We start from the raw sequence: 113,227 nt of genomic DNA, 5'->3' as shown, positions 1-113,227 counted from the left end.
CCGAGCCGATCGCCGACTGCCTCTACGAAGCGCCCGACGGTACACCGTGCATCGAGGCGCGCACGACCGCCGATCTGGAGGCGTCGCTGGCAATGCGGGCAGGCGACATCTTCCACGGGCCGCTGTCGTGGCCCTGGGCGGACGACGACGAGCCGCTCGGCACCCCCGCGCAGCGCTGGGGCGTGGCGACCGCGCATCCGAACGTCCTGGTCTGCGGTTCGGGCGCGCGACGCGGCGGAGCGGTCAGCGGGATCGGCGGCCACAACGCCGCCATGGCGGCACTCGAGATGCTGGCGGGCTGAGCGTCCCGCGCGACTACGGCCGCGGCGGAAGGGGCGGCGGCGGCGGATAGCCCTCGTAGCCCGACGGCGCGGGAGGCTGGGCCCCGGGCTCGTCCTGCTCAGGCGCTGAAGCGGCAGGGGCCGGCGGCTCGGAGGCGGGCTCGGGCCGCGTGAACACGTGTGCACCCTCGCTCGGGTAGCCGGTGTAGTACGCACCCCAGTCGGGCGAGCCGTCCGGCATCATCGGCAGCGGCGTGACGCCGTCGACGAACGTCGGCCAGGGCAGCAGCTCCTGCTGCGCTGTCGGCTGGGGCGCTGACCCGTACGGCACAGGCGGCCCGCCGTACGGTGCCGGCCGCGCGGTGACCGGGCGCTGCTTCTTGGGCGCGAACAGGACGTTCACGAGCGGGATGAGCGCCGTCCCGACCGCGGCGAGGATCGCCGTGGCGACCGTGATGCGCCAGTAGATGTCGGCGAAGCGCACCCATTCGGTGACCATCAGCGGAATGATCAGCAGCGCGGCGAGCCCGACGACGAGGGCGATCGTCACGATCACGACGGTCTGCGTGAAGGCGGTGACGTAGCGCCGGAACGCCTTCATGTAGAGGCGGATGTGCAGAACCGCCAGCTGCAGGATCAGCACGATGAGCAGGAACGACACGAACCGGCCCACGCCCGACCACGGGTGACGCTCGGGCATCCAGATCATCACGGCTCCGATCAGGAGCGCGATGATCCACGACGCCATGCTCGTCAGGGCGAACCACACCGGCCGTCGCGGGGCGAGGTGGGCGTCGAGGATCGAGACGCCGGCGAAACCGACCAGCAGCAGGATCGTGAGGAACGCGCGCGCGACGATGCCGTTCTGCGACCCGATCAGCACCCACACGACACAGACGATCGCGGCGGCGATGAGCGCTCCGATCGCAACCCAGATGGCCGCTCGCAGCAGCTTCGCGGCACTCGGGTCGCTGTGCTCCGACTGCGGATGCTGCGGTGCGGGAGCGGTCATGGCGGTCCTCTCTTCCACGGGGGCACGAGCCCCGCGCTTCATCCTGTCACGCGGGGCCCGTGCACGCGCGGGAGCGGGTCCGCGAGACACGCAGTCCGATCCCGGCAGCCCTCTGGTCCCCGGCCCGGAGCGCACGCGTCCTACGATGGGCCCGTGCACAGGTCACCCGCGACAGGCGCCGCAGCGGCGCGCGACGCGGAAGCGCGGGGACGCGACACGCCCCCGGCCGCGCACGGACGGCACCGCATGAGAGCGACACACGACGACCCGTGACCATCACGTCGTTCCCGGTGGCCGGCATCGCGCTCGCGGTGCTCTCTGCCGCGCTGCTCACGGTCGGCAACTTCCTCCAGTCCCGGGGCGTCGCCCAGCGCGCCTCGGCCGACACCGACGGACTGAAAGCGTCGCAGCTGTGGGCCCTGCTACGCACGCCGGTGTGGCTGGCAGGGTCCGCGCTGTTCGGGCTGGCGATCGCGGCGCAGCTGGTCGCGCTCGCGTTCGCACCGCTGATCGTCGTCCAGCCGGTCGGCGTCATCGCGCTGGTGTTCGCGTCGATCCTGACCGCGGTCATCCTCCGGCGCCGTCCCGCTCGCCGAGAGGTCCTCAGCATTCTCGTGTGCGTCGTCAGTCTCGGTGTCTTCGTCGGAGCGGCGGCGTCGGTGAGCGAGCAGACGACGATCACCGACAGGCAGCTGGTCGTCGTCCTGGCGGTCCTTGCCGTGATCCTGGCCGCCACCGCGGCCGCCCTGATGCTCCGCCGGGGGCGGGGGATCCCGCCGGTGATGTACGTCGCGCTCGGCGGGCTGTACGCCGGCTTCGTCGCCACGCTCGGCAAGACCGTGATCCTGCGGATCCAGACGGCCATCGTCACGGGAGACGAGGCCCTCGACGCCGCCAACCTGCTCACTCTGGCGTGCGTCGCCAGCATCGCAGCCGCCGGTGCGCTCTCGATCTACTTCGTCCAGACGGCGCATGCCGTGAACGCGCCCCAAGTGGTCGTCGCCGGTCTCACCGTCGTCGATCCGTTCGTCGCCGTCGTCATGGGCCTCACCGTGCTGCAAGAGGCGGTCGGCGCGCCGCTGTGGAGCTACGGCGTCTTCGTCGTTGCCGGCGCCGGTGCACTGTGGGGCGTGTGGTCGCTCGCGTCGGTGCAGCGCGCGGATGCGGGGACGAGCGAGCCCGCGAGCTGAAACGGGCAGTCACCGACCGGCGCGATACACCCGCGCCTCCCACGGGCCCAGGTCCAGGCGGCGGTCCGTCCGCCCGTCGACGGAAACGTTCGCCAGCACCAGCCCAGAGCCGTCGACCTCGGGCACGTCGACCTCGTACCGCTCCCCCGACAGGTTGGCGATCACGACGACGCGCCCGCCGTCCCCTTCGCGCGCATACGCGAACACGTCCGGATGCTCGGGCAGCAGCATCCGGAAGGTCCCGTCGACGACGACCGGGTCGGAATGGCGCAGCGCGATGAGCCGCCGGTAGTAGGCCAGCACCGAGCCGGGGTCGTCCGCCTGGGCGGCGACGTTCAGCCACGTGTGGTTCGGGTTCACCGGAATCCACGGCTCCCCCTCGGTGAAGCCCGCGTGCGGCGACGCATCCCACTGCATCGGGGTGCGTGCGTTGTCGCGGCCGATGTGGCGGATGGCCGCCAGCACGGCGTTTGGGTCCTCGCCACGGGCGACGGCGGCGTCGAAGTGGTTGAGCGACTCGATGTCGCGCAGGTCGGCGCGCGAGGCGAACGGGTAGCTCGTCATCCCGATCTCCTCGCCCTGGTAGACGTACGGCGTCCCGCGCATCAGGTGCAGCACGGTCGCGAACGCGGTCGCCGACGCACGCCAGTGCTCGCCGTCGTCGCCCCAGCGCGAGACGACCCGCGGCTGGTCGTGGTTCTCGAAGTACAGGCTGTTCCAGCCGTGCTCCGCGAGCGCCTCCTGCCAGCGCCCGAAGCTGCGCTTGAGGTCGATCGCCCGCACCGGCTGGTGCCGCCACTTGCCGCCGACGTGATCGAGATCGACGTGCTCGAACTGGAAGACCATGCTCAGCGGACCGGACGCGAGATCGGTGAACCGGCTCCCCTGCTCCGGGGTCGCGCCCGGCATCTCGCCGACCGTCAGGTAGACCTCGTCGCGACCGGCGAAGACACGATCGTGCATCTCGACGAGGAACTCCTCCAGCCGCGGGCCGCCCATCGCGAACGGTGCGCCGTTCCCGAGCCCGTCCTCGCCGACCTCGCCGTCGGGCAGACCCGGGACCTTCGAGATGAGGTTGATGACGTCCATGCGGAATCCGCCGATCCCCCGGTCGAGCCACCACGACATCATGTCGTGGACGGCGGCGCGCACGTCGGGGTTCTCCCAGTTGAGGTCGGGCTGCTTCCGCGAGAACAGGTGCAGGTAGTACTGACCGCGCCCGGCATCCCACTCCCACGCGGGGCCGCCGAAGAAGGACCGCCAGTTGTTCGGCTCCGCACCCGGCGTCCCGGGCTCGTGGCCGTCGCGTGCGTCGCGCCAGATGTACCAGTCGTCCTTGCCGCCCCGCCGGGCCCGCGAGGCCTCGAACCAGGCGTGCTCGTCGGAGGTGTGATTCACGACGAGGTCGAGCACGATGCGGATGCCGCGCTCGTCCGCGGCGGCGATCAACTCGTCGAGGTCGCCGAGCGTGCCGAACATCGGATCGACGTCGCGATAGTCGCTGATGTCGTAGCCGTTGTCGTCCTGGGGCGACCGGTAGAACGGCGAGATCCACAGCGCGTCGATGCCGAGGTCGCGCAGGTGGTCGAGGTGGGAGCGGATGCCGCGCAGGTCGCCGATGCCGTCTCCGTCCGAATCGGCGAAGCTGCGGGGGTAGACCTGGTAGACGACCGCGGACTTCCACCACGGCGCAGATTCGGTTGTCATCGGGGACCTCCTCGTCGCGACCTGCCCCTCAATCTACGACCCGGCGGCGGCGCGGTCACCCGGCCCGGGCGGAGCGCCCGCCGGACAGCGTGCGAGACGAAGAAGCCCCCGCCGGAATCGGCAGGGGCTGTTCGTCGATTTCCCGCGGAATTCCGCGGTTCTCGGAGAGTGGCGAGTGAGGTGTGTGGGTTCATGACATAGGTGACGGGTGATGGGTGACACGTGAGTCGCGTCATCGGCGACAGTCACGTGCATGTCGAAGCATCGGGTCGTGGTGTTGAAGGTCGTCTCGGGCGAGCTGTCGGTCTCGGCCGCGGCCGCGGAGTACGGGATGAGCCGTCAGCATCTGCACCGTCTGCTCGTCCGCTACCGGGAGGGCGGGCTCGATGCGCTCGAGCCGCGGTCGCGGGCCCCGCTGTCCAGCCCGCATCGCACGACCGACCGGGTGCGGGAACGCATCATCGTGCTGCGGCTGAGCCTGTCGGCATCCGGGCTGGATGCCGGACCGGTCACCATCGCCTGGCACCTCACCCAGGAAGGACTGCGGGCACCATCGACCTCCACGATCCGGCGGATCCTGACCGACGCGAACCTGATCACCCCCGAACCACGCAAACGCCCCCGGTCCTCCTACATCCGGTTCGAAGCCGCGCAGCCGAACGAGACCTGGCAATCCGACTTCACACACTGGCGACTCGCGGACGGCACCGACGTCGAGATCCTGAACTGGCTCGACGACCACTCCCGCTGCCTGCTGTCCTGCACCGCGCACATCCCGGTCACCGGCGATGATGTCGTCCACACCTTCCTCACCACCATCGACGTCCACGGCATCCCCGCCTCGACCCTCACCGACAACGGCCGCGTCTACACCGCCCGCTCCGGTGGCGGCCGCAACGCGTTCGAATACGTCCTCCCCGTCCTCGGCGTCCGGCAGAAGAACGGCTCCCCGAACCACCCGCAGACCCAGGGGAAGATCGAACGCTTCCACCAGACCCTGAAACGCTGGCTCGCCCGGCAGCCCGCCCCCACCACGCTCCCCGACCTGCAGCACCAGCTCGACCGGTTCCGCGAGTACTACAACCACCACCGGCCGCACCGCGCCCTCGACGGACACACCCCCGCGACCGCCTACAACGCCACACCGAAAGCCGTTCCCGCCGGCTCCCGAAACCCGGTCCACTACCGGCTCCGCTACGACAAAGTCGGCGACGGCGGCAAGATCAGCTTCCGACGCGCCGGCCGCATGCACCACCTCGGCATCGGAACCAGCCACGCCGGCAAACGCGTCCTCGCCCTCGCCGACGACCACACCATCACCGTCGTCCACCTCGACACCGGCGAGATCATCGCGACCAACACCATCGACCCCACACGCGGCTACTGGCGCAACACACAAAAAGAGCCCGGCCGATGGCCGGGCTCTCTCACTTGATGTCTCCCATGTCGCGACTCAGATGTCATCTATGTCGCGACTCATCACAGAGTGGCGAGTGAGGGATTCGAACCCCCGAAGTCTAAGACGGCTGATTTACAGTCAGATCCCTTTGGCCGCTTGGGTAACTCGCCAATGCGCACCCGCCCAGCTTGTACAGTCGACCGGAGGCGCGATCAGCAATCTTACCCGGTCTTGGGCGGAGTCAGAAATCGGTGCGCACCCGGGCGGTTCAGGTGCCGATCAGGTCCATGTCGATCGACTTCAGCGCCGACGGCTGCCGCAGCAGAGCGCCCTCGAAGCGGCACGTCGCCGCCGCGATGTCCATGGCGCCGTGGAGCACCGTCGACCACGCGTCGGCATCGGCCGGCGTCCCATCGACCATGGCGGCGACGGTCGCCGCGAAGGCCGCATCCCCCGCGCCCATCGTGTCGACGATGCGGCCCGGCAGATCCGAGATCGGCGCGGTCACGTCCTCACCCCCGGCCTCGATGGTCGCACCGCCTGCGCCGGCCGTCGCCAGCACGGCCTGCGCGCCCAGATCGACCAGCCGCGCGCGGACCGCGGCGAGGTCGGAGTCGTACAGCACCTCGGCATCCTCCTCGCCGACCTTGACGAGCGATGCTGCCGTGACGAGCCCCTCGAGCCCCTGCACGAACCGGTCCCGGTCGGCCATCATGCCCGTGCGTGGGTTGGGGTCGATCGCGAACCGGGTGCCCGCGGCGCTCAGCGCCTCGCCGAGTTCGGCGGTCTGCTCGACGTCGTCGAGCGCGATGCAGCTGATCGCGATGAACGGGGCCTCCGCCATCGCGACGCGTTCGGCCTCGCCGTAGCGGATGCGGCGAGCGCGCGACGCCTCGTTGAAGACGTACTCGGGCTCTCCGTACTTGTTGCGCGTGCTGACCGCGCGCGCCGAGCCGTGCTCGGAGGGCGTCGCGATCAGCTCCACGCCGTAGTCGGACAGGAACGCGCGGATGTGCGCCCCCGCCTCGTCATCGCCGACCATCGCGATCAGGGTCGTCGGGACGCCGAGCCTGGACAGCCCGACCGCGACGTTCAGCGCCGCCCCTCCCACGAATTCCCGCACATCCGTGTCGTCGCGCAGCTCGTCGATGAGCGCGTCGCCGATCACCACCACTCGCCCGGTCATGCCGACCTCCCCGTCGTCTCGAATACCCGTCCTACGAAAGCCTCTGTCCGGCGCTTCGTGCCGTCGATGCGCATGTCGACGCTCGCGCGGATCTCGTTGGGCGCGAGCGGCGCCGCGAGGCGCACGTTCTCATGGCACGACAGATCCGCGCAGATGTAGGTGCCGACGCTGTCGCCGTGTTCGCCGGCGCTGCCGGCCTTGCGGGCGCTGAACATCCGCACCTGGTCGGCCGGCTGCATCGTGTGGCACAGATTGCACATCGCGGCGCGGGCACGCGGGTTCCCCGATGCCGCGCGCAACACGATGCCGCGCGGCTCGCCGTCGACCTCGGCGACGAGGTACCCGCGGTCGCGGTACTTCGGGTCGCGCCACGCGAGGAAGTCGAGGGGGTCCCAGTCGGTCATCACGACCTTGAGCGGAACCTCGATGGCTCTCAGCTCGTCGGGCGCGGCGTTCACGAACGACGCACGGAGTTCGTCTGCGGTGAGCGATCGCATGCCACCTCCTGCGGCCAGTCTACGAACCGCTCGCGTCGCTGTCTCGTCCCCACCCCAGACGCGTCGCCACCGCGTCGGCTGCGCGGCTCGGGAACTCCGGCCATCCCGGCTCGAGCCGCCGCAGCAGCCGGTAGAGCTCGCGCGCCGCCGGCTCGACCTCCTGCGCGACCGCGTGCGCGATGACCTCGCCCCACTCGGGGAAGTCGCGCTCGAACCGGCGCGCCGGATCGATGCGGTCGCGCTCCGAGCCCGAGCGCTCGGGATGGCGACCGCGCACCGCTCGGATGAGATGCTGCGCGGCCCACGTTCGCACGAACTGACCGGCGACGAGCACCTCGCCACGACGGGCCCGCCCGACGCCGATGAGCAGCTTCACGAGCACGAGCCGCGCATCGTTGACGGGGTCGAAGCGGTCGGCGGCGGCCGCGCGCTCGCGCGAGCGGTCGATCAGGGCGGACACCGTGCGGAGGTCGTCGTCGACGACGATCGTCGCCTCGCCCGCGAGCGCACCCGACAGCTCGGATGCCTCCGCGAACGCGAACTCCATGACGTGCCCGTCGTCGTAGACGGCGACGAACCCCAGCTCGCCTTCGCGCGCTGTGAGGGCGAGCGAGGCCTGGTCGGGAAGCCACGACAGGTCCGGCCGCACGGCATCCGCCCGTCCGTCGGCGATGATCGCGAAGAAGTCGTGATCCGACCATTCGTCGCGCCGCGCCGCGGCGTCGTCGGACGCCGAGCCGAGCAGTGCCAGGCCGATGAGGTCCGGATGCTGCGCGACGCCCTGTGCGAGGCCGCGGCTGAGAGAGGCGAAGCGCTCAGGATCCGCCATCGGCGCGCCCTCCCGCAGGCGGAGCGGAGACGCCCGGGAGCGCCCAGGCGGCGAACGCCGGCCCGAGGGCCGAGACGAGCACCGCCCCGTCGTCGGCGACCGCCAGGGTCGCGTCCCCGGTCAGGGGGACGGCGGCGGCCGCATGCGGGACGGCTGCCGCCGGGATCTCGGCATCGACATCGGCCGAGGACGCGAGGACGAGCACGCACTCGTCCTCGGACTCGCGCACGAAGACGAGCGCGTCGTCGCCGACGTGGACCCATCTCATGCCGCCCGTGCGCAGAGCCGCATGGCCGTTGTGCAGCGCGATCATCTCGCGGTAAAGCGCGAGCCGCCCGGCGACCTCGGGGTCCTCGCTCCCCCACGGCATCGGCGTGCGGCTCATCTCGCCGTCGACACCCGATTCTCCGAACTCGTCTCCGGCGAAGACCACCGGCATGCCGGGCAGGGTCATCGACAGGCCGACGGCGACCGGGACCGTGCCCGGGCGGGCGTAGGTGGCGAACCGCGCGGTGTCGTGGCTGTCGAGCGCCTGCATGCATCCCTGGCGCACGCGCCACGGGATCTGGCCGGTGAAGCGGTCGAGCTGCGCGGCGAACTCGCGGGCCGAATAGCGCGGCGAGCCGGTCGGGATGCCGAAGTACCACGGCGGCGCGGTCACCTCGCCGCGCGGCGTCCGGTAGGTCACTTCGCGCGACTCCCCCAGCCACGCCCACACGGCGCGCGTGAACGCGGGGTAGGTCATCGCGCCGTGCCACGCGTCGCCCTGCAGGTCGGTCGCGGCGTCGTTGGTCGACTCGGCGATGAGCAGCGTGTCGGGCGAGACCTCCTCCATCGTGCGACGCAGCGTCTGGCGCACCTCGGCATTGAGGTCGGTCTCGCCGAGCCGGCCGGTCATGTTCGCGACGTCGATGCGCCAGCCGTCGATGCCGAACGGCTCGGCGAGCCAGCGGCCGACGACCGAGTCGGGGCCCTCGATGAAGCGCGTGCGCAGCTCGTGCGACGACCAGTCGAACTTCGGCAACGACGGCTCGCCGTACCAGGCCTCGTAGGTGAGGTTGTCGGGGTCGCGGAAGTAGTAGAACGCGCTCTCGGGGGCCTCCGGGTGGCGGAACGCCGCCCGGAACCACTCGTGGCGGTCGCCCGAGTGGTTCGTGGTGAGGTCTCCCATGATGCGCATGCCGCGCGCGTGCACCGCGTCGATGAGGCGCAGGTAGGCCTCGTCGCCGCCCAGCAGCGGGTCGACGTGCGCGAAGCTCCAGGCGTCGTAGCGATGGCTGGATGCCGCCGGGAACACCGGCGTCAGGTAGACGAGGTTCGCGCCGAGGTCCTCGATGTGGTCGAGCCGGTCGACGATGCCGTCGAGGTCGCCGCCGTACAGCTGACCGCTGCGCCCGGGCATCTCGGGATCCACCGGGGTGTCCCAGCCGGCGGGGATGGCCCAGTCGGGGACCTCGCGATCGTCGGCCGCGGCGGACCGCGCGAACCGGTCGGGGAAGATCTGGTACATGACGGCACTGTCGGCCCAGGACGGCGGCGGATTGCCCGCGACGAGCGCGAAGTCGAAGCCGTCGAGAGCGTCGATGGTGCTCAGGCCCGCCTGGCTCAGCACGCGCACACCGCCGTCTTCGAGCACGAGGTACCAGCGGTAGCCATGGCGGGGGTTCGCGACGACGATGCGGGCGGACCACCATCGCCACCCATCGGTCTCGCCGTCGAGAGAGGCGTCGACGTACGAATGCTCGCGGTCGGGGTTCGACCGCACGATCACCCGCGCCACAGGCCCGAAGCCGGCGGGCACGCGCAGGCGCACCGTCACCTCGTCGCCCAGCCGAGGGTTCTGGGTCGATACGTACAGGGGCGAGCCGTCGTGATGGGGCTCGAGTGCCATGTCATCCTCCTTCGCCGTCATGTGCGCCACCGCCGTCAGGGGCGGGAGCCGACGTGGATCGCCACCGCGCCGAGGGCCGGCACCGTCGCGGTGACCTGCGCGTCGGCGACCGTCACGGTCGCGCCGCGGCATCCGCCTTCCTCTGCGGCCCCACGACCAGCCGAGATCACGTCGCAGTACTCGCCCGACGGCAGACCGGCGTCGACCGTGACCGAGGCCTCTGCATCGGTCGGGTTGACCAGCAGCAGAGCGCGACCCTCGCGCTCGAAGCCCGAGACCGGGCCGTCGCCGACCCCGGGCAGCCGCGGCGCGTCGCCCGTGTACGCGCGGAACTCCAGCATGCCGCCGATCGCCGTCCATGCCTCGGTGCAGACGCCGTCGCCGTCGCCGTACGAGTCCTGCGGCCCGGTCACGCCGTCGCAGGTCCAGCCGATGACCCGGCCATCGGCGTCCTGCGGCGGACCGGTGTCGCGGTCGCTGAACGCGTACCCCGAATAGACCACCGGCGTGCCGTAGTCGTCCGCGAGCATGATGGCGTTGGCGATCAGATAGAGCCCGCCGTCGACGTAGGTGAGCCCTGCCTCGCCTCGCTCGGTGTCGTGGTTGTCGATGAACACGATCGCAGACTCCGACGGGACGTGGAGGGGACGCTCGTCGCCGAGCTGGGGCTCCGGTGGGAAGCCCACGGCGAGGCCCGGGGACAGATCGCGGGCGTACTGGAACTCGAAGACGTCGCCGAAGCCGGTGTACTCCTCGGGCTGGATCGGCTCGCCGGCCGACCCGCGGATCACCTCGCTCATGATCACGGTGTCCTCGGGCAGTGTGGAGACGATCGCGGCGACGTCATCGGCGGCCATGTGCTTCGCCGCATCGATGCGGAACCCCGCGACTCCGAGGTCGAGCAGGTGCGACAGGTATCCCGTGAGCGTCCCCTGCACGCCCAGCGCCCCGGTGTCGAGGTCGGCGAGGTTCAGCAGCTCGCACGTCTGCACCTGCTCACGGGACGTGTAGTCGGCGATGTCGTCGTCGGGTGTCAGCCCGCAGTGGTGGAAGTCCCCCTCGCTGTAGAGGCCGGGGTAGGAATAGTGCGTGAATGCGGTGCCCGCGACACCGAGGCCGCTCTCGATGCCGGCCATGTGGTTGACCACGGCATCCGCGATGACGTCGACACCGGATGCCGCGCACCGCGCGACCATGTCGGCGAACTCGTCCTCGGAGCCGAGCTTGGACTCCAGCAGGTAGCTCACCGGCTGATACGACGTCCACCACTCGGTCCCCGCGATGTGCTCCTGCGGCGGAGAGGTCAGCACCCAGCCGAACCCCGCCGGACCGATCGTGGTCTCGCATTCCTCGGCGATCGAGGTCCAGGGCCGCTCGAACAGCTGCACCCCGGCATCCGGCGCCGCGGGCACGGGCACGCCCTCGGCCGCCGTGCACCCTCCCAGGAGGAGAGCGCCGGCGACGAGGACGGCCGCGGGGCCCGCGACGAGTGAAACGCGTCGCGACATCCGCTTACTTCACGGAGCCTGCCGTGAGGCCACCCGCGATGTAGCGCTGGATCGAGAGGAACAGCGCCATCGGCAGGATCGCGGCCAGCACGGCGCCGGCCGAGAACAGGCTCCAGTTCTTCGACTGCTCCTCCGAGACGAACTGATACAGGCCGACGGCGAGCGTCTGCTTGTCGGGCTCGACGAGGATGACGCTGGCGATCATGAAGTCGTTCGTCGTGGCGATGAACGACAGCAGGCCCACGACCGCGAGGATCGGCGCGACGAGGCGCAGGATGATCGTGAAGAAGATCCTCGCGTGCCCGGCGCCGTCGATCTTCGCCGCCTCGTCGATCGACGCCGGCACCGTGTTGAAGAACCCGTACATGAGGTACGTGTTCACACCGAGCGCACCGCCGAGGTACACCATGATCAGGCCGATCTGCGAGTTCAGTCCGAGGGCCGGGAAGATGTCGGAGATCGCCGACATCAGGAGGAAGATCGCGACGAGCGCCAGGATCTGCGGGAACATCTGCACGAGGAGCAGCGTCAGCAGGCCCGAGCGGCGGCCGAGGAACCGCATGCGCGAGAACGCGTACGCCGCCAGGGCGCCGAGGAACACGGTGCCGATGGCCGTGGCCAGCCCGATGAAGATCGTGTTCCCGAGCCAGGCACCGAACGGACGGAACGGGTCTCCGAACAGGTCGATGTAGCTCTGGAAGCTGATGACCTGGAAGAAGCCGTTCGCGGTCAGCAGGCTTCCGCCGGGATTCAGCGACGCCGACAGGATGTACACCAGCGGGAAGCCGGCGAACACCAGCATCACGATGCCGATGAGGTGGCGCCAGCCGGTCTCGCGGAAGTACTTGCCGAACGGGCGGCGCGGTTCCTTGGCGCCGCGCTCGCCGGCGCTGGCCGATGGGGTGACCACTTCTTCGGTGGACGCGCCCTCTGCGCGGGTCACCGTGTCTGAGATACCGTGGGGCGCCGGCCGGCTGCCCGGGGTGATGGGGTCTTCGAAGCTCATGTCAGTAACTCCTCCGCCGGCTCAGTTCAGATCCTCGAGCACCTTCGTCTGACGGAATCCGATATAGGAGACCGCGGCGACGATGATGAAGATGATGATCGAGAACGCGCTCGCCAGACCGTAGTCGCGCATCGATCCCACGAAGGCCGTCTTGTAGACCATCGAGATCATGATGTCCGTCTGCCCGATGTTGATCGGTGCGTCGGGGAACCTCGGCCCACCTCCGGTGAGCATGTAGATGAGGTTGAAGTTGTTGAAGTTGAACGCGAACGACGAGATCAGCAGAGGCGCGAGCGACACCAGCAGCAGCGGGAACTTGATGAGCCGGAAGACCTGCCACACCCCCGCGCCGTCGACCTTGCCGGCCTCCTGGATGTCCTCGGGGATCGACTGCAGGGCACCCGTCGCCACCAGGAACATGTACGGATAGCCGAGCCACAGGTTCACGACGAGGATGGAGAATTTCGCCAGCCAGGGATCCTGCAGCCACGCGATGTCGGCGCCGCCGAGCAGCACCTGGTTGATGTAGCCGAAGTCCTGGTTGAACATACCCGCCCACACCAGCGCCGACAGGAACGACGGGAACGCGTACGGAAGGATCATGATGATCCGGTAGTACTTCTTGCTGCGCATCCGTGGATCGTTGAAGACGATCGCGAGGAACAGACCGAGGATGAAGGTCGTCGCCACCGAGAGGATCGCGAAAGCGAACGTCCAGAGCGTGACCGCGATGAACGGGCCGCGGATGTCCTGGTTCGTGAAGGCTCGCGCGAAGTTGTCGAATCCGACGGTGACGACCCATCCGGGCAGGATCTCGGTGCCGTCGTCGGCGGTGAACGCACCGGTGCCGATGTCGCGGTAGACCACTCCGGTGGTCTTGTTGGTCATGGTGTCGGCGACCGGGTCCCACTCCATGTTGGAGATGAAGACGTATGACGTCGATCCATCGGTTGTCTTGAGATAGCCGTCATTGGGATCGTCCGTGAGCGGCACGCTCAGGTCGGCGATCGCGCCCTGGTTGGCGATGATGCCGCTGAAGTCGAGCGAGGTATAGCCGGGCGCGGCGACCGCCTTGCTGCCGTCGAACTCGGCATCCGCGACGGGCTCGAGCGGCTGCTCCTCGCCGCCGATGAGGGCTTCGCCGGTGTCGGGGTCGGTGACGAGCAGGAAGAAGCTGCCGAAGTTCTCGACGATCGTCGTCGGGTAGGCCGCCGATTCCTCGACGCGCGTCTGCGACTGCAGCAGCAGCGCGTTGACGGCGTCCTCCTTGTCGGAGTTGTGGCCGGAGCCGTAGTTGGTGAACGCGATGTACACCGTGTAGAGGACGACGAAGATCTGGAAGACGAAGAGGAAGATGAGCCCCGGGGTGAGGTACTTCGCGGGAAGCAGCCCGGGACGCAGGTAGATGTAGTTGACCGCGATGGTGACCAGAGCGACGATCGCGCCGACGAGCCATTCGCCGGATGCCGCGAGTACGAAGATCGCGTAGACCGACGCGGCGTCGATGATGCCGAGCATCACGATCTTCGCCAGCCAGACCTTCCAGCCCGCTCCTGCCGCTTCGGCGTAAGCCTGCGCCCGTGCTCTGCGCTTGGCCGCTCGAGGGTCCTCCTGCTGCTTCGGATCCTCAGTGGTGGCCCCGGTCATCCTCGACTCCTGTCTGCCTGTCGGTCACGGTAGTGGACGAGGGGGCGGCCTGTCAGCCACCCCCTCGCACTCACTGTCAGCCGTCGATGCTGGCCTGGATGTCGTCGGCCATCTTGGTCCAGGTCGACTCCGGGTCCTGACCATTGATGATGTTCGCCTCGGCGACACCCCAGAACTCCCAGACGTTGCCCATCTCGGGGATGCTGGGCATCGGAGCACCTTCGGCGCCCACGGCGCCGAAGCCCTCGATGATCGGGTCGGACGAGGCCGCCTCGTACGCCGCGGTCAGTGCCGGGGGACGGTTGCCCGCCTCGTACAGCGCGTACTGGACGTCCTCGGTGCCGAGGTAGTTGACCATGAACTCGTTCGCGAGGATCGTGTTCTCGCTCTTGGCGCTCAGGTAGAAGCCCTGCACGCCCACGAACGGACGGGCGGTGTCGCCACCGGCCGACGGGATCGGGTCGACGGCGATGTTGATGCCGGCGGCCTGCGAGTCGGCCACGTTCCACGGACCGGTGATGATGAAGGGCGACTCACCCGCGTTGAAGGCCTCCTTGGAGAGGTCCTGCGTCAGGTTGAGGTTGATCGTGCCGGCAGCACCCTGCTCGCCCAGCCACGTCGCGAAGTCCTGGCCCGCGGCGTCGGCGATCGTCAGGGTCGACGTGTACGAGCCGTCGGCGTTCTGCTCGAACACCGAGTTCCCGAACGACGTCTGGAAGGGGTACAGGTGGTACGGGTCGGCGTTGGCCGGATCGAGGCCGACGACGAACGCGTACTGGGTGCCTGCGTCGTTGCCCATCTGGATCATCTCGTCGAAGTCCGCGGGCGCTTCGGCGGCGAGGTCGACGTTGCGCATGAGCGCGACGTTCTCGGTCGCGTACGGCAGGCCGTAGACCTGGCCGTCGTAGGTGAACGCCTGGATCGCGACGTCCTCGAACTCCGAGACCTTGTCGCCGAGCTCGAGCGGGGCGACGAGGCCGTCCTGCACGAGCGAGCCGAGCCAGTCGTGCGCGCCGATCGTGATGTCGGGGCCGTTGCCGGCCGGAACCGCCTGCGTGAAGTCGTCGCGGATCTTGGAGTTGTCCTTGATGACGAGGTTCACGGTCGAGCCGGTCTCCTCCTCGAACGTGGCCACGACGTCCTGGAGCGCCTCCGCGCGGTCCGAGTCGACCCAGACCGTCAGCTCGCCGCCGTCGACGGGGGCGGTGGTCTCATCGCTCGACGAGCCTGACGAGCAGCCCGCGAGGACGAGGATGCTTCCTGCCGCGAGAGCCGCGATCGCGGCGCTCTTCCTGATCACCATCATGGTGTCTCTAGCCTCTCTGCTGGATGAGGCGGGGCCGGCCAGCTTGAGCGGCTTCTTCGACCCCGTCGCATGTTTTTTGCAAGCGCTTACATTCTTACCCCGGGTTGCGCTCAACGCAAAACAGTTTCTCGTGTTTGATATCGGGACGTGATGTTTCCGCGACATTTCCGGAACCTCCACGGGACCAAGGTCCCATGTAAGCGTTTGCACACAGGCCGAGGACGAGCTCGGGACGCATCCGCCCGCGGCGACTAGGATCTCCCCATGGCTGATTCTTCGTTCGACATCGTCAGCAAGGTCGACCACCAGGAGGCCGACAACGCGCTCAACCAGGCGCGCAAGGAGGTCGAGCAGCGGTACGACTTCCGTGGCACGGAGACCTCCATCGCGTGGAGCGGCGAGGCGATCCTCATCAAGGCGAACAGCGAGGAGCGCGCGAAGGCGGCGCTGGACGTGTTCCAGTCCAAACTCATCAAGCGCGGCATCTCGCTCAAGAGCCTCGAGTCTGGCGACCCCGTCGCCAGCGGCAAGGAGTACCGCATCGTCTCCTCGCTCAAGGAGGGCATCTCGCAGGAGAATGCCAAGAAGATCGGCAAGCTGATCCGAGACGAGGGCCCGAAGTCGGTCAAGTCGCAGATCCAGGGCGACGAGCTGCGCGTCCAGTCGAAGTCCCGCGACGACCTGCAGGAGGTCATCCGGATGCTCAAGGCGGCCGACCTCGACGTCGACCTGCAGTTCGTCAACTACCGGTAGCGCGCCCTCGCGGTCACCCCGCTCAGAACGTCAGACCGCCCCGCCGTTCGGCGAATCGCCATCCCTCATCGGTCCGCTCGAATCGATCGAGGAAGTAGCCGACCAGCGGCGGCTTGTCGGGCGCGGTGAACAGCAGCATCGTCGACTCCCCGGTCGCGTGCCGGGCATCCGTGACGTCGATCACCACGTTGCTGCACACGTGCCGGGTGGTTCGCGGCGGCCGCGACAGGAACGCCTCCAGAATCGCCGCTCTTCCGGTGATCCAGGCATCCGGCGCGGTCGGTCTCGCCATGCGCCCCGCCGGCGTGTAGAGCTGCGCGACCTCCTGCCAGCGCCCCGCATCGTTGAGGTTCGCATAGAGCGAGACCAGACGGGCGCACTCGTGCTCGATGGCGTGGCGTTCTGCTTCGGTCATACCCGATTGTCCGTCACTCAAGCGCCCGGCCGCATCCTGCTGCCGAGCGTCAGTCGCACGCGGACGCGCGCGACGCGCTCGCCAGCGACGGCACGCGCTCCGCGAGGGCGCACTCGAACGCGGCGACCTCGCCCCCGAGAGGCTCGAGGTCGGCCGGGCCGAGCACCAGTTCGAGTCCCGCGTCCGTGCGCATCAGCACCGCCGGCGTGCCGTGGGGTTCGAGGGCGTCGCGGATGTCGTCGTCGAGCTCGTTCAGGTGACGCAGCTCGAACGGCACGCCCAGGCGCGAGACCATCGCATCCCACGCGGGCTTGCGCCGCCACGTGTGCGTGATGTCGCACAGCGCGCAGTGCGCGATGCCGAGCATATGGCCGACGACGTACTTGAGCTCGCCGATCGGCCCGCCGTCGGCGTGATAGACCCCGACGAACCCGGTGACGGTCGCTTCTTCCACACCTCGATCCTCGCACCGTCTGCGGCCACGGGCTCCGCAGATGGGGGAAGCCCCCGCGCGGCATCGGGCGCCGGGGTCGCCCGCTACCGCAGGACGTGCGGGGAGATGATCATCCGACTCTCGCGAGATTCTCCGACTCTCGGGTGGGGAAGCCGGAGCCCGATACGGTGAACCTCATGACCGATACTCCGGCATCCGTTGAGGTCGCCCTCTGCTCGCACGGTGTCCGGACGAACCGATCAGGACGGGCACGGCCGTGAGGATTCGGGGAGTGCTGCGGCGTCTGCCCGCGACCGGGGTGTTCCTCGCGCTGATCCTCGCGTGCGGCGTCGTGTGGCATGGTCTGTGGACGCCGTTCGAGGACAGCGCGGCCTTCGAAGTCGTCGCATACGGCCTGCCCGCGTTCGAGGCCGGGCGCTGGTGGACGCCGGTGACGGGGACGTTCTTCGTCGTGCAGCCATGGGTGTACGTCGCGACGGTGCTCGGCCTGTGGGGCTTCGCCGTCCTCGAGTACCTGCGCGGATCCAGGGCCGCGCTCGCCTACTACGCGGTCGGCCAGCTCTTCGCGATCTTCGGCGCCGCCCTGCTGCTCTGGATCTTCTCGCTCGTCCCCGGATGGTCCTGGGCGGCGGAGCAGGCGGCGACGCTCGACGTCGGCCCGAGCGGAGGCGCGTTCGCGTGCATGGCCGCGGCCGCCGGGCTCTTCGCGTCGCCGTGGCGGGTGCGGGTGCTCCTGGTGGTCATCGCCGCCGCGTTGGTCGGCCTGCTGTTCCTCGGGACCGTCGCGGATCTCGAGCACGCTCTGGCACTCGTCCTCGTGCTCGTGGTGGACCGGTCGCTGCACGTGCAGCGCTCGACCGTGCGCGAGCAGCGACTGATCGCGTTCATCGGACTGCTGACCTTCGCCGCCGTCGAGGTCTTGTTCGCGCTCGTGCCGACCGACGGCCCGTTCGGCACCTCCGAGCCGCTCGCCGGCTCGCTGTGGACGACCGCGCTCGACGTGCTGGTGATCGCCCTGATCGCGGACGGCCTCCGCCGCGCCCGGCGGTGGGCGTGGGTGGTCGCTGTCACGCTGCTCGGTCTCAATGTGCTCATCGCCGTCGCCCTCTCGGCGCTTCTGGCGACCGTGGGCATGTTCGATCTCCACACCCTCTTCGACGAGAGCTTCGCGCTCGAACTGGCCTCCGCGGGCCTCGCGCTGGTCCTGCTGACCTATCTCGTCTGGGTCCGTGCAGCCTTCCCCTCCCGCCGCAAGCGCACGCTCGTCGCGGGCACGCCACCGACCGCCGAGGAGGCGCGGGGCCTCCTCCGCGCCTCCGGCGGAGGCACGCTGTCGTGGATGACGACGTGGGACGGCATGAGCTACGCGCGGACGTCGACGGGCCTCGTCGCATACCAGCGACGTGCCGGCGTCGCACTCGCCCTCGCGGACCCGCTCGGCCCGGCCGCCGGACGTGCGGCATCCGTCGCCGAGTTCGTCGCCGCAGCGGAGCGCGCCGGGCTCACCCCGTGCTTCTTCAGCGCGAGCGACGCCACCCGTGCCGCGGTCCCGCCGACCTGGCGCAGTCTCGTCGTCGCCGACGACACCATCGTGGACCTCCCCGGACTGACCTACACCGGCAAGCGCTGGGCGTCCATCCGCACCTCGATGAACCGGGCAGGACGCGAGGACATGACGTTCCGCATGACCCGGCTGCACGACGAGCCCTGGGGCGTGCGCGCACAGCTGCACGCGATCTCGGCGATGTGGGTCGGAGACAAGGGGCTGCCCGAGATGGGCTTCACCCTCGGATCGCTCGAGCAGGCCGAGGACCCCGAGGTGCGGATCGCGCTGGCGATCGCCCCGAACGGCGACGTGGACGGGTTCCTCTCGTGGCTGCCCGTCTACGGCGAGGGGTCGGTGCGCGGCTGGACGCTCGATCTCATGCGTCGCCGCGACGGCGGATTCCCGCCCGTGATGGAGTACCTGATCGGCAAGTCGGCCGCGCACTTCCGCGACGAAGGAGCCGATCTCCTCTCGCTGTCGGGAGCGCCGCTCGCCCACGAGTACCCGCCGGATGCCCGCGTCATCGCCGACCTCAGCGACAGGCTCGCCGACGCCCTCGAGCCGGTCTACGGCTTCCGGTCGCTTCACCGGTTCAAAGAGAAGTTCCACCCGCGGTACGAGACGATGCACCTGCTCTACCGCGACGAGACCGATCTGCCGCGGATCGGCGCAGCCCTCACGCGCGCCTTCCTCCCCGACGCGACGCTCCGCCAGTTCGCGGGGGCCGGTCTCGAACTCGTCGGGCGCGGCGGGTCCGACGAGCGCTAGTCCGACCGGCGCGCGCGAACCCTCGCCTCGGGCGGCATCCGAACGTCGGACCAGCGCGCTTTCGCCGGATGATTCGGGGCAGAATCATCCGACATTTGCGCGATTCTCCGACGTTCGCGGGTGCGGGGCGGGTGCCGCGGGAGCGGAGCGGCGGGAGCGGCGGGAGCGGGTGCCGTCAGCCGCGCTCGTGCGGCACGGGGCATCCGGTGGGGAACGTGCCGAGGTCGTCGACGCGGTAGCCGTCGGGGTAGCTGCGGATCCACGGCAGGTCCTCGACACGGGTCGGCTCGGAGTTCGGCGGCAGCAGGCCGTCGATGCGCCCGCGCAGCCGCACCCCGGCCCGCGACAGCGCCACCACCGCGCGCGACGGTTTGTCGTACCCGAACGCATCGAGGAGCGCATCGTCCATGAGCGCGCGGCTGAAGGCGTGCATCACCTTCTTCGGCGCTCGAGGACGGAACGTCAGCATCAGCGCGAGCGTCGCGTCGGCGACGCGGCGTCCGCCCTCGTCGAACGCGAAGTGCTCGGCCTCGTAATCGTCCATGAGCTCGGCGAACCCGTCGTAGGTGTCGGGAACGTCGGGGATGTTCATGTGCTTGCCGAGCGTCCGGTAGTAGTTCACGGATGCCGTCAGCTCGCCCTCCGTGAACGGACGTTTGCCGTAGGCGTCCACCCACCGCTTGGGCACCACGACGAACGTCGACAGGACGTACCGGAATTCGTGGTCGGGGATGTCGTAGGCGCGATGCATCAGGTTGACGCGACGGATCGCCGACCGCGCCTCGGGGTCGGCGAATCCGAGACGCGTGGGAACCTCGAGCAGCAGTGCGGTGTCGTCGTAGCGCTTCTGCGTGCGCTTCGTGAACTCCCCCGTCTCGTCCAGCAGCCGCCCGATACCGGGAACGGCATATGTGCGGAACAGCGCGAAGCTGAGGGACTGGTTCATATCCCACGGGAACTCGCGCATGACGAGGTTGCCGTAGATCTCGACGAAGTCCGTCTCGGGATCCAGTGCTTCGTTCACCCGCCGCCAGTGGTCGCGTCTCATGCGCACCACCCTAGGAGTTCGGCGCCGACGAGTGAATGGCTGATCACATCCGGACTCCGAGGATCCACTCTCGCATGACGCGGTACGCCTCGCCCCGCGGTTCGGGCGCCGACAGGAACACGTCGTGCACGGCCCCCTCGATGCGTCCGATCGTGACCAGCCGTCCGACGCGAGTCGCGCTGCGCGCGATGTCGTCGACGACCAGCACCGAGTCGCTCGCGGTCATCGCCTCGCTCCACGCGAACGGCGCCGTCGTGCGGGTCGACAGCAGCACGAGCACGGGGCAGCCGACGTCGACGCCCGCCGCGATGCGGCGGTGGCCCTCGAAGATCGCGGCGAGCCATCCGGGATGGGTCGGGAACCCGATTTCCGGACGCCACGCTGCTCGCTCGTCACGGTCGGGCAGGGTACCGAGTTCGCGCTGGGCGCGCGTGTAGAAGCCGAAGTCGACGAGCGGATGCGACCCCAGCGGATCCAGACGCGCACGGATGCCGACGAGCGGCTCGAGCGTCTGGCGCGCCATCGCGCCGACCTGGAGCTCGAGCCAGGGGCTGTTGAGCATCAGCGCACTCGCACGCCCCGGATGCCGCGCCGACCAGAGCGTCAGTGTCAGCCCTCCGGTGGAGTGCCCCAGCAGCACGAGGCGCCGTTTCGGCGCGGCCCCCTCGCCGTGTCCGATCGCGGCGAGCGCCGCCTCGATATCGCCGTCGTACAGGTCGAGCGACGACACGTATCCCGGCGTCTGGCCCTCGCGCAGGCTCCGCCCGTATCGCCGCAGATCCAGCGCGTGGAAGCGGGCGCCGAGGCCGGTCCAGAACCGGGCGAGCTCGACCTGGAAGAAGTAGTCGCTCCACCCGTGCACGTAGAGCACGTCGACATCGGCGAGCGGGCGCCCGAGCGACGCGAACCACGACGGGACGCTGCGCACGAGCGTGGCCACGACAGGGCCCTGATCGTCCTGCCCGAGATCGAGGGTGCGCTGCTCGAACCCGTCGCCGAGGATGTCGGGCATCCACTCGTCGGCCATGCGGTCAGCCTAGCCACCGGTGTTGTCAAGCTCGGGACCGAGAACGGCCGGATGCCGATAGGAATGGAGCATGGCATCCTCGTCGCCCCTCGTCCTCGGCCCGATCCTGCGCTACACCGACCAGACCTCGGCGGCGGTCTGGGTCGAGACGGCAGACGCGGCGCGCGTGACCATCGACGCCGACGGTCGCGAATGGAGCGCGCCGACCTTCCGGGTCCACGGGCACCACTACGCGCTCGTCGAGGTCGCCGGCCTCGCGCCGGCGCGGGAGTACCCCTACGCCGTGCGGATCGACGGCGCCGCGGTCTGGCCACCTGCGGATGCCGAACTCCCGGCACCGGTCATTGCGACGCTGCCGGACGAGCCGCGCCTGACGATGGCGTGGGGGTCGTGCCGGACGAGCGTCGACCACGATGCCCGCGGCAACCGCACCCACGGCATCGACGCGATGCGGACCTTCGCGCTGGCGCTCGCGGAGGATGCCGCGCCGCGGCCCGACCTCATCCTGCTGCTCGGCGACCAGGTCTACGCCGACATCACGACGAAGCCGATGCAGGAGTTCATCCGGCGGCGGCGCGACATCAAGGAGCCCCCGGGCAAGGAGCTGAAGGACTACGAAGAGTACGCGCACCTGTACCGGCTGGCGTGGTCGGACGACGCGAACCGGTGGCTGCTGTCGACAGTGCCGAGCGCCATGATCTTCGACGATCATGACGTGCGCGACGACTGGAACGCGTCGCTGTCGTGGAAGCGCAGGATGCAGGCGACGTCGTGGTGGCAGGGACGCATCGTCGCCGGTCTCGCCTCGTACTGGGTGTATCAGCACGTGGGCAACCTGTCGCCCGACGAGCGCGCAGCCGATGAGATCTGGCAGATGATCGCCGCCCACGACGGCTCGGACGAGCTCGACCTGAGCGACGCGCTCGACGCCTTCGCCGACCGTGTCGACAAAGAGCCCACCACGTACCGGTTCAGCTATGTGCGCGACTTCGGCGACGTGAGATTGGCCGTCATCGACTCGCGCGCCGCGCGCAACCTCGACCCGGACCACCGCGCCCTCGTCGATGCGAAGGAGTGGGAGTGGGTGGACGGGCAGCTGCAGGGCGGCTTCCGCCACGTGCTCGTCGCCACATCGCTCCCCTTCCTGCTGCCCGTCGGATTGCACTACGTCGAGGCCTGGGACGAGGCGATCTCGCAGGGCGCGTGGGGGCGGGGGTTCGCCTGGATCGGAGAGAAGCTTCGGCAGGCCGTCGACCTGGAGCACTGGGCGGCGTGGCAGAAGAGCTTCCAGCAGCTGGCCGAGGTCGTCACGCAGATCGCGGACGGTCGACGCGGCGAAGCACCCGAGACGGTGACGCTTCTCGCGGGCGACGTTCACTACTCGTACGTCGCCGAGGTGGAGCGCGAGGGCGGCTCCCGCATCGTCCAGGCCGTGTGCTCACCGGTGCGCAATCCGCTGCCGATCCTGCTCCGCTGGTTCTCGGTGCTGATGTCCTACGGAGTCGCCAAGCCGTTCGGGATCGCCGCCGCGCGCTCGGTGAAGGTCCCCGATGCGCCGTTCTCGTGGGGGACGATCTCGGGGCCCTGGTTCGACAACAACCTCTCGGTGCTGCGCGACGCCGACGACGGTCTGCAGTTGCACTGGGTGTCGGGGCGCGTCGAGGGCGACGAGCGGCACCCGCGACTCACCGAGGTCTCGAACGTCACGCTGGGTGCGCGCTGAGGATCGCGCGCCGATGCCCCTCACCCCGCGCATGACACGAGGCCTGCTGGTCTCGCTGGGCTTCCTCGCGGCCGTCCCGCCCTTCGCGACGGACACGTATCTGGCCTCCTTCACCGACATCTCGGCCGACCTGGGCGTCAGCGCCTCCTCGGTCCAGCTCACCCTCACCGCATTCCTGGTCGGCATCGGAGCCGGTCAGCTGCTGCTCGGGCCGCTGTCGGATCGGTTCGGGCGACGACGCGTCCTGCTGGCCGCGCTGGCCGTCTTCGCCGCCGCCAGCATCGCCATGGCGTTCAGCCCGGGCATCGACGTGTTCGTCGGGCTGCGCTTCGTCCAGGGGTTCAGCGGCGCGGCCGGCGTGGTCGTGTCGCGCGCGATCGCCGCCGACCTGAGCGAGGGCCGGACGGCGGTGCGCGCGCTCAGTCTCATCGCGAGCCTCGTCGCGATCGCACCGCTGGTCGCGCCGCCGATCGGAGGCATCCTCGCGTCGATCTGGGGCTGGCGAGGGGTGCTGGCATTCCTCGCGGCGATCGCGACGGCGATGCTCGTGCTGGCGTGGCTCGTCATCCCCGAGTCGCTGCCGCCGGAGGAGCGCCATCGCGGCGGCGTGGGGGTGATGATCCGACGGTTCGGCGGGCTGCTCCGGGACGGCACGTTCGTGCTGCTGATGGTGTCGTTCTCGGTCGGCTTCGGGGCTCTGATGGGCTACATCTCGGCGTCGCCGTTCGTCGGCCAGGTGGTGGTGGGGATGTCGCCGGTGGCCTACGCGTTCGGGTTCGCGGCCGGGGCCGTCGGCATCATGCTCGCGAACCTCCTCAATGCGCGCATCGCCGTGCGCGTGAGCCCAGAGAGGATGTTCGCCGTCGGGCTGGCCACGGCGCTGGCCGCGGGGCTCTGGTTCGCGGTGCTGACCGCGGCCGGCCTGCTGGTCCCCGCCACGTTCATCGCCGGGGCCTTCCTCCTGTCGGGCGGCGTCGGGCTGACGATGTCCAATGCATCGGCGCTCGCCCTCGCGCGCGCTGATCGCGCACGGGGGTCCGGCTCGGCGCTCATCGGCGCCGGCCAGTTCGCCGTGGGCGCGATCGTCTCGCCGCTCGTGGGTCTGTGGGGCGAGGACACCGCGACGCCCATGATCGCCGTCATCATCGCCAGTTCGACGATCGCGCTCGTGGCGGGTGTCGCCGCGCTGACGACCGACCGCCGGAGCGGTTGACGGCGGCCGCTACTCGCCGCGCGAGATCGCGACCATCTCGTCGCGCGGGACGACCTTGATGCGCGCGCGCTCGTGCGGCGCGCCCAGGGCGATCTCGTGCTCGTCGAGACGGTGCCATCCCGCCAGATCGGTCCACATCACGCCGCGCTCGGCCAGCAGCGCCGGGATCGCACCCTCGGACGGATCCGCCGGCTGCCACCACGACCCCTGACCGTTGATGACGTGTCGAATCGTCTCCATCGCGTCGGACTTCGTGTGACCGATGAGGCCCACCGGGCCGCGCTTGATCCAGCCGGTGGCGTACATCCCCGACACGCGCTCGTTGGACTCGGGACGCAGGACCTGTCCCTCGCGATTCGGGATGACGCCGTGGTGCTCGTCGAACGGCACGCCCGGCAGCGGCGACCCGAAGTAGCCCACCGCGCGGTAGAGCGACTGGATCTCGAGTTCGCGGATCTCGCCGGTGCCGACGACACCGCCCTCGCCGTCGGGGCGGGTGCGCTCCCAGCGCAGCCCCCGCACGTGCCCGTCGTCGTCGGTGAGCACCTCGAGGGGCTTGGCGTAGAAGTGCAGGTGAAGACGGCGCGAAGCCGTTCCGCCGGCGTTGTTGACCGACTCGCGCTTGCGCCACGCCTGGAGCACGCGGTCGATGACCATGACCTGCTTGTTGCTGGCGATGGCGTCGCGGGACGCCTCGTCATAGTCGAAATCCTCGTCGTAGACGACCATGTCGACGTCGCGCAGCTCGCCGAGCTCGCGCAGCTCGAGCGGCGTGAACTTCACCTGCGCGGGTCCGCGCCGACCGAACACGTGGACGTCGGTGACCTTCGACGCAGCGAGGCCCGCATGGACGTTGTCGGGGATCTCGGTCGGCAGGAGGTCTTCGGCATGCTTGGCGAGCATGCGCGAGATGTCGAGGGCCACGTTGCCGTTGCCGATGACGGCGACCGACTCGGCGTCCAGCGGCCACTCGCGCGGCACGTCGGGGTGCCCGTCGAACCAGCTGACGAAGTCCGCGGCGCCGTACGAGCCCTCGGCGTCGATGCCGGGGATGTTCAGCCCCGTGTCGCGGATCGCGCCGGTGGCGAAGATCACCGCGTTGTAGTGGCGCTTGAGGTCCTCGATGGTGATGTCCTCGCCGAAGCGGACATTCCCGAAGATGCGGATGTCGCCGCGGTCGAGCACCTCGCGCAGCGCCGTGATGATGCCCTTGATGCGCGGGTGATCGGGGGCGACGCCGTAGCGGACGAGACCGTATGGCGCGGGGAGCTGCTCGAACAGGTCGATGGAGACGTCGAACTTGCGCTCGGCCTTGAGAAGGATGTCGGCGGCGTAGATGCCCGCCGGGCCTGCGCCGACGATGGCCAGCCGGAGCTTGGTCATGTGTGGTCCTTTCGTGGAGCCCGATCGCGGCAGGGCGACGGGCGGAATGCCGTGCGGCCGGGGCCGCGTCTCTAGCTGGAGCGGTCCGAGACCGCCTGCGCGAAGCGGGTCAGCGCTTCGCGGACGGGCCCGTCCGGCAGGGGCGTCAGCGCGTCGATGGCCGCGTCCGACCAGGAGTGTGCGAGCTCACGGGTCTCCTCGGTCGCGTCGTGGTCCCGCAGTTCGCCGAGGGGGCCGTCGAGGATGCCGGGATCGGCGCCGTCGGCGATGCGGGCGACGCCCTCGTCGATGCGGGCATGCAGATCGCGGGACGCCGCGTCCGTGCGTCGTCCGAGGAGCAGGTACGGCATGGTCGGCACCCCGGCGCGCAGGTCGGTTCCGGGCACCTTGCCGGTCTCGTCCGGGTCGGCCGACAGATCGATGACGTCGTCGAGCAGCTGGAAGGCGACGCCCGCCTTCTCGCCGAAGGTCGCCAGCGGCTCTGCGTACTCGTCGGGAGCGCCCGAGAAGATGACGCCGGACTGCGCGGCGGCGGCGATCAGCGACCCGGTCTTGTCGGCGAGGACCTGCAGCGAGAACGCGACCGGGTCGTCGCCCTCCTGCGGTCCGACGGTCTCGTGCATCTGCCCGAGCACCAGACGCTCGAACGTGTCGGCCTGAAGCCGGATCGCGCGCTCGCCGTTGCGCGCCATGAGCTGGCTCGCGCGCGAGAAGAGCAGGTCGCCGGTGAGGATCGCGACGTTGTTGCCCCACACCTCATGGGCGCTGGGGACGCCGCGGCGCTTGTCGGCCGCGTCCATGACGTCGTCGTGGTACAGCGAGCCCAAGTGGGTCATCTCGAGGGCCGCGGCGGCGTCGATGACGCCGTCCGTCGCGCCGTTTCCGAGCTGCGCGGCCAGGACCGTGAGCATCGGCCGCACACGCTTGCCGCCCGCGTCGTAGAGATAGCGGCTGGTCGCGTCGGCGAGCGAATCGGCGACGCGCAGCTCGACCTCGAGTGCACGGTCGACCGTGGCGAGCCCCTCTTCGACCGTCTTCAGCAGTCGCCGCGACCGCGGACCGGCGAAGACGCGGTCGCTGAGGCCCAGCTTGCTCGCCAGGTGCGAGCCCGAGGCCGAGGCTGAGGGAGTCACCGTCCCAGCCTACCGGCGACATGAGCCCCGGTCCTCCCGTGCGTCACACGGCCGGCGGCTTGGTCGCCCGATGCAGCGCGACGATCCCCCAGGTGAGGTTGCGGTGCGCGACGCCGATCCAGCCCGCCTCGCGGATCCAGGCAGCGAGGCGCTGCTGATCAGGCCAGTCCTTGATGGACTCGTTCAGGTAGTCGTAGGCGTCGGCATTCGAGCTCACCGCGCGGGCCACGGCGGGCAGCACCCGGTCGTTGTAGAAGCGGTACAGGCCGTTGAAGGCCGCCGACGGCGGGTGCGAGAACTCGCACACGACGATGCGGCCGCCGGGCTTGGTCACGCGCAGGAGCTCAGCCAGGGCCTTCTTCGGCTCGTTGACGTTGCGCAGGCCGAACGACATCGTGACGGTGTCGAACTCGCCGTCCGCGAACGGCAGGTCGGTGGCATCAGCCTGCACGAACGACAGGTTCGGGACGTCGCCGTGCCGGCGCCGCCCCTCGCGGATCATCCCCTGCGAGAAGTCCGCGGCGACCACGTCGGCGCCGCTGCGGGCGAGCGACACGCTCGAGGCGCCGGTGCCCGCCGCGAGGTCGAGGATGCGCTGTCCCGGCCGCGGGTCGACCGCGCGCGTCGTCGCGATGCGCCACAGCCGGTCGTTGCCCATGCTCAGCACGGTGTTCGTGCGGTCGTATCCTTGGGCCACCTCGTCGAACATGCCGCTGACGGCGGCGGGGTTTTTGCCCAGGTCGGCGCGGTTCGGCTGGGGGTCGGAGGAGGTCACGCCTCGAGTCTACGGGCGCGGCGCGGGCCGCGATCCGCGCCGCCGGCGTCAGTGGTGGGACGGTCCGAGCCCGAGGGCGGCGAGCCGGCCCAGCCAGACATCCGCGGTCTCCAGATCGAACGGCTCCTCCCGGGCGATCACCCGGCGCTCGAGGTCCTCGGCGAGCGCCTCGAGCTTCGACACGAGCTCGCCCGGGTAGCCGTAGGCGACGCGGTGCTCGTCCCATTCGTCGCGATCGTCGATGTAGACGCCGGTCTCGGCGCGGTCGACGACGTCGAGGTCCATGTCGATCCCGGTCGGCTCGCCGTCGCGCCACCGGACGTCCCATGCGATGTCGATGTACACGCGCGTCCGATGCGGTGCGGCGTTGTGCGTGTAGGCGTAGTCGCCGGTCGGCGGGATGAGGGTGACGTTCGGATGCTGCGGCACGAAGTCGCGCCCGGGGCGCGAGCTGTGCCAGCCAGGCAGCTGCCCGAACCAGTCACCCCATCTGTCGGTCCCCAGGTACACGCACTCGTGGATCCAGTGCGGGCCGCCGTCGAACTTGCGCCAGCGGAACAGCAGGCGCGTGCCCGGCTCCGGGCGGTCGACATCGGTTCGGCTCATCCTCCGAGCCTATTGCGCCGCGGCGCGACCGACGCACAGCGCCGGGGGTCGTCGCGGCGAGTCTAGGCTGGTGACGTGCACGACCCGGCTTCTCCGCGACCTCCACGGCTGGTGGCCCGCACCCGGGAGATCGGCCCCGTGCCGGACCTGCTCTCTTTCGCATCGCCGAGCTCGCCCCTGGTGTGGCAGCGTCGCGGCGACGGCATGGTGGGCATCGGCGAGGCGCTGCGCATGGGCTTCGGCGGACGCGACGCATGGTCGCCGCCGCCCGGCTCGTCGTCGCCGTCGCCGGCGGACGCGTGGCGCCTGTTCGCCCGGCACGCCGAGATCGACGATCCCGTGGGACTGCCCGGCACCGGACTGGTCGCGTTCGGATCCTTCGCGTTCGACGAGCGCTCCGGTTCGTCGAGCCGCCTCATCGTGCCCGAGACCGTGATCGGCCGCCACGGCGACCGGTACTGGATGACTCACATCGCCGTCGACGAGGAACCGTCGCACGAGCCGGTCGAGCCGACCGCGTTCGGACCGTACTGGTCGGCGACGATCGGTCCGGGCGCACTCGATCCGGCCGGATACCAGGAAGCGGTGCGCGGTGCACTGGCCGCCCTCGCCGACGGCGAGGTCAGCAAGGTCGTGATCGCCCGCGATCTCGCCGGCACGATCCCGGTCGGGGCAGACGTGCGGCGCCTCGCGCGGGCCCTCGCAGACGGCTATCCCGACACATGGGCTTTCGCTGTGGACGGCCTGATCGGCGCGAGCCCCGAGACCCTGGTGACGGTCTCCGACGGCATCGCCTCGGCGCGCGTGCTGGCGGGCACGATCCCGCGCGGCGCCGACCCCGACGCCGACGCCGAGGCTTCGATCACGCTGTCGACGTCGGCCAAGGATCTCGACGAGCACCAGTACGCGGTCCAGAGCGTCCTGGCCTCACTCCGCCCCCACACCAGCGCCCTGTCGGCCGGCGAGCAGCCGTTCGCCCTGAAGCTGCCGAACGTCTGGCACCTCGCGACCGACGTCTCCGCAGACGTGGCGCCGGGGACCAGTGCGCTGGATCTCGTCTCGGCGCTGCATCCGACCGCGGCCGTCGCGGGCACTCCCACGGACGCCGCGCTCGGCCTCATCCGACGGCTCGAGCCGTTCGACCGCGGTCGCTACGCCGGCCCGGTCGGCTGGATCGATGCCGCCGGCGACGGCGAATGGGCGATCGCCCTGCGGTGCGCGCAGATCGCGGTCGACCCCGTCCGCGGCGGCGCGCCGTACGCCGACACGATCCCGGTCACCGCCTTCGCGGGGGCGGGCATCGTCGCCGGCAGCGACCCGGAGTCCGAGCTCGTCGAGACGCGCGTGAAGTTCCGCCCGATCGTCGACGCCCTCGCCTGACCGGCGGGGCCGGTCGCGACGAGGGCGTCTGAGGGGGATCGCGCCGAAGCGCGGAGGTCAGCTGTAGGAGCGCCAGACGGTGGCGAGGAAGATGTTGACCACCGTCAGCAGCGAGATGGTGGGAAGCACCCAGGCGGCGAGGGCCTCCTTCTTGCGGTTGATCAGCGCGATCACGATGATCGCGACGAGAACGCCGAGCTTGACCGTGATCTTGGCGTTGTTCACGGGGTCGCCGACGGCGTAGTTCAGGCCCACGAGCAGAACGCCGGTCACGAGCATGGTCCATGCGCCGTGCATGATCGCCGGGACGATGCGCTTGCCGCCGTCGCGCTTGGACGTCATCTCGACCAGGGCGCCGCCGAGCAGGCTCGCGACTCCGATGATGTGGATGCCGAGGACGACGTACTTGAAGATCTCCATGACGGGAGATCATACCGACATGGTGTCGGTAAACCGAATCGTCAGCCTGCGAGGACGCCGTTCGTGAGGATCCGGTAGGCCTCCGCGGCGACCGACTGCGGATCGGCGCCCTCGGACACGGACTTCACAGCCGCGCCGAGCAGGCCGTTCACGAGAGGCACCGTCGCGTACAGGTCCTCGACGCCGGCATCGCGGAGCACCTCGATGAGGGGCAGCAGCAGGGCGTCGTGGAGCGCCATGACGTCCTCCATGCGCTGCGGCGAGATGTCGGCCTGCTGCAGAACAGTGGCCAGATGATGCGTGCCGTCGGCGCTCATCTCGGTCGTCGCCTCGACATACCGCCGAAGGCGCGGGAGCCCGGGTTCGACGTCGGCGAGCGCGGCTTCGAGGTCGCGCCCCCACTCCTCGAAGGCCTCGACGGTGAGCGCGACGAGGATGTCCTCGCGCGAGGAGAAGTACTCGTAGAAGCTCGAGCGCGCCAGATCCGCGCGAGCCGTCACGGCGGCCGGCTTGACGGCATCGACACCCTCGTGCTCGACGAGCTCGGCGGCCGCACGGAGCAGCGCCGCGCGCTTGGCGGCACGATGCTCGGCGACCGTCGGCTCGCTGATCCGGGGCATGTCGTCATCCTCCCACGCGGTCCATGCCGGCATGAGTGGACTTTTGCCGACATGGTGTCGGTATGATGACCCGCATGTCTTCTCTCCGTCGCTGGCTCGGACTCGTCGTCATCGGCATCGCCGTCTCGCTGATCATCGTGGACACCACCGTCGTCAACGTCGCGATCCCCGCGATCGTCGACGACCTGGGCGTCTCGTCCACGCAGGTGCAGTGGATCCAGGAGTCCTACACGCTCGTGTTCGCCGCGCTCCTGATCGCCTTCGGGACCCTGGGCGACCGGATCGGCCGCCGCGCCCTGCTGCTCATCGGCGTCGGCGTCTTCGCGGCGGCGTCCGTCGCCGCCGGGCTGGCACCCGACGGCGCCACCCTGATCGCCGCCCGCGTCGCGCAGGGCGTCGGAGGCGCCATGGTGCTGCCGGGGACGATGTCGCTCATCAACGCGGGCTTCCGCGGCCGTGACCGGACGATCGCGTTCGCCGTCTGGGGCTCGATCATCGGCGGCATGGCGGCCGTCGGTCCGCTCCTGGGCGGGTGGCTCATCACCGACTTCTCGTGGCGCTGGGCCTTCGGCGTCAACGTGCCGTTCGGACTGCTCGTGCTCGCCGCCGCGGTGTTCACGATCGAGGAGTCCCGCTCCGAGCGCCCGGAGCGGTTCGATCCCGTCGGAGCCGCGCTGGGGGTCGTGGCGGCGGGCCTGCTCGTCTTCGCGCTGATCGAGGGCCGGTCGCTGGGCTGGATCGCGGTGAACGAGCGCGTCACGATCGGCGACTGGACGTGGCCGTGGGCCCTCTCGCCGACGCCCGTGCTGCTCGGGCTCGCGCTGCTCGCCCTGGTCGGCTTCCTGCTCTGGGAGCGCCGCCGAGACCGGGCGGGGAAGCCCACCCTGTTCCCGCTGCACCTGTTCTCGCTCACGAGCTTCCGCAACGGCAACCTCGTCGCCATGATCGTCAGCCTCGGCGAACTCGGGCTGCTCTTCGTCCTGCCGATGTGGATGCAGAACGTCCTCGGCTACGACGCGCTCCAGGCGGGCTTCGCGCTGGTCTCGCTCGCCGTGGGCTCGTTCCTGGCGACGGGCATGGTCAGCGGCCTGTCGCGTCGTATGAGCGCGGTCGGCATGCTGCGCCTCGGCGTGGCGCTCGAGCTCGCGGGCGTGCTCGCCCTGGGCCTGGTCCTGAGCGTCGACACCGGCGCGTGGCTCATCGCCGGGCTGCTGTTCGTCTACGGTCTGGGCATCGGCCTGGCCAGCTCCCAGGTGACGAACGTCGTCCTCGCCGACGTCCCCGTCGACCACAGCGGCCAGGCCTCGGGCACGCAGAGCACCGCCCGCCAGATCGGCTCGGCCCTCGGCGTCGCGATCCTCGGCACCGTGCTGTTCACCTCCCTCGCGGCCGATCTCGACAGCCGGCTGGGAGATCTGCCCGCGGCGGAGCGCGACCCGGTCGTCACGGCCGTCACCGGCAGCGCGGGCGCCGCGATCCCGGGACTGCGTGCCGCACCCGCGACCACCGCCGCCGGAGACGCCGCCGCCGAGAGCTTCACCGCGGCCAGCTCGTACGCCGCGTACACCGCCGCCGCCTTCCTCGCCGTGGCACTGGCGGCATCCGCGACCCTGCGCGCGAGGCGCGATGACGAGGGGGCCGTCGACCACGAGCCCGCCACGGCGACACCGGCGTGATCAGCGGTCCGGTCGGATCCGTCCATCGCGGCGAGACCTGCTGAGCCGAGGGAGGTTCCGCCGCGCCGGCGGGTCTCGATGTGTCGCCGCCGCTTCGCCGCTCAGGATGCCGCGAGCCGCGCCCTCTCCTGGGCGATGTCGTAGTCGGCATCCGGCCACTGCGGGTCGATGTCGTCGAGCGCCTGCAGCAGGAGGTTCTGGACGGCCAGGCGCGCGTACCACTTGCGGTCGGCGGGCACGACGTGCCATGGCGCATACGGCGTCGATGTCCGGTCGAAGACGGTCTGGTAGGCCGACATGTAGTGGGGCCACAGCACCCGCTCGTCGACGTCACCCGGGTTGAACTTCCACTGCTTCTCGCTGCGGTCCAGGCGCGCCATCAGCCGGTCCCGCTGCTCCTCGTACGAGATGTGGAGCATGACCTTGACGATGCGGGTCCCCGCCTCGAAGAGCGTCTTCTCGAACTCGTTGATCGCGTCATAGCGACGCTCGATCTCGTCGGGGTCCGCGAGCTCGCGCACCTTCGCCACCAGCACGTCCTCGTAGTGGGAGCGGTCGAACACCGCGATCCGTCCCGGGCCCGGGCTGTGCTTGGCGATGCGCCACAGGAAGTCGTGCTCGAGCTCCTCCTCGGTGGGCTTCTTGAACGCGGTGACGTCCACCCCCTGCGGGTTGCCGGCCCCGACGACGTGGCGGACGATCCCGCCCTTGCCTGCCGAGTCCATCGCCTGCAGCACCAGCAGCACGGATCCGCTCGTCGTCTCGGACTGGCTCGCGGCGAACAGGCGCTCCTGGTACTCCTCGAAGTCCGCAGCTCCGGACGACAGGTCGTCCTTTCCGTCGTCCTTGCCCCCGTCGTACGCCGGTGTCGAGCGCGGGTCCACGCCCGACAGCACGAAGCCGTCGCGCACCCGCAGCAGTTCGGCGACGTCGTCGGTCCAGTTCTTCTGGCTCTTGGCGATCATGGTGCCATCCTGACGTGACCGCCCACCCGAACGACCGAGGCTTGCGCGCGGGCGTGCGATGTGTCAGCGCTCGAGGGGAACGACGATGAGCTGGCGGCCCGCGACCGGCGAGGTGAGCAGCTGATCCAGTGCCGCGCGCGTCGTGACCACGTGGTGCTCCCAGCCGTAGGCTGCCGCGAGCGCGGCGAAATCCACCGGCTGCGGCGTGTACATCACACGGTCCAACGTCTCGGCGCCGACGGTGTCGGCGACCTCGAGGGTGTCGAAGATCGTGCCCCCGCCGTCGTCGCCGACGATGACCTGCATGCGCGGCGTCTGCTCGCGCTCGGGCAGCGCCAGGGCGCCGGCGTCGTGCACGGTGGCGAGGTCTCCCAGCAGCACACGCGTGACCCCCGGCGATCCGGCGGCCTGGCTGGCCACGGCCACACCCGTCGCGGTCGCGATCGTGCCGTCGATGCCCGCGAGACCGCGATTGGCGTGCACGGGAACCTTCTTGCCGGGCAGCACGGCGTCGGCGATGCGCACGAGCCGCGACGACCCGAACACCAGCCGGTCGTGCGGCCACGTCGCCCGCCACACAGCGTCGACGAGCATCCTCCGGTCGACGGTCTGGCGTATCGCCGCCATCTCGCTCGCGATCGCCCCGAGCCGCTCCTCGGGGACCGCCGACGCGAGACCGGCGGCATCCGGCGCGGGCGCCGACAGGTCGACCGCCGCCGCACGCGATGCCGTCATCCACGCGCCCAGCCACGCCCGGTCGGGCGGACCGGCGGCCACGGCGAGCGAGTCCACCGCCACGGTCGCACCGTTGAGATTGAGGGGCTCACCGGGGCCGCGCACCGCGACCACCTCGATGTCGTCCCGGCTCAGCAGCGCGGCGACCTCGCGGCTCAGCGTCGGATGCCCGAAGACGACGGCCCGCTCGACGCGGCCGCCCAGGTCCGGGTCGGCGAGCGCCGCGCGATAGCCGTGCACGACGAGGCGTCCGTAGCGCGCGCCGCTGACGATCTCGGCGACCAGGGGCCAGCCTCCCAGGTGGGACAGCGTCTCGGCGTCGCCGCCGGCATCCGCGCCCGCCACGACGAGCGTCCGCGGGCCGCGCTCGAGCACGAAGGGGTCGTCGGCAGGCGCGAGCGGCACGTCCGCCTGGCCGATGCCGCCTCCGCCCTGGTAGAGCGCACCGGACGCAGCGCCGGGCTCGGGCTCGTCGCGCTCGACCAGGTCGGGCGGAGAGCCCAGGGGCCGTGCCGCCTCGGCCACGCCGTCGGCCGGCCAGTCCGGCAGCGGACCGCTGAGGGGCTCGCGATAGGGCAGGTTCAGATGGACCGGCCCCGCCGACCACAGGCCGGCGCCGAGCGCCGCGGCCAGCGCCTGATCGGCCACGTCGCGCAGCATGGCCGTCTGCTCGGCGTCGCCGATCGGATCGACCTCATCGGGCACCGGCAGGTCGGTCTCGAACCGCGCCGCCGCGGAGAACATCCCGGGCTGGCGCGTGGTCTGATTGGCTCCCACGCCGCGCAGCTCGGGCGGGCGGTCGGCGGTCAGCAGGATCAGCGGAACCCCGGCGTGGTGCGCCTCGAGCGCGGCGGGGAGCAGATTCGCCGCCGCGGTGCCCGACGTGCACACCACGGCGGCCGGCATGCCGCTCTCGCGACCGATGCCGAGGGCCGTGAACCCGGCGACGCGCTCGTCGACGCGCACGTGCAGGGCGATGTCGCCGCGCCGCTCGAGCTCGGCGGCGACGAGGGCGAGCGCCTGCGAGCGCGACCCCGGACTGAGCACCACATGGCGCACGCCCTGGGTGACCAGACGGCGCAGCAGTGCCGCGGCGGCGTCGGCCGCCGGCGACCGGCCCGACATGCTCAGCCGTGCGCGCCGCGCTGACCGCGGCCGTCGTCGTCGGGATCGTTCGATCTGGTCGGCGGCTCGGCCGCGCCGGTTCCCGCCGATGAGATCGGCGGCGTCGCGGGTCCGTCCGGACCGAAGTCGTCTTCGGCGTCCAGGAGCGCGAGCTCCTCCTCCAGGCGACGGATGCGCTCGTCCTGGTCGCTGATGGAGCCGATGGTGCCCAGGAACTCCGGGTCGTCGTCCGGCGCGCGCGGCACCTGCAGCTTCGAGGCGCGCGCCCGACCCACGACGAACCACAGGATGCCGCCGATCACCGGCAGCAGCACCACGATCGCGATCCACGCCGGCTTGCCGACGCCGCGATGACGGGTGGGATGCTGCACGGCGCAGTCCACGATGGAGTACACCCAGAAGGCCGCGGCCACCAGGGCACCGATCACAAGCGCTCGTGCCACGTCTCCATCCTAAGCATCCGCGCGAGCTGGTGGCCCGGTCGTGACCGAACCGACGCCGACGCGCCGATTACGATGGTGTGGTGAAAGCCCGTCCTGTCCTGGTGTATTCGGCGTTGCGGCTGCTGGCCTTCCTGGTGCCGTTCGGCCTCCTGATGCTGCTGCCGATCGGACGCGAGCTGTATTGGCTGTCGGCGATCTTCGCCGCGCTGATCGGGCTGAGCCTGTCGATGCTGTTCCTGCGCCGCCCCCTCGACGAGGTGACGGCGGGTATGGCCGAGCGTCGCGAGGCCGCCCGCGCGGCGCGGCGCGACGAAGACGACGAGGACGCCGCCGCCGACGCGTTGGAGTCCGACGCGCAGACCGCGACCGCGGACAGCGCCCCCGCCGAGGAGCGGCGCGACGACTCCTGATCAGCCGATGAAGGCCCAGAACAGGAAGGCGCCGTAGGCCACGGACGTCAGCGACGTCAGGCCCAGAGCGACCACCAGCTCGTTCGGGTTGCGGTAGGTCCACACGATCAGGATCGCGGGAAGCGCCGCGAGCAGCGCCAGCATGGTCAGCCACGCGATCGGGTAGAACAGCGCGAGCCAGGCGGCGATGGCGAAGGCCCCCAGCAGCAGGATCGAGAACAGCCAGCGGGTGGCGGTGCGCCCGATCAGCACCGTCAGGGTGCGCTTGCCCGCTTCACGGTCCTGGGAGATGTCGCGCAGGTTGTTCGCCAGCAGCACCGCGCACGCGATGAGTCCCGCGCCGACCGCGCCGAACCAGGCCTCCTGCGGCAGCGCGAACGCCTGCACCCACGTCGTGCCGAGGGTCGCGACCAGCCCGAAGAAGACGAACACGAACACCTCGCCGAGAGCGGCGTAGCCGTACGGGCGCTTGCCCCCGGTGTAGAACCACGCCGCGACGATGCAGACCGCGCCCAGCGCGATGAGCCACCACTGCTGCGTGCGGATCGTGATCGCCAGCCCCGCGAGCGCTGCGAGCCCGAAGAACGCGAACGCGACGATGAGCACCGTGCGGGGCTTGGCCTTGCGCGAAGCGGTGAGGCGCGCCGGGCCCACGCGGTGGTCGTCGGTTCCGCGCACGCCGTCGCTGTAGTCGTTGGCGTAGTTCACGCCGATCTGCAGCGCCACGGCGACGACGAGGCAGGCCAGCGCGATGACCCAGTGCATGACATCGGTGACGATCATCGCCGCGCCCGTGCCGATGAGGATCGGCGTCACCGCGAGCGGAAGCGTGCGCAGGCGCGCCGCGCCGACCCAGTCCCCGAAGGTCGCGGGCGCGACCGAGCGCGGGCTCGCGGACTGCTGGGGCTTCTGCGGGTTGCCCCGCGGCGTGCGACGCTTCGGAGTCGACTTCTTGCGCTTCTTGCTGGATGTTGCCACGAGTGCACATCCTAGAGCCCGACGCTCCCCCGCCCTAGGCGGAGGGATCTCCGGCTCAGCGCAGAGCGGCGACGGCCCGGCGTATGGACTCCCGGTCGGGCTTTCCCGAGGGCAGCGTCGCCAGCGCGTCGACGAGCACGAGCCGCGCGGGCCGCGCGTGCGCCCCCACCGTGCGGCCTACCGCTGTTCGCGCCTCTTCGAGCTGCGTCGCCTCGGGCCGTCGCAGCGCCTCGCCGCGGGCGGCGACGATGACGGATGCCTCGCCCCATCTCTGGTCGGGGACGCCCACGACGACCGCGCCCGAGAGCCCGGGAATCGTGCGGACGACGTGCTCGACACGATCCAGCGAGATGTTGATGCCGCCCGAGACGATGACGTTGTCGAGCCGTCCGCGCACGCGCAGCACGCCGTCCTCGAGGATGCCGGCGTCGCCCGTGCGGTACCACCGCGTACCGTCGGCGTCGCGCACGAAGACGGCATCCGTGAGCTCGGGGTCGCCCAGATAGCCGGTCGCGAGCGTGGGGCCGGCGATGCGCACCTCGCCGCCGGCGATGGCGACGTCGACGCCGTCGAGGGCGACACCGTCGTACACGCATCCGCCGCTGGTCTCGCTCGAGCCATACGTCCGCACGACCCGCACCCCGGCATCCTGAGCGCGCTCGAGCGTCGCGGGCGGCAGCGCCTGTCCGCCGACGAGGATCTGCTCGAACGAGCGCAGCGCCGCCAGCACCGCGCGGTCGTCCTCGGCCGCATCCAGCAGCCGGGTCAGCTGCGCGGGGACGAGCGAGGTGTAGGTCGCCGTCGAGCCGCCCAACGGGCCGCGCACCATCATCAGCGCGGCGTCGGCGAACCGCTCGGGGGTGAAGGCGTCCTCGAGCACCGTCGGCTCGCGCCCGGCGAGGATCGAGCGCACCAGAACCTGCAGGCCGGCGACATAGCCCGCCGGCAGAGCCAGCAGCCACGACCCCTCGCCCACGCGCGCCGCGGTCGCGTGCGCGCTCGCGGTGAGCGCGTCGGCGCTCAGGACGACGCTCTTGGGGATGCCGGTCGAGCCGGAGGTCGTCACGACGACGGCCGTGCCGTGCGGCGCCTCGACGGCCCGGGGACGCACCAGCCCGAGTCCCAGCGCGGGGCCCGTGCCGTCCAGCGCATCGCGCAGGCGTGCGGTGATCTCGCGGGGATCGTCGGCGGTGATCGGCTCGAGTTTCACGGGCTCAGAAGTGCCACGGGTAGGGCGACCAGTCGGGGTCGCGCTTCTGCAGGAACGCGTCGCGCCCCTCGACGGCCTCATCCGTGCCGTAGGCGAGGCGCGTGGCCTCGCCGGCGAACACCTGCTGGCCGACCATCCCGTCGTCGACGGCGTTGAAGGCGAACTTGAGCATGCGGATGGCGGTGGGCGACTTGGTGAGGATCGTGCGGGCCATCGCGACGGCCTCGCGCTCGAGGTCGGCGTGCGGCACGACGCGGTTGACAGCGCCCATCTCGTAGGCGCGCTGGGCGGAGTACTCCTCGGCGAGGAAGAACACCTCGCGAGCGAACTTCTGCCCGATCTGGCGGGCGAAGTACGCCGAGCCGTAGCCGGCGTCGAACGATCCGACGTCGGCATCCGTCTGCTTGAACCGGCCGTGCTCGGCCGACGCGATCGACATGTCGCACACGACGTGCAGCGAGTGTCCGCCGCCGGCCGCCCAGCCCGGGATCACCGCGATGACGACCTTGGGCATGAAGCGGATGAGCCGCTGCACCTCGAGGATGTGCAGGCGCCCGGCACGGGCCGGGTCGTGGACGGCGGACTCGTCCTCGGAGTACTTGTAGCCGTCGCGACCGCGGATGCGCTGGTCGCCGCCGGAGCAGAAGGCCCACCCGCCGTCCTTGGGGCTCGGGCCGTTGCCGGTGAGGAGCACCACGCCGACCTTCGGGTCCTGCCGGGCGATGTCGAGCGCGCGGTACAGCTCGTCGACCGTGTGCGGGCGGAAGGCGTTGCGCACCGCGGGCCGGTCGAACGCGATGCGGGCGATGCGCCCGTCGGTCGACACGTGGGCCGTGATGTCGGTGTACTCCTCGGCGCCGGGCGCCGGCGTCCACTCACTCGGGTCGAACAACTCGGAAACGCTCACCAGGTCAGCCTACGCGCGGCCCGTCGCCGCACGGCGTCATCCGCCGGGGCTTCGTGCGCCCGCCGCTGCCCTGCGGGCGAAGCCGGTGCCGGCGGCGCCCGCGACGGGCTCTCAGTCGTCGGTGTCGGATGCCGGGGCGACCCGCAACAGACCGATGTCGGCCAGCCCCACCGGCGGCTCGCCGGCGACGTAGAACGCGAGCGTCAGGTCCGCGTCGGTGAGCGTCGCGCCGGTGAAGTCGACGCCGCTGACCTCCGTGCCGTCCATGCGGGCCTCGGTGAGGTCCGCGCCCGCGAGCACCGCGCCGGCGAGGTCGGCACCGGCCAGGTCGGCTTCGACGAGATTCGCGCCGGTCAGGTCGCTGCGCTTGAGCTCGGCGTCGCGCAGATCGGCATCCGAGAAGTCGGCTCCGGCGAGCTCCAACCCGCTCAGCTGCGCGCCTTGCAGGTTCAGCGCCGAGAACGGCAGCAGGTCGTTTCCGCCCATGACGGCCTCGCGCACGAAGATCGAGTTCGACAGGGACTCGGCATGGGCTTCGCGCGAATCCGAACTCGCCTGGTCGATCGCGAACATCACCAACGACACGACGAGGGCGAGGATGACGCCGCCGATCAGCTCGAGCCACAGGTCGTCGCGGTTCCTGCGGACGAATCCGCGCAGACCCCGCGCGTCGGTCGTCGCCGGCTCCGTGGCAGGAGACGCGGACATGGCCACCTCCTCGTCGCCCCGGCGCATGCAGTGGTCGGGCGCCGTCGGCCGCGACCGACGCTACCGCACGAGCGCCCGGCCTCCACGGCGCCTCACGGATGCGGGCAGGACCGGCATCCGCCGTCACCGCTTCGTCATGCCGCGGCGGGACGCACGGGCGTAGAGTCGCGCCATGAGCGGACTCGATGGCGCACCCGCCGCATACGACGACCTGAGGGCCGTCTTCATCAACGGCACGTTGAAGCCGAGCCCTGAGCTGAGCCATACCCAGGGCCTGATGGACCACAGCATGGACCTGATGCGGTCGCAGGGCGTCGCCGTCGACGGCATCCGCTTCGTCGACCACGATGTCGCGTCGGGGGTCTATCCCGACATGCGCGAGCACGGCTGGAAGACGGATGCCTGGCCGGACGAGATCTGGCCGAGGATCGCCGCGGCCGACATCCTCGTCGTCGGCGGACCGCTGTGGCTCGGCGACAACTCATCGCAGACCCGCAAGATCATCGAGCGCCTGTACTCGATGAGCGGACTGCTCAACGACGACGGCCAGTACATCTACTACGGCAAGACCGGCGGCGCGATCATCACCGGCAACGAAGACGGCGTCAAGCACGCCTCGAGCTCGATCCTCTACGCCCTCCAGCACATCGGGTTCATGATCCCGCCGAACGCCGACGCCGGGTGGATCGGGGCCATCGGTCCGGGCCCGAGCTACCTCGATCCCGGGTCGGGCGGTCCCGAGAGCGACTTCACCAACCGCAACACCACGTTCATGACGTGGAACCTGCTGCACACCGCGCGCATGCTCAAGGACGCCGGAGGCCTGCCGGCATGGGGAAACGTGCGCAAGGCCTGGGATCGGGGCGAGCACTTCGGCTTCGACGCGGCCAATCCCGAATACCGCTGAGCCCGTCGTCTCAGCGGGCGGCGAGGGCGTCCCGCAGCGGACCGTCGACCCACCGCTCGACCTGCGCCGGAGTCCGCAGGCGCACCACGACGAGGTCGGGATGACGCGCCTCGAGCGGCGGCACCTCGTCCCGGTCCTGGTGGCGCTTGCGGAAAGCCCAGCGCACGATGTGGTCGCGGTCGGGCATCCTCCGATGCCAGATGCCGCGCGAGTCCCGTCCGGTGCATATGCAGTGACCGAGCGCATACGCTCCGCTCGTGAAGCTCGTCTCGTGTCGGCGGTTGCATACGCAAGCCACGCGAGACGAGCCGAACGGGATGCCGGAGTGCGGCGACGGCCCGCGGTCAGGGCAGATCGGGCTCGACGATCGGGTCGGGCTGATCCAGGCCCGCGTAGGGCTCGAGCAGAGCGGCGTACTCCTCGGTCGAGACCGTCGAGAACGGGCCCCCTGTGTACCAGAACGACGCCTCCGAGCCGTCGTACGCGAGGGTCAGGATGCCGCCCCGACCATCTGACCACGTGGCTTCGCCTCCCGACTCCGCGTCGATCGCGTCGCCGACGGTCGTCAGGCCCAGCTCGCCCGCCGCGGTCTGCATCGCGGTCAGCAGCGCGTCCGCCTGTTCCTGCGACCCGTCGAAGTCGGCCGTCGTCCAGCGCGCGGAGTCGACCCGCACGAACACCGATTGCCCGCCGAAGCCGTTCGCGATGGATCGCGTGCCGCCCACCGAGTCGCCGATCGACCACGACCAGCCGTACGCGCTCGAGAGCTCGTCGACGACGCCGCGCGTGACGTCCTGGGTCTGCCGGGCGAGCGCGCCCGGGTCGACCACGGTCAGTTCGTCGGGGGCATCCCACCCGGCGATGCCGGGGTAGGCGCCCCACAGCACGATTCCGCGCTGCAGGGTCACGACGCCGATCAGATTCGTCACGTGCGCCGACACAGCGCCGAGGATCACGGGGTTCAGCAGCGAGACGAGCGCGATGGCGAGCGGTGCCACGACGAGAGAGCGGCGCCGCATCGCGATGAACGGGCCGACGACGATCACGGCGAGAGCGGCGAGGGTCAGGATGACCCCCACGACCCAGCCGGCATCGAGGGCCAGGGCGACGACCGACAGTGCACCGATCACGATCGCGGCCGACAGCAGCGTGCGCGCGCGCATCGGGGCAGGAGCCGCGGAATGCTCGTCGTGGGTCTGCGGCGGCGTCTGCGTCATGGTGCTCATCAGCGCCCGCCGAGGAACACGAGCGGCAGGAGCGCCATCGTCCACGAATTGAAGATGGCCGCCAGAACCAGGGTCGCGATGCCGGTGACCCGGGTACGGGGGCCCAGGAGGGCGAGGAACGCCACGACCGCGAGGAGGATCTGGAGGAACCCGAGCACGCTTCCGATCTGACTCCACAGCGGGTCGCCGCCCGCGAAGTACACGTCGTACGCGCTCATGGAGCCGACCCCGACCAGGAGGGTCACCACGGGCAGCCCGCCGAGCAGGATCGCCGTCACCATCCAGCGCCGGTGGTCGGGCGTTCCGCGGCGCGGGCGAACCGCGAAGTCGTCGCTCGCGCTGCCGTGGTTCTTCGGATGCGCCGTGGCCCCGGGGCCCGTCGGACCGCCGTGGCTCAGGACGGGGTCCATGCTCATGACGACATGATAGGCGCACCCATCGCCCGCATGCCGGTCGACGGGGAACTGTGGATAACGTCGTCGCCCCCGCGAACCGGGGTCGTCCATCCGTCGGGGAGGCCGGGATCGACGATCGGCTCGGGCAGGTCGAGAACGGAACGTCAGCCGGCGTTCTTGGCGTCGCGCCAGTCCAGCCAGCCCTGCACGACGTCGAAGTCGAAGTCGGGTCCGGGGAAGCCGAGCGTGAACAGGCGCGTGCCGCCGTCGAAGAGCGCTTCTGCGGCATCCACGCCGCGCCTCTGCAGCTCGTTGGAGACGATGAGGTCCGACGTGTCGCGCCCCTCCTTCTCGGCCCACCGCTCGATGACGTCGAGCTTGTGCGCAAGCCCCTCGGGCCTCACGAAGCTGTGCCAGATGTCGGCGTGGCGCGCGACGAGGCGCAAGGTCTTCTGCTCGCCGGCGCCGCCGATCAGGATCGGGATGTCGCGCGTGGGAGCGGGATTGAGCACGTCCCATCGCTTCTCGATGCGCTGAAGGCCCTCGGCCAGATCGTCGAGCCGCGATCCCGCGGTGCCGAACTCGTACCCGTACTCGTCGTAGTCGCGCTCGAACCAGCCCGAGCCGGTGCCGAAGATGAAGCGCCCGGTGCCGCCGTCCTTCGCCGAGATGTGGTCGATCGTGCGGGCCATGTCGGCCTGCAGATCGGGGTTGCGGTAGCTGTTGCAGTTGACGAGCGCGCCGAACTCGACCCGCTCGGTCAGCTCGGCCCACGCGGCGAGCATCGTCCAGCCCTCGAAGTGCAGCCCGTCGGGGTCGCCCGAGAGCGGATAGAAGTGGTCCCAGTTGAACAGGATGTCCACGCCCATGTCCTCGAGGCGGAGGACGGCGTCGCGGATCTGCGGGTAGGTGACGTGCTGGGGCGGCAGCTGCACGCCGAGGCGCACGGGGGTGTCCAGAAGCATGCGATCCAGCCTAGGGACGCCCCCGACGTGCGCGGGCCGTTCAGATCGGGCGGGCGAAGGCCTTGCGGAACGTGTCGATGATCCCCCAGATCGCGCTGCCGGCGATGGCGAAGCCGATGATGACGGTCATGATGCCCTGCACGTCGTCGCCGCCGGAGGGCAGGATCGTCGGGAAGAACTCGGGGTTGAGCAGCTGCCCGTTCGCGAGCAGCCAGATCGCGGGCCCCGCCAGGGCGACCGTCAGCAGCGCGCTGACGATGGCGAGCGCGGGTGTCCAGCGGCGCGCGGCGTGGACGACGATCAGCAGGATGGCGTCGGCGGCGAGGATGAGCAGCGCGTACGTCACACCGACCGGCCACAGGCTCTCGGAGAAGAACGAGACGTCCATGCCCGGAACGAACCCGATGAAGTGGTCCCACATCAGTGCCGCGGCGGCGGCGAGCAGCCCGATGAACGCGCCGACGACGTCGCCGACGCCCGCTCCGCGCTGACGCGGCTCGGGAAGGTCGTCGGGCGTCCAGCGATCGGACAGCGTCTTGGCCCCATTACGCTCCATGATCGCGAACACGAGCGTGACCCAGAACAGCACGTTGACCGCGACGCTGATCGCCGCGCCGATGGCCGACCCGACGATCTCGCCGAGGCTCGCTCCGCCGATGGCCTGCGCCAGCGCGAGAGCGAAGGCGACCGCGGGAACGGCGATCCACAGCAGCAGCTTGACCAGCCGCAGCCAGTCGAGGAAGTACTTCGGGCCGATCAGGTGAAGCGCTCGCCCGGTGTACCCGGCCGCCAGCTTGTCGGGATCGCCGAGTTCGGTCAGGACGGCGCGCTCGGCATCCGCCCGCTCCTCGCCGGCTTCGACGCGGGCATCGATCTGGTCGTCGATCGAGCCGCGCAGCTCGGTCGCGAGGTCGCGGCGCTGCGCCTCGGGAACGGTGCGCATCGCGGCGGCGATGTATCGCTCGGTCAGGGTGGTCTCGGTCATCTCAGCTCCCGTGGGGAAGGGTGTCGATCGCGGTGGCGATGCGTTGGAAGTCTTGGGTGAGGGCCTCCGCCAGCCGGATGCCGGCGGGGCTGGTGCGGTAGAACTTGCGGGGCCGGGCCTCGCCGGTGTTCCACTCGCTCGTGAGATGGCCCTGCTTCTCGAGACGGCGCAGCAGGGGGTACAGCGTGTTGGCGTCGGTGTCGAACCCCCGCGCCTGCAGGTCCTCGAGCAGTCCGTAGCCGTAGCCGGGCGTCTCGAGCAGCCGCAGGCAGGCGAGCACGACCGTGCCGCGCCGCAGTTCCTGCAGGTGCGTCTCGAGGGCCTCGGTCTCACTCATAACTCACACTGTACTGTGTGACACACAGTATTGGCAAGGGCACCACCACGTACGACCAGCACACGACATGATGGAGACGTGAGCCCCGACCCCGCACCGCCGCTTCCCCCTCTCGACGAGCTGCTGTCGTCGACGAGGATCGTCGCCCTGCCGCTCGCCGTCCGCTTCCGCGGCGTCGAGGTGCGCGAGGCCGCCCTCCTCGAGGGGCCCGAGGGGTGGACCGAGTTCTCACCCTTCCTCGAGTACGACGACACCGAAGCGTCGACCTGGCTCGCGGCCGCGATCGACTTCGGCTGGACCACGCAGCCCGCTGCGATCCGCGACCGGATCCCCGTCAACGCGACCGTGCCGGCCGTGGCCGCCACGGCGGTGCCGGACGTCCTCGCACGCTTCGACGGATGCCGCACGGCCAAGGTCAAGGTCGCCGAGCGGGGGCAGACGCTCGCCGACGATGTCGCGCGCGTTCGGGCCGTGCGCGAGGCCATGGGACCCGAGGGCCGCGTGCGCATCGACGCGAACGGGGCCTGGAACATCGACGAGGCCGAGCACGCGGTGCACGCGCTGGCCGAGTTCGACCTCGAGTACGTCGAGCAGCCGTGCGGGAGCGTCGACGAGCTCGTCGAGCTGCGCCGTCGCGTGAAGTACATGGGGATCCCGATCGCCGCTGACGAGAGCGTGCGCAAGGCATCCGACCCCCTCGCGGTCGCACGCGCGGGCGCCGCCGACCTGATCGTGATCAAGGCGCAGCCGCTCGGCGGCGCACGGCGCGCGCTCGACATCGTGGCCGAGGCCGGGCTGCCGGCCGTCGTCTCCAGCGCGCTCGACACGTCGGTCGGGCTGTCGATGGGCGCGATGCTCGCCGCATCCCTCCCCGACCTTCCCTACGACTGCGGGCTCGGCACCGGATCGCTGCTGAGCGGCGACGTCGCCGCGGACCCGCTCGTTCCCGTCGACGGCGCCGTGCCGGCTCGGCGGGTGGCCGCGGACGCCGCCCTGCTTGACGAGTTCGCGGCGACCCCGGAGCGCACCCGATGGTGGCGAGAGCGCATCGCGCGCTGCCACGCGCTGCTCGCCGCCGGGTGACGGCTCAGAACAGCGGAACGCCCTTCGCGAGCCGGCGCTGGACGTCACGCAGGTTCCGGCGAATCGGCAGCTCGCGCAGGTAGCGCGGCGTGATTCTCTGGACGGCGGCCACGCGCCGGTTCGACTTCTCGAGCGCCCGCTGGTCCTCGTCGGTCCAGGTCATGCCCATCATGTCGCGGAACAACGGCGGCAGATGCCCGGCGACCGTGCGGCGCCGGATGCGCAGCAGCCACGCCGGGATGTCGCGGCCGAGGTACTCGAGGCGGATGATGCGCATCAGGTACTCGCGCACGGCGTCGTCGATGACGAGCTCGTCGAGGGTCTTGTCCCAGTACTCGCCGAACGCTTCGCGCGACTCCGGCCACGCGTCGGCGGGCATCTGCAGCGTCGTGCCGAAAACCATCCCCTGACGGTAGAACTCCTCGGCGAACGCGCCCTCGAGCGGCCCGTTCTGCAGCGTGTACGCCGACTCGGCACCCATGTACAGGCACGCCGCGACCCACTTCTGCAGCGCCGGGTCGAAGGCCTTGTACGGCACCTTGTCGCCGGGTTCGGACTTCACGCGCGCATGCGAGCGATTCGTCGCCGCACGGTACGCCGCCCGCTCCTCGGCACCGCCGAGCATGGCGATCGCGATGTAGCCCATCGTCGTGCGCGCACGCCGCTTCGGGTTGCCGAACAGGCTCCCCTCGGTGACCTTGCTCTCCATGACGCCGTACCCGACGGGCTGCATCGCCAGCTGCATGATGACGTTGGACGTGCCGCCCAGCAGCACGAACCAGTTGACGGCCGCGCGCAGCGCGCTCGTGTCCATCGCATCGAGTTCCCGCCGCGCACGCGCCTTCGCCGTGTCCGCGCCGGGCGCGGACTCTTCCAGGACATCTCCATCGATTCCGCTCATGCCCGGCATCCTAGCCGAAATACAGAATCGGGATTAACTTAATGGAAAGATCCGCTGCGGCGGCCCCTCACGCTTCGATGAGCAGCTGCGCCGCCGAGGCCAGCTCGTGGTTCGTGCGGCGGCGGACCTCCGCCTGATCCACGCCCGCCATGACAGCCCGGACGGCGGCGCGCTCCCAGACCGTGAGCATGAGAGAGGCGGCCTCGGCGACCGGGAGCCGGAAGGTGAGCCCGCGCGCGTCGGCGATCTCGGCCATGATCTGCGCGACGCTGTCGCTCAGCTCGTCCTCCTGCGCCAGATACGCCTGCGCGAGGTCGGGACTGCGAAGGGCGTGATTGCGGATCTCGCTCATGAGAAGCACGCCGACGCGGTCGTCGAACGAGACGTCGAGGATGCGCTGGAGGATGTCGAGGGCGTTCGCGGGCACCGAGGCGAAGTCCGCTTCGCCCTCGAGGTCGCCGATGCGCTCTCGGACGGCGGCGACGCGGGCACGGGCGACCCGGCCGGCCAGCTCGAGGAACAGCTCCTCCTTCGTCTCGAAATTCGAGTAGAAGGCGCCGCGGGTGAAGCCTGCACGCTCGCACACCGCCTCGACCGAGGCGGCGTCCAGCCCGACTTCGGCGAAGACCTGCGCGGCCGCGTCGAGGAGCTTGCGGCGGGTCGCCTCTCGCCGAGGCGTCGGCGTCGGCGTCGCGACGGTGCCGGTCATGAGATCTCCCCTCTCCGCCATCCTCACACGCACTACTCAGTTTCGGTCGGCAGATACGCCATACGATACACACACGTATCCGATACAGCGCTGTATCGAAATCCTGATCCAGAGAGCCCGGAGGCGCTGTTGTCCACCCTGCTGTACTCCCTTGGACGCTGGACGTATCACCGCCCCTGGCGGGTGCTGATCAGCTGGCTCCTGCTGCTGATGCTCGCCGGCGGCGGCGCGCTGCTGTTCATGAAGGGCACCGACAACGCCTTCTCGATCCCCGGCACCGAGGCGCAGGAGGGCATCCAGATGCTCGAGCGCACGTTCCCGCAGGCCAGCGGCACGAGCGCCCAGATGGTCGTGGTCGCCGCAGAAGGCGACGTCATCATCGACGAGCCGTACGCCTCCGCCATCGGCGACACGGTCGCGACTCTCGAGGACCTCGACGGCGTCATCGCCGTCACCGACCCGTTCGGCGACCTCGTCTCGGGTCTCGTCGCCGACGACGAGTCCGCCGCGATCGTCCAGCTGCAGTTCGAGGGACAGGCCACCGAGGTCTCGGACGAGACGAAGGAGATGCTGCAGGGCGTCTCGGCGGAGCTGCTCGCCGAGCTGCCCGACGGTGCGCAGGCCGCCATGGGGGGCGACCTGTTCTCGACGGACGTCCCCGCGCTGTCGCTCATCGAGGCCGTCGGCGTCCTCATCGCGCTGTTCGTGCTGATCGTGACGTTCCGCTCACTCGTGGTGGCTTGGTTCCCGCTGGTCAGCGCGATCATCGGCGTGGGCCTCGCGATCGCCCTCATCTTCGTGGCGACCGCGTTCGCGTCGGTGTCGTCGACGACCCCGATGCTCGCGATCATGCTGGGGCTCGCCGTCGGCATCGACTACGCCCTCTTCATCGTCGCGCGGCATCAGGACCAGGTGCGTCACGGCGTCGAACCCGCCGAGTCCGCAGCGCGGGCGACGGGCACCGCCGGGTCGGCCGTGGTGTTCGCCGGCGTCACCGTGCTGATCGCGCTGGTCGGCCTGGGCTTCGCCGGCATCCCGTTCCTGACGACGATGGGCATCGCCGCGGCCGTCGCGGTCGCGATCGCCGTCCTCGTCGCCGTGACCCTGACGCCCGCGCTCCTCGGGTTCGCCAAGGGCCGCGTCGCCGGCTGGAAGCCCGCCCGCGGCATCCGCATCGGACGCCGGAGGAAGGCGGATGCCGCCCCCGCCGATCAGGCCGCCGGCGCGACGCCGGCCCTCCGCCCCAACCGCTGGGTCATGCTCGTGACGCGGCATCCGCTCATCACGACGATCGCGGTGGTCGTCGGGCTCGGCGTCGCCGCCATCCCGGCCGCCAGCCTCACACTCGCCCTGCCGAACGCGGGCGTTCAGCCCGAGACGAGCCAGGCGCGTCAGGCCTACGACCTCACCGCCGAGCACTTCGGACCGGGATCAAACGGCCCGCTGATCATGACCGGCACGATCGTGACGTCGACCGACCCCCTCGGACTCATGAACGACCTCGCCGAGGAGATCGAGAAGGTGCCCGGGGTCAAGGAGGTCGCCCTCTCGACCCCCAACGAGACCGCAGACACCGGGCTCATCCAGATCGTCCCCGAGACCGCGCCGGACGACCCGGCCACCGCCGACCTCGTGCGGGCCCTCCGCGCCGAGCACGACAGGCTGCTGGACGAATACGGCGTCGATCTGAAGGTCACCGGCTTCACGGCCGTCGGCATCGACATCTCCGACCGGCTGGGAGCCGCGCTGATCCCCTTCGGCCTGTTCGTCGTCGGCCTGTCGCTCGTCCTGCTGATGATGGTGTTCCGTTCGGTGTGGGTGCCCCTGAAGGCGGCTGCCGGCTATCTGCTGTCGGTGCTCGCATCGTTCGGCGTCGTGGCGGCCGTGTTCGAGTGGGGCTGGTTCGCCGACGCCCTGCACGTGGCCCGCACCGGACCCGTCATCAGCTTCATGCCGATCATCCTCATGGGCGTGCTGTTCGGCCTGGCGATGGACTACGAGGTGTTCCTGGTCTCGCGCATGCGCGAGGACTTCGTCCACGCCGACCGCGCACGCGGCGGCCGTCACGTCCGCGACACCGCGATCGGCGCCATCCGCTCGGGCTTCACCGCGTCGGCGCGCGTGGTCACCGCCGCCGCCGTCATCATGTTCGCCGTGTTCGCGGCCTTCGTGCCCGAAGGCGATTCGTCGATCAAGCCCATCGCGCTCGGCCTGGCGGTCGGCATCGCGGTGGACGCGTTCATCGTCCGCATGACGCTCGTGCCCGCCGTCATGGCCCTGCTCGGCGAGAAGGCGTGGTGGATGCCGCGCTGGCTGGACCGCATGCTCCCCCACTTCGACATCGAGGGCGAGGCTGTCGAGCGCGAGCGCGCGCTCGCCGACTGGCCCGAGCCCGACACCCGAGCCGTCATCGCCGCCGAAGAGCTGGCGGTGCGCGCGGATGCCGGCCGCAGCGCCGGCGAGGTGACCCTGTTCGACGGCGTCGCAGCGCGCGTCGAGGAGGGCGGCACGCTGCTGGTCACCGGCGAGGCGCGCGCCACCCGGGCGTTCGCCCTCACGGTCGGCGGACGATTGGCGCCCACCGAGGGCCGGCTGCGCGTCGCGGGTCATCTGCTTCCCGGACGCGGCGCCTGGGTGCGCGCCCATGTCGGCATCGCGATGCTGGCGGATGCCGACGACCCCGTGCGCGAGGTGCGCGCCGCGCTGGCCGGACGCACCCGCACCGTCGTGATCGACGGCATCGACACGCTCGACGCCCACGAGCGCGACCAGGCGGCGGCGCTCGTGCGCGACGCCGCCCGCACGCTGCGCTCCCGGCGCACCGGCGAAGCGCTCGCGCTGACCGTCGTGGCGACGAGCCGCGCTGACGGGCCCGCCCTGGCGTTCCTCGCCGACGCCCACCGACCCGACGTGCAGTCGCTCGAATTGCACGCCCGCTCCGCTTCCGTCTCCCCCGCCACCGAGGTGACCGCATGACCCTCCCCATCGAACGCGCGCGCACGCGCAAGCCCATCACGTGGCTGACGATCATCGGCGTGGTGCTGCTGCCCGTCATCATCGGCGGACTGCTCATCGCCGCGCTGTACAACCCCACCGAGCGTCTCGAAAGCATCAACGCCGCGATCGTGAACGACGACGACCCGGTCACGATCGACGGTCAGATGGTGCCCCTCGGCCGGCAGCTCACGGCCGGTCTCGTCGGCGGCTCCGACGAGGTCGACTCCAACCTGACGTGGACCATCACCAACGCCGAGGACGCCTCGGAGGGTCTCGCGGACGGCGACTACGCCGCCGTCGTGACGATCCCGTCGAACTTCTCGGCGGCCGCGACGTCGACGATGCCGGGCGAGACTCCCGAGCAGGCGATCATCGAGGTCACGACGCCGCCGGACAGCCTCATCGTCGACGACGCCATCACGGCGCAGATCGCGCAGACGGCGGCATCCGTCCTCGGCGAGCAGCTCTCGCAGGCGTACCTCGAGAACGTCCTGCTCGGCTTCACCACGCTCGGTGACGAGCTCGGCACCGCCGCCGACGGAGCCAGCGAGCTCGCCGACGGAACGCGCGGGGCGGCAGACGGGACGGTGTCCCTCGCCGACGGCGTCGCGCAGCTGTCGACCGGCGCGAACGGGCTCGCCGGCGGCGCGGGTGACATCTCATCCGGCGTCGGGCAGCTCGCCGGCGGCGCGCGCGAACTCGCCGACGGCGCCGACGGCATCGCCTCGGGCGCCGACGGCATCGCCTCGGGCGCCGCACAGCTCTCGTCGGGCACTGCGGCGTCGGCGGCCGGCCTGCAGGAGTGGGCCGCGGGCGCACGCGACCTCGCCGACGGCACACAGCAGCTCAGCGACGGGATCACGTCGATGATCCCCGAGATCCCCGCGGACGCCCTCGACCGGCTCGACCAGATCGCCGAGAACAGCGACGCGATCTCGGCGAACGTCTCCGCGGCGGCCGAACAGCTCGCCCAGCTGTCGGCTGACTGCCTCGCCGAGGGCGGTACGCAGGAGCTCTGCGATGCGGTCGCGCAGGTCTCGGCGCAGGTCGACGGCGCGCTGCCGGCGGTGACCGGAGTGCTCGAGAACGCCGACACGATCGCCGAGGCCGCCCACGGGATCGCCGACGGCACCGGCCCCCTCATCGGCGGGCTGAACAGCATCGCCGGCGGCATGAGCGATCTCGCCGACGGCGCGGACGACGCCGCCGCAGGCGTCGGCCAGCTGGCCGTCGGCATGTCGTCGCTGTCGGACGGCGCGGCGGACCTCGGCTCGGGCACCGCGACGTGGGCCGCAGGCGCCCGCTCGTGGGCGGACGGCGCCGATCAGACGGCCGCCGGCGTCTCGACGTGGTCCTCGGGAGCCTCGTCGTGGTCGGCGGGCGCATCGGATGCGGCCGCGGGCGCGGGCGACCTCGCCGACGGCATGGTCCTGCTCGCCGATGGCACCGGCGAGCTGGCCGACGGACTGCACACGGCCGTCGACGAGATCCCGACCTACACCGACGAGGAGGCGGCCGACACCGCCACCGTCGTGTCGAACCCGGTCGCCGCCGACGGCGTCGGCTCGAGCCTGTTCGGCATGTCGGCGATCCCGCTGCTGGCGATGCTCGCCCTGTGGTTCGGGGGCCTCGCGAGCTTCGTCGCCCTGCAGGCCGTCTCCGGGCGCACCCTCGCCTCGCGGATGTCGTCGCCGACGCTCGCCCTCCGCGCCCTCGCGCCCGCCGTGGCGCTCGGCGCCATCCAGGGCGTGCTCGTGGCGGGCGTCGTGCAGCTGGCCGCCCAGTACGACTGGGGCGACTGGTGGGTGTTCGCGCTGGTGTGCGTCGTCGCCGGCGTCGCGTTCGCGGCCGTGAACCAGGCGCTCGTGGCGGTGTTCGGCGCTGCGGGGCACGGTGTCTCCGCGCTCGTCGGCGTGCTGGCGGTGGCCACCGGCATCGTCTCGACCGTGCCGGGGGTGCTCACCTCGATCGCGTCGCTCATGCCGACCGCTCCGGCGTACAACGCCATGATCGGCGCGCTCACCGCGGCGGGCGGCGTCACGGCGGGGATCGTCGGGCTGGTGGTGTGGGCGCTGCTCGCCCTCGCGGTCACGATCGTCGCGGTCACACGCCGACGCACCGTGTCGGCCCGCAGGCTCCTGGCGTCCGCCCCCGCCTGACCGATGCCGTGGTCCGGGTGCCCGGGGCGCCCGGACCGCGGCCCGGGCCGAACTGCGTTCCCGGGAGCGATGGGTCAGCTCAGGCCCGAGTAGGCGTGGAGCCCCTTGAAGAACATGTTCACGATCGTGAAGTTGAAGATCACGGCGCCGAAGCCGATGATCGACAGCCACGCCGAGCGGGCACCGCGCCAGCCGCGCGTCGCGCGCGCGTGGATGTAGCCGGCGTAGAGGACCCAGATGACGAAGGTCCACACTTCCTTCGTGTCGAAGCCCCAGTACCGTCCCCACGCGTCGTTGGCCCAGATCGAGCCGGCGATGAGCGTGAAGGTCCAGAAGATGAATCCGATGATCGCGAAGCGGTACGCGAGCGACTCCAGCGCATCGGCGCTGGGAAGCGTGCGCAGGAAGCGAGGGCCGGTCTTGGCGGGGGCGTCGGAGACAGCCGCGGCGGCGGCGATGACACGGCGCTCACGGCGGCTCTGCATCAGCTGCAGCACCGACAGGCCGAAGGCCAGGGCGAACAGCGCGGTCGCCAGCGACGCGACGAACACGTGGATGACGAGCCAGACGCTCTTGAGCGGGTCGGCCAGCGGCACGACCTCGACGTAGAAGGCCAGCGTCGCGCCGCCGAGGAGCAGCACGGTGAGCCCGGTGATGAACGAGCCCAGGAACCGCAGGTCGTAGCGGATCAGCACCGCGAGGTACACCGCCACGATCAGCATGGTCCCCGTGAGCGAGAACTCGTACATGTTCGACCACGGCACGCGTCCGCCCGCGATGCCGCGCGTGACGTCACCGGCGACGTGGAAGAGGAAGGCGAGCGTGGTCAGCGACGTGCCGATCCGCGCCCACACGAACCGCGGACGGGCGGACGGCCTCGCCTCGACCGCTTCGCCGGCGGCACGCTCCTCGGCCCGCATCCGCTCGATGTGCCCGACGCCGCCCGCTGCGACGAGTTCGCGCTCGCGGACCTTCGCGTCCTTGCGGTCGACGGCGGTCGCCCCGCGGCTGGCGAGGTCGACGGCGTAGGCGACGAACGCGAGGGCGTAGATCCCGATCGCGGTCCAGACCAGCAGCACCGAGACAGAGTCGATCGTCAGAGCGGATTCCGGCATGCGTGTCAGTCTACTTTCGCGTCCATCGGGTCGGGGGTGCGGGATGCCGCCGCGGCGTCGCCGGCGGTCCGGGTCGCTTCGGCGTGCACGCGGGCGAACTGGTCGACCGCGTCGTCGAGTGCGGGGTCCTCGCCGCGCGCGAGCCCGGCGTACTCCACGCGCAGCGTGCTGCCGGTGACGGCGGCCTTCACCCACATGCGACGGCGGGGGACGAACAGGGCCGTCACGAGACCGGCGAGCGCGATGATCGCGAACACCAGCACCCACGCGGCCGCGGCGTCCCGGTGGATGGACAGCGACACGTACCGCTTCACGGACTCCTCGTAGCCGGTGGCCCCGGCCGGGGAGTCGTCCTCGAAGGTCACGGTGCCGTAGCCGCCGGGCAGGTCCGCGGTCTCGCCGGGCGCGAGCTGGATCGACTCGACACCGGTGTCGCCGCCGGTGAGGCGCTCCATCTCGCTGGTGTCGAGCGCGTAGACCGAACGCGGGATGCCCTCGTTGATGCCCAGGTCGCCCGAGAAGACGTTCAGCGACAGCACCGGCAGGATCAGATCGGGATAGCCCGACGTGAACGCGCCGGACTGCAGCGGCACCTGCGTCGGGTAGAAGAAGCCCACGAGGCCCAGCTGCTCGCTCAGGCCGTCGGGGATCTTGATGACGCCGAGCGAGGTCATGTTCGAGTCCTGCGGAAGGAACGGCACCGCCTCGGAGTACACGACGTCCCCGTCGGGGTCGCGGACCGTCACCGTCGGGGCGTACCCGTTGCCCATGAGGTACACGCGGTCGCCGAGCATGTCGAGCGGGTGGTTGACGCGCACCTCGCCCGTCTGCGGCTCCTCGCCGGGGACCTGCGTCGTCAGGTGCGCGACGAAGTCGCCGGCCTGGCCGGCGCCCACTTCGCCCGCCGGCTGGTACGTCAGCGTGAACTCGTCGAGTGTCAGCGAGTACGGCGCCAGCTGCTCCTCGTCGACGAAGCGCCCCGGGTTGAACGAGGTGTAGTCCAGCAGCGAGTTGACGAACGTGCGGCCCTCGATGATGACCGTCTGGCCGGTGTAGGTGAGGCCGCCGCCGATGCCGACCGAGATCAGCACGCCGATCAGGGCGGTGTGGAAGACGAGGTTGCCGGTCTCGCGCGCATACCCGCGCTCGGCCGAGACCGAGAAGGCGCCGCGGCCGTCGTAGCGCTCGACGCGGTAGCCGGATGAGCGCAGCTGCCTCTGGGCCCGGTCGACCGCCTCGCCCGCGGCGGCGGCCGCCTCGGCGTCGTCCGCGAACTCGTGCTCGACCGAGCGATAGGCGTCCAGGCGCGCCAGGCGCGCGGGCGTCCGCGGCGGACGTGAGCGCAGCGCCTTGAGGTGGTGCTGCGTGCGGGGGATGACGCACCCGATGAGCGAGATGAACAGCAGGATGTAGATCGCCGAGAACCACACCGACGTGTAGACGTCGAACAGCTGGAGACCGTCCAGGATCGGCGCGAGGTCGGGGTTGTCGGCGTAGTACTGGGTGACGCCGTTGGGGTCGGCGCTGCGCTGCGGCACGAGTGAACCCGGGATCGCCGCGATCGCGAGCAGCAGCAGCAGGACGAGCGCCGTGCGCATCGACGTGAGCTGACGCCAGCCCCATCGGCCCCAGCCGGCGATTCCGAGCGAGGGCTGGGCGATGTCGGACGACGGCGCGGGAGCGGCATCCGTCCCCTCGGCGTGGTCGCGCGGGCGCAGCGGCAGCGACTCCGTGCCGTCGTCCTGGGCGGTCTCGGTCTCGTCAGAGCGGGAGCGGGACACTGGCGAACACCCCCTGCAGCTGCGACATGATCGCCGTCCACACGCCCGTGACCATCAGCACGCCGAGCGCGATCAGCAGGGCGCCGCCGATGAGGTTGACCAGGCGGATGTGGCGGCGCAGGAACCCGACCGAGCGGGTCGCCCAGCCGAAGCCGAGCGTGATGAGGATGAACGGGATGCCGAGGCCGAGCGAGTACGCCAGGCCCAGCAGGGCGCCGCGGCCGGCCGAGGCCTGGTCGAAGGACATCCCGAGGATGACGGCCAGGGTCGGTCCGATGCACGGCGTCCAGCCGATGCCGAGCGCGACGCCCAGCAGCGGCGCGCCGATCAGCCCGGCGCGCTGGCGCACCTGCGGGCGCACGGTGCGCTGCGCGACGCCGAAGACCCCGATGAACACCAGGCCGAGGGCGATGATGACGACACCGAGCACGCGCGTGATCGGGTCGGCGTACTGCAGCAGGAACCGGCCCAGGGTGCCCCCGAGCATCGCGACCGCCATGAAGACCGCCGTGAAGCCCGCGATGAACAGCACCACGCCCAGCAGCAGCCGGCCGCGCGTGGGAGCCGGGGCCTCCGCCCGGGCGAGCGTCGCGTCCCCGTGCTCCCGCGGTCCGGGATTCGGAGGATCAGCGCCGTCCCGGATGCCGTCGGCCGCCGCATCCGGACTCTGGGGGTTCGTCCGACTCTCGGACTGCGAGGTGCGCGCGCTCGTCCGAATCGCGGATACCGCGCCCGCCGGCACCGGCCGCGGGGCGACCGCTCCCCCGATGAAGCCGAGATAGCCCGGGACGAGGGGCAGCACGCACGGCGACAGGAACGAGATGAGCCCGGCGAGGATCGCGATGGGGATCGCGATCAGCAGGGATCCGCCCGCGACGGCGTCGACCGGGTTCACGACTCGTCCAGCAGATCGTCCACGACGGTCGTGAGGATCGAGTACGACTCGCCGGTCACGGCACCGATGAAGCGCGCCGCGACCCGGCCCTCGGCGTCGAGCACGACCGTGGTCGGCACGGCGTTCAGCGGCGTGACGTCGGCGAAGGCGAGCTTGATCGAGCCGTCCTCGGTCGCCAGCGCGCTGGGGTACTCGATGCCGTAGGTCTCGGCGAACGCGAGCGAGGCGTCGGCGCCGTCGTAGATGTTCACGCCGAGGAAGGACACCTGCTCGTCGGCGAACTCCGCGGCGGCGGCGGCGAGCTCGGGCGCCTCGACGCGGCACGGCGCGCACGCGGCGTACCAGAAGTTCACCACCACGACGTCGCCGGCGTACTCGTCGCTCGACACGGCGTCGCCGGTGTCGAGGACTCCGCTGAACTCGACCGGCTCGCCGCGCTCATCCTCCGGGACCTCGACCACGCGGAAGCCGTCGGCGGCGATGAAGCCCTTGTTGTCACCGGCGCGGTACTGCTCGGCGAGCGGGTCGGCCGAGCAGCCGGCGATGACCGCGGTGAGGGTCAGAGCGGCGAGAGCGGATGCGGCGGCGCGGCCGCGGCGGGCGAGGAACGTCATACTGCTCCGACATCGATGGAGCCGGTCGTCGTGGCCGGCTCGGCGTAACCGTATTCGCGCCACCCGCCGTCGACCCGCTCGAAGCTGGTCACGCTCGACAGCGCACAGCGGCGGTGGCGGGGATCGTGCTTGCCGGGCAGACCCGCCACCGCGAGATGGGTAATCCAGATCGGCAGCTGGTGCGACACGATGACGACGTCACCCGAGGGCACGGAGTCCCACGCTTCGGACATCGCGGCGTCCATGCGCGCGATCACCGCGGCGTACGGCTCGCCCCAGCTGGGCCGCGAGGGGCGGCGCAGGTGCCGCCAGTTCCACGGGTTCATGAGCGCGCGCTTCATGCGGCGCCCCTCGAAGACGTTGGTGGGCTCGATGACGCGCTCGTCGATGCGGGGCTCGAGGCCGAACAGTTCGGTGAAGGGCTCGGCCGACTCCTGCGTCCGCTGCAGGGGCGAGCACACGAGGGCACTCACCGGGCGCTCGAGCGACTGGACGTAGTCGGCGGCCTGGCGCGCCATGCGGCGGCCGTCCTCGCTCAGCCGGTAGCCGGGGAGGCGTCCGTACAGCACGCGCTCGGGGTTGTGCACCTCGCCGTGGCGAACGAGATGAAGGCGATCGGCGGGCACCCGAACAGTCTACGTGCGCGGGTTCTGTGCTCGGGCTGAGCGTCGCAGCTCGGCCCGCGTGGTCGGTTTCGCCGGGTCGGCGGGCTGCTCGGGTTCGCGAGCCGCCGGAGGGGCGGGGGCGTCTGCGGCCTCCGCCGGAAAGGCAGGGGCGTCCGCGCGAGGGGCAGGGGCGTCTGCGGCCTCCGCCGGAGGGGCAGGGGCGTCCGCGGCCTCCGCCCGAGGGGCAGGGGCGTCCGCGACCTCCGCCAGAGGGGCAGGGGCGTCCGCGGCCTCCGCCGGAAGGGCGGAGGCGCCCGCGGCCTCCGCCAGAGGGGCAGGGGCTGCCGGCTGCGCATCCTCGCCGAACGGCGCGGGGTCCTCGGCGATCACGTGGATGGGAGCGCCCTGGCGCTGCAGTCGCCGCTCGACGGCGACGAGCCCGACGACGAGCGCCGCGCCGACGACGGCCATGACGACGGGCCCGGAGATCGGGTCGTACGGTGCGGTGAGCGTGCCCACGCCGTGATCCTCTCCGGCCGGCAGCGTCTGCCACGGCCACAGGGCGCGCAGCGATCCGAGCATCAGACCCGCCATCGCGATCAGCGTGAGCCGGCGGTGGTGGTCGAGCATCCACTTCATGACCCGGACGATCGTGACCAGGCCCACGAGGGCTCCAGCCGCGAAGACCCCCAGGTAGGCGAGATCCCGTTCGTCGACGGCGATGAGGGTCGGCGAGTACAGGCCGATCGCCAGCAGGAAGAACGAGCCCGAGACACCCGGCAGCACGAGCGCGCACACCGCGACCATCGCCGCGAAGAACACGACCCACAGCGGCGGCTCCACCTCGATCGCACCCGCGGCGAACTCCACCGAGAAGAATGCGGCGACGGCGGCGATCACGAACACGACGGCGCCGCCCACGCGCGCGCCCACACTGCGGCGGGCCCGCGGGATGAGCTGCAGCGGGACCATGATGCTCGCCGCGACCAGACCGAAGAACAGTCCGCGCGCCATCTCGGCGTTGTCGGAGACCAGCGACTCGATCATGCCCGCGAGGGTGAGGACCATCGCCCCCATGCCGACGATCACCGGGACGATCAGCATCCACTCGACGCGGCGGATCTCCTCGCCGAAGCCGGCCCGGCGATCGGGGCCGAAAAGCAGCCGCTTGAACGCCGACACGACCGCCGACGCCGAGTCGATGAGCCGCTCGTAGACGCCCGTGATCAGCGCGATCGTGCCGCCGGAGATGCCCGGCAGCAGCTCGGCCATGCCGATCAGCGCGCCGCGGAGAGCGTTGAGCAGGAACGTCGGAATCGCGCGCAGCAGGGTGGCGGACGTGCGAGGCGGCGTCGTGGCGGGCGTCGTCATGACTCCGAGGGTACGCGGTGGAGGCTGTGCGGCCGGTGCGGCGCCCCTGCGCCGGGACGGCCGCGGCCCCGTGCACAGAACTCCACGGATCCCCCGCCGAGCCGTCGCCTCAGCGCCCGCAGCGCCGCGCACAGGCTCGGATCCGTGGAGTTCTGCACACCGGCGTTTCTGCCTGCGGCCGATGCCGGGGAGCCTCGGCGTGCCGGAAGGCGTTTGCGGGCCACGTAGACTAGTCCCCCGTGAGTGAACGCGTCCTCGTCAACCAGCTGCAGGGTCTCGCCGACGGTCCGGTCTCCGTCTCCGGATGGGTCGAGACGGTCCGCGATCAGAAGAAGGTGCAGTTCGTCATCCTGCGGGACGAGACCGGCGCCGTCCAGCTGGTCAACCCCGCGACCCGCGAGGTCGGCGACGACGCCACCGACGAGCAGCGCGCGGCCCTGGCGCTCACCGAGACCATCTCGGCGATGACGCACGGCACATTCCTGACCGTGCACGGTGCGCTCAAGCACGACGAGCGCGTCAAGCTCGGCGGGGTCGAGATCAAGATCGGGTCGCTCGACGTCGCCGCCGAGGCGCTCCCCGAGACGCCCATCGCGGCCGACAGCCACATGGACAAGCGCATGGACTGGCGCTTCCTGGACCTGCGCCAGCGCCGCAACAACCTGATCTTCCGCGTGCAGACGACGCTCGAGCACGCGATGCGCACCTACTGGGTCGAGCGCGACTACATCGAGATCCACACGCCCAAGCTCATGTCGAGCCCGTCGGAGTCGCGTGCCGAACTGTTCCAGCTCGAGTACTTCGGCGACCAGACGGCCTACCTGGCGCAGAGTCCGCAGCACTTCAAGCAGATGGCCCAGGCCGCCGGCTTCGGCAAGGTGTTCGAGATCGCCGACGCCTTCCGCGCTGACCCGTCGTTCACGAGCCGTCACGCGACGGAGTTCACCTCGATCGACGCCGAGATCAGCTGGATCGACTCGCACGAGGATGTCGCGGCCATGCAGGAGGAGCTCCTGGCCACGGCCGTCGCCGCCGTCAAGGAGAAGCACGGCGACGAGATCGAAGAGCTGTTCGGGCTCACCGTCGAGGTGCCCGCCCTGCCGTTCCCGCGCATCCCGCTGGCCGAGGCCCACGAGATCGTCGAGGCGCGCGGCTACAAGATCCCCCGCACGGACGGCGACCTCGACCCCGAGGGCGAGCGCCAGATCTGCGCGCACGTCAAGGAGACCTACGGGCACGACTTCGTGTTCATCACGGACTACCACCCCGAGATCCGGCCGTTCTATCACATGCGCAACGCCGAGACCGGGATGACCAAGAGCTACGACCTGCTCTACCGCGGCACCGAGATCACCACCGGCGCGCAGCGCGAGCACCGCATCGAGGTGCTCGAGGCGCAGGCGAAGGAGAAGGGCCTCGAGCTCGAGGGGCTCGAGCACTACCTCGACTTCTTCCGCTTCGGCGTCGCGCCGCACGGCGGCTTCGGCATGGGCCTCGCGCGCCTGCTGATGCTTCTGCTGGGCGAGTCGTCGATCCGCGAGGTCACGTACCTGTTCCGGGGACCCACTCGCCTCGCGCCCTGACCGGTCGCTAGGGTGTCGGCGGAGGAGGACACCATGACCGCCGCCGACCTGGACTTCCGACCCGCCGAACCCGCGGAAGCCGATGCGCTCTGGGCGCTCACGCTCAGATCCCTCGGCCATTGGGGCCATCCCGAGAACCACCCGGACCTCATCGCCCGGATGACCGCCGAGGACGCGATCACGGCCGCCTACATCCGGGACAACGACACGTGGGTCCTCGCGTCGGGCGACGGCACGCCCGTCGGCTACTACGGTCTGAAGCCGATCGAGGACGGCATGGACCTGACCTACATGTTCCTCGAGCCCGAGGCGATCGGCGGCGGGCTCGGACGACGCATGTGGGATCACGCGGTCGCCCGTGCGCGCACGAGCGGTCGGGACCGGATGCGGATCGTGTCGGATCCGATGTCGATCGGCTTCTACGCCACGATGGGCGCCGAGCTCGAGCGCACGGTCGCCCTCGCGCCCGACTTCGAGCTGGGCGTCATGTGGCTTCCGCTCATCGACGGCGGCGAGCCGGCGGGACGCACCGGACGCTGAGCGATCGCAGCGGGTCGGCGAGCTATTCCGCGGCCTCCAGTGCCGCACGCAGCCTCTCGGGCGACACGCGCCAGTGCGCGTGGAGCTCGCCGTCGACGAGCACGACCGGGATCTTCTCCCACCACTGCTCGTAGAGGGCCGGATCCTCGAGGATCGACAGCTCCTCGATCTCGACGGCGTCCTCGGGCAGATCCATCACGACGGTCTCGATGACCTCGCGCGCCACGTCGCACAGGTGGCAGCCGTCCTTGCCGATCAAGGTGAGAGTCGTCACAGAGTCATCCTAGGCATTTGCATCCACTCCCCCGCCTCGACCAGGCTTGGGCGTCCAATGCCTCTGAGCCGCAGAGACCGAGAGGGGACACCGTGTGGGATGACTGGCTGAGTTTCATCATCGTCTCGGCGATCAGCCTGGGCGTCGCCCTGGCCGTGATGATCGTCATCACGTACGTCATCCGCTTCTTCGCGCGGAAGTACGGCTGGCCGGACGAGCTCGCGCGGCGCGCGCGGCGGCCGTTCCGCTGGTTCGTGCTCATGATCGGGGTCTGGGTCGCCGTGGCGATCGCCTACCCCGAGGAGGACTGGGGCCGCCCGTTCGTCACCCACATGCTCGCGATCCTCGCGATGGCCGTGCTCGCGTGGCTGCTGATCGCGCTGGTGATGTTCGGCACCGACCTGATGCTGCAGCGGTTCCGCGTCGACGTCGAGGACAACAGCTCCGCGCGCAAGATCCACACCCAGGTGATGATCCTGCGGCGCCTCGCGATCGCGCTCATCATCATCATCGTCGTCGCGTCCGCACTGCTGAGCTTCCCGGCCGTACAGACGATCGGCGCTTCCCTGCTGGCGTCCGCCGGGATCGCATCGATCGTCGCGGGCCTGGCCGCCCAGTCGACACTGTCGAACATGTTCGCCGGCGTGCAGCTGGTCTTCAGCGACGCCCTGCGCGTCGACGACGTCGTGGTGGTCGAGGGCGAGTGGGGTCGCGTCGGCGAGATCACCCTCAGCTACGTCGTCGTCGACATCTGGGATCAGCGCAAGCTCGTGCTCCCCTGCACCTACTTCACGACGAAACCGTTCCAGAACTGGACGCGCAACGGCGCCGAGGTGCTGGGCACGGTCGAACTCGACGTCGACTGGCGCGTGCCCATCGGGCGCATCCGAGAGCGGCTGGCGAAGATCCTCAGCGAGACAGAGCTGTGGGACGGTCGCACGCAGGTGGTGCAGGCGACGGATGCCACCGGTGGACTCGTCCAGGTGCGCATCCTCATCAGCGCCCCCGACTCGGGGAAGCTGTGGGATCTGCGCTGCATCGTGCGCGAGGAGCTGATCGAGTTCGTGCAGTCCGAGGCACCCTACGCGCTGCCGGTGCAGCGCGTGATGATGGACTCCGCCGACGAGAACAGGCGTCCGCGCGAGGCCGCGCCGCACGAGGGCATGTTCAGCGGCTCGGCCGAGGCCGAGGAACGGCACCGTCAGTTCACGCAGGCCCACAACGTCGTCGAGGTCTCCGGCAACCTCGGCGAGGGCAGCGGCGACGGGGGCGACGGCGACGGCTGACGAGCGGACACCGTCCCGCGAACACGAAGCGCCCGTCCGAAATGGACAGGCGCTTGGTGTCTGGTGCCGCTTACTTCTTGTTGCGGCGCTGGTGGCGAGTCTTGCGAAGCAGCTTGCGGTGCTTCTTCTTCGCCATGCGCTTGCGGCGCTTCTTGATGACAGAACCCACGGAAAACCTCGCTAAGTCAGGGGTCTGGACGGTGTGTTACGCGTCCGGGAACGGGCAGTTGCGAAAAATGCCTCGGACCAGTCTAGCCGACATCCGCAATAGGCCTGCGCAGAGCCTCGGTGACGGCCGATTCGGGCACGCGGTAGCTGCGTCCGAATCGCACCGCCGGCAGCTCGCCGGAATGCACGAGACGGTAGACCGTCATCTTCGACACGCGCATGAGTTCCGCGACCTCGGCCACGGTCAGGAAGCGAACATCGGGCAGCTCGGCCATCGTCATCCCCTTCCCGAATTGTGCTGTCCCACACTCTAGGCCGCTCAGGCGACGCATGTAAACCCGTGTGGCTCATGTGAACGGTGGGAAATCGAGCGGATCTCCCAGCCGACTCATCACCGCGACACACGAGCGGGAAAGCTCCGCGGAGGATCCTGACTGCATGACCGACTCAGACAAGGACGCCCGCGACGCTGCGGAGACGCCGTACACACCCGAGCCCTATGTCCCCTCCGACGCCTCGGCGCCCGCCGCGGACGCCGACGCGGCAGCCGCGCCCGCTCCGGGGTCCGAGGACGTCGCCGAGACGCGACCCCTCGACGACGCGCACGCGGCGAGCGCCGTTCCACCGGCATCCGGCACCGCGACCGCCCCGCGACCGCGCAGGCGGGGCTGGGTCATCGGCGGGATCGCCGCCGGCGGGATCGTCGCCCTCGGCCTCGCCTTCGGCGGCGGTGTCGCGGTCGGCCTCGGCGTGGGCGACGGACACGACGGCTATCAGGTCGTCGGCGAGCGCGGACCGGGCGGACCCGGCTTCGGCACCGACGGCGATCGCCCTGCACCCGGAGGCGGCCAGTTCGGCGATCAGGACGGCGACCGCCAGGGTCCGGGGCACGACGACGGCGACGACGACGGAAGCGAGGAGTCGACACCCGAATCCACGCCGGACGCCTGATCTCTCCGGTGGGCTGCGATCAGCGGCCGGGCAGCTTCTTCAGCGCGTTCCCCAGGGCGTACCTGGTGGATGCCGCCGCCCGGCCGACCGCGTCGGCGGCGCGCACCGCCGAGCCCGGCAGCGCCGGCGCGGTGCTCTCGGCCTCCTGCGGGGCGGCGTCGAGGAACGGCACCAGCCAGTCGTCGACCGTGTCCAGCGGAGCGGCGTCGAGACTGTAGTAGCGGTGCTGGCCCTCCTCGCGCACCGTCACCAGGTGCGCCTCGCGCAGCACCTTCAGATGCTTCGAGACCGTGGGCTGGCTCGTGCCGAGTTCCTGCACGATATGCGAGACGCTCGTACCACCATCCCCGGCGGAGGCGCGATCGAGGAGCAGTCGAAGAATGTCGCGGCGCGTGCCGTCCGCGATCACGTCGAAGATGTCCGCCATAGGCTCAGAGTAGTCGGGCGCTCGCCGGAGTACCATGAGGCCCGGATTCCAAGCGACCGGGAGGACGTGGATGGCGACGGGTGCATCCTCGGCGGCATCACACCCGCGCCGGGCCGCAGGCAAGGCCGCAGGCAAGGCCGTCATGGAGTTCGTCCGCGACTTCGCCACGTCGTCGCCCGCGCGATTCGCCATCGTCGTCTTCGGCTCCCTGGTCCTGCTGTTCACCGCCCTGCTGTCGCTGCCGATCGCCGCCGCCGACAACAAGGTGACCCCGCTCGCCGATGCGCTGTTCACGGCGATGTCGACGATCTGCGTCACGGGCCTGGTGACCGTCGACACCGCCACGCACTGGTCGGCGGTGGGCAAGACGATCATCTTCATCGGCGTGAACATCGGCGGCATGGGCGTGCTGACGCTCGCGTCGATCCTGGGCATGGCGATCTCGCGCCGGCTGGGCCTTCGCGCCAAGCTCATCGCGGCGGGCGACTCCAACCCGCTGCGCGTGCACGGCGGGCCCGTCAACGAGGGCCAGACGGTCCGCCTCGGCGAGGTCGGCCAACTGCTGCGCACCGTGGCGCTGTCGACCCTCGTCATCGAAGGCGCCATCGCGATCGCGCTGTATCCGGCGCTCGTGATGGCGGGCATCACGCCGCTGAACGCCCTGTGGGAGGCGCCGTTCTACGCCGCGATGGCCTTCACCAACACCGGGTTCACGCCGAACCCCGGTGGCCTCGCGCCCTTCGCCGACGACTATTTCCTGCTCACGGTGCTGATGGTCGCCGTGTTCCTCGGCAGCATCGGATTCCCGGTGATCTACGCCCTGTCGCGTCACGTGTGGCACATCAGCCGCTGGTCGCTGCACACCAAGCTGACCCTCATCACGACGATGGCGCTGTTCTTCGCCGGCGCGGGCGCGTTCCTCGCCCTGGAGTTCGACAACCCCGGCACGTTCGGGTCGATGGACGCAGCGGATACGACGTTCCAGGCGTTCTTCCTGTCCGCCATGACCCGCTCGGGCGGTTTCGCCGTGGTCGACGTGGGAGAGCTCTACGGGTCGAGCCTCATCGTCGGCTCGATGCTGATGTTCGTCGGCGGCGGCTCGGCGTCGACCGCCGGCGGCATCAAGGTGACGACGCTGGCGGTGCTCGCGCTCGCGGTGTGGTCCGAGGCTCAGGGCCGCGCATCGGTCCAGGCGTTCCGGCGCCGCATCCCCAGCGACGTCCAGCGCGTGGCGATCTCGGTTCTCGCGTGGGGCGCGACGATCGTGGCGGTGGCGACCATCACCGTCGCGCAGATCACGAAGGCGCCGGTCGCCGACGTGCTGTTCGACGTCATTTCGGCGTTCGGCACGGTGGGCCTGTCGACGGGCCTCACCGAGGCGCTGCCCGATCCGGCGGTCTACGTGATGGCCGTCACGATCTTCATGGGCCGCGTTGGTACAGTGACACTCGCCGCGGCCGTGGCCGCGACGTCCCGTTCGCAGCATTACTCGCTGCCCGTCGAAAGGCCGATCGTTGGTTGAGCGCATCCGCAGCGACGCCCCCGTCCTCGTCATCGGGCTGGGCCGGTTCGGGGCCGCGTGTGCGGGGGAGCTCGACCGACTCGACCGCGAGGTCCTCGCCATCGACGAGAGCATGGATCTCGTCCAGAAGTGGTCCGAACGGGTGACCCACACCGTCCAGGCGGACGCGCGCAACATCGACGCGCTCAAGCAGATCGGCGCGCAGGACTTCCAGGTCGCCGTCGTGGCCGTCGGCTCGTCGATCGAGGCATCCGTCCTGATCACCGCGAACCTCGTGGATCTGAAGGTGCCGCAGATCTGGGCGAAGGCGGTCTCGCAGTCGCACGGCAAGATCCTCGCTCGCGTCGGCGCCAACCACGTCATCTACCCCGAGCGCGAGGCCGGCGAGCGCGTCGCCCACCTCGTGAGCGGCCGGATGCTGGACTTCATCCGCTTCGACGACGACTTCGTGCTGGCGAAGATGTACCCGCCGAAGTTCATCCGCGGCGTGGGCCTGAACGAGTCGGGCGTGCGCACGAAGTACTCCGTCACGGTCGTGGGCGTGAAGAGCCCGGGCAAGCCCTTCCGCTACGCGGAGGCGAACACCGTCGTGACCAACCACGATCTCATCATCGTCTCGGGGACGAACTCCGACATCGAGCGCTTCGCCGCCCTCGACCGCTGATCGGCCGAGAGCGCGAGGTCAGCGCAGCTGAGCCACGGCCTCCACGCGGCTGGTCGGCCCGACGATGAGGATCTTGTCGCCGGGCTGCAGCACCGTGCTGTTCTCGGCGTTGCGCCACGCGCCGTCCGTCGGCTTGAACGCCGACACCGTCACGCCGTGCCTGCGCCGCAGATCGGTCTCGCCCAGCGGCGTCCCGGTGAAAGATGCCGGCACGACGAGCTTGGCGAGCGAGTACCCCACCTCGATCTCGAGGTAGTCCTGGGCCGCACCCCGGACGAGGTGGGCGACGCGGCGCCCCATCTCGCGCTCGGGGTAGATCACGTGGTGCACGCCGAGCTGCTCGAGGATGCGTCCGTGCTGCTCACCCACGGCCTTCGCCCAGATGACGGGCACCTTCAGCAGCAGCAGGATCGACGAGGTCAGGATCGACGCCTGCACGTCGTGCCCGATCGCGACGACGACGCGGTCGAACTGGTCGACCGACAGCTGCCGCAGCACCTCCTCCTTCGTCGAGTCGGCGCGCACGACCTGCGTGAGGACGCCGTTGTAGGACTGCACGATCTCTTCGTCGGTGTCGATGCCGAGCACCTCGGTGCCCGACGCCATGAGCTCTTCGGCGAGCGCGGCGCCGAAGCGCCCGAGCCCGATCACGACGACCGAGTCGACCTCGGCGATACGTCGCGAGGTGTCGGCGAACAGCGAGAACTTAGCCAATGGCGGGCCTCTCCTTCGGGTACTCGTAGAGGATCCGGCGATCGCGCAGGGCGAGCGCGGATCCGAGCGTCAGCGGGCCGATGCGGCCGAGGAACATCAGCACGACGAGGATCAGCTCGGCGGCCGGCGGCATCTCCCACGTGATGCCCGTCGACAGTCCCACGGTGCCGAAGGCCGACACCGCCTCGAACAGCACGCGGTCGAACGGGAGTCCGGTGATGATCATGATCGAAACGACGGCGGTCATGACGGCGCCGATCGCGACGAGCACGACCGAGATGGCCTGCCGGTGCACGGCGCGCGACAGGCGCTTGCCGAAGATGTTCACGGCCCCTTCGCCGCGCAGCTCGGTCAGCAGGATGAAGAACAGCACGCCGAAGGTGGTGACCTTGATTCCGCCGGCGGTTCCGGCAGGGCCGCCGCCGATGAACATCAGCACGTCCATGCCGACCCAGGTCTCGTCGTGCATGAGCCCGATGTCGACGGAGTTGAACCCCGCGGTGCGCACCTGCACGGCATGGAAGAAGCCGATGAGCAGGCGCGACCACGGGCTCTCGTACTGGCCGAGGGTGCCGGGGTTCGACCACTCGATCGCGGTGATGTAGACGGTGCCTACCACCAGCAGCAGTGCGGTCCCCCACAGCACGAGGCGCGTGTTCATCGTCCAGTGGAGCGGATGCCGCCACTCGCGCCGCAGCTGGATCATCACCGGGAACCCGAGACCGCCCAGGATGATCGCGGCGCAGATCGGCAGGCATATGAACGGATCGGTCGCGAACCCGATCAGGTTGTCGGTGTAGAGCGCGAACCCGGCGTTGTTGAACGAGGAGACGGCATGGAACAGCGCGTGCCACAGGCCCTCGCCGAAGCTGTAGCCGTAGGCGCCGACGAATCTCAGGAACAGCAGGACGAAGACGACGGCCTCGATCGAGAACGAGATCAGCACGATCCCCTTCACGACGCGGCGCACGTCGTCCCGCCCGATGGCCGTCGTCTCGGCCGCGGCGTTCAAGCGCGACCGGACGCTGAGCCGCCGGGCCAGCAGCACCCCGATCAGCGACGCCACGATCATGATGCCGAGGCCGCCCACCTGGATCAGCAGCATGATCACCGTCAGGCCGAAGCCGCTCCAGTGCGTGGCGGTGTCGAGGGTCACCAGGCCCGTCACGCACACCGCCGAGGTCGCCGTGAAGACGGCGTCGTCGAAGTCGGTCGCCATCCCCGAGGCCGCCGAGATCGGCAGCGTCAGCAGCACCGCGCCGAGCAGGATGACCCCGGCGAAGCCGAGCACCACCGCCTGGGCGGGATGAACGCGCAATCGGCGCCTGCGCCACGGGCGCGCGAGGTCGATGATCGGCACGATCGTGAATCTACGCCGGTTGCGGCGGCGCTGCGCCACGCCCGCCGGAACGTGTCACGCTCCGGCGGCGAGCTCCCGGGCACGCGCGAGCGCGGCATCCGTGGCGCGGGTGAACACCTCGTCGAGACGGGCGTCCTGCAGCACCGCGATGGCGCGCTCCGTGGTGCCCTTGGGGCTCGTGACACGGCGTCGCAGCTCGGCGGGATCCTCACCGGATGCGGCGAGCAGCGCCGCCGCGCCGATGAAGGTCTGCTCGGCCATCAGCCGCGCCTCGCCGTCGTCGAAGCCCTTGCCGATCGCGGCCTTCGTGAGCTCCTCGATGAGGAGGAAGACGTACGCCGGCCCCGATCCCGAGATCGTCGAGAGCGCGTCGATCCGGGATTCGGGGACCTCGACGACGACGCCGACGGTCTCGAACAGCGCGCGCACGACCGCCATCGCCTCGGCGGTGGCCAGCGTTCCCGCCGCGATCCCGGTGACCGCCCTGCCCACGACCGCGGGGGTGTTCGGCATCGAGCGGACGACGATCGCGTCGGGGCCGAGGATCTGCTCGAACGTCGCGACGGTGACCCCTGCGGCGAGGCTCACGACGATGGCGCCGGGGCGAAGGTCTTCCGCGATCTCGCGCAGCAGGTCGGGGACCATCGCGGGCTTCACGCCGATCAGCACCACGCCGGCCCCGCGCACGGCTGCGCGATTGCCGTCGGGCTCGGTCTCGAGGGCGATGCTCGTGACGCCCGCGAGCCCTGAGAGCGCCTCGGCCTTGGCCGTCGTGCGATTGGTCACGGTGACACCCGCCGCAGCCGCCTGCGAGGCGACCAGGCCCTGCAGGATCGCGCCGCCCATCGAGCCGGCGCCGAGGATCGCGATCGAGGGGAGCGGTGTGTCGGGCATGCCGCCATCCTAGGTCGCGCACGTGGCGTTCCGGCTGCCGATGACACACGAACCTGAAACCTCGTTCATATTGAGGTTCGCGGTCTATCATCGAGGCAACGGGGCGTCGAGGCCCCGGCGCACCACCGTGGAGGATTCAGCCATGACCCTGTTCGAAGGCATCACCGAGCGCGTCATCGACACGCCCCGCCTGCGCGTGAACGTCCTCGAGAGGTCCGGCGACGACCCGGCGACTCCGCCGGAGCGCACGGTGGTGCTCATCCACGGCAACGTCTCGTCGTCGCTGTTCTGGCAGGAGATCATGGAGGATCTGCCGAACGACCTGCGCGTGATCGCGATCGATCTGCGCGGCTTCGGCGGCAGCGAGCACGCGCCCATCGACGCCACGCGCGGCGTCCGCGACTTCAGCGACGACGTGCACGCCGCGCTCGAGGCCATGGGCGTGGGCCCGGTCCATCTCGTGGGCTGGTCGATGGGCGGCGGCGTCGTGATGCAGTACGCCCTCGACCACCCGGTGCTGAGCCTCACGCTGCAGTCGCCGGTGTCGCCCTACGGCTTCGGCGGCACGCGCCGCGACGGCACGCGCCTGACCGACGACGACGCCGGCTGCGGCGGCGGCACGGGCAATCCCGACTTCATCCAGCGCCTGAACGACGGCGACACCTCGACCGATGCCGCGACCTCACCGCGCAGCGTGTTCCGCTCTGGATACGTCGCGCAGGGGTACACCACCGAGAACGAGGACGTCTGGGTGGAATCGATGCTGTCCACCTCGACGGCGTCGGGCAACTACCCGGGCGACTCCACCTCGTCCGAGAACTGGCCGGGATTCGCCGCCGGCACGAGCGGCGTGCTCAACACCATGGCGCCGAAGTACTTCGACGTGTCGGGCATCGTGGACCTCGACCCGAAGCCGCCGATCCTCTGGATCCACGGGACCGCCGACGCGATCGTCTCGGACGCATCGTTCTACGACATCAACCACCTGGGCGCCCTGGGGGTCGTGCCCGGCTGGCCCGGCGCGGATATCGCCCCCGCGCAGGAGATGGTCTCGCAGACGCGCGACGTGCTCGGCGAGTACGGCGCACGCGGCGGCAGGGCCACCGAGGTGGCGCTCGAGGGCGTCGGGCACTCGGCCCACCTGGAGCGCCCGGCGGAGTTCCGCCACGCGCTGCTCGAGCACATCGGCTACATCGGCCAGCCCCAGAACCCGGCCCCGCCGACCGAGGCGATCATCCTGCGCGCCTCGGACTGACATCCGACGGGACCTGTCGTCCCTTCAGGTCCCTAGACTCGACCGCATGAGCGCATCCGGCGGCGGCAAGGCGATCATCGCCGCGTTCCTGGCGAACATGGGCATCGCGCTGGCGAAGTTCATCGCATGGTTCATCTCGGGGTCGGCGTCGATGCTCGCCGAGGCGATCCACTCGGTCGCCGACTCGGGAAATCAGCTGCTTCTGATGCTCGGCGGCCGCCAGGCGAGGAAGAAGGCCGACCGCGAGCATCCGTTCGGCTACGGCCGCGAGCGCTACGTGTACGCGTTCGTCGTGGCGATCATCCTGTTCTCGGTGGGCGGGCTGTTCTCGATCTACGAGGGCGTCGACAAGATCACCCACCCGCACGAGCTCGAGAATGCATGGCTGCCGATCATCGTGCTGCTGATCGCGATCGGCCTCGAGTCGTTCTCGCTGCGCACCGCGGTGAAGGAGTCCAACGCGGTCCGCGCGAAGGATCAGTCGTGGGTGGCGTTCGTCCGCCGGGCCAAGGCGCCCGAGCTCCCGGTCGTGCTGCTCGAGGACGTCGCGGCCCTCACCGGCCTGGCGTTCGCCCTGCTCGGCGTCGGCCTCACCGCGATAACCGGCAACTCGCTCTTCGACGCTCTGGGCACCCTCATGATCGGCACCCTGCTGATCCTCGTCGCGATCACCCTCGGCATCGAGACCAAGAGCCTGCTCGTCGGCGAGGGAGCGACCGAGAGCGACCACCGTCGCATCGTCGCCGCCATCCAGGACGGTCCCGAGGTGCGCCGGATCATCCACATCAAGACCCTCTATCTCGGCCCCGACGAGCTCATGGTCGCCGCCAAGCTCGGCTTCCGGGCCGACGTCTCGCTCGGCGAGGTCGCCGCGGCCATCGATACCGTCGAGGCGCGCGTGCGGGAGGTCGTCCCCGCCGCCCGCGTCATCTACGTCGAACCCGACATCTACCGCCCCGCATCCGAACCCGAGCCGCCGACCGAGCAGGTCGTGATCCGCTCCGCCGACTGACAGGACCTTTCTTGGAGTACTGCATCTTCACCGAGCCCCAGCAGGGCGCGAGCTACGACGACCAGCTGGTGTTCGCGCAGACCGCCGAGCGTCTCGGGTTCACGGGGTTCTTCCGCTCCGACCACTACCTGCGCATGGGTCCCGGCTCCCCGCTCCCCGGGCCGACGGATGCCTGGACGACGCTCGCCGGCCTCGCCCGAGAGACCTCGACGCTGCGCCTCGGCACGCTCGTGTCGTCGGTGACGTACCGCGTGCCCGGCGTCCTGGCCGTGCAGGTCGCCCAGGTCGACGCCATGTCGGGCGGCCGCGTCGAGCTGGGCCTGGGCACCGGCTGGTTCGAGGAGGAGCACCGCGCCTACGGCATCCCGTTCCCCGCGAAGCGCTTCGACCTTCTGGAGGAGCAGCTGGCGCTGATCACGGGCCTGTGGTCGACGCCGGCCGACGAGACGTACTCGTTCGCCGGGGCGCACTACACGCTCGAGAACGCACCAGCGCTCCCCCGGCCGGTCCAGCAGCCGGTGCCGGTGATCGTCGGCGGCGGCGGCCCCCAGCGCACACCGGCGCTCGCCGCCCGGTACGCGACCGAGTTCAACATCGGGTTCGTCCCCGAAGCCGTCGCCGCCGACAAGTTCGCGAACGTGCGCCGCGCGTGCGAGGCCGAGGGCCGCGACCCCGCGACCCTGAAGATGTCGGTCGCACTGCCGACGCTCGCGGGAGGGTCGGATGCCGACCTCGAGCGCCGCGCCGCCGCTGTCGGCCGAACGGTCGCCGACTACCGCAACGACGCGAACATCGTCGGGGGACGTGACGAGATCGTCGCGAAGGTCGAGCGCCTGCATGCCCTCGGCGCCGAGCGCGTCTACTTCCAGCTCATGGATCTGCAGGACCCCGAGCACGTGGAGTTCCTCGGCGAAGAGGTGCTGCCGCACCTGCCCCGCTAGGACTGCGCCGCGGGCGTCAGGCGATACGACGGCAGGCCGCGGCGGCGGATGAGCCACTCCGCGACGAGCAGGTTCGGCATCCACGCGAGGAACGGCACGGCCGCGTACGCGTTCGCCCACGCCGCGTCGAAGTCCCACGGCATGCCGAGCCACAGCGGCAGGAGCAGCAGCAGCGGCAGCCAGAGCCTCAGGGTGACCGCGGCGAACGTCAGGGCGTAGTTGCGGATCATCCATGACTGGTGCGTCGCGACGTCGCCGCGGCGGATCGCCCGGTAGGCGCGCCAGCCGGTCAGCAGCCACAGCACGGCGAGCGCTCCGAAGCCGAACAGCCCGACCCAGCCGGCAGGGCTGACGAACGAGATCGCCAGCCCGGCGGCACCGCCGAGCCCCACCGAGACGAGGTAGGTCCGTCCGGACCAGCGGTGCACGTTCGGCAGGCGGTCGCGCAGACCGCGCCAGAACTGCAGGGCGCCGAGCACGAGGGCGATCGACCCGCCCGCGATGTGGACGTAGAGGGCGAGCTGGACGACCGGCGGCTGCGCCGCGTAGGCCTCGGCGAGTCCCACCTGCTGCTCGGCGAGAGCGTCGAGCGGGCCGGTGGCATAGGGGACGGCCGCGAAGGCGACGATCGCCAGAGCCGAGAGCACCACGAAGGTCCAGCCCACGCGGGAGCGGAGCATCGGCGGAGCGGATGCCGCCGGCGCGGGCCCGGGCGATGCAGGGGCGGGCGAGGGGGTGTGCGAGGTGGTGGTCGACGCGGCCATGAGCTTCACGCTAGGGACGACGGGAGGGCGCGGACACCGGGTTATCCCCCGTCTTTCGGAGGGCTGACCGCGTCAGCGCCGGTCGGCGAAGAAGTCCCGCAGCAGGGCCGTCGCGGCCTCCGCCTCCACGCCCCCGATCACCTCGGCGCGGTACGGCAGGCGACGGTCGCGCACGACGTCGTACATCGAGCCGGCGGCGCCGGCCTTGTCGTCCCAGGCTCCGAAGACAAGCCGTGAGATGCGTGCCTGCAGCAGCGCGCCCGCGCACATGACGCACGGCTCGAGCGTGACCACGAGCGTGCAGCCCTCGAGGTTCCACGATTCGATGGCGGCCGCGGCGCGCCGCATCGCCTCGATCTCGGCGTGCCCGGTGGGATCGTGGGTGACCTCGCGGACGTTGCGTCCCTCGCCGATGACGGTGCCGTCGGCATCCGTCACCACCGCCCCGACCGGCACGTCGCCGGCCTCTCCGGCGGCGGCGGCGAGTTCGAGCGCGCGCTCCATGGCGGCCTGGTCCGACGCGGCGATGTCCACATCACGAGGGTAGGACGTCACCGGCTAACCTGAGCGTATGCGCCTGCACGTCGCCGAACACCCGCTCATCACCCACAAGCTCACCGCCCTGCGCGACGAGCGCACGCCGTCGCCGGTGTTCCGCCAGCTCACCGAGGAACTCGTGACGCTGCTGGCGTACGAGGCGACCCGCAACGTCCGCGTCGAGAGCGTCGACATCAAGACGCCGGTGACGGGGACCACAGGCGTGCGCATCAGCGAGCCCCGTCCCCTCGTCGTGCCGATCCTGCGCGCGGGACTGGGCATGCTCGAGGGCATGGTCAAGCTCATCCCCACCGCCGAGGTCGGGTTCCTGGGCATGGTCCGCAACGAAGAGACGCTCGAGCCATCGACGTACGCCGAGCGCCTGCCCGACGACCTCAGCGACCGCCAGTGCTTCGTGCTCGACCCGATGCTCGCCACCGGCGGGTCGCTGGGCGCCGCGATCGAGTTCCTGTTCGCGCGCGGCGCGCAGGACGTCACCGCGATCTGCCTGCTGGGCGCTCCCGAGGGTGTCGCGGCGATCGAGAAGCAGGTCGACGGCCGCGATGTGACGCTCGTGCTCGGCGCGATGGACCAGAAGCTCAACGAGAAGGGCTACATCGTCCCGGGCCTCGGCGACGCGGGCGACCGCCTGTACGGCACCGTCTGATCCAGCCCGCGCGGGTGGCGCCGAGGGCGGTGCGGTGCCCGCCCCTCGCCGAACGGGCACCGCACGTGCGCCGGTTGGCGCATCGCCAGGCTATGTCGAGCGCCGGGCACGAGAGCGGGGGTTGACAGCCCCTCGCGCGCGGCCTACTCGTCCTCGAGGAGCGAGTCCGGCGGCTTGCGCCGGCCGGTCTCCTGCTCCCAGAACTCCAGCTGCTGGGTCAGGGCCTTCGCGAGTTCGAAGACCTGCTCGGGAGGAATGCGGATGCGACTGACGACGCGCGCCGGCACGAGCGTGCGACGCTCGCCGGTCTCGGGATCGACGTGGTCGCTCGGCGGCTTGGCGAGCGTGAGGAAGTCCATCACGAACACCGTGGGCGTGTGCCACACGTTCGCGAAGTCGGCGTAGGCACCGCCGATCAGCTCCGGGGGCAGATCGATCTCGAACTGGCGCGGCGCCTCTTCGGCCATGCATCCTCCTCCGTCGTGCGTGAGTCTACGCACCGGGCCCGCGGACGCGCGGGATTGGCCGGGCACGCGGCGGGACCGTCGGTCCCCTCCGCGGCCGGGGCGGCGGCTCGAATGCGGGTCGATGAGCCTCAGGGACCGCTGACGGCGCCTCCTCGAGCCGGCGCGGAGAGCCCTGGACGGCGCCGGTTTGCCTCGCGGGTCGCCTGTCGTGCAATGTGTCCCTGGGGATCGCGGGGAGGGTCGGGGTGGCGACAGCGTTCGATGTTGGCTCGCGGACATCGAACGCGTCCCCGAGCGGCTTCATCGCCGAGTTGCAGGGCCTGCGCGGCGTCGCGCTCACGCTGGTCGTCGTCTTCCATCTTCTCGGGGCCGGCAGGGTCTCGGGTGGCGTGGACGTGTTCCTCTTCGTCACCGGCTTTCTGGCCGCCCGCGAGGTCCTGTCCCGCTTCGGTCGCCCCGGCTTCTCCGTGACGCGACACTACTCGCGCGCTGCGTCGCGGCTGTTCCCGTCCGCGACCGTCGTCCTCCTCGCCGTCGGGGTGGCCACCGTCGCGGTGCTCCCGGCGACGCGCTGGATCGACGTGGGGCGGGAACTGGCGGCATCCGCGTTCTACTACCAGAACTGGCAGCTGATCGAAACGGGTCTCGCGTACGGCGCGGTGTCGTCGGCAGCGGATCCGCTGCAGCATTTCTGGTCGCTCGCCATCCAGGGGCAGTTCCTGCTGCTGTGGCCCATCGTGGTGCTGGCGACCCTGGCGCTCGCGCGGGCCGACCGCGGCCTGGCCGGCCGCATCCTGATCACCGTGACGGCGCTCGCGACCGCAGGATCCTTCGCGTATGCGATGTGGTTCGTCCGCGTCGACCAGATGGTGGCCTACTTCGACTCGTTCACCCGGTTCTGGGAGATCGGAGCGGGTGCGCTCCTGGGCCTCGTCGCGACACGCCTCCGCTTCGGCGCCCGCACGCGGTCGCTGCTCGCGATGGTCGGCCTCGCGATGGTGATCTCCAGCGGGTTCCTCTTCGACGGCGGTTCGCTGTTCCCCGGACCGGCGGCCCTGTGGCCGGTCGGAGGTGCGGCCCTCATCGTCCTCGCCGCCGGCGACCGGGGGCCTGCCGGTCGCATCCTGACATCACGACCGCTGGTGTGGCTGGCCGACCTGTCGTACCCGCTGTATCTGTGGCACTGGCCCGTCGCCGTGTTCTACGTCGCGTCCCGCGGTCATCCCGAACTGGGCACCGTCGGCGCGTTCGTGGTGCTCGGGATCTCGCTCGTCCTGTCGATCCTCACCTACCATCTGCTGGAGCGACCCGTGGTCCGGCTCCGCCCGCGCGTGTCTCCTCGTCGACTCCTGACCATGACCGCCGTTCCGCTGGTCGTGGTGGGCTCGACGGCTCTCGCCGGCGTCTTCGCGATGACCGCGGTGATCGACCGCGAGCGCGCGGCGGTCTCGGAGCCGTCGGCCGGGCACCCGGGCGCCGCCGCGGCGCCGCAGGCCGGCGCCGTCTCGGAGTTCCGGCCGAGCGCGTGGTTCGCCGCGCACGACGACATCCTCGTCGACGGCCACGAGTGCCCACGGGCTCCCGACCGCACCACCCTCGGGCAGGAGGCGGTGGTGTGCGAGATCGTGCAGCCCGAGGACGCGACGCTGGATGTCCTGCTCCTCGGCGGCTCCCACACCGAGCACTGGATTCCCGCGTGGGAGGTGGTGGCAGAGGACGAGTCCTGGCATCTGAGCGCCGTGGTCAAGCATGCGTGCCGCTGGGGGCTGGCCGAATCCGGCGATGACGCACGGCCCTGCCGCGCGTGGTCGGCGAATGTGACCGAAGCGCTGCGCACGGATCCGCCGGACGTCGTGGTCGTGATCCTCACGTGGACGACGGTCCACAACGGCGAGGTGGCGCCTCCGGCCGATCAGGTCGAGGGATGGCGCTGGCTGGTCGAGATGGGTGTGAGCGTCGTCGGCATCCGCGACACCCCACGCTTCCTCCAGCCGGTGCCGGAGTGCGTCCTCGCCGCCGACGTGATCGCCGACTGCGCGCGGCCCGCGAACGAGATCTTCGGCGATCTCGACGCTCTGCTCGCCGACGCGGACGTGCCCGAGGATATCGCCGTTCTCGATCTCAGCGATGCGCTGTGCACCACGATGCAGTGCGTGCCGGTCATCGGCGACGTCCTGGCGTACCGCGATCGGAACCACTTCACGAACACGTTCGCCAGCACGCTCGCCGTGCCGCTGCGCGCGGCCCTGGCCGCGTGCCGGGACGATGCGCTCGAGCACGCGAGTCTGTGCGTGAGCGCGTCGCCGCGCTGACCGTCGTCGCGCCCAGAACAGTGCCCGGCGGGCGTCTCGGGCGCGCTATCTCGGGCGCGCCGTGCTGCCGCGCGGGACGAGCATCGTCGGCAGCAGGACCTGTGTCTCGGTCTCCCGGCCGGCCAGCAGGTCGAGCATCATCGTGGCCGCCTCTTCGCCCTGCTCGGCCGCCGGCTGCGCGATGGTCGTCAGGTCGGTCAGCGCGGCGATGGGATGGTCGTCGACGCCCATCACCGAGATGTCCTCGGGCACGCGCAGGCCGGCGCGCCGGATGGTCCGCATCACGGCGACGGCCAGCTCGTCCGAGTGGGCGAAGACCGCCGTCGGCGGCGGCGAGGCACTGAGCAGCCGGCCGGCGGCGCGCGCGGCGTTCTCGGGATTCCAGTCGACGTTCACGATCATCTCGGGCTCGAGCGGATGCCCTGCTTCGGTGAGCGCCTCGCTGAACCCCTGTGCGCGCGGAATGTCGACGAACCACTCCGGGATGGTGGGCTCCCGCGAGCCGATCACGCCGATGCGTCGGTGACCGAGCGCGAGCAGATGAGCGGCTGCCTGACGCGCGGCCGCCGCATCGTCGACCCTCACAGAGGGGAACACCGACGTGTCGCCGCGACCCGACACGATGATGCCGCTCACCGTCACGATCTGGACGCCGAGGGTGTGGAGCGCGCGCTCCTCGTCCGTATCGATGGGGATTCCCACGACGATGGCACCGTCGACCTTGCGCCGCGCCGGCAGCTCGCTGAAGAAGCGGTGGCGCGACGCTTCGTCGGGCACCTGATAGAGCAGCACATCCGTCCCCGTCGGGCCGAGCACCCGCTCGATCCCCTCGACGACGGCGCCGAAGAACCACCGGGAGACATGCGGCACGACCACCGCGACCCGCCCCGTCACTCCCTTGGCCAGACGGGACGCCTCGGGCGAGACGACGTAGCCCATGGCGCGGGCGATCTCCTGGATGCGCGCGCGTGTGACCGGCGAGACGCCGGGGGCGCCGCTGAGCGCCCTCGACACCGTCGCGACGCCGACGCCGGCACGCTGCGCGACGTCGCGCATGAGGACGTTCTCATTGGAAGCCACGCAGTGAGGCTATCGCTTTCCGGAGGTATGGAAGCGTTTCCGACGTATATTCCTTTGATAGGCCTTGACTCCCGACCAGATTTGTAGTTCTCTATCGGAAACGCTTCCAATGCATTCGGCGACGCAGCCGGAGAAGGGACGACGACGTGCCAGAGAATTCACGCAGCAGAGCGCTTCGCGCCGGGGCGGTGGTCGCGCTGATGACGGTGACGGGCGTCATCGGCGGCTGCGCGGCCGGCGCCGGTGGCGGCGGCCCCGAGTCGATCACCTTCCACCTCAGCAAGCCCGAAGCCATTCCGTACTTCCGCGACCTGATCGAGGAGTACAACCAGTCGCAGGACGACGTCCACGTCGTCTTCGACACGTCCGCCAACCTGCAGGCGGGCTTCGTCCGGGGCAACCCGCCCGACCTCGCGCTGCTGAACTACAACATGGAGATGGCGCGCTTCATGGAGCGCGGCGCCCTGAGCGACCTCTCGGACATGCCCGAGGCGGACCGGATCCTGCCCGAGGTGCAGGCGCTCGTGGACCAGTACGCCACCTACCCGGGGCGGACCAGCGTGCTGCCGTACTCGGTGATGGCGGCATCCGTCATCTACAACAAGGAGATCTTCGCCGACCAGGGCCTCGAGGTCCCCACGACGTGGGATGAGCTGCTGGAGGTGTGCGACACGCTCGAGGCCGCCGGCATCACCCCGTTCTACGCGACGTTCGCCGATCCGTGGACCGTCGGCCAGGGGTGGTTCGACTACAGCGTCGGCGGCATGGTCGACGTCGCCGGGTTCTACGACGAGATGAACGCGCTGGGCACCGACGTCGGTCCGGACTCGCCCGTGTCGTTCGAGAAGACGATGGCAGAGCCCGTCGCCAAGATGCTGGAGCTCAGCGACGCCTACACGAACCAGGATGCGCCCAGCCGCGGGTACGGTGACGGCAACCTCGCCTTCGCCCAGGGCGAGGCCGCGATGTACCTCCAGGGGCCGTGGGCGTTCGGGGAGATCGCGAAGACGGCCCCCGACCTGGAGCTCGGCACCTTCCCGCTACCGATGACGGATGATCCCGGCGACCTGAAGGTCCGCGTGAATCTGGACCTCGCGGCGTGGATACCCGAAGTGTCGCCGCACCAGGAGGCGGCCCGGGCCTTCCTCAGCTACCTGTTCCAGCAGGACGTCATGGACGCCTACAACGCCGCGCAGCTCGGCTACGGCACGACCGTCGATGCCGCCCCCGTGACCGACCCCCGCATCACCGGGATGAAGGAGTACTTCGACCGCGCGGCGTTCTACCAGGGCGCGACGCAGCAGGTCCCGCAGACGATTCCCGTCCACAACTATCTGCAGGGCATCGTGCTCGGCGCCGATCCGGAGCAGACCCTCCAGACGATGGATGCCGACTGGGCGCGCGTCGCGCTGCGGCAGTGACCCCCGACTCGAACGGATAGGACCAACACCATGGCCAGCACCACCGCTGTCGTCACCGTCCCCCCGGGGGCCGACGTCCGCTCCCGTCGCAAAGTCGACGGCGTCTACTACCTCTTCCTCCTCCCGAGCCTGATCCTGTTCACGCTCGCGATCACCGTTCCGGCGGTCATCGGGATCTTCTTCAGCTTCACCAACTCGATCGGCTTCGGCGACTGGGAGTTCGTCGGCTTCATCAACTACGTCGCGATCTTCTCCGACCCGGCCATACTGCAGAGCTACCTGTTCACGTTCGGCTTCGCCATCGTCACGGTCATCGCCGTCAACGTGATCGCGTTCCTGCTGGCGGTCGGGCTGACCGCCAGCATCCGGTTCAAGACGGGCCTGCGGGCGATCTTCGTGATCCCGATGGTCATCTCGGGCATCATCATCGCCTACGTCTTCAACTTCCTGTTCTCCAACTCCGTGCCCGCGGTCGGGCAGGCGCTGGGGCTGAACGTCCTGAGCGAGAGCATCCTGGCGAATCCGGATTGGGCGTGGGTGGCGATCGTCATCGTCACCGCGTGGCAGGCGATCCCCGGAACGCTCCTGATCTACATCGCGGGCCTCCTGTCGATCCCCGGTGAGGTCTACGAGGCCGCCGACATCGACGGTGCGAGCAAGCGGCAGCAGCTCCTGCGAATCACGCTGCCACTGGTCGCCGGCTACGTCGTCATCAACGTCATCCTCGGCTTCAAGAACTTCCTCAACGCCTACGACATCATCGTCGGCCTCACCGACGGCGGCCCGGGAACCGCCACGCGAAGCATCGCCATGACCATCGTCACCGGCTTCACCGGGGGCGATTACGCCTACCAGATGGCCAACGCCACCCTGTTCTTCATCATCGTCATCGTGATCTCCGCAGCACAGCTGTCGATCACGCGGGGAAGGAGCTCCTTCTGATGTCCGTCCAGCCCGCTCTCGCATTCCAGGCCAGCGAGGCCGAAGAGGTCCTCGAGCACACCGTCCCCACGCCCAAGCGACGACGCGTCGGCAGGGAGCGCATCAGCTGGTCGACGACCATCGTCCTGATCCTCTGCGCGATCACCGTCCTGGTGCCCCTGTATGTGACGCTGTCGATGGCGTTCAAGACCCAGTCCCAGGCGGCCGACGGCAACGCCTTCTCGCTGCCGGCGCCGTTCTCGATCGAGGGCTTCGTCGCCGCCTGGGAGCTGACGAACTTCCCGGTCGCGCTGCTGATCTCGACGCTGGTCACAGCCGGCACGGTCGCCGGCACCATCCTCCTGGCCGCGCTCGCGTCCTTCGCCATCTCGCGCAACTGGGATCGGCGGCTGTTCCGCTGGTCGTTCTTCTACCTGCTCGCGGCGATGTTCCTGCCGTTCCCGGTCGTCGCGCTGCCGCAGATCCAGCTCACCGGGCTGCTGGGGCTCGACAATCCCATCGGCGTCACGCTGCTGCACATCATGTTCCAGCTCAGCTTCAGCATCCTGCTGTTCACGGCGTTCCTGCGCTCGATCCCGCTCGAACTCGAAGAGAGCGCCCGCATCGACGGAGCCACGACCTGGCAGACGTTCTGGCGCCTCATCTTCCCGCTCCTCGCGCCGATGAGCGCCACGATCGGCATCTTCGCCTTCCTCGCCTCCTGGAACGACTTCATGATGCCGTCCCTGATCACCTCGCAGCCGGCGCTGCAGACGCTGCCGGTGGTGCAGAGCATCTTCCAGACGCAGTTCAGCAACAACTACAACGTGTCGTTCGCGTCGTACCTGATGGCGATGGCCCCGGCGATCGTGGTCTACCTGTTCACGCAGCGGTGGGTCATGGAGGGCGTCACGCAGGGCGCCGTCAAGGGCTGAGCCCGCCGCACCGGATCACTCACATCACACCTCGAAAGGACTCAACTCCGTGAGAACCGCCGCCGACCCCCGTGTCGACACCGCCATCGATGCCAGCGCCGCCCTGTGGTGGCGACAGGCCACGGTCTATCAGATCTACCCCCGCAGCTTCGCCGACGCGAACGGCGACGGGCTCGGCGACATCCCCGGCATCGTCTCGCGCGCCGACTACCTGGCGGCGCTGGGCGTCGACGCCGTGTGGCTGAGCCCCTTCTACCCCTCCGCGCTCGCGGACGGCGGATACGACGTCGCCGACTACCGCGACGTCGACCCGCGGCTGGGAACGCTCGACGACTTCGACGCCATGGTCGACGCGCTGCATGAGCGCGGCATCAAGGTGATCGTCGACATCGTCCCCAACCACACCTCCGACCTGCACCCGTGGTTCCAGGAGGCGCTGTCGGCCGGGCGCGGATCGGCGGCACGCGACCGATACATCTTCCGCGACGGCACGGGCCCGGACGGGTCCGAGCCTCCCACGGACTGGGTGTCGGTGTTCGGCGGACCGGCGTGGCATCGCGTCGAAGACGGCCAGTGGTACTTCCACAACTTCGCCACCGAGCAGCCCGACCTCAACTGGGACAACCCCGATGTGCACGAGGACTTCGTCTCGACGCTGAGGTTCTGGTCGGATCGCGGGGTCGACGGGTTCCGCATCGACGTCGCGCACATGCTCACCAAGGACCTGACCGAGCCGCTCCCGACGCGGGACGAACTCGCCCTGATCCCGATCGACGGCAACCATCCGCTGATCGACCGCGACGACGTGCACGAGATCTACGCCGAGTGGCGGGCGGTCTTCGACTCGTACGACCCACCCCGCACGGCCGTGGCCGAGGCCTGGGTCGCCTCCGACCGCGTCCCGCGCTACGCGAGTCCCGAGAGCCTCGGCCAGTCGTTCAACTTCGAGCTGCTCCAAGCCGACTTCGACGCCGCGCAGTTCCGCCGCATCGTCACCGACAGCCTCGAGCTCGCGGCCCGCTCCGGCTCGTCGAGCACGTGGGTGCTCTCGAATCACGATGTGGTCCGGCACGCGACCCGCTACGGGCTTCGCGTCGCCGGACAGGGCACCACCGAGCTGATGACGCACGTCCGCGACTGGCTCCACGGCGGCGGCGATGACGCGGACCTCGACCGCGAGCGCGGCCGGCGTCGCGCGGTCGCCGCCACGCTGTTCATGCTGGGGCTCCCGGGCTCGGCCTACCTCTACCAGGGCGAGGAGCTCGGGCTGCACGAGGTGACCGCCATCCCCGACGACGAGCGCCAGGACCCGACCTTCTTCCGCACCGAAGGGACGGAGATCGGGCGGGACGGATGCCGCGTGCCGCTGCCCTGGTCGCCGACCGGCTCGTCGTTCGGATTCGGCGAGGACGGAGCTCACCTGCCGCAGCCGTCGTGGTTCTCTTCGTCTGCCGTCGATGTCGAGGACGGCGACGACTCCTCGACGCTCTCGCTCTACCGCCGGGCGCTGGCCCTCCGCCACGAACTCCAGTCCGCCGAGCAGCTGACGTGGGTCGAGACCGGACGCGACGACGTCCTGTGGTTCGCGCGCCCGAACGGATGGCAGGTGGTCACGAACTTCGGCTCCGAGCCCTACCCGCTGCCCGCGGGCGTCCCGGTGCGGCTCTCGAGCGCGCCCGTCTCGGGCGGCGCCGTTCCGGGGGAAGCAACCGTATGGATCGGGGAAACCCGATCCTGACCCGTGGGACCTCCGGCCGGGCCGTCGTCGCAGCGCTCCGCGCCGGCGGTCATCGGGGGCGTCGGACGCGATGGCGGGGACGGGTCTCCCGCGAGGCTCGACTCGCCGCCGCGACGACGGCTCCCGCCACCGCCACGAGGGTCAGCACAGCGGCCGCGCCGACGAGGCTGTACGCCCCGATCCACCCCGCGAGGGGGTACGCGATCAGGAAGCACGCGTGCGACAGCGCGAACTGCGCCGTGTACACGAGGTTCCGGTTGGCGGGGGTCGACGCATCGGCGAGCAGGCGCGACGAGGGCGTGCCGACCAGGGATGTGCCCGCTCCGAGCACGACCCAGACCGTGAGGACGGCCGCCCATCCGGCGCCGTCGACGACAGCGAAGAGGGTGACGACGGATGCCGCCGTCAGCCCCACCACGATCGTGACGAGCCCGGCGCGGATCGTGCGGATGACCCCGAGGCGATCGACCAGCCGGGGGATGTTCAGCGCCACGAGCAGGGAGCCCACTCCGTAGGCGCCGAGCGTGAGGGCGAGGGCGGAGTCGCCGAGCCCGAAGACGGCCTTGACGTAGACGACCGAGTTCACCAGTACGTGTGCGGTTCCCGCGGCGACGACCAGATTCGCCAGGGCGAGGAACCGCAGCTCGGGCGTGCGCACGAAGACCCGGATGCCCTCGGGGAGGCGCTGCCAGAATGTCGAGGTCTCGGCGCCTGTGGCGTGGACCGGGATCGCCGCGACGAGCACGAGCGTCGCCGAGGCGGCGAACCCGAACGCGGTCCCCAGGAACAGGTCGCTGTAGGCGACCATCGTCAGCAGTGCGGCGGCCAGGATCGGACTGAGCAGCGCCTCGAGGTCGTACGCGAGCCGCGACAGCGCGAGGGCACGCGTATAGTCGCGCGCGTCGGGCAGGACGGTCGGGATGAGCGACTGGAAGGCGGGCGTGAACGTCGCCGACGCGGACTGCAGCGCGAACACCAGCACGTAGATCTGCCAGGTCTCGGTGACGAACGGGAGCATCAGCGCGATCGCGAACCGGATGACGTCGGCGCCGACCAGCACGACCTTCTTCGGCATCCGATCCACCAGCGCCGCCATGAACGGCGCGACGCCGACGTACGCGACCATCTTGATCGTCAGCGCCGTTCCCAGTACGGATCCGGCGGCGTTCCCGGCCAGATCGAACGCCAGCAGCCCGAGGGCGACGGTGAGCAGCCCCGTCCCGATGAGCGCGATCACCTGCGCGCCGAACAGCGTCCGGTACGTGCGATTGCGGAGGACCTCGATCATGCGTGGTGGCCGGGAGACTCCTCGACCGCGTGCTCGGCCTGCATGATCGCCTCCACGACCAGTCGATGCGCGTGCTCGTCGGCGAGCCGGTAGAACACCCGGTTGCCCTCCTTGCGGACCCGGACGACCTGGGCCCACCGCAGCTTCGCCAGATGCTGCGAGACGGCCGCCGGGCTTCGCTCCACCGCGTCGGCGAGGTCGTTGACGGGCAGCTCTCGCCCGCGCAGCGCCAGCACGATCCGGATGCGGGTCGCGTCCGCCAGGAGCCGGAAGACCTCGACCGCCACATCGACGAACTCACTGTCGGGCCGGAGCCGAGCACCATACGTATCTGCGTGCATACGTAGATACTAAGTCAGCGCGAGAATCGGCACAGCAGACCGCTGTCCCCGCTTGCCGTGATCTCCGCGAGCCGACGGGCTCGGAGCGATCTCGGTGTCCCCACCGGGCAAGCAGCTGAGCCTTGTTCTCGTCGACGGCCCGCATCGCCGCCCTCAGGGGCAGACGCGCACCCTGCGTCCGTCGAAGGCGACGACGTCGCCGAGCTGCAGCTGGCGTCCGCGGCGGCGATCGACCTCGCCGTTGACGAGCACGTAGCCGTCGATGATGGCCTCTTTCACGTCTCCACCGGAGTCGAGGAGCCCGGCGAACTTGAGGAACTGACCGAGGCGAATGCCTTCACCGCCGATCGAGACGTCGTCGATCGGAGCTGGAGTCGTCATGCCCGCATGCTAGTCGACGGCGCATCGGCCTCGGGCCGGCATTCGTGCTGCCCGCCGACGAGCACGTCGCCAGGCCGGCAGCCCGGCCGGTGCATCAGTCGGCATACGCGCCAGCGCCCACGAGATGCGCGAACGCGCTCAGGCGCCCGACGCCCTCGGGCGTGCGCGGCAGGTCGTCGAGCAGACCCGGCGAGTGCACCAGGTACGCGGTGTGCTCGGCACGCGAGACGGCGACGTTCAGGCGGTTGCGCAGCAGCAGGAACTCCAGGCCGCGCGGCGCATCGCGACCCGACGAGGCCGCGAGCGAGACGATCGCCACCGCCGCCTCCTGACCTTGGAACCGGTCGACCGTGCCGACCGGCACCGACCCGAAGCCCGCCTCGGCCAGGGCGCGCTCGACCTCGACCTGCTGGGCGTTGTAGGGGGTGACGACGATGATGTCGGCCTGCGTCAGCGGACGCTCGGGCACGGCGACCGGTTCACCGTCGTCCTCGACCTCGACGTCGCGCCAGCTCCGGCCGACGAGGTCGCGCACGATCGCGACGACCGCCTCGGCTTCCTCAGGCGCGTGGGTGGCCCGGCCGTGATGGCGCAGCGACACGGGGACCAGGCCGGGTGCGACGCCGTCTATGCGGCGCAGAGCGGTCGAGGGGTGAGCCGCGAGCTCGCCGTCGTACGACAGCGCCGAGACGGGAGCGGCGACCTCGGGATGCATGCGCCACGTGCGGGCGAGGAAGTAGCCGCGGTCGGCGGGGATGACGTCGGCGCCGTCCATGACCCAGCCCAGCGCCGAGGTGTCGACGGGCTCGGGATGCGTGCCCTGACTCACCTGCGGCAGCTGCTGGGGGTCGCCGAGCAGCAGCAGGCGCGGGGCCGCGAGCGATACGGCGATCGTGGAGGCGAGCGAGAACTGGCCGGCCTCGTCGATCACCAGCAGGTCGAGGCTCCCCCGCGGGATGCGGCGCTCATTGCTGAAGTCCCACGCCGTGCCGCCGACGACGAAGCCGGAGTCGGCGTGCTCCTCGGCGAAGCCGGCGACGCCGTTCTTCTCGATGACGGTGAACGACACCTCGGCGTCGCGGTCCTTGGGCGCCTTCGCGACCTGCTCCGCGGGGACGCCGGCGGCGACCACGCGGTCGAGCATGTTCTCGACCACGGCATGCGATTGGGCGACGATCCCGATCCGATACTTCCGCTCTTCGACGAGACGGGCGATGACGTGCGAGCCCACGTAGGTCTTGCCGGTGCCGGGCGGGCCCTGCACGGCGAGGTAGCTGCGGTCGAGCTCGGCGACCGCGCGCGTGATCGTGTCGACGTCGTCGCCGTCGCGCGGCGGCAGGCCTCCGCTGGGCGTGCGGGGCGCGCGCCGGCACAGGATGTCGGTCGCGGGGTCCTCGGGCAGGGCGGGATCGGCGGCGATCAGGGCATCCGCCCACGCGTCGATCGCGGACTGCTGGCTCATCGCCCGCGGCGGGGCCGCCGGCGTGATCGCGAGCGGCAGCTCCGACCACGTCAGGCCCTCGACAGCTGCCTCCTCGACCACGACGCCGTCGTCGAGCACCTCGACCACGGTGACCCGGTGATCTGCGTGGATCCACCGCGCATGCGGATCGAACGGGAACGGCACCGGCAGCTCGTACAGCGCGAAGGGCGAGCCGCCCTCGCTCAACCGCGTGCCGGGCGCCACATCTCCGCGCAGCTCGAGCACGCGGTGGTCGGTGCGCCGGCCCTCGGCGCGATGCCAGTCCTCGACGACGCGGCACCGATCGGGATCGAGCACGATGACGTCGCGCGTCTCGTCCCACACCGAGACGGGCTCGCGCAGACGCAGGAAGTGCGTCGCCCAGAACGACTTCGCCTCGCGCGGGTAGTAGTCGATCGCGGCCGCGCCCAAGCGCAGCGCGCGTGCCTCGGCCGACTCGGGCGCGTGCCGCAGCGCCAGCGAATCCAGCGTCAGCGCACGCAGCGACGGCTCGTACGCCGCGTCGGCGGGCTCGGGGTTCGGGGACGGACGCAGACCCGCTTCGCGCGCGCGATCGACGAGCCAGTCGCGCAGACGCCTCGTCGAGACGCAGTCGTAGCGGTTGTAGTCGGCCAGGTCGTCGAGGATCGCGTCCGCCTCGGCGTCGTGCCCGTCATCACGCAGGCCGCGCGCCTCGACGTACTGCACGATCGAGTCGTCGCCCTTCTGGACGTCGCTCGTGCGCACCTCTTCGCCCATGTACAGCGGCTCGAGCTTCTTGATCGAGTACGAGCGCGACCCCACCCGCAGCGCGCGCCGCACGATCGGGTACAGATCCACGAACACGCCGTCACGCAGCAGCCGGTCGACATCGGCCTCCCGCACGCCGTACCGTGCCGCCATCGCCAGCAGGTGCGTCGGCTCGTATGGCGCGTAGTGGTAGATGTGCATGCCGGGATGCTGCTCGCGACGAAGCGCGACCATGTCGAGGAAGTCCTCGAGCGCCCGCTTCTCGTCGGCGAACGTGTGCGCCCACAGCGCGCTGTACTCCTCGCGCATGTCGACCCAGCCGAACAGGTAGTCGATCCCCCACGACGCAGGCTCCCCGGCGACGGGCGACTCGGTGTACAGCGGGTCGCCTTCGAAATCGAAGAACAGGTCACCGAGGTCGGGGCGCGGCAGGGCGGCGAGGGCCTTCGGCGCCACGACCTCGAACACCGGCACGGGCGGCTCGGTCGCAGCGGGGGCCGCGGCCGGTGCGAGGGTCGCCGTCACCGTCACGCCGGCGGAGAAGGCCGCCGCCGGCGCCGCGGCCGGCGCGACCGGCTGCGGGACGCCCGCGGGACTGGCGAGCTGCAGGCGCGCCTGCGTGCGCAGCATCGAGAAGACCTCGTGCCGCATACCCTCGGGGCCGGAGCGGGCCGAGGCCAGGTCGTCGATCGTGAGGATGCCGGCGTCGCGCAGCCGCTCGCGCTGCACGGGGCGCATGCCGGCGACCAGGAGCAGATCGCGCGTCGCCGTGACCTCGATCTCGCACGTGGCGCAGCGGCCGCACGCGAGAACACCGAGATCCCCGCGCGGGTCACCCCAGGCGATCGGCTCGCCGGCGGCGCCGTCCTCGAGCCGCCGGTCGGCGATGAGCGCCTCGAGCCGTGCGCGCCGCAGGCCGAATACCGGCATGAGATCGGTGACGCGATGGGAGCTGACCGATCCGTCGCCGAGCAGGAGCTCGACATGGTCTGCCCGCGAAACCCCCAGCCGATCGAGCTGATCGACGTATGCCGCCAGCTGCATGAGGGCCGTCACGCGCGCACGGCGCGCGAGCTTGGTGTCCTGCACGATCCACGGTCCGGCCGAGCCGGCATCCGCCCCGTCGCGCACCAGGAAGTCGGCGAACCCGACGAACCCGTCGGTGGCGAAGGCGGCCTGGTAGATCACGAGGGCATCCGAATCCAGCGCTGCGCGCGTGCGCGCCACAGCCTCGGCCAGCCCTGCGGCATCGGACGAGCGCGTCTCGGGGATCACGATCACTCGGTCGCCGAAGCGCTCGATGTACTCGGCGAGCACGCGCCTCTCGTGCACGAGCCCGAGCCGGCCGGCGCGCTCGAGGGTGAGGTCTTCGGGCTCTTCGACGACGGGAACGCGCCCGAGCTTCGCGTCGATCGCGCGCACCCAGGCGAACTCGCACTCGGCGGCGGCCTTCAGGTCGCTCGCGCTCCACACGAGCCGTGCCTCGTCAGGTATGTATCGCAATGCCCCACCCCTTCCCCATCGACAGTACCGAGGGGTTGCGACAGCGGCCTCTCGCCGGTGGCGAGCCCCACCTGACAGACTGGATCCATGAGCACGAGCCGTCTCGACTTCGAGAGCGCCTACCGCCACGGATTCGCGCGGATCGCCGCCTGCACCATCCCGGTGCGCATCGCCGACCCGGTCGCCAACGCCGACGCCGTGCTCGCGTCCGCGCGGCAGTGCCACGACGACGCTGTGGCGGTCGCGGTCTTCCCCGAGCTGTGCCTGAGCGGCTACGCGATCGACGACCTGGTCATGCAGGACCCCGTGCTCGACGCCGTCGTCGCCCAGATCGAGCGCCTCGTCGAGGCCTCCGACGACCTCATGCCCGTCATCGTCGTCGGGGCTCCGCTGCGGCACCGCAACCGGCTCTACAACTGCGCCGTCGTGATCCACCGCGGCGAGATCCTCGGCGTCGTGCCCAAGTCGTACCTCCCCACCTACCGCGAGTTCTACGAGCGACGCTGGTACGCGCCCGGCGACGACCAGGACGACCAGGACATCCGCATCGGAGGACTCGAGGCCCCCTTCGGACCCGACCTGCTGTTCGAGGCCCTCGACGTCCCCGGCCTCGTCGTCCACGCCGAGGTGTGCGAGGACGTCTGGGTGCCGATCCCGCCCTCGTCCCAGGCGGCTCTGGCCGGCGCCACGGTGCTGCTGAACCTCAGCGGCAGTCCCATCACCATCGCGCGCGCCGAGGACCGCAAGGATCTGTGCCAGTCGCAGTCGCTGCGGTGCCTCGCCGCCTACGCCTATGCGGCGGCGGGCATGGGCGAATCCACGAACGACCTGTCGTGGGACGGCCAGACGATGATCTACGAGGGCGGCCTGCTGCTGGCCGAGACCGAGCGCTTCCCCGCCGGCCCTCGCGCCTCGATCGCCGACGTCGACCTCGACCGGCTGCGGCAGGACCGCCTGCGGCAGGGCACCTTCGACGACAACCGGCGCACCGCGCAGTCGCCGCTCGGCGCGCGCACGTTCCGCACCGTCCACTTCGAGCTCGACCCGCCCACCGGAGACGTCGGGCTGCGCCGCAGCCTCGACCGGTTCCCCTTCGTGCCCGACGACGCCGAGCGGCTCGCACAGGACTGCTACGAAGCGTTCAACATCCAGGTCTCCGGCCTCGTGCAGCGGCTCGAGGCGATCGGACGACCCAAGCCCGTCATCGGCCTGAGCGGCGGACTCGACTCGACCCATGCGCTCCTGGTCGTCGCCCGCGCGATGGACCGCATGGGGCTGGCCCGCAGCGAGATCCGTGCCTTCACGATGCCCGGCTTCGCCACGAGCGACCACACCAAGTCCAACGCGATCGCCCTGGCGGAGGCGATCGGGGCGAGCATCGAGACGATCGACATCCGCCCAGCCGCGCTCGAGATCCTGCAGGGCATCTCGCACCCGTTCGCCGATGGCGAGCCGGTGCACGACGTCACCTTCGAGAACGTCCAGGCCGGCATCCGCACCGACTTCCTCTTCCGCCTCGCCAACCACCACGGCGGCATCGTCATCGGCACGTCCGACCTGTCCGAGCTGGCCCTGGGCTGGTCCACCTACGGCGTCGGCGACCAGATGAGCCACTACGCCGTGAACACCGGCGTCCCGAAGACGCTCATCCAGCACCTCATCCGCTGGGTCATCGCCCACCGCGGCGACGACGGCGCGGCCCGCCTGTCGGACCGTGCGCGCGACGTGCTGCAGTCGGTGCTCGACACCGAGATCTCTCCCGAACTGGTGCCGGCGGGCCAGGACGGCCGGATGCAGTCCACCGAGGACCGCATCGGCCCGTACGCGCTGCACGACTTCGCGCTGTTCCACGTGCTGCGCTACGGCATGCGCCCGTCGAAGATCGCGTTCCTCGCCGAGCACGCGTGGCGGGACCCGGAGGCCGGCGCGTGGCCGCCCGGCTTCCCCGAGGTCGACCGCTACGGCTACGACCTGGCGACCGTCGTGAGGTGGCTGCAGGTGTTCCTGCGCCGCTACTTCGCCTTCGCGCAGTTCAAGCGCTCGGCGATCCCGAACGGGCCCAAGGTGTCGCCCGCGGGCTCGCTGTCGCCCCGAGGCGACTGGCGCGCGCCGTCCGACGGCAACGCCGCGGTCTGGCTCGACGAGCTGAAGGCCGCACTCCCCGAGCTCGTCGAGGAGTGACGCCGCTCACCGTCCGGTGTCGCGCACGCCGACCCGGTCGGGGATGTCGAACTTGAGGCTCGGCAGCCACGAGGCCGGTTCGGGCCACGGACGCGACGACGGCAGAGACGTCAGCAGGCGCCGCACGGCATCCGCCATCGACGACGCCGGCGCGTCCACCGGGAGCACGCGCCGCGGTGCGCGGTGGCCGAGGGCGCCGCACCACCAGTGGCGCCACGTGTGCTCGGCCGACGACGGCTCGAGGACGATGTAGTAGTCGGGCATGATGGCCTCGCCCGCCTCGAAGCGCGACAGCGCGGCGTCGACCTCGATCTCGAGCACACCCAGCGTGGAGCGCTCCTGGAACAGCTCCACCCACGCCGACGCGACGTGGCCGAGCGGGTCGGCGTCGTGCACGACCCACGGCGAGCGCGCGGCGGCGATGCGGCGAGCGCCGAGCGACGGATCGTCGTCGCCGAGCGGAAGCGTCTCGACGTCGCGGATGCCGTCCAGCGCCGTCAGTGCGTCGGCGGCCCCGTCGCCGACGATCGCGACGACGGTTCCGGCCGGTGTGAGCCAGTCTCCGGATGCGATGTGCGCCATGCTCCAGAGTACGACCGGGCCTGTTTCGGCCGCGTGAAGGATTCGCGGCGATTCGGGATCAGCGCGGCTCGGCGCCGTACGCGAGGGTGATGATCCAGCCGTCGCGCGACAGATCGGCCAGCTGGTAGTACACGCGCCGGTCGGGGATCCACCCCTTCGTCAGCGGCGCGTCCAGCCGCACGTGGTCGGGCTTGACGCGCGCCCCACGGCCGTCGGCCTCGCGCACCGCCTGCACGCGGGTCCAGTGGGCGAGGAGCGTATCGACGTTGCTCTCGTCGAACAGGTGCGAATGGCGGCGCATCTCGCGCAGCAGCACCTCGTCGGGATGCGCATCGCGCAGGTCGATCCCCAGCGGAACGGCCGGATCGGCGATCGCGACGACGGTCGCGCCGCGGAAGCTGGCGTTCTTGATCTTGAGCGGCACTTCTTCGCCGTCGACCTCGGCGAACAGCTCGGTGTGGAAGCCGAACTGCGCCGGCGACTCGCGCTCGACGCGGACCTCCTTGAGCTCGCGCTTCAGGTGCGCGGCGACCAATTCGCGGGCGAGCACGCGCTTGCGGTCGTGCTCGCTCATCTTGGGATCCCAGCCCAGCCGGGCGGCGATTCCGTCGGGGGTCTCCAGCAGCACCGATTGCATGTCAGCCCTCTTCCTGCGGACGGTCTCCGCACTCCCAATCCTGGCCGACGTGCGGTCGAGGGGGAAGCGTTCGGCACGGCGTGCCGGGCGGCGCCTTCCGCCGGCGCGGCGCGGCGGGCAGGATGGATGCATGGCCCGGCGTGCGACCGTCATCGGCAGCGGCCCCAACGGACTGACCGCCGCCGTCACCCTCGCGCGCGCGGGCTACGACGTGCAGGTGCTCGAAGCGGACGCCACCCCCGGGGGCGGGGTGCGGACCGCCGAGCTGACCCTCCCCGGCTTCCAGCACGATGTGTGCTCGGCGGTGCACCCCGCAGCGCTCAGCTCGCCGTTCCTGCGCGCGTTCGGCATCCGCGACCGCGTCGACTGGATCGTGCCCGACATCTCGTACGCGCAGCCGCTCGACGGCGGACGCGCCGCGATCGCGTGGCGCGACCTCGACCGCACCGCCGAGGGGCTCGGCCGGGACGCCCGCGCATGGCGGGCCGTCGTCCAGCCGCTCGCCGAGCACATCGACGCCGTCGTCGAGCTGACGGGCAACCAGCTGCTGCGCGTGCCGCGGCATCCGGTCGTCATGGCGCGGTTCGCCGCGCGGATGCTGCAGATGGGTTCGTTCCTCGGCCGCGGCACGTTCGCGACCGACGAGGCGGCGGCGCTGCTGGCGGGCGTCTTCGCCCACGCGAACACGGCCCTGCCGTCGCCGGCGTCGGCGGCATCGGGGCTGTTCCTGGCGGCGCACGGCCACACCGCCGAGGGATGGGCCTACCCGCGCGGCGGTGCCCGGACGATCGCGGATGCGCTCATCGACGACCTCGTCGCCCACGGCGGCGAGATCGAGACCGATCGACGCATCGATCGGCTCGAGGGTCTGGACTGGGGAGACCCCGAGGCCGGCGACCTGCTGATGCTCGACACGTCGCCGCGCCTGCTGCTGACCCTGCCGGATCTGCCTGCGCGCTATCGGCGCGCCGTGTCCGCGTACCGGTACGGCGCCGCCGCCGCCAAGGTCGACTTCGCCCTCGACGGCCCTGTGCCGTGGGCGAACCCCGACGTGACCCGGTCGCCCACCGTGCACGTCGCGGGCACGGCGGACGAGGTCGCGGTGAGCGAGAACTCCGTGGCGGCCGGACGCGTGAGCGTGCATCCGTACGTCCTCGCCGTGCAGCCGAGCATCTTCGACGACACCCGCGCACCGGAGGGCGCGCAGACGCTGTGGGCGTACATCCATGTGCCCCCGGGGTCGCGCCTGGACCCGACCGAGCTGGTCACGCGCCAGATCGAGCGGTTCGCGCCGGGCTTCCGCGACCGCATCCTGGCATCGTCGGCGATGACCGCCGAGCAGCGTTCTGTCTACAACCCCGCGGACATCGGCGGCGACATCCTCGGCGGCGCGTTCACGCTGCCGCAGGCGGTGCGACGTCCCGTCGTCTCGACGGCGCCGTGGCGGACGCCCGCCCACGGCGTCTACCTGGCCTCGGCCTCGACGCCCCCGGGACCGGGGGTGACCGGCATGCCCGGTTGGCACGCCGCCCGGCTCGCACTCGGCGACCTCGCCGGGGTGCCGGTGGACATGGAGGACATCTTCCCGGAGTGATGACATGGACGGCTTCGCGGCGGTCGACTTCGAGTTCGCGCGGCAGGTGCTGCAGCGGGGCATCGCGGCGCTGTTCGTCGTCGCCTTCGTCTCGACGCTGAATCAGTTCCCGGCGCTGCTCGGCGAGCGGGGCCTGCTGCCGGCGCCCGAGCTGCTGGCCTGGGCGAAGCGCACGAAGCGCGCGGGACGGATGCTTCGTCCCACGATCTTCCGCTGGGTGCGCTACAGCGACGCCCGCCTGCGCGCGCTGTGCATCGGCGGCATCGTGGTGGCGGGAGCGCTCGTCATCGGGCTGCCGCAGCTCGGTCCCGCGTGGGTGCCGATGCTGTGCTTCCTCGCGCTGTGGCTGGCGTACATGTCGATCTCGTCGATCGGGCAGACCTTCTACGGCTTCGGCTGGGAGATGCTGCTGCTCGAAGTCGGGTTCCTCGCCGCGTTCCTCGGGTCGAACGCGCAGCCGCCCGCGACAGCCGTGATCGTGCTGTTCTGGTGGCTGCTGTTCCGGCTGGAGTTCGGCGCCGGCATGATCAAGATCCGCGGCGGGCGCGAGTGGCGCGACCTGACGGCCCTCATGTACCACCACGAGACCCAGCCCATGCCGGGGCCGCTGAGCCGTCAGGCGCACCTGCTGCCCGCGTGGTTCCATCGCGGCGAGGTCGTGGGAAACCATGTCGCGCAGCTCGTCGTGCCGTGGTTCCTGTTCGCGCCGCTGCTGGGCCAGTGGATCCCCGGGCCGTGGCCCGCGCTCGTCGGCGCCGCGGCGGCGGCGGTGATCGCCGCCACCCAGCTGTGGCTGGTGCTGACCGGCAACTTCGCGTGGCTGAACTGGGCGACCATCGTGCTGGCCTTCTCGGCGATCGGCATCCCGGGCATCGGGGCGGCGAGTGAGGCTGCCGTCGACGACCCTCCGTGGATCCTCGACGGGCTGCCGCTGTGGTGGCTCGTCGTCACGTCGGCCGTCGCGCTGCTGTACGTGGTGCTCAGCTGGGCGCCGCTGCGCAACCTCTTCGCGCACCGGCAGCTCATGAACGCCGGCTTCAACCGCTGGCAGCTCGCCAACGCCTACGGGGCGTTCGGCACCGTCACGAAAGAGCGCATCGAGATCGTCGTCGAGGGAACGAGAGACGCGAACCCCGAGCTGGCGACGTGGCACGAGTACGGATTCAAGGGCAAGCCCGGCGATCTGCGGCGCATCCCGCGGCAGTACGCGCCGTACCATCTGCGTCTGGATTGGCTGATGTGGTTCCTGCCGCTCGGGCAGCCGCTCGACGAGTGGTTCATGCCGCTGCTCGGCAAGCTGCTCGAAGCGGATGCCGCGACCCTGCGGCTGCTCGCCCACGACCCGTTCGACGGAACGGCGCCGCGCTACGTGCGCGCGATCGCGTATCGGTACCGCTTCGCAACGCGTGCCGAGCACCGCGACGACGGCGCACGGTGGGTCCGCGACCGTCGGCGCGTGATCGTGGGGCCGTCGCGCCTCCAGCGGTGACTCAGGCGACCACCGGCAGAATGGGACGGTGAAGCTCCTCGTCGCCGCCCTCGAATCCGAACTCTCCGCCTTCCCCGCAGACCTGCCGGGATTCGATCGGCTGGTGACCGGTCCGGGCAAGCTGCAGGCCACCTACGGTCTCACACGCGCCCTCGAGGCCGGCTCGTACGAGGAGGTGCTCGTGGTCGGCACCGCCGGCGCGATCGACCGACGCCTCGAGCACGAGGTCTACGAGATCGCCGCCGCGATCCAGCACGACGTCACGGACATCGACGGCATCGTCGGCCAGCACGTGTCGCTGCCGGCGCGGGTCGAACTCGAGGCCGGCGAGGTCACGATCGCGACCGGCGATCACTTCGTGGACGACGCCGAGGCCGTCTCGGTGATCCTGCCGCTGGGTGCGGGCATGGTCGACATGGAGACGTACGCCTACATCTGGGTCGCGCAGGAGTTCGGCATCCCGATCCGCGTGCTCAAGAGCGTGTCGGATCGCGCGCAGGACGACGCCCACGCGACGTGGCACGACATGGTCGAGCTGTGCTCGGCGCAGCTGCGCGAGCGCGTTCGCGCAGACTACGGCGTGTGAGCGGCCGAAGCGCTCAGCTCTCCGACCCGCTGAAGGCCCGCCGCAGCAGGAAGTAGACCGCGACGGCGACCGCGGCGACGACGACCAGTCGCACGACGAACCAGAGCACCGAGAAGAGCACGTTCACCAGGATCCAGGCGATCACGATCGCCAGGGCGACGGCGAGAATGGTCCACACAGTGCTCTTGGTCATTCCTCCAGCGTACGCGGCCGAGCCGGACCACACGTCACCCGCCCGGGGCCAGCGGATCAGAGGCACGCGGGCTCGTCCTGGCGGCTCAGGCGTACGCGGGCTCGTCCTGGCGGATCTCGCTCGGGCCCTCGGGCGTGGCCTCGACCAGCAGGTGCGCGGGGAGCTGCTCCTTCATCGCGGCGACGTGGCTGATGAGGCCGACGGTGCGGCCGCCCGCGCGCAGCTCGTCGAGCGTGCGCATCGCGAGGTCGAGAGTGTCTTCGTCGAGTGAGCCGAAGCCCTCGTCGATGAACAGGGTGTCGAGGCGGACACCGCCGGCGCGGGCGGTGACGACCTCGGCGAGCCCGAGCGCGAGCGCGAGGGATGCCAGGAACGTCTCGCCGCCCGACAGCGACTGGGCGGGGCGCGCGTGCCCCGTGTGGGCGTCCATGATCTGCAGACCGAGGCCGGACGCGGCGCCGCGCGCGGCGAGCGCATCGGTGTGCTGCAGGCTGTAGCGACCGGCCGACATGTCGGACAGGCGCACGTTCGCCGCCGCGACGATCTCTTCGAGCTCGGCGGCGAGGACGAAGGACTCGAGCGTCATGCGGTGGGTGTTGGGGGCACGGCCCGACACCGTGTTCGCCAGGCGCGCGATGATCTCGGCGTCCTCGGCCAGCGCACCGACCTTCTCGTGTGCACGCTCGGCCCGCGCGCTCAGGTCGGCGACGGCCGCCGCGACCTGGGCGGCCTGGGCTGCGGCGTCGACGGCTCGACTCCACGCATCGCGGGCCCGGGCCAGCGCCTCGTGGGTCGCCTCGAGCTCGATCGGGCCGTCGGGCTCGCCCGCCAGCTCGAGTTCGAGCTCGCGCAGCCGCTCCCGTTCGCCGCGCAGCGCCGCCTCGTGGTCGCGGATCCCCTTGTCGAGCGCCGCGCGCGTCTGGTCGTCGCGCAGCGCCGCGGTCGCCGCCTGGGCGTCGGTGAAGTCTGTGGCGGCGATGCGGTCGTCGCGATCGCGGCGGGCGGCTTCCGCCGCCGCTGCGGCGGCGGCCCGGGCATCGACCGCCTCGGCGAGGGTGTGCGCAGCCACGCGGCGACGCTCGGCGTCGGCGATCCGCTCGGCGACGGTCGCGAACGACCCCCGGGCCTCGTCGACGGCCCGAGCGTCGCGCTCAGCCCTCGCGACGCTCGCAGCCAGCGATTCGCGAAGGCGCTGGAGGTCCGCCGCCACGGCGTCGTGCTCGGCGCGCGCCGAGCTCTCGAGCTCGGCGAGCTCGGCACGCTCGGCGAGCAGCCGATCGACGGCCTCGGCAGCCGCCTCGGCCCGCTTGAGACCGTCTGCGGCGTCGGCGAGCAGCTCGGCCACCTCGGTCTCCGTCGCATCGCCGGCCCGGGCCCGCGCGGCGGCATGGGCCTCGCGGGCGGTGCGCGCCGTGTCACCGGCGGCGGTCTCGGCCGCGGCCGCGACATCCCGCTCCGCTTCGGCCGTGGCGACCTCGGCGTCGCCGACCGCGTCGTCCGACGGCGTGGCGGGGGCCGGGTGCTCGGCGGCGCCGCACACGGGGCACGGCTCGCCCTCGACGAGGCTCTGGGCCAGCTCGCCGGCGAACCCGTCGAGGCGGCGCCTCAGGAGCGCCGTCACGGCGGACCGCGCGTGGTCGTGCCGCGTGGACGCCTCCAGGTACGCCGCCTCGGTTTCGCGCACCCGGTCCGAGAGTTCGGCGGCGCGGCGTGCCGCATCGCGCCGCGCGATCAGATCGTCGCGCCGCGTCCGAAGACCGTCGCGCGCCGCGGCGGCCATGCGGGCCACCGCGAGCTGCTCGTCGAGCTCTTCGCGCTTGGCCGGCACCCCGGCGATCGCGACGGCGACCGCGCTGAGCGCCTGCTCGCGCTCGGATATCGCGAGGGTCAATCGGTCGATCTCGGCCCGGAGTGCGGTGAGCTCGCGCTCACGCTCGAGCGTGGTCGTCCAGACCGCGATGTCGCCGGTGAGCGCGTCGACGCGGGCGCGCAGGAGCGCGATGTCGTCCGGATCGGCCGCCGGTTCGCCATCGAGCCGCGCGTACTCCGCGAGCGCTGCGTCGGCCCGTTCCACCGCCGCACCCGCGACGGCGTCGGCAGCCTCGGCGCCCTCGACGGAAGCGCGCAGCACCTCGGCGGCGGCTGCCCGGGCGAGCACGACGCGGTCCGCTTCGATCGCCTCGGCGCGGCCCTCGAGCTCGGCGAGCGCCTCGCGCGACCGCAGCCGCCGCAGCTGGCGATCACGCAGATCCTTCGCGCGCTGGTGCGCCTCGTCGGCGCGGCGATGGGCGACGTCGGCGGCATCCCGCTCGCGCACGAGCGTCTCGGCCCGGTACGCCGCTCGCTGGGCTCCGACCCTCGCCGCGGCGAGGCGCCCGGCGGTGTCGTGCACGGGCGACTCGGGATCGGCAACGGTGAGGTCGTCGGCGGCGAGCGTGCGCTCGACTTCGTCGAGCAGCAGCGCGACCCCCTCGCCGGCGGAGGCGAGCGCGCGCTCGGCCTCACGGCGACGGTCGTCGAGCGCGCTCTGGTAGTCCTCGTACGTGCGGGTGCCGAAGAGGCGGCGCAGCAACTTCTGACGCTCGTCGCTGCGGGCGAGCAGGAACTGCGCGAAGCGGTTCTGGGCCAGCAGGATCACCTGCAGGAACTGCTGCTGGTTGAGTCCGAGCACGTCGTCGAGTTCGAGCGCGACCGCGCGGGCCCCGCTGGCGCGGCCGATCCACACGCCGTCGACCCGCTCGTCGAGCTGCGCCTCGGCGGCGACCGTCGTGGTGCCGGCTCCGCGCCGCTTCGCCCGTTCGTACTCGGGCGAGCGGGTCACGCGCCAGCGCCGGCCGCCGGTGGTGAACTCGACCGACACGACCGTCGGGTCATCGGGAGTGCAGTGGTCGCTGCGCAGGCGCTTCTCGGCTCCGTCGTAGCGCGGCACGCCGCCGTACAGCGCGAAGCACGCACCGTCGAGCACGCTGGACTTGCCCGCGCCGGTGCGACCGGCGATCAGGAAGATGCCGTCGTCGGCGAAGGCGTCGAAGTCGACCTCCTGCCGCGACCGGAACGGACCGAAACCCTCGAGGGAGAGCCGATGCAGCCTCATGCCGTCGCCTCCGCCACGACCCGCTCGCCGATCACGTCGCCGATGATCTCGGCCTCGCGCGCCGTCGCCCCTTCGCCGTCGCGCACGTGCACGAGGAAGGAGTCGATGAGTTCGGCGTCCGAACGCGCGGCCCGCACGCGCCTGGCGTAGCTGAGCCCGTCGTCCTCGCGCGCGCCCTCCGGCTGATGCATCACCGTCGCGCAATGGGAGAAGCGTGTCAGCAGGCGGCGCATCGGATCGGGCTGCGGTGTCGGATCGGTGTACTGCGCGCACACCCACTCGTCCTCGGCGGCGGCGTGACGAGGGTCGTTCAGCAGCTCGTCGAGCGTCCCGCGGATCGTCGTGAGCGCGCGCGGCACCGGCAGGTCGAGCCACGCGACGCCCGCGAGCCCCTGCGCGTCGAGATCGACGATCCAGGCGCCGCGCGGCTTGTCGGCCTCGCCGAAGCTGTAGTAGAGCGGGGCGCCCGCGTACCGCACGCGGTCGGACAGCTTCTGCCGACCGTGGATGTGCCCGAGGGCGACGTAGTCGGGACCGTCGAACGCCGACAGCGGAACGACGTCGAGGGTGCCCTGGCGGATCTCGCGCTCGACGCCCGGCGTCGCCTCCACCCCCGCGGCGAAGCAGTGCGACACGACCACCGATCGTCCGCCGCGCTCGGCCATGTCGGCGCGCACCAGGCCCATCGCGTGCTCGATCACCTGGTGCTGCGTGCGCAGCGGCACGTCGGGCCACACGTGGCGCACGAGCGCCGGCTCCAGATACGGCAGGGCGTAGACGTGGACCGGACCGTCGGCGTCGTCGATCGTGATCGGGGTGCCGACGGTGCGGGGGTCGGTGACGATGTGGATCCCCTCGCGCAGCAGCTCGGCCTGGAACCCGAGCCGGGCGGCGGAGTCGTGGTTGCCGCTCGTGACGATCACGCGGGCACCGGCATCAGCCATTCCGCGCAGCGCGCTCGTGAGGACCGGGTAGCAGGCGGCCGAGGGCGCGGCGGAGTCGAACACGTCACCCGCGACGATGACGACGTCCACGTCCTCGTCGCGCACGCGGGCGACGAGCTCGTCGAGCACGCCGCTGAGCGCATCGAGGGTGGAGTGGCCGTGGAACGACCGCCCGATGTGCCAGTCCGAGGTGTGCAGCATCCGCATGCCCTCACGGTAGGCGGACCCTCCGACATCGCGGCCGAGGCAGGCCGCGCATCCGCTCAACCGCGCGGAGCAGACTCCCCCTGGCCGCGCGCCGCGCGCCGATCGCGCGCGACGGCTTCGCCGATCAGCTGTCCGCCGCTGGTCAGCAGCGCGCGCTTCCACGGCACCACACCGTCGATCTCGATCTGGATGGACATCGACAGGATGGTCCGGATCAGCACGATGATCCCGAGGATGAGCGCTTCCTCGATCGACGGCTTGGACGTGATCGTGCGGATCAGGTCGGCGGCGACGAGCACTTCGAGTCCCAGCAGGATGCCCGCCCCGAGGGTCGTGCGCAGCACCTGGAAGGCGGCCTGCCCGCCCTCGCCGCGGCCGAGCGCCCGCAACCCCAGGACGACGGCGACGACGAAGCCGACGACCATCGCGAACGCCCCGATGGCTTCGAACCCGACGGCCACCGCGGTGAAGGCGTCCTCGATGTCCACGGGGTCAGGCTAGCGGGGAGAGGGTTCGGTCGTCAGCATCCGGAACTCGCCCCGACGCAGCAGCCGCAGGATGACCGAGGTCGGGGGCCCGAAGGCGGCGAGGCCGTCCTCGACCGTGCACGGCTCCACCGACACGACGCGGTACTCGCGGCGTCGGTGCAGCACGACGCTCCCGCCGTGCAGGGTGTTTCGGTACCAGTTGACCTCGGGGCCGTAGGTGAGCTCGGCGACGAAGCCGCCGGGAACCGGCGCGAGGATCAGCGGCGCCTCGAACGTGCCGCCGCTGCGCCGTCCGACGTGACGGATGATCGAGAACGGTCCGTGACCCCACCGCGCGAGCCCGCGCGTGACGTGGTTGAGCGTGTGATTGACGAAGGCGAGCCACGCGTGCTTCGCGCGACCCATCGCCATGGTGACCGCCTATGCGCTCCGGCGGTGGTGAAGCAGGTGCTCGTGCGCGGGGTTCGCCGCGAACCAGTCCGCGACGTACCAGCACACCGGGATCACGGTGCGGTCGCCGCGCTCCTCGAGCTCGGCGACGACACGCTCCACCAGCTCGCCGGCGTACCCGTGGCCGCGGAAGGTCGGCACCGTGTAGGCGCGGGTCAGGGCGAGCGAGCGCCCGTCGTCGCGATAGTCCAGGACGCTCACGCGCGCGTCGCCGTGCATCAGCGCATAGCGGGATGCGTCGGGCTCGTGCACCAGCGTGAACTCGGTCATGTCCACAGGCTAACCCCGTCGCGCCGCGCCCCGGGCCGCCGCGCCCACTCGTTGGGAACCCCCTCAGGTTGCGGCACCCCGACGCACCGTGCGCGATACCGGGTCCCATGCCGATCGATTGAGCAATCTGTCACATTCCGTCACGAGCCGGGCGGGCGGATCGAGCGATTTGACTCACAACGACGCAGTCCGTCATAATCGGCCGCATGACGAAACTCGCGCATTCTCTGTCCGCCTGGGAGGCGAACGGGACTGCCGGCATGATGATGGCCGGCCGCGACGTCATGTGTTGTCGAATGTGCCACTAGCACGGTGACCCCCGCTGGACTCGTGCGCAGAGGCTGACAGCCCGAAGCGTCACCTGATCGAGTCCCCCGAAGAACCGGATCCGCGCGTCGACCACGCTCGCCCGCTCCCTTCGAGCCCGCCCCGTGAGACCGGGGCCCGAAAGCAGCACCTCCCGAACCCTTTCCGGGCCAGAGGCCAGGGTTCACACTCCCGCTAGGACCATCATCATGTCGAACACCGCCCTTCTCGAGCGCCCCAACCACCTCCGCGCCGTGACCGCCCCGGCCCCGACGCTGCGCGCTGTGCCGCAGCCGGCCGCCCCCGCCGCCGAGGTCCCCGCCGCTCCCGAGGCGCCGCGCCCCGCCAACGCCCTGCCCCCGGGAACGGCCCCGCGCGGCTTCGCCCTGTACGTGGGCCTCGACGAGGCCAAGGCCGCCGCCGCCGGCGTCTCGCTGGGCGTCCTCGTCGACGCGCTGCGCCGCACGCTCGCCGACCTCGCACCCGAGGCCGAGACCTACGCCACCGTCGCCCTCGCCCCCGTCGGCGCGGGCGGCCGCGACGTCGACGTCGTCCGCCGTGCCCTGCACGAGCCCTCGACGATCGCCCGCGCGAAGCACGAGGAGCCCGAGGACGAGGATCGCGCCCCCGGCGGTGTCATCGTGGACATCTCGCGCAAGCGGGTCCTGATCGACAGCGAGTCCGCCGCGCTGACCTACAAGGAGTTCGAGCTGCTGCAGTACCTGGTGCTGCGCGAGGGTCGCACCATCGAGCGCACCGAGCTGGTCGGATCGCTGTGGCAGGGCGCCACCGACGAAGAGGTCCCCGGCGAGCGCACCATCGACGTGCACGTGCGCCGTCTGCGCGCCAAGCTCGGCCGCTACGAGGACATCGTGCGCACCGTGCGCGGCGTCGGCTACCGCTTCGACCGCCACGCCGACGTCCAGATCCGCTACGGCCACGGCACCCCGTCGCCCGACCGCTTCTGAGTACCCCGGCGTCCGCGCGGGCTCGGCGAACGCACATGCCCTCACCGAGCCCACATGCTTCGCGCGCGCATTGCGTGTGCCCTCGGTGACGCCACGTGCGCTCGATGCGGCGGGGTCGCGGGACGGATGTCGCGGCGCCCACGTAGGGTGAGCGCATGAAGGTCGCGCAACGTACCGGGCAGGCCCGGGATGCGAGGGCGGATGCCGCGCCTGCACGCGACCCGCGCCCCGACCATCCCCTGCCGCTCGAGACCGAGTACCGGCCGCGCCGGCCGCTGGACCTGCGTCGCACCGTGCTGTTCCAGCGACGCGGCCGCAACGACCCCACGATGGCCGTCGCCGGATCGGTGATCTGGCGCGCGAGCCGAACCCCGCAGGGCGTCGCGACGCTCGCGCTGCGCGAGACCCACCCGGGTGTGATCCGCGGCGCGGCCTGGGGCCCCGGAGCCGCGTGGGCGCTCGACCAGATGCCCGCGCTGTGCGGCGCCTGTGACGACCCGGCCGGCTTCGAGGCCGACCGGCACCCGCTCATCGCCGAGGCCCACCGCCGCAACCCGGGACTGCGGCTCGGCCGCACGGACCTGCCGTTCGACGCGCTGGCGGTCGCCGTGTTCGAGCAGAAGATCACCGGCATGCAGGCCTTCGCGGCGTGGCGCCGCATCGTCACGTGGCACGGCGAGCGCGCCCCCGGGCCGACGCCGCATCCGATGTTCGCTCCCCCGGCCGTCGACGGGTGGCGGCGGATCCCGTCATGGACGTGGCACCGCGCCGGACTCGAGCCGCCCCAGTCGAAGACCGTGGTGCGCGCCGCCGGCCGTGCCGCGTCCCTCGTGCGCGCGATGCGGGCCGCCGACGACGGCGAAGGCATCGACCGCGTGCTGATCAGCGTGCCGGGCATCGGTCCGTGGACGTCGGCCGAGACGCGCATCCGTGCCTTCGGCGACCCGGATGCCGTCAGCGTCGGAGACTTCCACCTCGCGCACGAGGTCGGCTACGCACTGACGGGCGAGCGGACCGACGACGACGGGATGCTGACGCTGCTGGCGCCATGGGCCGGTCACCGGCAGCGCGTCATCCGGCTGATCGGCGCGAGCGGCGTGCGCGAGCCGCGCCGTGCACCCCGACTGCACCCGGAAGACCACCGAGGCCGCTGACACGCGGACGCGGGGCTGGACGCCGCCCGCCCGGGGCCGCGAGGATGGGCGCATGATCGAGCAGATTCCCGACCTGCCCGACGGCGTGCTGGGGTTCCGCGCCGTGGGAGCCGTGAGTTCGGACGACTACCGCAGCGTCATGGACCCGGCGATCGACGCCGCCGTCGCCGCGCACCAGAGGCTCAACATCGTGTTCGTCTTCGGCGACGACTTCGAGCGGTACACGCTCGGCGGAATGTGGCAGGACGCCATGCTCGACCACGAGCCCCGGCAGGCGTGGGGCCGCATCGCGCTGGTGACCGACCACTCGCTGATCGCCGAGATCGTCCACGGGCTGGCGTTCCTGTTCCCCGGCGAGGTGAAGTTCTTCCCCACCAGCGGCGAGCGCGACGCGGTCGCGTGGGCCGCGGGCGGCCCCGTCTGGGCCTGAGCCGCAGGCTCCCCGGGGTGGCGCGGGCCTGCCGCCCTCAGCCCTGCCGCACGGCGATCACTCGAACTCTCTGTCGTCGATGGGCGACGGCGCCGGGCCGAGCTCCTCGAGCTCGTGCCACACGTGCGGCGGGATCTCGGTGCCCAGCAGGGCATCGAGCTGCGCGACGCGGCGCGCGTTCGTCGCGCCCACGATCGTCGAATCCACGAACGGTCCGCGAAGCGAGAAGTGCAGAGCGGCCGCCGCGAGCGTCACGCCCGCGTTCTCGCACACCAGCTCGGCCTGCCGCGTCCACGCGAGCAGGTCGGGTCCGGCAGGGCTGTAGTGGTAGCGAGCACCGCCGGTGGCCCCGGCCGCGAGCAGGCCCGATCCGAAGGGTGCCGCGTTGAAGACCAGCATGCCGCGGCGGCGCGCGTTGGCGAACAGCGGCTCGGCCGAGCGGTCGACCAGCGTGAAGCGGTTGTGCACGAGCACGGCGTCGAATTGGTCCGTGTCGACGTACCGGCGCACCATCGGCACAGGCCCTGCGGCGATGCCGATGGCGTCGACAGCACCCGAATCGCGCAGCTCGACCATGGCCTCGATCGCACCCCCCGGCGCCTCGGCCTGGGCGAACGAGATGGTGTACGGATCGTGCAGGTGCAGCAGCCCCACGCGTTCGACTCCGAGCCGGGCGCGGCTCTCCTCGTACGATCGCAGCACCCGTTCGCGATCGAACGCCCCGGTCTCTGGGTCGCGGTCGACCTTCGTGACGATGCGCCGGGCGGAGTCTCCGCCGCGCCGGGCGATCGCGAGTCCGAGGACCTCCTCGCTGCGGCCGTCGGCATAGTTGTTGGAGGTGTCGATGAGCGTGTGGCCACCGTCGAAAAGCGCGATGGCGTCGAGGACGGCGCCCTCCTCCTCCCGGGAGCCGGGCACGATGCCGCGGCCGAGAGCGGATGTTCCCAGCGTGACGGGGCTGACGTCGATGAGCATGGGTCCCCTCCCGGAGTTCGCCTCCACCCTACGGATCCGCGCGCCCGGCCGGAACGGCGCGTACGCTGGGGCCATGGGCGACTCGAACGGCGGATGGACCCGCGGGCACACCGGGTGGGCGTTCGGCACGGCGCTGATGTTCACCCTCGGCATCATCTTCGGACTGATCTGGGGCAACGTATGGCTCGGGCTCATCGTCGCCGCGGCCGTCTCGATCGGCTGGCTCATCGCCTACGAGTCGTCGCGGGGCCGCAACGTCGGCATCTACGACCGGGATGACGACGGCGCCCAGCTCTGACGGGCGACGCTCTACCGCGCGGCCGGAGCGCGTCGTATCGTGACGCTCAGGAGGTGAGGATGATGCAAGCCACCGTCGGCGACCGCGTGATCATCCACGGCCGCACCGTCGGAGCCGCCGAGAGGACCGGCGAGGTCATCGGCATCCGCGACACCACGGATCCGCCGCTGCTCGTCGTCCGCTACGACGACGGCCACGAGGCGATCCTCGCGCCGGGCAGCGACTGCGAGATCAGGCATCCCGGCTCCGACTAGCGGCCCGGCCGTCGGGGCCGCCTCGGGTCACGCGTAGTAGAGCGCGACCGGTCGGCCGTCGATCTCGCGCACGTCCACGGCGGTGCCGTACACGGCCTCGAGGACCGCGGGGCGCATGATCTCGGCCACGGGCGCATCGGCGACGATGCGGCCGTCGCGCATGGCGACGATCCGATCGGCGTACGTGGCGGCGAAGTTGATGTCGTGCAGCACGACGATCACGCGCTTGCCGAGTTCGTCGGCCATGCGCCGCACGAGCTTCATGATGTCGGTCATGTGGACGAGGTCGAGGTTGTTGAGCGGCTCGTCCAGCAGCACGTAGTCGGTGTCCTGCGCCAGCACCATCGCGATGAACGCGCGCTGGCGCTGACCGCCCGAAAGCTCGTCGAGGAAGCGATCGCGCAGCGGCACGAGGTCGAGGTAGTCCAGCGCCCGCTCGATGTGGTCGCGGTCGGAGCTCGTGGGACGACCCTTCGAGTGCGGGAACCGGCCGAACTCCACGAGGTCGTGCACCGTGAGGCGTGCCGCGATGTGGTTGTCCTGGCGCAGCACCGCGAGCGTCCGGGCCAGCTCGCCCGTCGGGACGGCCGTGACGTCGGCGCCATCCACCGTGACGCGGCCGGCGTCCGGCCGGACCAGACGGCCGACCGTCGCGAGCAGCGTGGACTTGCCCGCGCCGTTGGGCCCGATGAGGGCGGTGACGCCCGATGCGCCGAGCCCGAGCGACACGTCGTCGAGCACGGTCTGGCCGCGGTAGCGCTTGGTGACGTTCTCGAGCGCGATCATCGCGCCCCCTTCCGAAGGACGAGGAACAGGAAGAACACTCCGCCGGCGAACTCGATGACCATCGACAGGCTCCCGCCGAACGAGAAGACATTCTCGAGGATCAGCTGGCCGCCGAGCAGGAAGACCATGCCCAGCAGCGCCGCCGTCGGCAGCGTCCACGCGTGGCGGAACGTGCCGGCGTACGCGTAGGCGAGGTTGGCGACGATGAGTCCGAAGAACAGGATCGGACCCACCAGCGCCGTGGAGGCCGCGATCATGACCGACACGATCGCGAACAGCAGCATCACGAGACGGCGATGGTCGATGCCCAGCCCGACCGCCGTGGCCTCGCCGAGGGTCAGGACGTCCAGACGACGCACCAGCGGCGCGATCGCGGCGCAGGAGGCGGCGACGAGCGCTCCCGTCAGCAGCAGCAGTCCCTCGTCGGGGCGGGTGAGCGACGCGAAGGCGGCGTCGGTGAGCACCTGGAAGTCCAACGGGTCGAGCATCCGCTGCATCCACTCCGTGAGGCTGCGGAAGAACGTCCCGAGCACGATGCCGACGAGCAGCATGAGGTGGATCGAGCGCCGCCGGCCGCCGAACAGCCACGTGAACAGCAGGGCACTGAATGCGACCATCACCGCCACCTGCACGGTCCACAGCACCAGCGGCTCGGTGCGCAGGAACACCGTCGCGCCGAACGCGAAGACGATCGCCGTCGAGATCAGCAGGTAGAAGGCGTCGAACCCCATGATCGAGGGCGTCAGGATGCGGTTCTGGGTGATGGTGTGGAAGACCACCGTCGAGGCGCCCACCGCCGTGGCGACCACGAGCATCGCGAGCACCGTGAGACCACGGACATGCAGCGCGAAGGCGAGAGAGCCGGGGACGTCGGTGAACAGGTACGCGGCGACGAGCGCCGCGACGAGGACCGCGAGCACGGCGAGGCGGACGCCGGGGCGCGCCCACGCCGCCGCGAGGCGCGCGCTCGGGCGGCGGATGCGACCGGACCGCCGCGCGGGGGCGGGGACGACGTCAGTGAGCACGGCTGCCCTTCCGCAGGAGGAGCCACAGGAACAGCCCCGCGCCGACGACGCCGACGACCACGGACAGCGGGATCTCGTAGGGGAAGCGCACGGTGCGGGCGATGAGGTCGCACGCCAGCACGAACGCGGCGCCGAGGCCTGCCACCCACGGGATGGAGCGGCGCACGTTGTCGCCGATGATGATGCTGACGACGTTGGGGACGACGAGGCCGAGGAACGGGATCATGCCCGCTGTGACGAGCACCGCCGCGGTGATCACCGCGATGACGACCATGCCGATCGCCACGACGCGGCGGTAGTCGAGCCCGAGGTTCACCGCGAACTCCTCGCCCAGGCCGATCACGCTGAACCTGTCGGCCGCGAACCACGCCACCACGACCATCGCCCCGGCGATCCACACGAACTCGTAGCGGCCGGCCATGACCGTGGCGAAGCTGCCCTGCGCCCACTGGCCGAGGGACTGCAGCAGGTCGAGCCGATAGGCGAAGAACGCGGTGATCGAGCCGACGATGCCGGCCAGCATGATCCCGACGAGCGGAACGAGGACCAGCTGGCGCACCGGCACGGCGCGGATGACGCGCAGGAAGACCCACGTGCCGAACAGTCCGAAGACGGCGGCGACGGCCATCTTGCCGGGCACCGGCATCGCGGGCTGGAAGATCATGACCACCAGCATCCCGAGCGTCGCGAACTCGGTGACGCCGGTCGTGCCCGGCTCGACGAAGCGGTTGCGCACGAGCATCTGCATGATGAGACCCGCGATGCCCAGCGATGCGCCGACGAGGATCACCGCGACCGTGCGCGGGATGCGGCTGCTCACGAGCAGGAACGCCGCCGGGCCGTCGGACCCGCCCGCCAGCAGCGCCGCGGGCGACACGTCCGATACGCCGACGAAAAGGCTGACCACCGCGAGGATCGCCAGGGACGCGCCGATGAGCGCTCCCACCCACGTCCGCCGGGGGCGGGTGGGGGCGGGAGCGCTCGTCGGAGCGACGGCTGCGGCGGTCACGTCACACGCGGATCGGGTCAGCCGGCGATCTGCAGCACGTCGTCGATCATGAGCCGCGTCGTGTCGATGCCGCCGAACACGACGTACCACGCGGTGGCGTCGAGGTAGACGATGTGGTCGTCGGCGAACGCGGTGGTCTGCTCGACGATGTCGTTGTCGAGCACAGCCGCTGCGGCCTCGGCCCCCTCGGTGCCGATCGCCGCGTCGCGGTCGACGACCCACAGGTAGTCGGGGTCGTACTCGACGAGGAACTCGAACGAGATCGGCTCGCCGTGCGTCGCCGAGGCGATGTCGTCGACGACGGGCTCGACGCCGAACAGATCGTAGATGAGGCCTCCGCGGGCGCTGCGGGCGTCGGCGCCGTCGCCGGCGGGTGCGAGCGCGCTGAGGCTGCCGCCCGAGACCATGATGCCGAGGCCCGTGCCGGCCTCGGCTGCGACCGCACGCGCCTCGTCGATGCCGGCCGAGAGCTCGTCGACTGCGACGGCGGCCTCTTCCTCGACACCCAGCACCGCCCCGAGGAAGAGGGTGTTGCGCTCGAGCGTGTCGAGGTACGAGCCGGTGAGGCTGAGGTCGACCGTCGGCGCGATGCGGCTGAGGTCGTCGTACAGCGCGGTCGACCGCCCGCCGATGATGATCAGGTCGGGCTGCTGGGCCTCGATCTCGAGGAGGTCGGCTTCGAAGAGGGTGCCGACGTTGAACGCATCGTCGGCGAGGTAGCCCTGCAGGTAGTCGGGCACGTTCTCGAGGGGCGCCCCGGCCACCTCGCCGCCGAGCGCGCCGATGGTGTCGAGCGCGGCGATGTCGAACACGACGATGGTGTCGGGGTCGAGCGGCGCCTCGACCGTCGTCGTCTCGAACTGCGGATCCTCATCCTCACCGGCGACGTTGCGGTCCCACGTGAAAGAGACGGTCTCGGCGGTCTCTTCGAGCTCGGCGCCTGCCTCGGACGAGGCGCACCCGGCGAGCGCGATGCCGGTGACGAGGGCGAGGGACGCCGCGAGCAGCGGCCGTGCGGTGATCATGCGGGGTGGGCTCCTTCGAGGCCGACGCGGAGGTCGGTGTCGGGGCGCACGGGATTGCGCGCCGCGGCGCGACGCGAGACCATGCTTGTGGAAGTGAGGCGAGCCTTACTTGGCCGCCACGAACGAGGTTAGGCTAACCTAATCATCATGACGATGTCGAACCCGTTGACGACAGACGGCGCTGAGCCGGGCGCCTTCAGCCTCGAGCGCCGCATGCTCGAGCTGCGCTTCCGCAGCGTCCGACTCGCTGCGCGCGAAATGCTGACCCCGAGCTACGTCCGCATCCGCCTCGAAGGCGACGAACTGCACGGCTTCCAGTCGCTCGGCGCCGACGACCACATCCGCGTGTTCTTCCCCGACGGGGAGGTCGACTCCATCGAGCAGCTGCGCGCCGCCCCGAGCCGCGAGTACACGCCGCTGGAGTGGGGCGATGACTGGCTCGACCTCGAATTCGCCATCCACGGCGATGAGGGGGTCGCCGCTCCCTGGGCCGCGACGGCTCCCCTGGGCTCACCGGCGGGCGTCGGCGGCCCACGCGGCTCCAAGGTCCTCACCGGGCGCCCCGCCGCCTGGTTCCTCGCCGGTGACGAGACCGCCGTCCCCGCCATCCGCCGCTGGGCGGGCCTCATGGACGCCGACGCGGTCGGGCGCATCCTGGTGGAGGTCGCAGACCGTCGGCACGAGCTGCCGATCGAGGCGCCCTCGGGCGTCGAGATGGTGCAGGTCCACCGCGGCCTCCGCCCCTCGGGCGCGGCCCTCATCGACCGCATCGACGCGCTCGGTGCCGACGACCGGCCGGACGGATCGGTGCTCGGATTCGTCGCCGCCGAGAGCGCGATCGTCAAGCCCGCCCGCGCACTCCTGCTCGACCGGTGGGGTCTGAGCCTCGAGCAGATCTCGGTCCGCGGCTACTGGAAGCGCGGAGAGACCGAGTACCACGCGCCCCACTGAGATCAGGCGCCGGTCACTCCAGCACCAGGGTGTTCCAGCGTCCCGGCTCGGCGAGTTCGCCGTAGGCCATCGACACGTCCCCGTCCGCGACGGATGCCGCGCACACCAGCAGTGACAGCGTCGGGAAGCCGTGCGCCCGGTTGTCGCGGATGATCGCCCGATCGTCGTCGGGGCCCAGTTCGCGGCTGCGCTCGTCCAGCAGGCGCATCCACGGCCGCCACCATGCGTCCGGGCCGTTCGCGGGCGCGTCAGGATCGGGCTCGGCGGCGCGGAAGGCATCGAGCCACGCGGTGATGCGCGCCGTGGTCGGGTCGTCGAGGTCGTCGTGCGCGATCATGTGCGTGCCCGGCGCGATCGTCACCTCGCGTCGCTCGAGCCCGTCCCACGTGATGACGCGGCTGCCGTTCGGATCGACCTCGACGAGGTTGAACCCCCGCGTGGCCGGGACGGCGGCAGGCTCGAGGCCGGCGACGGCGTCGAGCACGACGCCCCCGCGCGAGACGACATCGTCGTCCGCGCGATCCGACAGATCGATGCGGTTCAGCAGCACCGCCAGCCGGGCGGGCTCGGGGTCGGCGGCGAGCCAGGCCCCGCCGGCGCGGACGTCGCGGATGCCGACGACGCCCGGGTGACGCTCGGGCCACCACGGTCCCGGCGCGTTCCACGGCCGGGCAGGATCCTCGTCGCGCACCGCGAGCATCCGGGTCGGCCGGCCCTCCCCCGGCACGTGGACGATGACGGTGCACATGTCGGGCTCCTGTCGGTGTTCGGATCGGTCGTGGGAAGATCGTGGGGTGTTCGTGGTCGTGGGAGTCAGTGGCGGGATCGCCGCGTACAAGACCGTCCATCTGGTGAGACTGCTCGTGCAGGCCGGTCACGACGTCCACGTCGTCCCGACCGACGATGCGGTGCGGTTCGTCGGCCTCCCCACGTGGGAGTCGATCAGCCGGAACCCCGTGACGACGTCGGTCCACGACGACGTCCCCACCGTCCGCCACGTCGCCCTGGGGCAGGCGGCCGAGCTGGTCATCGTGGCGCCGGCCACGGCGAACACCCTCGCCAAGATGGCCGTGGGTCTCGCCGACGACCTTCTGGGCACCACCCTACTGGCCACCACGGCGCCGGTCGTCGTGGCGCCGGCCATGCACACCGAGATGTGGCGCCACCCGTCGACCCAGGCCAACATCGCCACGCTCCGCGCCCGCGGCGTCGAGATCGTCGGACCCGAGGACGGTCCGCTGACCGGCGGCGATGTCGGCCCCGGCCGCATGACCGAGCCCGACGCCCTGTTCGAGCGCGCACTCGCCCTCGTCTCGGCGCCCCGCGACCTCGCGGGGCTGCGCGTGGTCGTCAGCGCCGGCGGAACGCGCGAGCCGATCGACCCGGTGCGCTACCTCGGCAACCGCTCGAGCGGCCGCCAGGGCGTCGCGGTGGCGCTCGCCGCAGCCGACCGCGGAGCGGCGGTCACGCTCGTGGCCGCGCACCTCGACGGCGACGTCGGCGGCCCCGCCGCGAGGCATCCGCTCATCGACGTCGTGCCCGCCGGAACCGCGGCGGAGCTCGGTGCAGCCGTGCGCGACGCCGCCGACGCCGCCGACGTTGTCGTCATGGCCGCCGCCGTCGCGGACTACCGCGTCGCGGCGACGTCGGACCGCAAGCTCGCGAAAGAGGATGCCGACGGGCCGGGGTTCACCCTCGAGCTCGTGCAGAACGACGACATCCTCGCGGGTCTGGTCGAATCCCGACGAGCCGGGCAGACCATCGTCGGCTTCGCCGCCGAGACGCCCGCGGAGGGCGAAGACCTCGTCGCGCGCGGCATCCGCAAGCGCCGCCGCAAAGGGGTCGACCTGCTCGCCGTCAACGAGGTCGGCTGGACGACCGGCTTCGAGACGGCCGACAACACCCTCGTGCTCATCGACTCTTCCGACGAGGTCGTCGCCCGCGCGGAGGGCTCCAAGCGCGAGGTCGCGGACGCCCTGTGGGACGCGGTGATCGCGGCCCGCTGATCTCGTTCGGGCCCCGAAGCCCGCATCCGCGGGGCGGGATCCGCTAGAGTCCGGCTGTGATCCGCCGAACCGTGAAGCGCTCGCTCGCCCGCCTGGGATACGACGTGCGGCCGATCGCCGATGCGCGTCCGTCGAAGCCGGCGTGGTCGCGACCGAGCGACGTGACGATGATCGACGAGGACGTTCTGCTCCTGCTCACGCCGCCGAACTCGGGCTCGACCGCGATCGCGAAGCTCGTGGGC

Annotated in this window: 112 protein-coding genes and 1 tRNA gene (2 of these 113 running past the window's edge); 42 read left to right on the top strand and 71 right to left on the bottom strand. The window is 70.9% G+C overall.

Annotated elements, in window-relative coordinates:
• A protein-coding gene (locus tag P0L94_17875; protein ID WES64321.1) for an NAD(P)/FAD-dependent oxidoreductase crosses the window boundary here: on the top strand, window positions 1-302 show its final stretch. 1,288 nt of this gene lie to the left of the window's left edge; 302 of the gene's 1,590 nt are visible here — the last part of the coding sequence; its start codon lies off the left edge, out of view; its stop codon occupies window positions 300-302.
• A 13-nt stretch (window positions 303-315) separates the two neighbouring features.
• Here P0L94_17875 and P0L94_17870 read toward each other — a convergent pair whose 3' ends face one another.
• Window positions 316-1,293, bottom strand: a complete 978-nt coding sequence (locus tag P0L94_17870; protein ID WES64320.1) for a hypothetical protein — start codon at window positions 1,291-1,293, stop codon at window positions 316-318.
• 269 nt (window positions 1,294-1,562) lie between these two features.
• On the opposite strand from P0L94_17870, the gene P0L94_17865 reads away from it, so the two are divergent.
• Entirely contained in the window at window positions 1,563-2,483 is a 921-nt protein-coding gene (locus P0L94_17865) for a DMT family transporter (protein ID WES64319.1), read from the top strand.
• Between the two features lie 9 nt (window positions 2,484-2,492).
• On the opposite strand, the gene P0L94_17860 is transcribed toward P0L94_17865, so the two are convergent.
• Window positions 2,493-4,190, bottom strand: coding sequence for an alpha-glucosidase (locus P0L94_17860; protein ID WES64318.1), 1,698 nt, complete (start codon window positions 4,188-4,190; stop codon window positions 2,493-2,495).
• A 253-nt stretch (window positions 4,191-4,443) separates the two neighbouring features.
• Here P0L94_17860 and P0L94_17855 point away from each other — a divergent pair, with 253 nt between their 5' ends.
• On the top strand, window positions 4,444-5,625 hold the full coding sequence (locus P0L94_17855; protein ID WES64317.1) for an IS481 family transposase: 1,182 nt from the start codon (window positions 4,444-4,446) through the stop codon (window positions 5,623-5,625).
• Between the two features lie 52 nt (window positions 5,626-5,677).
• Here the strand turns inward: P0L94_17855 and P0L94_17850 are convergent.
• The 9 genes from P0L94_17850 to P0L94_17810 form a co-directional block, all read right to left on the bottom strand.
• Window positions 5,678-5,759, bottom strand: a tRNA-Tyr gene (locus P0L94_17850).
• A gap of 98 nt (window positions 5,760-5,857) precedes the next feature.
• A complete protein-coding gene (locus P0L94_17845; protein ID WES64316.1) occupies window positions 5,858-6,775 on the bottom strand; it encodes a PfkB family carbohydrate kinase in 918 nt (305 codons plus the stop codon).
• Window positions 6,772-7,272 carry an FBP domain-containing protein gene (locus tag P0L94_17840; GenBank protein WES64315.1) on the bottom strand — a complete coding sequence of 167 codons (501 nt, stop codon included), beginning with the start codon at window positions 7,270-7,272 and terminating at the stop codon, window positions 6,772-6,774. Before P0L94_17840 ends, P0L94_17845 begins: the two co-directional genes overlap by 4 nt.
• Window positions 7,273-7,291: 19 nt before the next feature.
• Complete coding sequence (locus tag P0L94_17835; protein ID WES64314.1) at window positions 7,292-8,101, bottom strand: hypothetical protein; 810 nt, start codon at window positions 8,099-8,101, stop codon at window positions 7,292-7,294.
• Window positions 8,088-9,992, bottom strand: a complete 1,905-nt coding sequence (locus tag P0L94_17830) for a glycoside hydrolase family 13 protein (protein WES64313.1) — start codon at window positions 9,990-9,992, stop codon at window positions 8,088-8,090. The genes P0L94_17835 and P0L94_17830 overlap by 14 nt, the downstream gene beginning before the upstream one ends.
• Before the next feature lie 35 nt (window positions 9,993-10,027).
• Window positions 10,028-11,500 carry an alpha-amylase family protein gene (locus P0L94_17825; GenBank protein WES64312.1) on the bottom strand — a complete coding sequence of 491 codons (1,473 nt, stop codon included), beginning with the start codon at window positions 11,498-11,500 and terminating at the stop codon, window positions 10,028-10,030.
• Between the two features lie 4 nt (window positions 11,501-11,504).
• Window positions 11,505-12,506: a sugar ABC transporter permease gene (locus P0L94_17820; GenBank protein ID WES64311.1), complete on the bottom strand. Its 1,002-nt coding sequence runs from the start codon at window positions 12,504-12,506 to the stop codon at window positions 11,505-11,507.
• 21 nt (window positions 12,507-12,527) lie between these two features.
• A complete protein-coding gene (locus P0L94_17815; GenBank protein WES64310.1) occupies window positions 12,528-14,153 on the bottom strand; it encodes an ABC transporter permease subunit in 1,626 nt (541 codons plus the stop codon).
• A 76-nt stretch (window positions 14,154-14,229) separates the two neighbouring features.
• The gene (locus tag P0L94_17810) at window positions 14,230-15,459 is read right to left on the bottom strand and encodes a maltose ABC transporter substrate-binding protein (protein ID WES64309.1); all 1,230 of its coding nucleotides are present in this window, start codon (window positions 15,457-15,459) and stop codon (window positions 14,230-14,232) included.
• Between the two features lie 264 nt (window positions 15,460-15,723).
• On the opposite strand from P0L94_17810, the gene P0L94_17805 reads away from it, so the two are divergent.
• Entirely contained in the window at window positions 15,724-16,212 is a 489-nt protein-coding gene (locus P0L94_17805) for a YajQ family cyclic di-GMP-binding protein (protein WES64308.1), read from the top strand.
• A 22-nt stretch (window positions 16,213-16,234) separates the two neighbouring features.
• Here P0L94_17805 and P0L94_17800 read toward each other — a convergent pair whose 3' ends face one another.
• Window positions 16,235-16,627, bottom strand: a complete 393-nt coding sequence (locus tag P0L94_17800) for a nuclear transport factor 2 family protein (GenBank protein ID WES64307.1) — start codon at window positions 16,625-16,627, stop codon at window positions 16,235-16,237.
• Window positions 16,628-16,676: 49 nt separating this feature from the next.
• Complete coding sequence (locus P0L94_17795; protein WES64306.1) at window positions 16,677-17,081, bottom strand: hypothetical protein; 405 nt, start codon at window positions 17,079-17,081, stop codon at window positions 16,677-16,679.
• Window positions 17,082-17,352: 271 nt separating this feature from the next.
• Here P0L94_17795 and P0L94_17790 point away from each other — a divergent pair, with 271 nt between their 5' ends.
• Window positions 17,353-19,395: a DUF2156 domain-containing protein gene (locus tag P0L94_17790; GenBank protein ID WES64305.1), complete on the top strand. Its 2,043-nt coding sequence runs from the start codon at window positions 17,353-17,355 to the stop codon at window positions 19,393-19,395.
• A gap of 175 nt (window positions 19,396-19,570) precedes the next feature.
• Here the strand turns inward: P0L94_17790 and P0L94_17785 are convergent, their stop codons facing one another.
• Together P0L94_17785 and P0L94_17780 are read right to left on the bottom strand one after the other, a co-directional pair.
• Entirely contained in the window at window positions 19,571-20,443 is an 873-nt protein-coding gene (locus tag P0L94_17785; GenBank protein WES64304.1) for an oxygenase MpaB family protein, read from the bottom strand.
• 43 nt (window positions 20,444-20,486) lie between these two features.
• The gene (locus P0L94_17780) at window positions 20,487-21,470 is read right to left on the bottom strand and encodes an alpha/beta hydrolase (protein ID WES64303.1); all 984 of its coding nucleotides are present in this window, start codon (window positions 21,468-21,470) and stop codon (window positions 20,487-20,489) included.
• A gap of 70 nt (window positions 21,471-21,540) precedes the next feature.
• Between P0L94_17780 and P0L94_17775 the strand changes: the two genes are divergently transcribed.
• Both P0L94_17775 and P0L94_17770 read left to right on the top strand, forming a co-directional pair.
• The gene (locus P0L94_17775) at window positions 21,541-23,193 is read left to right on the top strand and encodes an alkaline phosphatase D family protein (GenBank protein WES64302.1); all 1,653 of its coding nucleotides are present in this window, start codon (window positions 21,541-21,543) and stop codon (window positions 23,191-23,193) included.
• Between the two features lie 13 nt (window positions 23,194-23,206).
• Window positions 23,207-24,406, top strand: a complete 1,200-nt coding sequence (locus P0L94_17770) for a multidrug effflux MFS transporter (protein ID WES64301.1) — start codon at window positions 23,207-23,209, stop codon at window positions 24,404-24,406.
• 9 nt (window positions 24,407-24,415) lie between these two features.
• On the opposite strand, the gene P0L94_17765 is transcribed toward P0L94_17770, so the two are convergent.
• From P0L94_17765 to P0L94_17750, 4 genes are all read right to left on the bottom strand, one after another.
• Complete coding sequence (locus P0L94_17765) at window positions 24,416-25,789, bottom strand: FAD-dependent oxidoreductase (GenBank protein WES64300.1); 1,374 nt, start codon at window positions 25,787-25,789, stop codon at window positions 24,416-24,418.
• Window positions 25,790-25,860: 71 nt separating this feature from the next.
• Window positions 25,861-26,922 (bottom strand): polyprenyl synthetase family protein, encoded by a 1,062-nt coding sequence (locus P0L94_17760; protein WES64299.1) that lies wholly within the window; start codon window positions 26,920-26,922, stop codon window positions 25,861-25,863.
• Between the two features lie 43 nt (window positions 26,923-26,965).
• Window positions 26,966-27,697 (bottom strand): demethylmenaquinone methyltransferase, encoded by a 732-nt coding sequence (locus P0L94_17755; GenBank protein ID WES64298.1) that lies wholly within the window; start codon window positions 27,695-27,697, stop codon window positions 26,966-26,968.
• A 48-nt stretch (window positions 27,698-27,745) separates the two neighbouring features.
• The gene (locus P0L94_17750) at window positions 27,746-28,303 is read right to left on the bottom strand and encodes a DUF402 domain-containing protein (GenBank protein ID WES64297.1); all 558 of its coding nucleotides are present in this window, start codon (window positions 28,301-28,303) and stop codon (window positions 27,746-27,748) included.
• Between the two features lie 111 nt (window positions 28,304-28,414).
• Here P0L94_17750 and P0L94_17745 point away from each other — a divergent pair, with 111 nt between their 5' ends.
• Complete coding sequence (locus tag P0L94_17745) at window positions 28,415-29,683, top strand: isochorismate synthase (protein ID WES64296.1); 1,269 nt, start codon at window positions 28,415-28,417, stop codon at window positions 29,681-29,683.
• 57 nt (window positions 29,684-29,740) lie between these two features.
• Here P0L94_17745 and P0L94_17740 read toward each other — a convergent pair whose 3' ends face one another.
• Together P0L94_17740 and P0L94_17735 are read right to left on the bottom strand one after the other, a co-directional pair.
• Complete coding sequence (locus P0L94_17740) at window positions 29,741-30,103, bottom strand: hypothetical protein (protein ID WES64295.1); 363 nt, start codon at window positions 30,101-30,103, stop codon at window positions 29,741-29,743.
• A gap of 41 nt (window positions 30,104-30,144) precedes the next feature.
• The gene (locus tag P0L94_17735) at window positions 30,145-30,723 is read right to left on the bottom strand and encodes a TetR/AcrR family transcriptional regulator (GenBank protein WES64294.1); all 579 of its coding nucleotides are present in this window, start codon (window positions 30,721-30,723) and stop codon (window positions 30,145-30,147) included.
• 74 nt (window positions 30,724-30,797) lie between these two features.
• Between P0L94_17735 and P0L94_17730 the strand changes: the two genes are divergently transcribed.
• Complete coding sequence (locus P0L94_17730; protein ID WES64293.1) at window positions 30,798-32,399, top strand: MFS transporter; 1,602 nt, start codon at window positions 30,798-30,800, stop codon at window positions 32,397-32,399.
• 101 nt (window positions 32,400-32,500) lie between these two features.
• On the opposite strand, the gene P0L94_17725 is transcribed toward P0L94_17730, so the two are convergent.
• The 3 genes from P0L94_17725 to P0L94_17715 form a co-directional block, all read right to left on the bottom strand.
• On the bottom strand, window positions 32,501-33,364 hold the full coding sequence (locus P0L94_17725; GenBank protein ID WES64292.1) for a polyphosphate kinase 2 family protein: 864 nt from the start codon (window positions 33,362-33,364) through the stop codon (window positions 32,501-32,503).
• Between the two features lie 63 nt (window positions 33,365-33,427).
• Window positions 33,428-35,224, bottom strand: coding sequence for a 2-succinyl-5-enolpyruvyl-6-hydroxy-3-cyclohexene-1-carboxylic-acid synthase (gene menD / locus P0L94_17720; protein WES64291.1), 1,797 nt, complete (start codon window positions 35,222-35,224; stop codon window positions 33,428-33,430).
• Window positions 35,225-35,226: 2 nt separating this feature from the next.
• A complete protein-coding gene (locus tag P0L94_17715; protein WES64290.1) occupies window positions 35,227-35,667 on the bottom strand; it encodes a PLD nuclease N-terminal domain-containing protein in 441 nt (146 codons plus the stop codon).
• A gap of 80 nt (window positions 35,668-35,747) precedes the next feature.
• Between P0L94_17715 and P0L94_17710 the strand changes: the two genes are divergently transcribed.
• On the top strand, window positions 35,748-36,077 hold the full coding sequence (locus P0L94_17710) for a DUF4229 domain-containing protein (GenBank protein ID WES64289.1): 330 nt from the start codon (window positions 35,748-35,750) through the stop codon (window positions 36,075-36,077).
• Here P0L94_17710 and P0L94_17705 read toward each other — a convergent pair whose 3' ends face one another.
• The 4 genes from P0L94_17705 to P0L94_17690 form a co-directional block, all read right to left on the bottom strand.
• A complete protein-coding gene (locus P0L94_17705) occupies window positions 36,078-37,055 on the bottom strand; it encodes a 1,4-dihydroxy-2-naphthoate polyprenyltransferase (GenBank protein WES64288.1) in 978 nt (325 codons plus the stop codon). It lies immediately after the preceding gene.
• A 55-nt stretch (window positions 37,056-37,110) separates the two neighbouring features.
• Entirely contained in the window at window positions 37,111-38,265 is a 1,155-nt protein-coding gene (locus P0L94_17700) for an AMP-binding protein (GenBank protein WES64287.1), read from the bottom strand.
• 4 nt (window positions 38,266-38,269) lie between these two features.
• Window positions 38,270-39,172, bottom strand: a complete 903-nt coding sequence (locus P0L94_17695; GenBank protein ID WES64286.1) for a 1,4-dihydroxy-2-naphthoyl-CoA synthase — start codon at window positions 39,170-39,172, stop codon at window positions 38,270-38,272.
• Window positions 39,173-39,283: 111 nt separating this feature from the next.
• Window positions 39,284-39,880, bottom strand: a complete 597-nt coding sequence (locus P0L94_17690; protein WES64285.1) for a pentapeptide repeat-containing protein — start codon at window positions 39,878-39,880, stop codon at window positions 39,284-39,286.
• Here P0L94_17690 and P0L94_17685 point away from each other — a divergent pair.
• Both P0L94_17685 and P0L94_17680 read left to right on the top strand, forming a co-directional pair.
• A complete protein-coding gene (locus P0L94_17685; GenBank protein WES64284.1) occupies window positions 39,879-40,043 on the top strand; it encodes a hypothetical protein in 165 nt (54 codons plus the stop codon). The genes P0L94_17690 and P0L94_17685 overlap by 2 nt on opposite strands.
• Window positions 40,044-40,052: 9 nt before the next feature.
• Window positions 40,053-40,787, top strand: a complete 735-nt coding sequence (locus P0L94_17680; GenBank protein ID WES64283.1) for an NAD(P)H-dependent oxidoreductase — start codon at window positions 40,053-40,055, stop codon at window positions 40,785-40,787.
• Window positions 40,788-40,797: 10 nt separating this feature from the next.
• On the opposite strand, the gene P0L94_17675 is transcribed toward P0L94_17680, so the two are convergent.
• The 6 genes from P0L94_17675 to P0L94_17650 form a co-directional block, all read right to left on the bottom strand.
• Window positions 40,798-40,974 (bottom strand): hypothetical protein, encoded by a 177-nt coding sequence (locus tag P0L94_17675; protein ID WES64282.1) that lies wholly within the window; start codon window positions 40,972-40,974, stop codon window positions 40,798-40,800.
• 157 nt (window positions 40,975-41,131) lie between these two features.
• Window positions 41,132-42,013: a hypothetical protein gene (locus P0L94_17670; protein WES64281.1), complete on the bottom strand. Its 882-nt coding sequence runs from the start codon at window positions 42,011-42,013 to the stop codon at window positions 41,132-41,134.
• Window positions 42,013-42,429, bottom strand: a complete 417-nt coding sequence (locus P0L94_17665; GenBank protein ID WES64280.1) for a hypothetical protein — start codon at window positions 42,427-42,429, stop codon at window positions 42,013-42,015. Before P0L94_17665 ends, P0L94_17670 begins: the two co-directional genes overlap by 1 nt.
• 143 nt (window positions 42,430-42,572) lie before the next feature.
• Window positions 42,573-43,373 carry an LLM class F420-dependent oxidoreductase gene (locus P0L94_17660; protein ID WES64279.1) on the bottom strand — a complete coding sequence of 267 codons (801 nt, stop codon included), beginning with the start codon at window positions 43,371-43,373 and terminating at the stop codon, window positions 42,573-42,575.
• Window positions 43,374-43,413: 40 nt separating this feature from the next.
• Window positions 43,414-44,358, bottom strand: coding sequence for a permease prefix domain 1-containing protein (locus P0L94_17655; GenBank protein WES64278.1), 945 nt, complete (start codon window positions 44,356-44,358; stop codon window positions 43,414-43,416).
• 1 nt (window position 44,359) lies between these two features.
• Window positions 44,360-44,695 (bottom strand): helix-turn-helix transcriptional regulator, encoded by a 336-nt coding sequence (locus P0L94_17650; GenBank protein WES64277.1) that lies wholly within the window; start codon window positions 44,693-44,695, stop codon window positions 44,360-44,362.
• Between the two features lie 78 nt (window positions 44,696-44,773).
• On the opposite strand from P0L94_17650, the gene P0L94_17645 reads away from it, so the two are divergent.
• Entirely contained in the window at window positions 44,774-45,778 is a 1,005-nt protein-coding gene (locus P0L94_17645) for an o-succinylbenzoate synthase (protein ID WES64276.1), read from the top strand.
• A gap of 4 nt (window positions 45,779-45,782) precedes the next feature.
• Here P0L94_17645 and P0L94_17640 read toward each other — a convergent pair whose 3' ends face one another.
• Window positions 45,783-46,679 (bottom strand): oxygenase MpaB family protein, encoded by an 897-nt coding sequence (locus P0L94_17640; protein ID WES64275.1) that lies wholly within the window; start codon window positions 46,677-46,679, stop codon window positions 45,783-45,785.
• Between the two features lie 67 nt (window positions 46,680-46,746).
• Window positions 46,747-47,388 (bottom strand): helix-turn-helix domain containing protein, encoded by a 642-nt coding sequence (locus P0L94_17635; protein ID WES64274.1) that lies wholly within the window; start codon window positions 47,386-47,388, stop codon window positions 46,747-46,749.
• Window positions 47,389-47,517: 129 nt separating this feature from the next.
• Between P0L94_17635 and P0L94_17630 the strand changes: the two genes are divergently transcribed.
• Both P0L94_17630 and P0L94_17625 read left to right on the top strand, forming a co-directional pair.
• A complete protein-coding gene (locus P0L94_17630; protein ID WES64273.1) occupies window positions 47,518-50,364 on the top strand; it encodes an MMPL family transporter in 2,847 nt (948 codons plus the stop codon).
• Entirely contained in the window at window positions 50,361-52,544 is a 2,184-nt protein-coding gene (locus P0L94_17625) for a YhgE/Pip domain-containing protein (protein WES64272.1), read from the top strand. Before P0L94_17630 ends, P0L94_17625 begins: the two co-directional genes overlap by 4 nt.
• Before the next feature lie 74 nt (window positions 52,545-52,618).
• On the opposite strand, the gene ccsB is transcribed toward P0L94_17625, so the two are convergent.
• From ccsB to P0L94_17595, 6 genes are read right to left on the bottom strand one after another with little or no spacing between them, the layout of a single operon-like run.
• The gene (gene ccsB, locus P0L94_17620; protein WES64271.1) at window positions 52,619-53,659 is read right to left on the bottom strand and encodes a c-type cytochrome biogenesis protein CcsB; all 1,041 of its coding nucleotides are present in this window, start codon (window positions 53,657-53,659) and stop codon (window positions 52,619-52,621) included.
• A 5-nt stretch (window positions 53,660-53,664) separates the two neighbouring features.
• Window positions 53,665-55,440: a cytochrome c biogenesis protein ResB gene (locus P0L94_17615; protein WES64270.1), complete on the bottom strand. Its 1,776-nt coding sequence runs from the start codon at window positions 55,438-55,440 to the stop codon at window positions 53,665-53,667.
• Entirely contained in the window at window positions 55,421-56,335 is a 915-nt protein-coding gene (locus P0L94_17610) for a cytochrome c biogenesis CcdA family protein (protein ID WES64269.1), read from the bottom strand. Before P0L94_17610 ends, P0L94_17615 begins: the two co-directional genes overlap by 20 nt.
• Entirely contained in the window at window positions 56,332-56,949 is a 618-nt protein-coding gene (locus P0L94_17605) for a TlpA disulfide reductase family protein (GenBank protein WES64268.1), read from the bottom strand. The genes P0L94_17610 and P0L94_17605 overlap by 4 nt, the downstream gene beginning before the upstream one ends.
• The gene (locus P0L94_17600) at window positions 56,946-57,575 is read right to left on the bottom strand and encodes a histidine phosphatase family protein (GenBank protein ID WES64267.1); all 630 of its coding nucleotides are present in this window, start codon (window positions 57,573-57,575) and stop codon (window positions 56,946-56,948) included. Before P0L94_17600 ends, P0L94_17605 begins: the two co-directional genes overlap by 4 nt.
• A gap of 9 nt (window positions 57,576-57,584) precedes the next feature.
• Window positions 57,585-58,925, bottom strand: a complete 1,341-nt coding sequence (locus tag P0L94_17595) for a DUF368 domain-containing protein (GenBank protein WES64266.1) — start codon at window positions 58,923-58,925, stop codon at window positions 57,585-57,587.
• A 239-nt stretch (window positions 58,926-59,164) separates the two neighbouring features.
• Between P0L94_17595 and aspS the strand changes: the two genes are divergently transcribed.
• Together aspS and P0L94_17585 are read left to right on the top strand one after the other, a co-directional pair.
• Window positions 59,165-60,508, top strand: a complete 1,344-nt coding sequence (gene aspS / locus P0L94_17590) for an aspartate--tRNA(Asn) ligase (GenBank protein ID WES64265.1) — start codon at window positions 59,165-59,167, stop codon at window positions 60,506-60,508.
• 33 nt (window positions 60,509-60,541) lie between these two features.
• Window positions 60,542-61,048, top strand: a complete 507-nt coding sequence (locus P0L94_17585) for a GNAT family N-acetyltransferase (protein ID WES64264.1) — start codon at window positions 60,542-60,544, stop codon at window positions 61,046-61,048.
• A 22-nt stretch (window positions 61,049-61,070) separates the two neighbouring features.
• On the opposite strand, the gene P0L94_17580 is transcribed toward P0L94_17585, so the two are convergent.
• Complete coding sequence (locus P0L94_17580; protein WES64263.1) at window positions 61,071-61,322, bottom strand: glutaredoxin family protein; 252 nt, start codon at window positions 61,320-61,322, stop codon at window positions 61,071-61,073.
• Between the two features lie 92 nt (window positions 61,323-61,414).
• On the opposite strand from P0L94_17580, the gene P0L94_17575 reads away from it, so the two are divergent.
• Complete coding sequence (locus P0L94_17575) at window positions 61,415-62,608, top strand: mechanosensitive ion channel (GenBank protein ID WES64262.1); 1,194 nt, start codon at window positions 61,415-61,417, stop codon at window positions 62,606-62,608.
• 70 nt (window positions 62,609-62,678) lie between these two features.
• On the opposite strand, the gene P0L94_17570 is transcribed toward P0L94_17575, so the two are convergent.
• Complete coding sequence (locus P0L94_17570; GenBank protein WES64261.1) at window positions 62,679-62,777, bottom strand: AURKAIP1/COX24 domain-containing protein; 99 nt, start codon at window positions 62,775-62,777, stop codon at window positions 62,679-62,681.
• Between the two features lie 82 nt (window positions 62,778-62,859).
• Entirely contained in the window at window positions 62,860-63,051 is a 192-nt protein-coding gene (locus P0L94_17565) for a helix-turn-helix domain-containing protein (protein WES64260.1), read from the bottom strand.
• A 163-nt stretch (window positions 63,052-63,214) separates the two neighbouring features.
• Between P0L94_17565 and P0L94_17560 the strand changes: the two genes are divergently transcribed.
• On the top strand, window positions 63,215-63,727 hold the full coding sequence (locus P0L94_17560) for a hypothetical protein (protein ID WES64259.1): 513 nt from the start codon (window positions 63,215-63,217) through the stop codon (window positions 63,725-63,727).
• Window positions 63,728-63,746: 19 nt separating this feature from the next.
• Here the strand turns inward: P0L94_17560 and P0L94_17555 are convergent, their stop codons facing one another.
• Window positions 63,747-64,154: a metalloregulator ArsR/SmtB family transcription factor gene (locus P0L94_17555; protein ID WES64258.1), complete on the bottom strand. Its 408-nt coding sequence runs from the start codon at window positions 64,152-64,154 to the stop codon at window positions 63,747-63,749.
• A gap of 70 nt (window positions 64,155-64,224) precedes the next feature.
• On the opposite strand from P0L94_17555, the gene P0L94_17550 reads away from it, so the two are divergent.
• Both P0L94_17550 and P0L94_17545 read left to right on the top strand, forming a co-directional pair.
• Window positions 64,225-65,676, top strand: a complete 1,452-nt coding sequence (locus tag P0L94_17550) for a potassium transporter TrkG (protein ID WES64257.1) — start codon at window positions 64,225-64,227, stop codon at window positions 65,674-65,676.
• Window positions 65,669-66,340 carry a TrkA family potassium uptake protein gene (locus P0L94_17545; GenBank protein WES64256.1) on the top strand — a complete coding sequence of 224 codons (672 nt, stop codon included), beginning with the start codon at window positions 65,669-65,671 and terminating at the stop codon, window positions 66,338-66,340. Before P0L94_17550 ends, P0L94_17545 begins: the two co-directional genes overlap by 8 nt.
• 18 nt (window positions 66,341-66,358) lie before the next feature.
• Here the strand turns inward: P0L94_17545 and P0L94_17540 are convergent, their stop codons facing one another.
• Genes P0L94_17540 through proC form a run of 3 tightly spaced genes read right to left on the bottom strand, consistent with a single transcriptional unit; the run spans window position 66,359 to window position 69,308 of the window.
• Complete coding sequence (locus P0L94_17540) at window positions 66,359-67,054, bottom strand: TrkA family potassium uptake protein (protein WES64255.1); 696 nt, start codon at window positions 67,052-67,054, stop codon at window positions 66,359-66,361.
• Entirely contained in the window at window positions 67,047-68,414 is a 1,368-nt protein-coding gene (locus tag P0L94_17535; GenBank protein ID WES64254.1) for a potassium transporter TrkG, read from the bottom strand. The genes P0L94_17540 and P0L94_17535 overlap by 8 nt, the downstream gene beginning before the upstream one ends.
• A 54-nt stretch (window positions 68,415-68,468) precedes the next feature.
• The gene (gene proC / locus P0L94_17530) at window positions 68,469-69,308 is read right to left on the bottom strand and encodes a pyrroline-5-carboxylate reductase (protein ID WES64253.1); all 840 of its coding nucleotides are present in this window, start codon (window positions 69,306-69,308) and stop codon (window positions 68,469-68,471) included.
• A gap of 142 nt (window positions 69,309-69,450) precedes the next feature.
• Between proC and P0L94_17525 the strand changes: the two genes are divergently transcribed.
• From P0L94_17525 to P0L94_17515, 3 genes are read left to right on the top strand one after another with little or no spacing between them, the layout of a single operon-like run.
• On the top strand, window positions 69,451-70,563 hold the full coding sequence (locus tag P0L94_17525) for an alpha/beta hydrolase (protein WES64252.1): 1,113 nt from the start codon (window positions 69,451-69,453) through the stop codon (window positions 70,561-70,563).
• Between the two features lie 46 nt (window positions 70,564-70,609).
• On the top strand, window positions 70,610-71,575 hold the full coding sequence (locus P0L94_17520; GenBank protein ID WES64251.1) for a cation diffusion facilitator family transporter: 966 nt from the start codon (window positions 70,610-70,612) through the stop codon (window positions 71,573-71,575).
• An 11-nt stretch (window positions 71,576-71,586) separates the two neighbouring features.
• Window positions 71,587-72,516 carry an LLM class F420-dependent oxidoreductase gene (locus P0L94_17515; GenBank protein WES64250.1) on the top strand — a complete coding sequence of 310 codons (930 nt, stop codon included), beginning with the start codon at window positions 71,587-71,589 and terminating at the stop codon, window positions 72,514-72,516.
• On the opposite strand, the gene P0L94_17510 is transcribed toward P0L94_17515, so the two are convergent.
• On the bottom strand, window positions 72,513-73,280 hold the full coding sequence (locus P0L94_17510) for a DUF2306 domain-containing protein (protein ID WES64249.1): 768 nt from the start codon (window positions 73,278-73,280) through the stop codon (window positions 72,513-72,515). The genes P0L94_17515 and P0L94_17510 overlap by 4 nt on opposite strands.
• Before the next feature lie 72 nt (window positions 73,281-73,352).
• Window positions 73,353-73,814 (bottom strand): tRNA adenosine(34) deaminase TadA, encoded by a 462-nt coding sequence (tadA, locus tag P0L94_17505; protein WES64248.1) that lies wholly within the window; start codon window positions 73,812-73,814, stop codon window positions 73,353-73,355.
• Window positions 73,815-73,851: 37 nt separating this feature from the next.
• Between tadA and upp the strand changes: the two genes are divergently transcribed.
• On the top strand, window positions 73,852-74,484 hold the full coding sequence (gene upp / locus P0L94_17500) for a uracil phosphoribosyltransferase (protein WES64247.1): 633 nt from the start codon (window positions 73,852-73,854) through the stop codon (window positions 74,482-74,484).
• Window positions 74,485-74,627: 143 nt separating this feature from the next.
• On the opposite strand, the gene P0L94_17495 is transcribed toward upp, so the two are convergent.
• A complete protein-coding gene (locus P0L94_17495; protein ID WES64246.1) occupies window positions 74,628-74,951 on the bottom strand; it encodes a DUF3467 domain-containing protein in 324 nt (107 codons plus the stop codon).
• 245 nt (window positions 74,952-75,196) lie between these two features.
• Between P0L94_17495 and P0L94_17490 the strand changes: the two genes are divergently transcribed.
• Complete coding sequence (locus P0L94_17490) at window positions 75,197-77,263, top strand: acyltransferase family protein (protein ID WES64245.1); 2,067 nt, start codon at window positions 75,197-75,199, stop codon at window positions 77,261-77,263.
• A gap of 45 nt (window positions 77,264-77,308) precedes the next feature.
• Here P0L94_17490 and P0L94_17485 read toward each other — a convergent pair whose 3' ends face one another.
• Window positions 77,309-78,343 (bottom strand): LacI family DNA-binding transcriptional regulator, encoded by a 1,035-nt coding sequence (locus tag P0L94_17485; GenBank protein WES64244.1) that lies wholly within the window; start codon window positions 78,341-78,343, stop codon window positions 77,309-77,311.
• 146 nt (window positions 78,344-78,489) lie between these two features.
• On the opposite strand from P0L94_17485, the gene P0L94_17480 reads away from it, so the two are divergent.
• The 4 genes from P0L94_17480 to P0L94_17465 are packed head-to-tail and all read left to right on the top strand — an operon-like array spanning window position 78,490 to window position 83,358.
• Complete coding sequence (locus P0L94_17480; protein ID WES64243.1) at window positions 78,490-79,764, top strand: extracellular solute-binding protein; 1,275 nt, start codon at window positions 78,490-78,492, stop codon at window positions 79,762-79,764.
• Between the two features lie 30 nt (window positions 79,765-79,794).
• On the top strand, window positions 79,795-80,706 hold the full coding sequence (locus P0L94_17475) for a sugar ABC transporter permease (GenBank protein ID WES64242.1): 912 nt from the start codon (window positions 79,795-79,797) through the stop codon (window positions 80,704-80,706).
• On the top strand, window positions 80,706-81,620 hold the full coding sequence (locus P0L94_17470) for a carbohydrate ABC transporter permease (GenBank protein WES64241.1): 915 nt from the start codon (window positions 80,706-80,708) through the stop codon (window positions 81,618-81,620). Before P0L94_17475 ends, P0L94_17470 begins: the two co-directional genes overlap by 1 nt.
• A 49-nt stretch (window positions 81,621-81,669) precedes the next feature.
• Window positions 81,670-83,358, top strand: coding sequence for an alpha-amylase family glycosyl hydrolase (locus P0L94_17465; protein WES64240.1), 1,689 nt, complete (start codon window positions 81,670-81,672; stop codon window positions 83,356-83,358).
• A gap of 49 nt (window positions 83,359-83,407) precedes the next feature.
• On the opposite strand, the gene P0L94_17460 is transcribed toward P0L94_17465, so the two are convergent.
• The 4 genes from P0L94_17460 to P0L94_17445 all read right to left on the bottom strand — a co-directional run bounded on the left by P0L94_17460 (window position 83,408) and on the right by P0L94_17445 (window position 89,083).
• Window positions 83,408-84,646: an MFS transporter gene (locus P0L94_17460; protein ID WES64239.1), complete on the bottom strand. Its 1,239-nt coding sequence runs from the start codon at window positions 84,644-84,646 to the stop codon at window positions 83,408-83,410.
• The gene (locus P0L94_17455) at window positions 84,643-84,987 is read right to left on the bottom strand and encodes a metalloregulator ArsR/SmtB family transcription factor (protein ID WES64238.1); all 345 of its coding nucleotides are present in this window, start codon (window positions 84,985-84,987) and stop codon (window positions 84,643-84,645) included. Before P0L94_17455 ends, P0L94_17460 begins: the two co-directional genes overlap by 4 nt.
• Before the next feature lie 153 nt (window positions 84,988-85,140).
• Complete coding sequence (locus P0L94_17450) at window positions 85,141-85,368, bottom strand: RNA-binding S4 domain-containing protein (protein ID WES64237.1); 228 nt, start codon at window positions 85,366-85,368, stop codon at window positions 85,141-85,143.
• A gap of 94 nt (window positions 85,369-85,462) precedes the next feature.
• Window positions 85,463-89,083 (bottom strand): TM0106 family RecB-like putative nuclease, encoded by a 3,621-nt coding sequence (locus P0L94_17445; protein ID WES64236.1) that lies wholly within the window; start codon window positions 89,081-89,083, stop codon window positions 85,463-85,465.
• Window positions 89,084-89,170: 87 nt separating this feature from the next.
• Here P0L94_17445 and P0L94_17440 point away from each other — a divergent pair, with 87 nt between their 5' ends.
• Entirely contained in the window at window positions 89,171-91,264 is a 2,094-nt protein-coding gene (locus P0L94_17440) for an NAD(+) synthase (GenBank protein ID WES64235.1), read from the top strand.
• Window positions 91,265-91,270: 6 nt separating this feature from the next.
• Here the strand turns inward: P0L94_17440 and P0L94_17435 are convergent, their stop codons facing one another.
• Together P0L94_17435 and P0L94_17430 are read right to left on the bottom strand one after the other, a co-directional pair.
• A complete protein-coding gene (locus tag P0L94_17435) occupies window positions 91,271-91,846 on the bottom strand; it encodes a hypothetical protein (GenBank protein ID WES64234.1) in 576 nt (191 codons plus the stop codon).
• A gap of 58 nt (window positions 91,847-91,904) precedes the next feature.
• Window positions 91,905-92,483 (bottom strand): hypothetical protein, encoded by a 579-nt coding sequence (locus P0L94_17430; GenBank protein ID WES64233.1) that lies wholly within the window; start codon window positions 92,481-92,483, stop codon window positions 91,905-91,907.
• A 130-nt stretch (window positions 92,484-92,613) separates the two neighbouring features.
• Here P0L94_17430 and P0L94_17425 point away from each other — a divergent pair, with 130 nt between their 5' ends.
• From P0L94_17425 to P0L94_17415, 3 genes are read left to right on the top strand one after another with little or no spacing between them, the layout of a single operon-like run.
• Window positions 92,614-94,077 (top strand): NAD(P)/FAD-dependent oxidoreductase, encoded by a 1,464-nt coding sequence (locus P0L94_17425; protein ID WES64232.1) that lies wholly within the window; start codon window positions 92,614-92,616, stop codon window positions 94,075-94,077.
• Window positions 94,078-94,081: 4 nt separating this feature from the next.
• Window positions 94,082-95,566 (top strand): lipase maturation factor family protein, encoded by a 1,485-nt coding sequence (locus tag P0L94_17420; protein WES64231.1) that lies wholly within the window; start codon window positions 94,082-94,084, stop codon window positions 95,564-95,566.
• Between the two features lie 28 nt (window positions 95,567-95,594).
• A complete protein-coding gene (locus P0L94_17415; protein WES64230.1) occupies window positions 95,595-96,152 on the top strand; it encodes a hypothetical protein in 558 nt (185 codons plus the stop codon).
• Between the two features lie 13 nt (window positions 96,153-96,165).
• Here the strand turns inward: P0L94_17415 and P0L94_17410 are convergent, their stop codons facing one another.
• From P0L94_17410 to P0L94_17385, 6 genes are all read right to left on the bottom strand, one after another.
• Window positions 96,166-96,345, bottom strand: coding sequence for a hypothetical protein (locus P0L94_17410; GenBank protein ID WES64229.1), 180 nt, complete (start codon window positions 96,343-96,345; stop codon window positions 96,166-96,168).
• Window positions 96,346-96,430: 85 nt separating this feature from the next.
• Window positions 96,431-99,439: an SMC family ATPase gene (locus tag P0L94_17405; GenBank protein ID WES64228.1), complete on the bottom strand. Its 3,009-nt coding sequence runs from the start codon at window positions 99,437-99,439 to the stop codon at window positions 96,431-96,433.
• The gene (locus P0L94_17400) at window positions 99,436-100,590 is read right to left on the bottom strand and encodes an exonuclease SbcCD subunit D (protein ID WES64227.1); all 1,155 of its coding nucleotides are present in this window, start codon (window positions 100,588-100,590) and stop codon (window positions 99,436-99,438) included. The genes P0L94_17405 and P0L94_17400 overlap by 4 nt, the downstream gene beginning before the upstream one ends.
• 56 nt (window positions 100,591-100,646) lie before the next feature.
• Complete coding sequence (locus P0L94_17395) at window positions 100,647-101,078, bottom strand: DUF1622 domain-containing protein (protein ID WES64226.1); 432 nt, start codon at window positions 101,076-101,078, stop codon at window positions 100,647-100,649.
• A 9-nt stretch (window positions 101,079-101,087) separates the two neighbouring features.
• Entirely contained in the window at window positions 101,088-101,489 is a 402-nt protein-coding gene (locus tag P0L94_17390) for a hypothetical protein (GenBank protein WES64225.1), read from the bottom strand.
• A 9-nt stretch (window positions 101,490-101,498) separates the two neighbouring features.
• Window positions 101,499-101,798: a GNAT family N-acetyltransferase gene (locus P0L94_17385; GenBank protein ID WES64224.1), complete on the bottom strand. Its 300-nt coding sequence runs from the start codon at window positions 101,796-101,798 to the stop codon at window positions 101,499-101,501.
• A 515-nt stretch (window positions 101,799-102,313) separates the two neighbouring features.
• Here P0L94_17385 and P0L94_17380 point away from each other — a divergent pair.
• The 3 genes from P0L94_17380 (at window position 102,314) to P0L94_17370 (ending at window position 104,656) form a co-directional block, all read left to right on the top strand.
• Window positions 102,314-103,072 (top strand): winged helix-turn-helix domain-containing protein, encoded by a 759-nt coding sequence (locus P0L94_17380; GenBank protein WES64223.1) that lies wholly within the window; start codon window positions 102,314-102,316, stop codon window positions 103,070-103,072.
• Between the two features lie 155 nt (window positions 103,073-103,227).
• Window positions 103,228-104,226: a hypothetical protein gene (locus tag P0L94_17375; protein WES64222.1), complete on the top strand. Its 999-nt coding sequence runs from the start codon at window positions 103,228-103,230 to the stop codon at window positions 104,224-104,226.
• 52 nt (window positions 104,227-104,278) lie between these two features.
• Window positions 104,279-104,656 (top strand): STAS/SEC14 domain-containing protein, encoded by a 378-nt coding sequence (locus P0L94_17370; protein WES64221.1) that lies wholly within the window; start codon window positions 104,279-104,281, stop codon window positions 104,654-104,656.
• Between the two features lie 57 nt (window positions 104,657-104,713).
• On the opposite strand, the gene P0L94_17365 is transcribed toward P0L94_17370, so the two are convergent.
• Window positions 104,714-105,631 (bottom strand): aldo/keto reductase, encoded by a 918-nt coding sequence (locus tag P0L94_17365; protein WES64220.1) that lies wholly within the window; start codon window positions 105,629-105,631, stop codon window positions 104,714-104,716.
• Between the two features lie 73 nt (window positions 105,632-105,704).
• Here P0L94_17365 and P0L94_17360 point away from each other — a divergent pair, with 73 nt between their 5' ends.
• Window positions 105,705-105,929 (top strand): hypothetical protein, encoded by a 225-nt coding sequence (locus tag P0L94_17360; protein ID WES64219.1) that lies wholly within the window; start codon window positions 105,705-105,707, stop codon window positions 105,927-105,929.
• 59 nt (window positions 105,930-105,988) lie between these two features.
• Complete coding sequence (locus P0L94_17355) at window positions 105,989-106,183, top strand: DUF1918 domain-containing protein (protein WES64218.1); 195 nt, start codon at window positions 105,989-105,991, stop codon at window positions 106,181-106,183.
• Between the two features lie 27 nt (window positions 106,184-106,210).
• Here the strand turns inward: P0L94_17355 and P0L94_17350 are convergent, their stop codons facing one another.
• From P0L94_17350 to P0L94_17335, 4 genes are read right to left on the bottom strand one after another with little or no spacing between them, the layout of a single operon-like run.
• On the bottom strand, window positions 106,211-106,969 hold the full coding sequence (locus tag P0L94_17350) for an ATP-binding cassette domain-containing protein (protein ID WES64217.1): 759 nt from the start codon (window positions 106,967-106,969) through the stop codon (window positions 106,211-106,213).
• Entirely contained in the window at window positions 106,966-107,994 is a 1,029-nt protein-coding gene (locus P0L94_17345) for an iron chelate uptake ABC transporter family permease subunit (GenBank protein ID WES64216.1), read from the bottom strand. The genes P0L94_17350 and P0L94_17345 overlap by 4 nt, the downstream gene beginning before the upstream one ends.
• The gene (locus tag P0L94_17340) at window positions 107,984-109,003 is read right to left on the bottom strand and encodes an iron chelate uptake ABC transporter family permease subunit (protein ID WES64215.1); all 1,020 of its coding nucleotides are present in this window, start codon (window positions 109,001-109,003) and stop codon (window positions 107,984-107,986) included. Before P0L94_17340 ends, P0L94_17345 begins: the two co-directional genes overlap by 11 nt.
• A 17-nt stretch (window positions 109,004-109,020) precedes the next feature.
• Window positions 109,021-110,028 (bottom strand): ABC transporter substrate-binding protein, encoded by a 1,008-nt coding sequence (locus P0L94_17335; protein WES64214.1) that lies wholly within the window; start codon window positions 110,026-110,028, stop codon window positions 109,021-109,023.
• A 147-nt stretch (window positions 110,029-110,175) separates the two neighbouring features.
• Between P0L94_17335 and P0L94_17330 the strand changes: the two genes are divergently transcribed.
• Entirely contained in the window at window positions 110,176-110,979 is an 804-nt protein-coding gene (locus tag P0L94_17330) for a siderophore-interacting protein (GenBank protein ID WES64213.1), read from the top strand.
• Between the two features lie 13 nt (window positions 110,980-110,992).
• Here P0L94_17330 and P0L94_17325 read toward each other — a convergent pair whose 3' ends face one another.
• Window positions 110,993-111,727, bottom strand: a complete 735-nt coding sequence (locus tag P0L94_17325; protein ID WES64212.1) for an NRDE family protein — start codon at window positions 111,725-111,727, stop codon at window positions 110,993-110,995.
• A 46-nt stretch (window positions 111,728-111,773) separates the two neighbouring features.
• On the opposite strand from P0L94_17325, the gene coaBC reads away from it, so the two are divergent.
• Window positions 111,774-112,985 carry a bifunctional phosphopantothenoylcysteine decarboxylase/phosphopantothenate--cysteine ligase CoaBC gene (coaBC, locus tag P0L94_17320; GenBank protein ID WES64211.1) on the top strand — a complete coding sequence of 404 codons (1,212 nt, stop codon included), beginning with the start codon at window positions 111,774-111,776 and terminating at the stop codon, window positions 112,983-112,985.
• A 56-nt stretch (window positions 112,986-113,041) separates the two neighbouring features.
• Window positions 113,042-113,227 carry the 5' end (the start) of a sulfotransferase gene (locus P0L94_17315; protein WES64210.1) on the top strand. The gene runs 669 nt beyond the window's last position, so the window shows 186 of its 855 coding nt (coding positions 1-186); its start codon is at window positions 113,042-113,044; its stop codon lies off the right edge, out of view.

The sequence above is a fragment of the Microbacter sp. GSS18 genome (assembly GCA_029319145.1).
Classification (GTDB): domain Bacteria; phylum Actinomycetota; class Actinomycetes; order Actinomycetales; family Microbacteriaceae; genus Microbacterium.
The sequence above is the reverse complement of the archived record's forward strand: the minus strand, read 5'-3'. Positions and strand labels throughout refer to the sequence as shown.

What these genes read in the sequence shown, in the direction of transcription:
- P0L94_17870 (WES64320.1), bottom strand. Translation starts at nt 1,293, where the DNA reads ATGACCGCTCCCGCACCGCAGCATCCGCAGTCGGAGCACAGCGACCCG.
- P0L94_17860 (WES64318.1), bottom strand. Translation starts at nt 4,190, where the DNA reads ATGACAACCGAATCTGCGCCGTGGTGGAAGTCCGCGGTCGTCTACCAG.
- P0L94_17855 (WES64317.1), top strand. Translation starts at nt 4,444, where the DNA reads ATGTCGAAGCATCGGGTCGTGGTGTTGAAGGTCGTCTCGGGCGAGCTG.
- P0L94_17845 (WES64316.1), bottom strand. Translation starts at nt 6,775, where the DNA reads ATGACCGGGCGAGTGGTGGTGATCGGCGACGCGCTCATCGACGAGCTG.
- P0L94_17840 (WES64315.1), bottom strand. Translation starts at nt 7,272, where the DNA reads ATGCGATCGCTCACCGCAGACGAACTCCGTGCGTCGTTCGTGAACGCC.
- P0L94_17835 (WES64314.1), bottom strand. Translation starts at nt 8,101, where the DNA reads ATGGCGGATCCTGAGCGCTTCGCCTCTCTCAGCCGCGGCCTCGCACAG.
- P0L94_17830 (WES64313.1), bottom strand. Translation starts at nt 9,992, where the DNA reads ATGGCACTCGAGCCCCATCACGACGGCTCGCCCCTGTACGTATCGACC.
- P0L94_17825 (WES64312.1), bottom strand. Translation starts at nt 11,500, where the DNA reads ATGTCGCGACGCGTTTCACTCGTCGCGGGCCCCGCGGCCGTCCTCGTC.
- P0L94_17820 (WES64311.1), bottom strand. Translation starts at nt 12,506, where the DNA reads ATGAGCTTCGAAGACCCCATCACCCCGGGCAGCCGGCCGGCGCCCCAC.
- P0L94_17815 (WES64310.1), bottom strand. Translation starts at nt 14,153, where the DNA reads ATGACCGGGGCCACCACTGAGGATCCGAAGCAGCAGGAGGACCCTCGA.
- P0L94_17810 (WES64309.1), bottom strand. Translation starts at nt 15,459, where the DNA reads ATGATGGTGATCAGGAAGAGCGCCGCGATCGCGGCTCTCGCGGCAGGA.
- P0L94_17805 (WES64308.1), top strand. Translation starts at nt 15,724, where the DNA reads ATGGCTGATTCTTCGTTCGACATCGTCAGCAAGGTCGACCACCAGGAG.
- P0L94_17800 (WES64307.1), bottom strand. Translation starts at nt 16,627, where the DNA reads ATGACCGAAGCAGAACGCCACGCCATCGAGCACGAGTGCGCCCGTCTG.
- P0L94_17785 (WES64304.1), bottom strand. Translation starts at nt 20,443, where the DNA reads ATGAGACGCGACCACTGGCGGCGGGTGAACGAAGCACTGGATCCCGAG.
- P0L94_17780 (WES64303.1), bottom strand. Translation starts at nt 21,470, where the DNA reads ATGGCCGACGAGTGGATGCCCGACATCCTCGGCGACGGGTTCGAGCAG.
- P0L94_17775 (WES64302.1), top strand. Translation starts at nt 21,541, where the DNA reads ATGGCATCCTCGTCGCCCCTCGTCCTCGGCCCGATCCTGCGCTACACC.
- P0L94_17770 (WES64301.1), top strand. Translation starts at nt 23,207, where the DNA reads ATGCCCCTCACCCCGCGCATGACACGAGGCCTGCTGGTCTCGCTGGGC.
- P0L94_17765 (WES64300.1), bottom strand. Translation starts at nt 25,789, where the DNA reads ATGACCAAGCTCCGGCTGGCCATCGTCGGCGCAGGCCCGGCGGGCATC.
- P0L94_17750 (WES64297.1), bottom strand. Translation starts at nt 28,303, where the DNA reads ATGAGCCGAACCGATGTCGACCGCCCGGAGCCGGGCACGCGCCTGCTG.
- P0L94_17740 (WES64295.1), bottom strand. Translation starts at nt 30,103, where the DNA reads ATGGAGATCTTCAAGTACGTCGTCCTCGGCATCCACATCATCGGAGTC.
- P0L94_17735 (WES64294.1), bottom strand. Translation starts at nt 30,723, where the DNA reads ATGCCCCGGATCAGCGAGCCGACGGTCGCCGAGCATCGTGCCGCCAAG.
- P0L94_17730 (WES64293.1), top strand. Translation starts at nt 30,798, where the DNA reads ATGTCTTCTCTCCGTCGCTGGCTCGGACTCGTCGTCATCGGCATCGCC.
- P0L94_17725 (WES64292.1), bottom strand. Translation starts at nt 33,364, where the DNA reads ATGATCGCCAAGAGCCAGAAGAACTGGACCGACGACGTCGCCGAACTG.
- menD (WES64291.1), bottom strand. Translation starts at nt 35,224, where the DNA reads ATGTCGGGCCGGTCGCCGGCGGCCGACGCCGCCGCGGCACTGCTGCGC.
- P0L94_17685 (WES64284.1), top strand. Translation starts at nt 39,879, where the DNA reads ATGGCCACCTCCTCGTCGCCCCGGCGCATGCAGTGGTCGGGCGCCGTC.
- P0L94_17690 (WES64285.1), bottom strand. Translation starts at nt 39,880, where the DNA reads ATGTCCGCGTCTCCTGCCACGGAGCCGGCGACGACCGACGCGCGGGGT.
- P0L94_17680 (WES64283.1), top strand. Translation starts at nt 40,053, where the DNA reads ATGAGCGGACTCGATGGCGCACCCGCCGCATACGACGACCTGAGGGCC.
- P0L94_17675 (WES64282.1), bottom strand. Translation starts at nt 40,974, where the DNA reads ATGCCCGACCGCGACCACATCGTGCGCTGGGCTTTCCGCAAGCGCCAC.
- P0L94_17670 (WES64281.1), bottom strand. Translation starts at nt 42,013, where the DNA reads ATGAGCACCATGACGCAGACGCCGCCGCAGACCCACGACGAGCATTCC.
- P0L94_17665 (WES64280.1), bottom strand. Translation starts at nt 42,429, where the DNA reads ATGAGCATGGACCCCGTCCTGAGCCACGGCGGTCCGACGGGCCCCGGG.
- P0L94_17660 (WES64279.1), bottom strand. Translation starts at nt 43,373, where the DNA reads ATGCTTCTGGACACCCCCGTGCGCCTCGGCGTGCAGCTGCCGCCCCAG.
- P0L94_17655 (WES64278.1), bottom strand. Translation starts at nt 44,358, where the DNA reads ATGACCGAGACCACCCTGACCGAGCGATACATCGCCGCCGCGATGCGC.
- P0L94_17650 (WES64277.1), bottom strand. Translation starts at nt 44,695, where the DNA reads ATGAGTGAGACCGAGGCCCTCGAGACGCACCTGCAGGAACTGCGGCGC.
- P0L94_17640 (WES64275.1), bottom strand. Translation starts at nt 46,679, where the DNA reads ATGAGCGGAATCGATGGAGATGTCCTGGAAGAGTCCGCGCCCGGCGCG.
- P0L94_17635 (WES64274.1), bottom strand. Translation starts at nt 47,388, where the DNA reads ATGACCGGCACCGTCGCGACGCCGACGCCGACGCCTCGGCGAGAGGCG.
- P0L94_17625 (WES64272.1), top strand. Translation starts at nt 50,361, where the DNA reads ATGACCCTCCCCATCGAACGCGCGCGCACGCGCAAGCCCATCACGTGG.
- ccsB (WES64271.1), bottom strand. Translation starts at nt 53,659, where the DNA reads ATGCCGGAATCCGCTCTGACGATCGACTCTGTCTCGGTGCTGCTGGTC.
- P0L94_17605 (WES64268.1), bottom strand. Translation starts at nt 56,949, where the DNA reads ATGACGTTCCTCGCCCGCCGCGGCCGCGCCGCCGCATCCGCTCTCGCC.
- P0L94_17595 (WES64266.1), bottom strand. Translation starts at nt 58,925, where the DNA reads ATGACGACGCCCGCCACGACGCCGCCTCGCACGTCCGCCACCCTGCTG.
- P0L94_17585 (WES64264.1), top strand. Translation starts at nt 60,542, where the DNA reads ATGACCGCCGCCGACCTGGACTTCCGACCCGCCGAACCCGCGGAAGCC.
- P0L94_17565 (WES64260.1), bottom strand. Translation starts at nt 63,051, where the DNA reads ATGGCCGAGCTGCCCGATGTTCGCTTCCTGACCGTGGCCGAGGTCGCG.
- P0L94_17560 (WES64259.1), top strand. Translation starts at nt 63,215, where the DNA reads ATGACCGACTCAGACAAGGACGCCCGCGACGCTGCGGAGACGCCGTAC.
- P0L94_17555 (WES64258.1), bottom strand. Translation starts at nt 64,154, where the DNA reads ATGGCGGACATCTTCGACGTGATCGCGGACGGCACGCGCCGCGACATT.
- P0L94_17550 (WES64257.1), top strand. Translation starts at nt 64,225, where the DNA reads ATGGCGACGGGTGCATCCTCGGCGGCATCACACCCGCGCCGGGCCGCA.
- proC (WES64253.1), bottom strand. Translation starts at nt 69,308, where the DNA reads ATGCCCGACACACCGCTCCCCTCGATCGCGATCCTCGGCGCCGGCTCG.
- P0L94_17525 (WES64252.1), top strand. Translation starts at nt 69,451, where the DNA reads ATGACCCTGTTCGAAGGCATCACCGAGCGCGTCATCGACACGCCCCGC.
- P0L94_17520 (WES64251.1), top strand. Translation starts at nt 70,610, where the DNA reads ATGAGCGCATCCGGCGGCGGCAAGGCGATCATCGCCGCGTTCCTGGCG.
- P0L94_17510 (WES64249.1), bottom strand. Translation starts at nt 73,280, where the DNA reads ATGGCCGCGTCGACCACCACCTCGCACACCCCCTCGCCCGCCCCTGCA.
- upp (WES64247.1), top strand. Translation starts at nt 73,852, where the DNA reads ATGCGCCTGCACGTCGCCGAACACCCGCTCATCACCCACAAGCTCACC.
- P0L94_17495 (WES64246.1), bottom strand. Translation starts at nt 74,951, where the DNA reads ATGGCCGAAGAGGCGCCGCGCCAGTTCGAGATCGATCTGCCCCCGGAG.
- P0L94_17475 (WES64242.1), top strand. Translation starts at nt 79,795, where the DNA reads ATGGCCAGCACCACCGCTGTCGTCACCGTCCCCCCGGGGGCCGACGTC.
- P0L94_17470 (WES64241.1), top strand. Translation starts at nt 80,706, where the DNA reads ATGTCCGTCCAGCCCGCTCTCGCATTCCAGGCCAGCGAGGCCGAAGAG.
- P0L94_17460 (WES64239.1), bottom strand. Translation starts at nt 84,646, where the DNA reads ATGATCGAGGTCCTCCGCAATCGCACGTACCGGACGCTGTTCGGCGCG.
- P0L94_17455 (WES64238.1), bottom strand. Translation starts at nt 84,987, where the DNA reads ATGCACGCAGATACGTATGGTGCTCGGCTCCGGCCCGACAGTGAGTTC.
- P0L94_17450 (WES64237.1), bottom strand. Translation starts at nt 85,368, where the DNA reads ATGACGACTCCAGCTCCGATCGACGACGTCTCGATCGGCGGTGAAGGC.
- P0L94_17440 (WES64235.1), top strand. Translation starts at nt 89,171, where the DNA reads ATGAGCACGAGCCGTCTCGACTTCGAGAGCGCCTACCGCCACGGATTC.
- P0L94_17435 (WES64234.1), bottom strand. Translation starts at nt 91,846, where the DNA reads ATGGCGCACATCGCATCCGGAGACTGGCTCACACCGGCCGGAACCGTC.
- P0L94_17430 (WES64233.1), bottom strand. Translation starts at nt 92,483, where the DNA reads ATGCAATCGGTGCTGCTGGAGACCCCCGACGGAATCGCCGCCCGGCTG.
- P0L94_17425 (WES64232.1), top strand. Translation starts at nt 92,614, where the DNA reads ATGGCCCGGCGTGCGACCGTCATCGGCAGCGGCCCCAACGGACTGACC.
- P0L94_17420 (WES64231.1), top strand. Translation starts at nt 94,082, where the DNA reads ATGGACGGCTTCGCGGCGGTCGACTTCGAGTTCGCGCGGCAGGTGCTG.
- P0L94_17410 (WES64229.1), bottom strand. Translation starts at nt 96,345, where the DNA reads ATGACCAAGAGCACTGTGTGGACCATTCTCGCCGTCGCCCTGGCGATC.
- P0L94_17405 (WES64228.1), bottom strand. Translation starts at nt 99,439, where the DNA reads ATGAGGCTGCATCGGCTCTCCCTCGAGGGTTTCGGTCCGTTCCGGTCG.
- P0L94_17400 (WES64227.1), bottom strand. Translation starts at nt 100,590, where the DNA reads ATGCGGATGCTGCACACCTCGGACTGGCACATCGGGCGGTCGTTCCAC.
- P0L94_17390 (WES64225.1), bottom strand. Translation starts at nt 101,489, where the DNA reads ATGGCGATGGGTCGCGCGAAGCACGCGTGGCTCGCCTTCGTCAATCAC.
- P0L94_17385 (WES64224.1), bottom strand. Translation starts at nt 101,798, where the DNA reads ATGACCGAGTTCACGCTGGTGCACGAGCCCGACGCATCCCGCTATGCG.
- P0L94_17380 (WES64223.1), top strand. Translation starts at nt 102,314, where the DNA reads ATGTCGAACACCGCCCTTCTCGAGCGCCCCAACCACCTCCGCGCCGTG.
- P0L94_17375 (WES64222.1), top strand. Translation starts at nt 103,228, where the DNA reads ATGAAGGTCGCGCAACGTACCGGGCAGGCCCGGGATGCGAGGGCGGAT.
- P0L94_17370 (WES64221.1), top strand. Translation starts at nt 104,279, where the DNA reads ATGATCGAGCAGATTCCCGACCTGCCCGACGGCGTGCTGGGGTTCCGC.
- P0L94_17365 (WES64220.1), bottom strand. Translation starts at nt 105,631, where the DNA reads ATGCTCATCGACGTCAGCCCCGTCACGCTGGGAACATCCGCTCTCGGC.
- P0L94_17360 (WES64219.1), top strand. Translation starts at nt 105,705, where the DNA reads ATGGGCGACTCGAACGGCGGATGGACCCGCGGGCACACCGGGTGGGCG.
- P0L94_17355 (WES64218.1), top strand. Translation starts at nt 105,989, where the DNA reads ATGATGCAAGCCACCGTCGGCGACCGCGTGATCATCCACGGCCGCACC.
- P0L94_17350 (WES64217.1), bottom strand. Translation starts at nt 106,969, where the DNA reads ATGATCGCGCTCGAGAACGTCACCAAGCGCTACCGCGGCCAGACCGTG.
- P0L94_17335 (WES64214.1), bottom strand. Translation starts at nt 110,028, where the DNA reads ATGATCACCGCACGGCCGCTGCTCGCGGCGTCCCTCGCCCTCGTCACC.
- P0L94_17330 (WES64213.1), top strand. Translation starts at nt 110,176, where the DNA reads ATGACGATGTCGAACCCGTTGACGACAGACGGCGCTGAGCCGGGCGCC.
- P0L94_17325 (WES64212.1), bottom strand. Translation starts at nt 111,727, where the DNA reads ATGTGCACCGTCATCGTCCACGTGCCGGGGGAGGGCCGGCCGACCCGG.